This window comes from Rhizorhapis suberifaciens (assembly GCF_014200045.1).
Taxonomy (GTDB): Bacteria; Pseudomonadota; Alphaproteobacteria; order Sphingomonadales; family Sphingomonadaceae; genus Rhizorhapis; species Rhizorhapis suberifaciens.
On sequence record NZ_JACHOV010000010.1, the window covers coordinates 55788 to 165894 of the forward strand.

Annotated in this window: 126 protein-coding genes, 1 tRNA gene, 1 other RNA gene and 1 pseudogene (2 of these 129 only partly in view); 62 read left to right on the top strand and 67 right to left on the bottom strand. The window is 58.0% G+C overall.

Features of this window, described 5'->3' with window-relative positions:
- On the bottom strand, positions 1–64 hold the beginning of the coding sequence (locus tag HNQ99_RS12745; protein ID WP_184476166.1) for a peptidyl-prolyl cis-trans isomerase. Its footprint begins 1889 nt before the window's first position; 64 of the gene's 1953 nt are visible here — the first part of the coding sequence; the start codon lies at positions 62–64; its stop codon lies off the left edge, out of view.
- Positions 65–269: 205 nt separating this feature from the next.
- Between HNQ99_RS12745 and tpiA the strand changes: the two genes are divergently transcribed.
- The 4 genes from tpiA to HNQ99_RS12765 all read left to right on the top strand — a co-directional run bounded on the left by tpiA (position 270) and on the right by HNQ99_RS12765 (position 4029).
- Positions 270–1019, top strand: a complete 750-nt coding sequence (gene tpiA / locus HNQ99_RS12750) for a triose-phosphate isomerase (RefSeq protein ID WP_184476169.1) — start codon at positions 270–272, stop codon at positions 1017–1019.
- Between the two features lie 61 nt (positions 1020–1080).
- Complete coding sequence (gene secG / locus HNQ99_RS12755; RefSeq protein ID WP_184476172.1) at positions 1081–1467, top strand: preprotein translocase subunit SecG; 387 nt, start codon at positions 1081–1083, stop codon at positions 1465–1467.
- Positions 1468–1650: 183 nt separating this feature from the next.
- The gene (locus HNQ99_RS12760; protein WP_184476175.1) at positions 1651–3291 is read left to right on the top strand and encodes a CTP synthase; all 1641 of its coding nucleotides are present in this window, start codon (positions 1651–1653) and stop codon (positions 3289–3291) included.
- A 60-nt stretch (positions 3292–3351) separates the two neighbouring features.
- On the top strand, positions 3352–4029 hold the full coding sequence (locus HNQ99_RS12765; protein WP_184476178.1) for a Crp/Fnr family transcriptional regulator: 678 nt from the start codon (positions 3352–3354) through the stop codon (positions 4027–4029).
- Positions 4030–4094: 65 nt separating this feature from the next.
- On the opposite strand, the gene HNQ99_RS12770 is transcribed toward HNQ99_RS12765, so the two are convergent.
- The gene (locus tag HNQ99_RS12770) at positions 4095–4556 is read right to left on the bottom strand and encodes an Hsp20 family protein (protein ID WP_184476181.1); all 462 of its coding nucleotides are present in this window, start codon (positions 4554–4556) and stop codon (positions 4095–4097) included.
- Positions 4557–5021: 465 nt separating this feature from the next.
- Here HNQ99_RS12770 and HNQ99_RS12775 point away from each other — a divergent pair, with 465 nt between their 5' ends.
- The 8 genes from HNQ99_RS12775 to mazG all read left to right on the top strand — a co-directional run bounded on the left by HNQ99_RS12775 (position 5022) and on the right by mazG (position 12297).
- Positions 5022–6272, top strand: a complete 1251-nt coding sequence (locus HNQ99_RS12775) for a lipoprotein-releasing ABC transporter permease subunit (RefSeq protein ID WP_184476184.1) — start codon at positions 5022–5024, stop codon at positions 6270–6272.
- Complete coding sequence (locus HNQ99_RS12780; protein ID WP_184476187.1) at positions 6265–6936, top strand: ABC transporter ATP-binding protein; 672 nt, start codon at positions 6265–6267, stop codon at positions 6934–6936. The genes HNQ99_RS12775 and HNQ99_RS12780 overlap by 8 nt, the downstream gene beginning before the upstream one ends.
- Before the next feature lie 24 nt (positions 6937–6960).
- Entirely contained in the window at positions 6961–7437 is a 477-nt protein-coding gene (locus HNQ99_RS12785) for a glutathione peroxidase (RefSeq protein ID WP_184476190.1), read from the top strand.
- Positions 7438–7521: 84 nt separating this feature from the next.
- Positions 7522–9087 (top strand): methionine--tRNA ligase, encoded by a 1566-nt coding sequence (metG, locus tag HNQ99_RS12790; RefSeq protein WP_184476193.1) that lies wholly within the window; start codon positions 7522–7524, stop codon positions 9085–9087.
- Positions 9088–9139: 52 nt separating this feature from the next.
- Entirely contained in the window at positions 9140–9931 is a 792-nt protein-coding gene (locus tag HNQ99_RS12795; protein WP_184476196.1) for a TatD family hydrolase, read from the top strand.
- On the top strand, positions 9928–10695 hold the full coding sequence (locus HNQ99_RS12800) for an MBL fold metallo-hydrolase (RefSeq protein ID WP_184476199.1): 768 nt from the start codon (positions 9928–9930) through the stop codon (positions 10693–10695). The genes HNQ99_RS12795 and HNQ99_RS12800 overlap by 4 nt, the downstream gene beginning before the upstream one ends.
- Positions 10692–11294, top strand: a complete 603-nt coding sequence (locus tag HNQ99_RS12805; RefSeq protein ID WP_322790368.1) for a retropepsin-like aspartic protease family protein — start codon at positions 10692–10694, stop codon at positions 11292–11294. Before HNQ99_RS12800 ends, HNQ99_RS12805 begins: the two co-directional genes overlap by 4 nt.
- Positions 11295–11514: 220 nt before the next feature.
- The gene (gene mazG / locus HNQ99_RS12810; protein WP_184476202.1) at positions 11515–12297 is read left to right on the top strand and encodes a nucleoside triphosphate pyrophosphohydrolase; all 783 of its coding nucleotides are present in this window, start codon (positions 11515–11517) and stop codon (positions 12295–12297) included.
- Here mazG and hflX read toward each other — a convergent pair.
- The 7 genes from hflX to dusB all read right to left on the bottom strand — a co-directional run bounded on the left by hflX (position 12270) and on the right by dusB (position 21578).
- Positions 12270–13565, bottom strand: coding sequence for a GTPase HflX (gene hflX / locus HNQ99_RS12815; RefSeq protein WP_184476205.1), 1296 nt, complete (start codon positions 13563–13565; stop codon positions 12270–12272). The genes mazG and hflX overlap by 28 nt on opposite strands.
- The gene (hfq, locus tag HNQ99_RS12820) at positions 13562–14059 is read right to left on the bottom strand and encodes an RNA chaperone Hfq (protein ID WP_184476208.1); all 498 of its coding nucleotides are present in this window, start codon (positions 14057–14059) and stop codon (positions 13562–13564) included. Before hfq ends, hflX begins: the two co-directional genes overlap by 4 nt.
- Before the next feature lie 253 nt (positions 14060–14312).
- Positions 14313–15692, bottom strand: coding sequence for a nitrogen assimilation response regulator NtrX (gene ntrX, locus HNQ99_RS12825; RefSeq protein WP_184476212.1), 1380 nt, complete (start codon positions 15690–15692; stop codon positions 14313–14315).
- Complete coding sequence (locus HNQ99_RS12830) at positions 15682–17901, bottom strand: sensor histidine kinase (RefSeq protein WP_184476488.1); 2220 nt, start codon at positions 17899–17901, stop codon at positions 15682–15684. The genes ntrX and HNQ99_RS12830 overlap by 11 nt, the downstream gene beginning before the upstream one ends.
- Positions 17902–18011: 110 nt before the next feature.
- Positions 18012–19475, bottom strand: a complete 1464-nt coding sequence (gene ntrC, locus HNQ99_RS12835; protein ID WP_184476215.1) for a nitrogen regulation protein NR(I) — start codon at positions 19473–19475, stop codon at positions 18012–18014.
- Positions 19476–19479: 4 nt separating this feature from the next.
- Positions 19480–20538 (bottom strand): two-component system sensor histidine kinase NtrB, encoded by a 1059-nt coding sequence (locus tag HNQ99_RS12840; protein ID WP_184476218.1) that lies wholly within the window; start codon positions 20536–20538, stop codon positions 19480–19482.
- Positions 20539–20579: 41 nt separating this feature from the next.
- The gene (gene dusB, locus HNQ99_RS12845) at positions 20580–21578 is read right to left on the bottom strand and encodes a tRNA dihydrouridine synthase DusB (RefSeq protein ID WP_184476221.1); all 999 of its coding nucleotides are present in this window, start codon (positions 21576–21578) and stop codon (positions 20580–20582) included.
- A gap of 77 nt (positions 21579–21655) precedes the next feature.
- Between dusB and HNQ99_RS12850 the strand changes: the two genes are divergently transcribed.
- Positions 21656–22825 (top strand): bifunctional 2-C-methyl-D-erythritol 4-phosphate cytidylyltransferase/2-C-methyl-D-erythritol 2,4-cyclodiphosphate synthase, encoded by a 1170-nt coding sequence (locus HNQ99_RS12850; protein ID WP_184476490.1) that lies wholly within the window; start codon positions 21656–21658, stop codon positions 22823–22825.
- A 3-nt stretch (positions 22826–22828) separates the two neighbouring features.
- Positions 22829–23347: a CinA family protein gene (locus HNQ99_RS12855; protein ID WP_184476224.1), complete on the top strand. Its 519-nt coding sequence runs from the start codon at positions 22829–22831 to the stop codon at positions 23345–23347.
- On the opposite strand, the gene HNQ99_RS12860 is transcribed toward HNQ99_RS12855, so the two are convergent.
- Together HNQ99_RS12860 and lipA are read right to left on the bottom strand one after the other, a co-directional pair.
- The gene (locus tag HNQ99_RS12860) at positions 23293–23769 is read right to left on the bottom strand and encodes a type II toxin-antitoxin system RatA family toxin (RefSeq protein ID WP_184476227.1); all 477 of its coding nucleotides are present in this window, start codon (positions 23767–23769) and stop codon (positions 23293–23295) included. The genes HNQ99_RS12855 and HNQ99_RS12860 overlap by 55 nt on opposite strands.
- Positions 23756–24718: a lipoyl synthase gene (gene lipA / locus HNQ99_RS12865; protein WP_184476230.1), complete on the bottom strand. Its 963-nt coding sequence runs from the start codon at positions 24716–24718 to the stop codon at positions 23756–23758. Before lipA ends, HNQ99_RS12860 begins: the two co-directional genes overlap by 14 nt.
- 64 nt (positions 24719–24782) lie before the next feature.
- Here lipA and HNQ99_RS12870 point away from each other — a divergent pair, with 64 nt between their 5' ends.
- Both HNQ99_RS12870 and HNQ99_RS12875 read left to right on the top strand, forming a co-directional pair.
- Entirely contained in the window at positions 24783–25421 is a 639-nt protein-coding gene (locus tag HNQ99_RS12870) for a carbonic anhydrase (protein ID WP_184476233.1), read from the top strand.
- Positions 25422–25499: 78 nt separating this feature from the next.
- Entirely contained in the window at positions 25500–25775 is a 276-nt protein-coding gene (locus tag HNQ99_RS12875; protein WP_184476236.1) for an acylphosphatase, read from the top strand.
- Between the two features lie 21 nt (positions 25776–25796).
- On the opposite strand, the gene HNQ99_RS12880 is transcribed toward HNQ99_RS12875, so the two are convergent.
- Positions 25797–26276, bottom strand: coding sequence for an Lrp/AsnC family transcriptional regulator (locus tag HNQ99_RS12880; protein ID WP_184476239.1), 480 nt, complete (start codon positions 26274–26276; stop codon positions 25797–25799).
- Between the two features lie 164 nt (positions 26277–26440).
- On the opposite strand from HNQ99_RS12880, the gene HNQ99_RS12885 reads away from it, so the two are divergent.
- Complete coding sequence (locus tag HNQ99_RS12885) at positions 26441–28132, top strand: sensor histidine kinase (RefSeq protein WP_184476242.1); 1692 nt, start codon at positions 26441–26443, stop codon at positions 28130–28132.
- Positions 28133–28265: 133 nt separating this feature from the next.
- Here HNQ99_RS12885 and HNQ99_RS12890 read toward each other — a convergent pair whose 3' ends face one another.
- From HNQ99_RS12890 to HNQ99_RS12915, 6 genes are all read right to left on the bottom strand, one after another.
- Positions 28266–29144: an S-methyl-5'-thioadenosine phosphorylase gene (locus HNQ99_RS12890; protein WP_184476245.1), complete on the bottom strand. Its 879-nt coding sequence runs from the start codon at positions 29142–29144 to the stop codon at positions 28266–28268.
- A 98-nt stretch (positions 29145–29242) separates the two neighbouring features.
- Entirely contained in the window at positions 29243–29935 is a 693-nt protein-coding gene (locus HNQ99_RS12895; RefSeq protein ID WP_184476248.1) for an aspartate/glutamate racemase family protein, read from the bottom strand.
- A 12-nt stretch (positions 29936–29947) separates the two neighbouring features.
- Positions 29948–31360, bottom strand: a complete 1413-nt coding sequence (locus tag HNQ99_RS12900) for an NAD(P)(+) transhydrogenase (Re/Si-specific) subunit beta (protein WP_184476251.1) — start codon at positions 31358–31360, stop codon at positions 29948–29950.
- A gap of 1 nt (position 31361) precedes the next feature.
- The gene (locus HNQ99_RS12905) at positions 31362–31643 is read right to left on the bottom strand and encodes an NAD(P) transhydrogenase subunit alpha (protein WP_184476254.1); all 282 of its coding nucleotides are present in this window, start codon (positions 31641–31643) and stop codon (positions 31362–31364) included.
- A 74-nt stretch (positions 31644–31717) separates the two neighbouring features.
- A complete protein-coding gene (locus HNQ99_RS12910; protein WP_184476257.1) occupies positions 31718–32842 on the bottom strand; it encodes an NAD(P) transhydrogenase subunit alpha in 1125 nt (374 codons plus the stop codon).
- Between the two features lie 10 nt (positions 32843–32852).
- Entirely contained in the window at positions 32853–32975 is a 123-nt protein-coding gene (locus tag HNQ99_RS12915; protein WP_184476259.1) for an aa3-type cytochrome c oxidase subunit IV, read from the bottom strand.
- 151 nt (positions 32976–33126) lie between these two features.
- On the opposite strand from HNQ99_RS12915, the gene HNQ99_RS12920 reads away from it, so the two are divergent.
- Positions 33127–34560: a sigma-54-dependent transcriptional regulator gene (locus tag HNQ99_RS12920; RefSeq protein WP_184476262.1), complete on the top strand. Its 1434-nt coding sequence runs from the start codon at positions 33127–33129 to the stop codon at positions 34558–34560.
- A gap of 15 nt (positions 34561–34575) precedes the next feature.
- Here HNQ99_RS12920 and HNQ99_RS12925 read toward each other — a convergent pair whose 3' ends face one another.
- The 8 genes from HNQ99_RS12925 to ccmC all read right to left on the bottom strand — a co-directional run bounded on the left by HNQ99_RS12925 (position 34576) and on the right by ccmC (position 41750).
- Complete coding sequence (locus HNQ99_RS12925; protein WP_184476265.1) at positions 34576–36516, bottom strand: potassium transporter Kup; 1941 nt, start codon at positions 36514–36516, stop codon at positions 34576–34578.
- 129 nt (positions 36517–36645) lie between these two features.
- Positions 36646–37332: a tetratricopeptide repeat protein gene (locus HNQ99_RS12930; RefSeq protein ID WP_184476268.1), complete on the bottom strand. Its 687-nt coding sequence runs from the start codon at positions 37330–37332 to the stop codon at positions 36646–36648.
- Positions 37329–37739 carry a cytochrome c-type biogenesis protein gene (locus HNQ99_RS12935; protein ID WP_184476492.1) on the bottom strand — a complete coding sequence of 137 codons (411 nt, stop codon included), beginning with the start codon at positions 37737–37739 and terminating at the stop codon, positions 37329–37331. The genes HNQ99_RS12930 and HNQ99_RS12935 overlap by 4 nt, the downstream gene beginning before the upstream one ends.
- A gap of 98 nt (positions 37740–37837) precedes the next feature.
- A complete protein-coding gene (locus tag HNQ99_RS12940) occupies positions 37838–38365 on the bottom strand; it encodes a redoxin family protein (RefSeq protein ID WP_184476271.1) in 528 nt (175 codons plus the stop codon).
- Positions 38362–40290 carry a heme lyase CcmF/NrfE family subunit gene (locus HNQ99_RS12945; RefSeq protein ID WP_184476494.1) on the bottom strand — a complete coding sequence of 643 codons (1929 nt, stop codon included), beginning with the start codon at positions 40288–40290 and terminating at the stop codon, positions 38362–38364. The genes HNQ99_RS12940 and HNQ99_RS12945 overlap by 4 nt, the downstream gene beginning before the upstream one ends.
- Positions 40291–40421: 131 nt before the next feature.
- Complete coding sequence (gene ccmE / locus HNQ99_RS12950; RefSeq protein WP_184476274.1) at positions 40422–40868, bottom strand: cytochrome c maturation protein CcmE; 447 nt, start codon at positions 40866–40868, stop codon at positions 40422–40424.
- 10 nt (positions 40869–40878) lie between these two features.
- Positions 40879–41010, bottom strand: coding sequence for a hypothetical protein (locus HNQ99_RS16790; RefSeq protein WP_281376835.1), 132 nt, complete (start codon positions 41008–41010; stop codon positions 40879–40881).
- Positions 41011–41018: 8 nt separating this feature from the next.
- Complete coding sequence (ccmC, locus tag HNQ99_RS12955) at positions 41019–41750, bottom strand: heme ABC transporter permease CcmC (RefSeq protein ID WP_184476277.1); 732 nt, start codon at positions 41748–41750, stop codon at positions 41019–41021.
- Positions 41751–41839: 89 nt separating this feature from the next.
- Here ccmC and ffs point away from each other — a divergent pair.
- Positions 41840–41937: signal recognition particle sRNA small type (gene ffs, locus HNQ99_RS12960), an RNA gene on the top strand.
- 315 nt (positions 41938–42252) lie between these two features.
- Complete coding sequence (gene lexA / locus HNQ99_RS12965) at positions 42253–42921, top strand: transcriptional repressor LexA (RefSeq protein ID WP_184476280.1); 669 nt, start codon at positions 42253–42255, stop codon at positions 42919–42921.
- A 91-nt stretch (positions 42922–43012) separates the two neighbouring features.
- Here lexA and HNQ99_RS12970 read toward each other — a convergent pair whose 3' ends face one another.
- Positions 43013–45151: a ComEC/Rec2 family competence protein gene (locus tag HNQ99_RS12970; RefSeq protein WP_246414951.1), complete on the bottom strand. Its 2139-nt coding sequence runs from the start codon at positions 45149–45151 to the stop codon at positions 43013–43015.
- Positions 45152–45217: 66 nt separating this feature from the next.
- Between HNQ99_RS12970 and gltX the strand changes: the two genes are divergently transcribed.
- Positions 45218–46642 (top strand): glutamate--tRNA ligase, encoded by a 1425-nt coding sequence (gene gltX / locus HNQ99_RS12975; protein WP_184476283.1) that lies wholly within the window; start codon positions 45218–45220, stop codon positions 46640–46642.
- Positions 46643–46672: 30 nt separating this feature from the next.
- The gene (locus tag HNQ99_RS12980) at positions 46673–47959 is read left to right on the top strand and encodes a citrate synthase (RefSeq protein ID WP_184476286.1); all 1287 of its coding nucleotides are present in this window, start codon (positions 46673–46675) and stop codon (positions 47957–47959) included.
- 268 nt (positions 47960–48227) lie between these two features.
- Here the strand turns inward: HNQ99_RS12980 and HNQ99_RS12985 are convergent, their stop codons facing one another.
- The 14 genes from HNQ99_RS12985 to HNQ99_RS13050 all read right to left on the bottom strand — a co-directional run bounded on the left by HNQ99_RS12985 (position 48228) and on the right by HNQ99_RS13050 (position 57731).
- Positions 48228–49613 carry a sensor histidine kinase gene (locus HNQ99_RS12985; protein WP_184476288.1) on the bottom strand — a complete coding sequence of 462 codons (1386 nt, stop codon included), beginning with the start codon at positions 49611–49613 and terminating at the stop codon, positions 48228–48230.
- Complete coding sequence (locus tag HNQ99_RS12990) at positions 49610–50731, bottom strand: hypothetical protein (protein WP_184476290.1); 1122 nt, start codon at positions 50729–50731, stop codon at positions 49610–49612. The genes HNQ99_RS12985 and HNQ99_RS12990 overlap by 4 nt, the downstream gene beginning before the upstream one ends.
- 45 nt (positions 50732–50776) lie before the next feature.
- The gene (locus HNQ99_RS12995) at positions 50777–51838 is read right to left on the bottom strand and encodes a tyrosine-type recombinase/integrase (RefSeq protein WP_184476293.1); all 1062 of its coding nucleotides are present in this window, start codon (positions 51836–51838) and stop codon (positions 50777–50779) included.
- Between the two features lie 5 nt (positions 51839–51843).
- Complete coding sequence (locus tag HNQ99_RS13000) at positions 51844–52047, bottom strand: hypothetical protein (protein WP_184476296.1); 204 nt, start codon at positions 52045–52047, stop codon at positions 51844–51846.
- Positions 52044–52274, bottom strand: a complete 231-nt coding sequence (locus tag HNQ99_RS13005) for a hypothetical protein (protein WP_184476299.1) — start codon at positions 52272–52274, stop codon at positions 52044–52046. Before HNQ99_RS13005 ends, HNQ99_RS13000 begins: the two co-directional genes overlap by 4 nt.
- Positions 52267–53166, bottom strand: coding sequence for a phage Gp37/Gp68 family protein (locus HNQ99_RS13010; protein ID WP_184476301.1), 900 nt, complete (start codon positions 53164–53166; stop codon positions 52267–52269). Before HNQ99_RS13010 ends, HNQ99_RS13005 begins: the two co-directional genes overlap by 8 nt.
- Positions 53159–53446, bottom strand: a complete 288-nt coding sequence (locus HNQ99_RS13015; RefSeq protein WP_184476304.1) for a hypothetical protein — start codon at positions 53444–53446, stop codon at positions 53159–53161. The genes HNQ99_RS13010 and HNQ99_RS13015 overlap by 8 nt, the downstream gene beginning before the upstream one ends.
- On the bottom strand, positions 53439–54224 hold the full coding sequence (locus tag HNQ99_RS13020) for a hypothetical protein (RefSeq protein WP_184476307.1): 786 nt from the start codon (positions 54222–54224) through the stop codon (positions 53439–53441). The genes HNQ99_RS13015 and HNQ99_RS13020 overlap by 8 nt, the downstream gene beginning before the upstream one ends.
- A complete protein-coding gene (locus HNQ99_RS13025) occupies positions 54217–54861 on the bottom strand; it encodes a hypothetical protein (protein WP_184476310.1) in 645 nt (214 codons plus the stop codon). The genes HNQ99_RS13020 and HNQ99_RS13025 overlap by 8 nt, the downstream gene beginning before the upstream one ends.
- A gap of 482 nt (positions 54862–55343) precedes the next feature.
- Entirely contained in the window at positions 55344–55841 is a 498-nt protein-coding gene (locus tag HNQ99_RS13030; RefSeq protein WP_184476313.1) for a hypothetical protein, read from the bottom strand.
- Entirely contained in the window at positions 55838–56083 is a 246-nt protein-coding gene (locus HNQ99_RS13035; RefSeq protein WP_184476316.1) for an acyl carrier protein, read from the bottom strand. Before HNQ99_RS13035 ends, HNQ99_RS13030 begins: the two co-directional genes overlap by 4 nt.
- Entirely contained in the window at positions 56083–56739 is a 657-nt protein-coding gene (locus HNQ99_RS13040) for a hypothetical protein (protein ID WP_184476319.1), read from the bottom strand. Before HNQ99_RS13040 ends, HNQ99_RS13035 begins: the two co-directional genes overlap by 1 nt.
- Before the next feature lie 12 nt (positions 56740–56751).
- Entirely contained in the window at positions 56752–57507 is a 756-nt protein-coding gene (locus tag HNQ99_RS13045) for a lambda exonuclease family protein (protein ID WP_184476322.1), read from the bottom strand.
- On the bottom strand, positions 57504–57731 hold the full coding sequence (locus HNQ99_RS13050) for a hypothetical protein (RefSeq protein WP_184476325.1): 228 nt from the start codon (positions 57729–57731) through the stop codon (positions 57504–57506). Before HNQ99_RS13050 ends, HNQ99_RS13045 begins: the two co-directional genes overlap by 4 nt.
- 55 nt (positions 57732–57786) lie before the next feature.
- On the opposite strand from HNQ99_RS13050, the gene HNQ99_RS13055 reads away from it, so the two are divergent.
- A complete protein-coding gene (locus HNQ99_RS13055; protein WP_246414952.1) occupies positions 57787–58218 on the top strand; it encodes a hypothetical protein in 432 nt (143 codons plus the stop codon).
- Between the two features lie 85 nt (positions 58219–58303).
- On the opposite strand, the gene HNQ99_RS13060 is transcribed toward HNQ99_RS13055, so the two are convergent.
- From HNQ99_RS13060 to HNQ99_RS13085, 6 genes are all read right to left on the bottom strand, one after another.
- Positions 58304–58528 (bottom strand): hypothetical protein, encoded by a 225-nt coding sequence (locus HNQ99_RS13060; RefSeq protein ID WP_184476331.1) that lies wholly within the window; start codon positions 58526–58528, stop codon positions 58304–58306.
- A gap of 3 nt (positions 58529–58531) precedes the next feature.
- Positions 58532–58879, bottom strand: coding sequence for a hypothetical protein (locus HNQ99_RS13065; RefSeq protein ID WP_184476334.1), 348 nt, complete (start codon positions 58877–58879; stop codon positions 58532–58534).
- A 2-nt stretch (positions 58880–58881) separates the two neighbouring features.
- Entirely contained in the window at positions 58882–59109 is a 228-nt protein-coding gene (locus tag HNQ99_RS13070) for a hypothetical protein (RefSeq protein WP_184476337.1), read from the bottom strand.
- Positions 59106–59336: a hypothetical protein gene (locus HNQ99_RS13075; protein ID WP_184476340.1), complete on the bottom strand. Its 231-nt coding sequence runs from the start codon at positions 59334–59336 to the stop codon at positions 59106–59108. Before HNQ99_RS13075 ends, HNQ99_RS13070 begins: the two co-directional genes overlap by 4 nt.
- Positions 59337–59996: a hypothetical protein gene (locus HNQ99_RS13080; protein WP_184476343.1), complete on the bottom strand. Its 660-nt coding sequence runs from the start codon at positions 59994–59996 to the stop codon at positions 59337–59339.
- A gap of 342 nt (positions 59997–60338) precedes the next feature.
- On the bottom strand, positions 60339–60815 hold the full coding sequence (locus HNQ99_RS13085) for a helix-turn-helix transcriptional regulator (RefSeq protein WP_184476346.1): 477 nt from the start codon (positions 60813–60815) through the stop codon (positions 60339–60341).
- A 69-nt stretch (positions 60816–60884) separates the two neighbouring features.
- Between HNQ99_RS13085 and HNQ99_RS16975 the strand changes: the two genes are divergently transcribed.
- The 26 genes and pseudogenes from HNQ99_RS16975 (at position 60885) to HNQ99_RS13210 (ending at position 83349) form a co-directional block, all read left to right on the top strand.
- Complete coding sequence (locus HNQ99_RS16975; protein WP_184476348.1) at positions 60885–61085, top strand: helix-turn-helix domain-containing protein; 201 nt, start codon at positions 60885–60887, stop codon at positions 61083–61085.
- A gap of 468 nt (positions 61086–61553) precedes the next feature.
- On the top strand, positions 61554–62021 hold the full coding sequence (locus tag HNQ99_RS13095) for a hypothetical protein (protein WP_184476350.1): 468 nt from the start codon (positions 61554–61556) through the stop codon (positions 62019–62021).
- Positions 62018–62605 carry a hypothetical protein gene (locus HNQ99_RS13100; RefSeq protein WP_184476352.1) on the top strand — a complete coding sequence of 196 codons (588 nt, stop codon included), beginning with the start codon at positions 62018–62020 and terminating at the stop codon, positions 62603–62605. Before HNQ99_RS13095 ends, HNQ99_RS13100 begins: the two co-directional genes overlap by 4 nt.
- On the top strand, positions 62602–62730 hold the full coding sequence (locus tag HNQ99_RS16795) for a hypothetical protein (RefSeq protein ID WP_281376837.1): 129 nt from the start codon (positions 62602–62604) through the stop codon (positions 62728–62730). Before HNQ99_RS13100 ends, HNQ99_RS16795 begins: the two co-directional genes overlap by 4 nt.
- 197 nt (positions 62731–62927) lie before the next feature.
- Positions 62928–63211 (top strand): annotated as a pseudogene (locus HNQ99_RS13105) (DUF2312 domain-containing protein).
- The gene (locus HNQ99_RS16980; RefSeq protein WP_184476354.1) at positions 63208–63714 is read left to right on the top strand and encodes an HNH endonuclease; all 507 of its coding nucleotides are present in this window, start codon (positions 63208–63210) and stop codon (positions 63712–63714) included. Before HNQ99_RS13105 ends, HNQ99_RS16980 begins: the two are co-directional and overlap by 4 nt.
- A gap of 3 nt (positions 63715–63717) precedes the next feature.
- A complete protein-coding gene (locus HNQ99_RS13115; protein WP_184476357.1) occupies positions 63718–64017 on the top strand; it encodes a hypothetical protein in 300 nt (99 codons plus the stop codon).
- The gene (locus HNQ99_RS13120; RefSeq protein ID WP_184476360.1) at positions 64017–64211 is read left to right on the top strand and encodes a hypothetical protein; all 195 of its coding nucleotides are present in this window, start codon (positions 64017–64019) and stop codon (positions 64209–64211) included. Before HNQ99_RS13115 ends, HNQ99_RS13120 begins: the two co-directional genes overlap by 1 nt.
- Positions 64211–64642 (top strand): hypothetical protein, encoded by a 432-nt coding sequence (locus HNQ99_RS13125; protein WP_184476362.1) that lies wholly within the window; start codon positions 64211–64213, stop codon positions 64640–64642. The genes HNQ99_RS13120 and HNQ99_RS13125 overlap by 1 nt, the downstream gene beginning before the upstream one ends.
- The gene (locus HNQ99_RS13130; protein WP_184476364.1) at positions 64639–65250 is read left to right on the top strand and encodes a hypothetical protein; all 612 of its coding nucleotides are present in this window, start codon (positions 64639–64641) and stop codon (positions 65248–65250) included. Before HNQ99_RS13125 ends, HNQ99_RS13130 begins: the two co-directional genes overlap by 4 nt.
- Positions 65240–66751, top strand: a complete 1512-nt coding sequence (locus tag HNQ99_RS13135) for an AAA family ATPase (protein WP_184476367.1) — start codon at positions 65240–65242, stop codon at positions 66749–66751. The genes HNQ99_RS13130 and HNQ99_RS13135 overlap by 11 nt, the downstream gene beginning before the upstream one ends.
- A 933-nt stretch (positions 66752–67684) precedes the next feature.
- A complete protein-coding gene (gene terL / locus HNQ99_RS13140) occupies positions 67685–69241 on the top strand; it encodes a phage terminase large subunit (protein WP_184476370.1) in 1557 nt (518 codons plus the stop codon).
- 199 nt (positions 69242–69440) lie between these two features.
- Positions 69441–71831, top strand: a complete 2391-nt coding sequence (locus HNQ99_RS13145) for a hypothetical protein (protein ID WP_184476373.1) — start codon at positions 69441–69443, stop codon at positions 71829–71831.
- On the top strand, positions 71824–72078 hold the full coding sequence (locus HNQ99_RS13150; RefSeq protein ID WP_184476376.1) for a spike base protein, RCAP_Rcc01079 family: 255 nt from the start codon (positions 71824–71826) through the stop codon (positions 72076–72078). The genes HNQ99_RS13145 and HNQ99_RS13150 overlap by 8 nt, the downstream gene beginning before the upstream one ends.
- Positions 72079–72090: 12 nt before the next feature.
- Entirely contained in the window at positions 72091–72411 is a 321-nt protein-coding gene (locus HNQ99_RS13155) for a hypothetical protein (RefSeq protein WP_184476379.1), read from the top strand.
- Between the two features lie 2 nt (positions 72412–72413).
- The gene (locus HNQ99_RS13160) at positions 72414–72803 is read left to right on the top strand and encodes a hypothetical protein (protein WP_184476382.1); all 390 of its coding nucleotides are present in this window, start codon (positions 72414–72416) and stop codon (positions 72801–72803) included.
- The gene (locus HNQ99_RS13165; protein WP_184476385.1) at positions 72800–73993 is read left to right on the top strand and encodes a hypothetical protein; all 1194 of its coding nucleotides are present in this window, start codon (positions 72800–72802) and stop codon (positions 73991–73993) included. The genes HNQ99_RS13160 and HNQ99_RS13165 overlap by 4 nt, the downstream gene beginning before the upstream one ends.
- 25 nt (positions 73994–74018) lie before the next feature.
- Positions 74019–75029 (top strand): phage major capsid protein, encoded by a 1011-nt coding sequence (locus tag HNQ99_RS13170; protein WP_184476388.1) that lies wholly within the window; start codon positions 74019–74021, stop codon positions 75027–75029.
- 12 nt (positions 75030–75041) lie between these two features.
- Complete coding sequence (locus HNQ99_RS13175) at positions 75042–75398, top strand: hypothetical protein (protein WP_184476391.1); 357 nt, start codon at positions 75042–75044, stop codon at positions 75396–75398.
- Between the two features lie 64 nt (positions 75399–75462).
- Positions 75463–76194: a hypothetical protein gene (locus HNQ99_RS13180; protein WP_184476394.1), complete on the top strand. Its 732-nt coding sequence runs from the start codon at positions 75463–75465 to the stop codon at positions 76192–76194.
- A gap of 12 nt (positions 76195–76206) precedes the next feature.
- A complete protein-coding gene (locus HNQ99_RS13185; protein WP_184476397.1) occupies positions 76207–76908 on the top strand; it encodes a phage adaptor protein in 702 nt (233 codons plus the stop codon).
- Positions 76908–78827 carry a hypothetical protein gene (locus tag HNQ99_RS13190; RefSeq protein WP_184476400.1) on the top strand — a complete coding sequence of 640 codons (1920 nt, stop codon included), beginning with the start codon at positions 76908–76910 and terminating at the stop codon, positions 78825–78827. Before HNQ99_RS13185 ends, HNQ99_RS13190 begins: the two co-directional genes overlap by 1 nt.
- Complete coding sequence (locus tag HNQ99_RS13195) at positions 78828–79232, top strand: GNAT family N-acetyltransferase (protein ID WP_221232693.1); 405 nt, start codon at positions 78828–78830, stop codon at positions 79230–79232.
- Positions 79233–79325: 93 nt separating this feature from the next.
- Positions 79326–80249 (top strand): tail fiber domain-containing protein, encoded by a 924-nt coding sequence (locus HNQ99_RS13200; RefSeq protein WP_221232694.1) that lies wholly within the window; start codon positions 79326–79328, stop codon positions 80247–80249.
- Positions 80249–81073, top strand: a complete 825-nt coding sequence (locus HNQ99_RS13205; protein WP_184476404.1) for a hypothetical protein — start codon at positions 80249–80251, stop codon at positions 81071–81073. The genes HNQ99_RS13200 and HNQ99_RS13205 overlap by 1 nt, the downstream gene beginning before the upstream one ends.
- Positions 81073–83349, top strand: coding sequence for a hypothetical protein (locus HNQ99_RS13210; protein ID WP_184476406.1), 2277 nt, complete (start codon positions 81073–81075; stop codon positions 83347–83349). Before HNQ99_RS13205 ends, HNQ99_RS13210 begins: the two co-directional genes overlap by 1 nt.
- Here the strand turns inward: HNQ99_RS13210 and HNQ99_RS13215 are convergent.
- A complete protein-coding gene (locus tag HNQ99_RS13215; protein WP_184476408.1) occupies positions 83346–83510 on the bottom strand; it encodes a hypothetical protein in 165 nt (54 codons plus the stop codon). The genes HNQ99_RS13210 and HNQ99_RS13215 overlap by 4 nt on opposite strands.
- Positions 83511–83657: 147 nt before the next feature.
- Between HNQ99_RS13215 and HNQ99_RS13220 the strand changes: the two genes are divergently transcribed.
- From HNQ99_RS13220 to HNQ99_RS13260, 9 genes are all read left to right on the top strand, one after another.
- A complete protein-coding gene (locus tag HNQ99_RS13220) occupies positions 83658–84437 on the top strand; it encodes a phage tail protein (RefSeq protein WP_184476410.1) in 780 nt (259 codons plus the stop codon).
- On the top strand, positions 84437–86620 hold the full coding sequence (locus HNQ99_RS13225) for a sialidase family protein (RefSeq protein ID WP_184476412.1): 2184 nt from the start codon (positions 84437–84439) through the stop codon (positions 86618–86620). The genes HNQ99_RS13220 and HNQ99_RS13225 overlap by 1 nt, the downstream gene beginning before the upstream one ends.
- A gap of 43 nt (positions 86621–86663) precedes the next feature.
- On the top strand, positions 86664–87332 hold the full coding sequence (locus HNQ99_RS13230) for an acyltransferase (RefSeq protein ID WP_184476414.1): 669 nt from the start codon (positions 86664–86666) through the stop codon (positions 87330–87332).
- 153 nt (positions 87333–87485) lie between these two features.
- Positions 87486–87728 carry a hypothetical protein gene (locus tag HNQ99_RS13235; protein WP_184476416.1) on the top strand — a complete coding sequence of 81 codons (243 nt, stop codon included), beginning with the start codon at positions 87486–87488 and terminating at the stop codon, positions 87726–87728.
- The gene (locus tag HNQ99_RS13240) at positions 87725–89611 is read left to right on the top strand and encodes an SGNH/GDSL hydrolase family protein (protein WP_184476419.1); all 1887 of its coding nucleotides are present in this window, start codon (positions 87725–87727) and stop codon (positions 89609–89611) included. Before HNQ99_RS13235 ends, HNQ99_RS13240 begins: the two co-directional genes overlap by 4 nt.
- A complete protein-coding gene (locus tag HNQ99_RS13245) occupies positions 89608–90156 on the top strand; it encodes a glycoside hydrolase family protein (RefSeq protein ID WP_184476421.1) in 549 nt (182 codons plus the stop codon). The genes HNQ99_RS13240 and HNQ99_RS13245 overlap by 4 nt, the downstream gene beginning before the upstream one ends.
- Positions 90153–90377, top strand: a complete 225-nt coding sequence (locus HNQ99_RS13250) for a hypothetical protein (protein WP_184476423.1) — start codon at positions 90153–90155, stop codon at positions 90375–90377. Before HNQ99_RS13245 ends, HNQ99_RS13250 begins: the two co-directional genes overlap by 4 nt.
- A complete protein-coding gene (locus tag HNQ99_RS13255) occupies positions 90374–90556 on the top strand; it encodes a hypothetical protein (RefSeq protein WP_184476425.1) in 183 nt (60 codons plus the stop codon). Before HNQ99_RS13250 ends, HNQ99_RS13255 begins: the two co-directional genes overlap by 4 nt.
- Before the next feature lie 100 nt (positions 90557–90656).
- The gene (locus tag HNQ99_RS13260) at positions 90657–91241 is read left to right on the top strand and encodes a hypothetical protein (RefSeq protein WP_184476427.1); all 585 of its coding nucleotides are present in this window, start codon (positions 90657–90659) and stop codon (positions 91239–91241) included.
- A 329-nt stretch (positions 91242–91570) separates the two neighbouring features.
- Here the strand turns inward: HNQ99_RS13260 and HNQ99_RS13265 are convergent, their stop codons facing one another.
- The 9 genes from HNQ99_RS13265 to HNQ99_RS13305 all read right to left on the bottom strand — a co-directional run bounded on the left by HNQ99_RS13265 (position 91571) and on the right by HNQ99_RS13305 (position 97257).
- The gene (locus tag HNQ99_RS13265) at positions 91571–92086 is read right to left on the bottom strand and encodes a hypothetical protein (RefSeq protein WP_184476429.1); all 516 of its coding nucleotides are present in this window, start codon (positions 92084–92086) and stop codon (positions 91571–91573) included.
- Between the two features lie 11 nt (positions 92087–92097).
- Positions 92098–92295: a hypothetical protein gene (locus HNQ99_RS13270; RefSeq protein ID WP_184476431.1), complete on the bottom strand. Its 198-nt coding sequence runs from the start codon at positions 92293–92295 to the stop codon at positions 92098–92100.
- A gap of 1 nt (position 92296) precedes the next feature.
- Positions 92297–92530, bottom strand: coding sequence for a hypothetical protein (locus HNQ99_RS13275; protein ID WP_184476433.1), 234 nt, complete (start codon positions 92528–92530; stop codon positions 92297–92299).
- 58 nt (positions 92531–92588) lie between these two features.
- Entirely contained in the window at positions 92589–93110 is a 522-nt protein-coding gene (locus HNQ99_RS13280) for a hypothetical protein (RefSeq protein ID WP_184476435.1), read from the bottom strand.
- A gap of 282 nt (positions 93111–93392) precedes the next feature.
- Entirely contained in the window at positions 93393–94091 is a 699-nt protein-coding gene (locus tag HNQ99_RS13285) for a hypothetical protein (RefSeq protein ID WP_184476437.1), read from the bottom strand.
- Complete coding sequence (locus tag HNQ99_RS13290; RefSeq protein ID WP_184476439.1) at positions 94081–94959, bottom strand: DNA cytosine methyltransferase; 879 nt, start codon at positions 94957–94959, stop codon at positions 94081–94083. The genes HNQ99_RS13285 and HNQ99_RS13290 overlap by 11 nt, the downstream gene beginning before the upstream one ends.
- The gene (locus tag HNQ99_RS13295; protein WP_184476441.1) at positions 94952–95458 is read right to left on the bottom strand and encodes a DUF1643 domain-containing protein; all 507 of its coding nucleotides are present in this window, start codon (positions 95456–95458) and stop codon (positions 94952–94954) included. The genes HNQ99_RS13290 and HNQ99_RS13295 overlap by 8 nt, the downstream gene beginning before the upstream one ends.
- Positions 95459–95637: 179 nt before the next feature.
- Positions 95638–96867 carry a hypothetical protein gene (locus HNQ99_RS13300; protein WP_184476444.1) on the bottom strand — a complete coding sequence of 410 codons (1230 nt, stop codon included), beginning with the start codon at positions 96865–96867 and terminating at the stop codon, positions 95638–95640.
- Positions 96868–96954: 87 nt separating this feature from the next.
- The gene (locus tag HNQ99_RS13305) at positions 96955–97257 is read right to left on the bottom strand and encodes an Hpt domain-containing protein (RefSeq protein WP_184476446.1); all 303 of its coding nucleotides are present in this window, start codon (positions 97255–97257) and stop codon (positions 96955–96957) included.
- A gap of 86 nt (positions 97258–97343) precedes the next feature.
- Here HNQ99_RS13305 and HNQ99_RS13310 point away from each other — a divergent pair, with 86 nt between their 5' ends.
- Positions 97344–99674 carry a coiled-coil domain-containing protein gene (locus HNQ99_RS13310; protein WP_184476448.1) on the top strand — a complete coding sequence of 777 codons (2331 nt, stop codon included), beginning with the start codon at positions 97344–97346 and terminating at the stop codon, positions 99672–99674.
- A 77-nt stretch (positions 99675–99751) separates the two neighbouring features.
- Here HNQ99_RS13310 and HNQ99_RS13315 read toward each other — a convergent pair whose 3' ends face one another.
- From HNQ99_RS13315 to HNQ99_RS13325, 3 genes are read right to left on the bottom strand one after another with little or no spacing between them, the layout of a single operon-like run.
- On the bottom strand, positions 99752–100294 hold the full coding sequence (locus tag HNQ99_RS13315) for a DUF2497 domain-containing protein (protein WP_184476450.1): 543 nt from the start codon (positions 100292–100294) through the stop codon (positions 99752–99754).
- 8 nt (positions 100295–100302) lie between these two features.
- Entirely contained in the window at positions 100303–101754 is a 1452-nt protein-coding gene (locus HNQ99_RS13320; protein ID WP_184476451.1) for a TolC family outer membrane protein, read from the bottom strand.
- A gap of 9 nt (positions 101755–101763) precedes the next feature.
- On the bottom strand, positions 101764–102417 hold the full coding sequence (locus HNQ99_RS13325; protein ID WP_322790369.1) for a protein-L-isoaspartate O-methyltransferase family protein: 654 nt from the start codon (positions 102415–102417) through the stop codon (positions 101764–101766).
- A gap of 209 nt (positions 102418–102626) precedes the next feature.
- Here HNQ99_RS13325 and HNQ99_RS13330 point away from each other — a divergent pair.
- The 3 genes from HNQ99_RS13330 (at position 102627) to HNQ99_RS13340 (ending at position 104780) form a co-directional block, all read left to right on the top strand.
- Positions 102627–102700 (top strand) — tRNA-Cys (locus HNQ99_RS13330).
- 176 nt (positions 102701–102876) lie between these two features.
- Entirely contained in the window at positions 102877–104322 is a 1446-nt protein-coding gene (locus HNQ99_RS13335; protein WP_184476453.1) for a GMC oxidoreductase, read from the top strand.
- A gap of 14 nt (positions 104323–104336) precedes the next feature.
- On the top strand, positions 104337–104780 hold the full coding sequence (locus HNQ99_RS13340; protein WP_184476454.1) for a hypothetical protein: 444 nt from the start codon (positions 104337–104339) through the stop codon (positions 104778–104780).
- Positions 104781–104800: 20 nt separating this feature from the next.
- Here the strand turns inward: HNQ99_RS13340 and modC are convergent, their stop codons facing one another.
- The 7 genes from modC to secD all read right to left on the bottom strand — a co-directional run.
- Positions 104801–105433 (bottom strand): molybdenum ABC transporter ATP-binding protein, encoded by a 633-nt coding sequence (modC, locus tag HNQ99_RS13345; protein WP_184476456.1) that lies wholly within the window; start codon positions 105431–105433, stop codon positions 104801–104803.
- Positions 105423–106121 carry a molybdate ABC transporter permease subunit gene (gene modB, locus HNQ99_RS13350; protein ID WP_184476458.1) on the bottom strand — a complete coding sequence of 233 codons (699 nt, stop codon included), beginning with the start codon at positions 106119–106121 and terminating at the stop codon, positions 105423–105425. Before modB ends, modC begins: the two co-directional genes overlap by 11 nt.
- Positions 106118–106861: a molybdate ABC transporter substrate-binding protein gene (modA, locus tag HNQ99_RS13355; protein ID WP_184476502.1), complete on the bottom strand. Its 744-nt coding sequence runs from the start codon at positions 106859–106861 to the stop codon at positions 106118–106120. The genes modB and modA overlap by 4 nt, the downstream gene beginning before the upstream one ends.
- Positions 106862–106964: 103 nt before the next feature.
- Positions 106965–107333 (bottom strand): winged helix-turn-helix domain-containing protein, encoded by a 369-nt coding sequence (locus HNQ99_RS13360; protein WP_184476460.1) that lies wholly within the window; start codon positions 107331–107333, stop codon positions 106965–106967.
- Positions 107334–107360: 27 nt separating this feature from the next.
- On the bottom strand, positions 107361–107735 hold the full coding sequence (locus tag HNQ99_RS13365) for an MTH938/NDUFAF3 family protein (protein WP_184476462.1): 375 nt from the start codon (positions 107733–107735) through the stop codon (positions 107361–107363).
- Positions 107735–108712, bottom strand: a complete 978-nt coding sequence (gene secF, locus HNQ99_RS13370) for a protein translocase subunit SecF (RefSeq protein WP_184476464.1) — start codon at positions 108710–108712, stop codon at positions 107735–107737. The genes HNQ99_RS13365 and secF overlap by 1 nt, the downstream gene beginning before the upstream one ends.
- A 15-nt stretch (positions 108713–108727) precedes the next feature.
- Positions 108728–110107, bottom strand: partial view of a protein translocase subunit SecD gene (gene secD / locus HNQ99_RS13375; protein WP_184476466.1) — the 3' portion only. 219 nt of this gene lie beyond the right edge of the window; only the last 1380 of its 1599 coding nucleotides appear in the window; its start codon lies off the right edge, out of view — the gene reads right to left on this strand; its stop codon occupies positions 108728–108730.

The following is a 110107-nucleotide window of genomic DNA, read 5'->3' on the forward strand; positions in this document are numbered from 1 at the left end:
CCAGCAGAAAGGCGACGCCAAGACCGATCTTGGAATGAATAAGGCGGCGGATGAAGCTGATCATGAAAAATCCATAGCAATAAGCGAGGCGTAACGCGCCCCCGCTTTAGGATGGTGAGTGCCAGGCATCAAGCTCGGAAACCAAGCCGCTCAGCCTGTTGGGGGCAGGAACGGGCAGGGATAATCCTCCGTTGCCCTAGACAATCGGTGTTCATTCGTTATCGGACGACCAACGCCACTTACAATAACTCATGCAGGAGTCCCTCTTAGTGACCAGACGGAAACTTATTGTCGGCAACTGGAAAATGAATGGCCTCCTAAGCCAGTTGAGGGAAATAGAGGCCATTGATCAAGTCGCCGAAGCGAACCTTGTTGTCGAGGTAGGATTGTGCATTCCGGCGACGCTGATCCATGCTGCGAGCGGTGTGGTTCGCTCGGTTTTCATCGGGGCGCAGGATTGCCACAGCGCTGAAAGCGGCGCTCATACCGGCTGCCTTTCCGCAGCCATGCTGAGCGAAGCCGGAGCGAATACCGTGATCGTGGGTCACAGCGAGCGGCGAACGGACCAGCATGAAACGAGCGGTGACGTGGCCGCCAAAGCTGCCGCCGCGCGACATAGCCGGCTGAACGTAATCCTGTGTGTTGGCGAGACGGAAGCTGAGCGGGATGCTGGCCATGCCGAAGCCCTGGTTTCCGATCAGCTGCTGGCATCGCTTCCCGAGGGCGCCGCATCGGAGTGGCTGTCCATTGCCTATGAACCAGTTTGGGCCATTGGCACGGGTCGCACGCCTACGATGGAAGAGGTGGACTGGATGCACCGCTCATTGCGAGACGCGCTTCGTTCGAAAATCGGCGCTGATGCCGATGCGTTGCGCATTCTTTATGGCGGTTCGATGAACGGCGCTAATGCGGCGGATCTGCTGTCGATCGCGGATGTGGACGGGGGACTCGTAGGCGGAGCCAGCCTGACCTCCGAAAAATTCGCGCCGATCATCGAAGCGGCGGCCGCCGCCGGTTGAAGAATGGAGCGGAAAGCGTTATGTGCCCGCTCAATCAGCATCAGACGGGTTTTGATTTTTCATGTTCACCTTCATTCTTGTTGTCCAGGCCATTGTGGCGGCTGTGCTCGTCGGCGTCATATTGATGCAACGGTCTGAAGGTGGGGGACTGGGCGTTGGAGGCAGCCCTTCAGGGCTGATGTCGGCGCGCGGGGCCGCGGATTTCCTGACCCGCTCCACAACGATTCTGGCGACGCTGTTTGTCGGACTGAGCGTCTTGCTGGCGGTCATTGCTTCGGTGAAACACGCCCCCGCCAGCATCGACACCTCTCTATCCCGTTCCGGCACCAGCTCCGCGCCGGCCAATGATGTGCCTGTTGCTGGCGGCGATCCGCTCGCTGCGGCTGCAGACAAAGCCGCGCAGAACGAAAGCGCTCCCAAGGACGAGGGCGTTCCTCTGGCGCGGTAATATTCCTTAACCTCCGGCTGACGCCGCGGCGAAAAGCTGGTTTTTGGGGCGTCGGCGAACTTCTTTCGCTCGTCTCACCGGTGCCGATCTTCGTTGGCAACCCCTATAGCTATCAAAAAATTCGTCGGCGCGAGATTCTCACGCTTGCTTGTTGTGACTATTAAAGGATAAGCCTTTTCTCCCATGGCGCGGTTCATTTTCATCACCGGCGGCGTGGTCTCCTCGCTTGGCAAAGGTCTTATGGCGGCAAGCCTTGCAGCATTGCTGCAGGCGCGGGGTTACCGTGTGCGTATTCGCAAGTTCGATCCCTATCTGAACGTGGATCCCGGCACCATGTCGCCATACCAGCATGGCGAAGTCTATGTCACCGACGACGGCGCCGAAACGGACCTGGACCTAGGGCATTATGAACGATTTACCGGCGTTTCGGCACGTCAATCGGACAATGTGACCGCCGGCCGCATTTACCAGACGATCATCACCCGCGAGCGACGCGGCGATTATCTGGGAGCGACGGTACAGGTCATCCCGCATGTGACCGACGCAATCAAGGCATTTGCCCAGGATCAGGTCGATGACCTGGATTTCGTGCTGTGCGAAATCGGCGGGACCGTGGGCGACATCGAAAGCCTTCCCTTCATTGAGGCGATACGGCAGCTTCGCAACGATATCGGTCGTGAAAATACTGTTTTCGTGCATGTTACGTTGGTCCCCTATATCAGCGCCGCAGGGGAACTGAAGACCAAGCCTACCCAACATAGCGTGCGTGAATTGACGTCATTGGGCATTCAGCCCGATATTCTTCTCTGCCGCTGCGAACATCCGTTGCCTGAGAGCGAACGCGCGAAGATTGCGCTATTCTGCAACGTCCGCAAAGAGGCGGTTATTCCTGCGCTGGACGCCTCCAGCATCTATGCCGTACCGCTGCAATATCATCAGGAAGGCCTGGACGGGGAAGTTCTGCGCGCCTTCGGAATCCTTGATGCACCGACGCCTGATATGGCGCAGTGGGCGGACATTATGGAACGGTGGCACAACCCCGAGGGGGAGGTCACCATTGGCGTCGTCGGCAAATATGTGGGCCTGCCCGATGCTTATAAATCACTACATGAGGCATTGGTGCATGGCGGCCTTGCCAACAGGGTGAAGGTCCAGGTCCGCTGGCTGGACGCCGAATTATTCGAAACCGAAGAAAATAAGGACTATGTCGTCGCTCAACTCGAGCCAATGCATGGAATCCTGGTTCCTGGAGGTTTTGGCGAGCGCGGCAGCGAAGGCAAGATCGCCAGCGTGCAGTTTGCCCGAGAGCGCAATGTTCCGTTCTTCGGCATCTGTCTTGGGATGCAGATGGCTTGCATCGAAGGAGCGCGGAATACGGCGGGCATTGCTGAGGCGTCGACGACAGAATTCGGTCCCACCGCCGAGCCTGTCGTCGGGCTCATCACCGAATGGATGAGCAAGGAAGGGCTGCAGAAGCGCGAAGCGGACGGCGATCTGGGCGGCACCATGCGATTGGGTGCTTATCCCGCAAAACTCGCAGGCAATAGTGTAGTCGCCTCGATTTACGACAGCGAAGATATAAGCGAACGGCACCGTCATCGCTATGAAGTGAATGCCCATTATCGCGAACCGCTGGAGAAGGGCGGGCTCATCTTTTCAGGCATGTCACCTGATGGAACGCTTCCAGAGATCGTCGAGCGCCCTGACCATCCCTGGTTTGTGGGCGTGCAGTTTCATCCGGAGTTGAAGTCCAAGCCCTTTGATCCGCATCCGCTCTTCGCAAGCTTCATAGCCGCCGCGCTAAAGCAAAGCCGTTTGGTTTAGTTGCGCGCGTCCGCGGCAATACTATTGGGCCGAATGGAAACTGAGCTATAGGCTTTGGCTATGGACGCTGAGCATCTTTTCGGAAAGCTGCCGGAACATAGCCTGCTTCAGGTTCTGACCGAAGCAGAGCTTTCGCAGCTTTTGGAGCGGGCGCGCTTGCATGACGCCGAAAAGGGCGACGTGCTGCTGAGGCAGGGAGATTCGGGCGATTCGCTCATCATCCTTCTGGAGGGGCAAGCGCGGGTGACTGTCTACAGTGCCAATGGCCGCGAAATTGTTCTGGAATATGTCGGCGCTGGGGCTGTGCTGGGCGAAATAGCGCTTCTGGACGGCGGGCGCCGGACGGCCAGCGTGATAGCAATGGAGCGGCTTCGCTATATCGCAATCGGACGTGCGGCCTTTGAAACTTTGCTGGCCGGCAATCACCAGATCGCGCTGCGCATCATGCGGGAACTGGCGCTTCGGCTGCGTATGGCCAACCAGACGATCGAAACAGATCGGGCCTATGCCGCGGGGCCCAGGCTTGCGCGTTTTATGCTGCGGCTGATGCGGGGGGAGGGGAAACCGGTCATTGCCTTCAGCCAAACCGAACTCAGCATGTTTGCAGGTATTTCGCGCGAAAACATCAATCGGCAGCTATCGCTTTGGTCGCAAGCTGGAGTGACGGCCGTAGAGCCGAGCGGCATCAGAATTATCGATCCTGGTACATTGGAGGAGATTGCCGCGTCGGTGGAGTAGGACCAATGCAAATCAGAAGGGGCTGCCTGCTCAGGCAGCCCCAGAATATTTGCTCTGATTTCCTATCAGGCAGCGTCGCGCTGATCCGTTATTCCGGCAGCTTCGCCAGTGGAAATCGAAATTTTCTTGGGCTTCATCGCCTCTGGAACTTCACGGACAAGATCGATGATGAGCAATCCATCGCGCAGCTTGGCGTCGTTAACCTGAACGAAATCAGCCAATTCAAAACGGCGTTCGAACCCGCGATTGGCAATGCCCATATAAAGGAAGCTAGCGCGATCCTGCTCTCCTTCCTCTTTCTTTCCGGTCACCTGCAGCATGTTCTGCTGGGCGACGATGTCGATATCATCCGATGCAAATCCGGCGACGGCTAAAGTGATACGATAGCGGTCTTCGCTCAGCCGTTCGATGTTGAACGGCGGATAATTATCCGCTTGTTGCCCCCTCGCGCTGTTTTCAAGCAGATCGAATAGCCGATCGAATCCAACCGTCGAGCGGCGATATGGGGTAAGGTCAAACTGTCTCATCTTCAAATCCTCTTCATGAGCAAAATGAAACTGCAGGCCCAAAAAAGGCGCCTGCTAACTCCGCCCGATCCCAAAATGGCTATCGGACGACGTTGAGATATTTTCAATTTGGAGGATTTCAAGTGGCCAGCAAAAGGCCAAATGGAAAAGCGCCCGGGCCATTTCGACCCGGGCGCTCCTGGACGATTGCTCGTCTCCCCCTTGGCACCGCGTCCGCGCGTTCATTAGCCCCCTCAAGCTTAGAACGGGACAGCGGCATCCCTGAACCACGGCCTTTAACCTGTGTTCTTGTTCCTTTGCTAAGCCGTGGCGCTTCCCCTGTCACCGGCAAATTGTACGTTACCGACATTTTGAAGTCAGGCTGTGTTCATTGTGCCACAGCCACTACCGCCGCACATATTCTTGCCTCTGCGGCCCGCTCTGCATAGAGCATTCATAACATAGAGAAAGACGATCCGCCGCAACATGATTCTATCCCGTTATGAATGGATGATCTCCAAACGCTATCTGCTTCCGGGCAAGGGCGAGGGGTTCATATTTTTGGTGGCCGGCATCAGCTTGGCGGCAGTAATGCTGGGCGTGGCTGCGCTTATCATCGTCATGAGCGTCATGAACGGCTTTCGCGCCGAGTTATTCGACAAGATTGTCGGGCTGAATGGCCATGCCGTGGTGCAGGGTTATGGCGGTCGCCTTCCCGACTGGCGGGACATATTGAAAGAGGCGAAAGTCACGCCCGGCGTCACGAGCGCGACCCCGCTGATCGAGCAACCCTTGCTCGCCAATTATAACGGCAGGGTGGAGGCGATCCTGGTGCGTGGGATGACCGTGCATGACATTCGCACCAATCCGACGCTTAGGCAGAAAGTGGTTGCCGGTCGATTGGTGGACGTGACAGCCGGAAGCGGCAAGGTTGCAATCGGCGCGCGCCTTGCCGAAAATCTGGGCGCTCAGGTCGGGAGCAGGATCAGCATCATCAATCCGGCGGGACGTGCGACGCCATTTGGCACTGTCCCACGTGAAATCTCCTATCAAATCGGCGCGATCTTTGAGGTTGGCGTCTATGATTATGACAAAGCCTTCGTGGTCATGCCGATGGAGGACGCGCAAACCCTGCTCTTGCTGGGCGATGTAGTAGGCATGATCGAGGTTGAAACCGTCGATGCAGATCGGGTCGGCGACATCCTCCAACCCCTGGCACAGAAGGTGGCGGGCAGGGCAGTGGTTACAGACTGGCGACAGATGAACGCGAGCCTGTTTGAAGCGCTGGCCGTTGAACGGGTCGCCATGTTCGTCGTGCTTTCCATCATCATCCTGGTCGCAGTGTTCAATATTCTCTCCTCTCTCATCATGCTGGTGCGGGCCAAAACCCGAGATATCGCGATATTGCGCACGATGGGGGCGACGCGGCACGGCTTGCTGAAGATATTTGTAACCGTAGGGGTCACGATCGGCGCGCTGGGCATGTGCGCGGGCGTCATTCTGGGTTTCACCTTTCTGTTTTTCCGGCAGAGCGTCGTAAACTTTGTGCAACTCGTGACGGGGCAGAATTTGTGGGACCCTTCGATACGATTCCTAACCGAGTTGCCAGCCAAGGCAGACCCGATCGAGATCACAATAATCTGCCTGATGGCGCTGGTTTTCAGCTTCCTTGCGACACTCTATCCGGCGTTCAAGGCCGCCAATACCGATCCGGTCCAGGTGCTCCGCTATGAGTGAGATTTTGAAGGTTCAGGATCTTCGCCGCAGCTTCACACAGGGCGAAGAGACGATCGAGGTGTTGCGGGGGGTTCATCTGTCGATCGTGCCGGGTGAGATCGTGGCCTTGCTCGGCCCTTCAGGGTCCGGCAAATCGACGCTGCTGCAGGCGGTAGGTTTGTTGGAGGGCGGATTCCAAGGCTCGATCGAAATTCAGGGGGAAGAGGCCGCGCGCTTGCCGAATGACGGCCGAACGCGCCTTCGTCGCGACGCGCTTGGGTTCGTCTATCAGTTTCACCATCTGCTGCCCGACTTCAATGCCGTAGAAAATGTCATTCTACCGCAGATGATCAGGGATGTGGAACCGGCTGCGGCGCGCGCCCGGGCCGAAAGTCTGTTGGGCTCGCTTGGCCTTGTCCATCGCCTTCACCATCGGCCCAGCCAATTGTCCGGCGGTGAGCAACAACGCGTCGCCGTCGCCAGGGCATTGGCCAATCGCCCTGCTTTGATCTTGGCGGATGAGCCTACCGGCAATCTGGACGAGCATACAGCGGACGTCGTCTTCGCCGAATTCCTGCGGTTGGTGCGAGAGGAAGGTTCAGCGGCTCTAGTGGCGACCCACAATGAGCGTTTGGCCCGAAAAATGGATCGTGTGTTGCGCTTGCATGAAGGGGTGCTTGAATAACGCCGTTTTCTTGAGGAATAGCCGATGGATGTGCATGCGTTTTCGGTAAATGCCGCAGATGGGGAAGTGGTGCCGCTTTCGCGCTATGCCGGTAAGGTTCTGCTGATCGTCAATGTCGCCAGCAAATGCGGATTTACACCGCAATATGCTGGGCTGGAGGCATTGTACCGGAAATATAAAAGTCGCGATTTTGAGGTTCTGGCCTTTCCCTGTAATCAATTCGGGGGTCAGGAGCCCGGAAACGCTAAGGAAATTGTCAGTTTCTGCAAGCTTACATATGACGTGACTTTTCCGTTGCTGGCCAAAATCGAGGTAAATGGTGAAGGGGCCGATCCGCTCTTCGCCTATATGAAGCAGGTGAAGCCGGGGGTGTTTGGCTCCAAGACGGTCAAATGGAACTTCACCAAGTTCCTGGTCGATCGTCAGGGCAAGGTGACGGCACGCTTCGCACCAACTACGAAACCCGAGTGGTTAGAGGGTAAAATCGAAAAGCTGCTGTGAAGGCCCGCATCCAAAATCTCCCCCTTCAAAAACATGACCCCGGCGTCTAGGAAGGCGAGCAAACTGCCTCGAAGAAGAGCGTGAATGTCCAAACCCTTCTATATTACCACTGCCATCGCTTATCCCAACGGCGCTCCTCATATTGGTCATGCCTATGAAGCGATCGCTACCGATGCGGTTGCACGTTTCCAGCGCTTGATGGGGCGTAAGGTGCGATTCCAAACGGGGACCGACGAGCATGGGTTGAAAATGGCTCAGACCGCTCGGGGCAAGGACATGGAGCCCCGCGCCCTTGCCGATGAAATGTCGGCCTATTTCAAAGAAATGGATGACACCCTCAACATCAGTTACGATCGCTTCATTCGGACGAGCGAACCCGCGCACCATCTTGCCAGCCAGGCGATCTGGAAAGCGATGGCGGACAATGGCGACCTTTACCTCGGCCGTTACGAGGGTTGGTACTCGGTCCGCGACGAAGCTTTTTACGATGAAAAGGAACTGGTCGACGGGGAGGGGGGCGCCCGTTTGTCGCCTCAGGGCACCCCAGTAGAATGGACCGTGGAAGAAAGCTGGTTCTTCAAACTTTCCAAATATCAGCAGCCATTGCTGGACCTGTATAACCGCCGGCCCGAATTCATTCAGCCCGACAGCCGGCGAAACGAAATCATGCGTTTTGTCGAAGGAGGACTGTCGGACCTCAGCATTTCCCGCACCAGCTTCGATTGGGGCGTGAAGGTGCCGGGCAGCGACGGCCACGTCATGTATGTGTGGGTCGACGCCCTCACCAATTATCTGACCGGGCTTGGATATCCTCAAGACACTGATGATTGGCAGACCTTCTGGAGCGAAGGGGGGGACATTTTCCATATCATCGGCAAAGATATCGTTCGATTTCATGCCGTTTATTGGCCAGCCTTTTTGATGAGTGCGAAGCTGCCGCTGCCGAAGCAGGTATTCGGTCATGGCTTCCTGCTCAACAGGGGCGAGAAAATGTCGAAGTCGGTCGGCAATGTGGCGGACCCGTTGGAACTGGCCGAGGATTTCGGCGTGGATCAGCTCCGCTATTTCCTGCTTAGCGAAGTGACGTTCGGTAATGATGGAAGCTATAGCCCGGAGGCCATTGTTCAAAAAGCCAATAGTGATTTGGCGAACAGCTTTGGCAATCTCGCTCAGCGCACACTGAGCTTCATTGCCAAAAACCTGGATGGACGTTTGCCGCAAGGTGAGCGCCAGGCGGAAGATGAAGAGTTGATGGCGCTGGTCACGCGCATGGTGAGTGTGGATTTTCCCGCCGCAATGGAGGAAATGGCCATTTCACAGGCAATTGAATCGTGGATGCGCGCTGTCTTTGCCTGCAACGCCTATATCGATGCGCAAGCTCCTTGGGCATTGCGCAAGACCGATCCTGCGCGGATGGAGGCGGTACTTGCCACGCTTTATGAAGCGATCGGCAATTTGGCGATGGCAATACAGCCCATTATCCCGGCAAGCGCGACGGCATTGCTGGACCAAATGGGCATTTCGCCAAGCCTGCGATGCTATGCGGCGGCACAGGACGCCGCCTGGTTCAAGGACCTGCTGAGCAGCGGTTTTACCCTTGCTCCGCCAAAGCCGCTTTTCCCTCGCCTTGAACTGCCGGCGCAATCCTGATTAGCAAACGGGCGGACGTGACTATGGCGGAAGAGCATCCTATATCCGTCTGATGCTGATCGATAGTCATTGCCATCTGAATTATAAGGGCTTGGTTGAAGACCAGGCTGCAGTGCTCAACCGCGCCAGAGAGGCTGGGGTGGGCACGATGCTGAATATATCTACCCGGGAAAATGAGTGGAACGCAGTGCTTGGCACGGCCGAGCGCAATGCCGATGTGTGGGCCACTATAGGCATTCATCCGCATGAGGCGGATGCTCATCCGGAGATGGACACCGCCAAGCTCGTAGAACGGGCGCAACATCCCAAAGTTGTGGGCATCGGGGAAACCGGTCTCGATTATTATTACGACCATAGCGATCGCGAACAGCAAAAGCGCAGTTTCCGCGCTCATATCGCGGCGGCCCGGGAAACCGGCCTGCCGCTGATCGTCCACACGCGGGACGCGGAAGACGACACTATCGAGATACTGACGGACGAAATGGGAAAGGGCCCGTATAAGGGCGTGATACACTGCTTTACTGCCAGCGGCGGTTTCGCCGACAAGGCGATGGCGTTGGGTCTCTATATCAGCATTTCCGGCATCGTTACTTTCAAGAACGCCAAAGATTTGCAGGAAACCGCGGCCCGCCTGCCAAAAGACAGACTGCTTATAGAGACGGACTCACCATTTTTAGCGCCCGTCCCGCATCGAGGGCGGACTTGCGAACCGGCATATGTCGCTGATACGGCGCGCTTCCTGGCTGCGCTTCGGGGCGAGGATGTGGCGGAGCTACAGAATTATACGAGCCGTAATTTTACCGTCTTGTTCGATAAGGTATCCGTTAACGAGGCGATGGCGTGAAGCTTACCATATTAGGTTGCGGCACGTCCTCTGGCGTCCCTCGCATTGGCAATGAATGGGGCGCTTGCGATCCGAAAGATCCTCGGAATCGCAGGACGAGGGTTTCGATCCTGGTAGAAACCGCTGAAACTCGCATTTTGGTAGATACTTCTCCTGATTTGCGGGAGCAGTTGCTGGCAGCTGACATTGCCGATGTGGACGCAATTTTGTGGACGCACGACCATGCCGACCACTGCCATGGGATCGATGATGTCAGGCAAATCTTTCATTATCGCGGTTCACCCGTACCCGCCTATGCGCGGCGACAAACATTGGAGCATCTCCGCCGCCGCTTCGAATATGTTTTCGAAGGAAGATCCGGCTATCCTCCGATCATTGCGGGTCATATATTGCCGAACGAATTAAGGATCGGCGACATCCTCATTCGAAGTGTGGATCAACCGCACGGTGATATTTATTCGACCGGATTTCGCTTCGAAAATGGTATATCTTCAATATCTTATTCGACGGACTTTCATGAATTCACCAGCGATATGCATGCGCTTTTTTCCGGCACCGACATTTGGGTGGTGGATGCGCTGCGGGAGCGGCCGCATCCCACCCATACGCATTTGGCGCTGACCCTGGGCGCGATAGCCACCGTTCAGCCAAAGCAAGCAGTCTTGACGCATATGGACCAGAGCATGGATTATTCGCGGTTATGCGAGACGCTGCCGAAGGGGGTGGTCCCCGGCTTTGATGGCTTGACCGTGGAGCTCATGTGACGGGAGCACAGTCTGCGGAACTGATTTGGCTGATCCTTGCCATCATATTGGTGGGCAGCGCCTTGATATCCAGGCGCTGGTCGCTGACGGGCGCGCTCAGCATGGCGCTGTGGTGGGTGGCGATATTCGTAATTGCACTCGCGCTATTCAGCTACCGAACGGAATTGGGATTCGTTGCGGATCGCGTCAAATCGGAAATATCTGGAGAGGCGCAGCAACGCATCGTCGGATCGACATTGCGGATTAACAAATCGATCGACGGTCATTTTTGGGTCCAGGCAATGGTCAACGGTCATAAAATGCGATTTTTGGTCGACAGTGGCGCCAGCATCACGGCTGTTTCTGAAAGCGCGGCGACGGCTGTCGGGTTAAATGTCGACCAACACGGCTTTCCAATGATTTTGACCACCGCAAATGGAGCGATCGAGGCTCGTCGTTCAAATATCGCAACGCTTGAGATCGGACCTTTGAAGGCCAGCGATCTCGCAATCGTTGTGTCGCCGGCGTTTGGCGATGTGAACGTGCTGGGCATGAATTTTCTATCGCAACTAAGAAGTTGGCGGGTGGAAGGTGATGAGATGATTTTGGAGCCTGCCTGAACGCCCCTCTCCGGCTAATGGCAGTCGATTTAACATAATATATATTATCGAACTAACTAGTGTAAGCGCCATTCGGAGAAGCGCCGGGCAACTTCCCAAACTTGATGACTCCGCGCTCCGGGAGTCTCATTTCAAATGTGCGAGGAAGAATCCCTTGCCAAAAGCGCTGTACCAGGCGCGATTGATATTTATGATTCCCGCTGCCAGCAGAAAGTAGTTCATGACGGAAAGCGACGCTCCAGACATCACCTTGCTCACTGATATCATGGCCCGATTGCGCCATCCACAGTTGGGCTGCGCTTGGGATTTGAAGCAGGATTTCGCGACAATCGCTCCCTATACGATCGAAGAAGCCTATGAAGTCGCGGACGCCATCGCCAGGAACGACATGGAGGCCCTTTCAGACGAACTGGGCGACCTTCTGCTTCAGGTCGTTTTCCACAGCCGCATGGCTGAAGAATGCGGTTATTTTTCCCTTCAGACCGTTATCTTGGGTATTTGCGACAAGATGACGCGCCGCCATCCCCATATTTTCGGCGAGGAGGATGGCGAGTTTCCGGGCTGGGAAAATATCAAAGCGGCAGAGCGGCAGAATCTTGCGGACAAAAGCGCCATGGCTGGAGTGGCGGTCGCCCTGCCCGCGCTCCTTCGAGCAGAGAAATTGCAAAAGCGTGCTGCAAGAGTTGGCTTCGATTGGCCCGACACTCAGGGCGTCATGGAAAAGATAAATGAGGAAATTGAAGAAGTTGTTTCAGCCTCCTCTCAGGCTGAGAAAGAAGAGGAAGTGGGTGATTTGCTCTTCGCGGTAGTGAACCTCGCCCGCCATTTGAAGGTGGATGCCGAACAGGCCCTTCGTGCGGCTAATGTGAAGTTCGAGCAGCGTTTCCGCTTGATGGAAGAAATCGCGGGACCCGAATTTCCGGAACTTTCTTTGGCGGAGCAGGAGTCCTGTTGGCAGCGTGCCAAGGCAAAGGCTCAGTCGCGGGACAGGAACCGCGCATAATCCGCATCGGATATGCGAACGCTGATATACACGGCATCGCCCTCATGTTTGGCGTCCAGCACTTCCCCATTGGCGTGAAGCCAGGCCAGCGCTGCGCCATCGCTTCCGGACAAGGTAAGTTCCCTCAGACGACTGCCCGTTGTCAGCTTGGCGCCTATCGAGCGCGTGAAGTCATCCACGCCGGTACCATCCAAAGCTGAAATCAGAACAACATCGTCTCTTCGGGCGGCGATCTCCCGTGCATATGTCGCTTCGTCAGCACCAAGGAGGTCGACCTTGTTCCAAACTTCAATAACAGGCGAAAAACCCTCCCCCGCTAGCCCGAGTTCATCAAGAACATTGAGCACATCGTCGCGTTGAGCGTCCGTATCCGGATGAGAAATGTCGCGCACGTGTACGATCAGGTCCGCCGACACGACCTCTTCCAGCGTAGCGCGGAATGCCGCGATCAGTTGCGTAGGCAAATCTGACACAAAGCCCACGGTGTCGGACAGGATCGCCTTGTCCAAGCCCGGCAGCGAAATCTGGCGCATTGTGGGATCCAGAGTCGCGAAAAGCAGATCTTCCGCCATGACGTTAGCGCCGGTCAAGCGATTGAATAAGGTAGACTTTCCGGCATTTGTGTAGCCCACCAGCGCAATGATTGGCCAAGGCGCCCGTTTCCGTCGCTCCCGATGCAGCCCCCGTGTGCGGCTGACCTGATCAAGTTCCCGACGCAATTTTGCCATGCGGTCACGGATCATGCGCCGGTCGGCCTCGATCTGCGTCTCGCCCGGGCCGCCGAGGAAGCCAAAACCGCCCCGCTGCCTTTCCAGGTGAGTCCAACTCCGGACCAGGCGACCGGCCTGATAATCTAGATGAGCTAGTTCTACCTGTAGGCGTCCCTCCGCCGTGGCGGCCCTCTCACCAAAGATTTCCAGGATCAGGCCGGTGCGATCTATTACCTTAGCCTCGGTGGCCTTTTCGAGATTGCTTTGCTGCACTGGTGTCAAACTATTGTCGACGATGACGAGTTCGGCTTCGTTTTCTTCGACAAGGTTATGGATTTGCTCCACTTGTCCGCTGCCGAAGAGCGTGGAAGGCCGGGGGTTGCGAAGGCGAAAGGCTTGGCTGGCCTGCACGTCGATGCCGATGGCCGCAGCCAGCCCCGCAGCCTCCTCTATGCGAGCGTCGACATCACGCCCGCCACGCATCTGATCACCATGGACAATGATGGCGCGGGTGCCGCGGGTTACCCCGTCATCCGCCTCACGATCGAAAACGCTCAATCGTCGTCCACATCCCCGTCTTCACCCTCGACCGTAAGATCGAGTGGATGGGCGGGCTGCACGGTGGAAATGGCATGCTTGTAGACAAGTTGAGCCATGCCGTCGCGTTCCAGCAGCATGCAGAACAGGTCATAGGCGGCGATTTCGCCCTGAAGCATGACGCCATTCACCAGGAACATGGTTACCGAGTGGCCCGACTTTCTCACCGCATTCAGAAAAATCTCCTGAAGCAGACGAGGTTTGCGATGATTATCCTCAAACGTCTTGCGAATTTCGCCCAAGTCCATGGGCTGTGCCGGCATGACCGTGGAAATCGCATGCTTGTATACAAGCTGGGACTGGCCATCGCGCCGCAGGAGGACCGAGAAATTATCGAACCAGGTAATGATGCCCTGAAGCTTAACACCTTTGACCAGGAACATCGTGACGGGGGTTTTGGACTTACGAAGGGAATTCAGGAAGATGTCCTGAAGATTATTTACTTTCTCGGCCATATATATAGCTCCGTTATTGGCGAGTCATGGCTCGCGTCGCGCCGTTGCATGGCGTCTGCCGTCCCCGCGCATCGGGAGATCTGTCCATAGGCATAACTCGATTCGCGGCGCAGGTCTATTGTGCAGGTGCGATAATTATGGATTGAAATGGTTCCACTACTCATTTCAGGTTCGAATCAGTCAAGCAAAACCCTAGGATGCTGGGCATCAGGCGACAAAATCAAAAAGTCACTCCACCTTCGCGATAGCACAATTATTCATCTTCGCCTTTGTTGTCACTGATACCCAGCAGCTTCAATTTCCGGTGGAGAGCCGATCGCTCCATGCCTATAAAAGTGGCGGTGCGGGAAATATTTCCTGAAAAGCGCTTTATCTGGATTTTCAAATATTCGCGTTCGAAACTTTCACGCGCCTCACGCAGTGGGGCACCCATGATCGCGGTTTGGCTGACGCCATCATGAGAGCCACGGCCAGTGATCTCCGGCGGCAACAGGTCTAGATCGATGCGGCCGATGCGGTCGCCGGGCGCCAGGATCATCGTTCGTTCAATAACGTTCCGAAGTTGCCGCACATTTCCTGGCCACTCATATGCCTGGAGGGCGGCCATGGCGTCAGTGGCTATGTCTGGTCCACGCACGCGGCGTTCCGCAGCATAGCGGGCGAGATAATGTTCGACCAATGCAGGAATATCGTCCCGCCGCTCGCTGAGCGGTGGAATACCGACGGGAACGACATTGAGGCGATAGAAGAGATCTTCCCGAAAGCGCTTTTGCTCTATTTCGACGGCAAGCTGCCGGGCTGTAGACGATATGACGCGCACATCGACCTTCACGAGACGCTGACCGCCCACGCGCGTAAAACTTTGATCCGTCAGCACGCGCAGGATCTTGCCCTGCGCAGTGATCGGCATATCGGCGATCTCATCGAGATAGAGAGTGCCCCCGTGGGATTGTTCGAGAAGCCCCGGCCGCACCAAGCCGTTACTGTCCTCAATGCCGAACAGTTCCTCTTCCACCCTGTCCGGCGTCATTCGCGCGGCGGCGACGATGATGAACGGGGCTTCGGCTCTGCCGCTCCAGGCGTGCAGCATCCGGGCGGCCACCTCCTTGCCCACACCGGCCGGACCGGAAATGAGTACGCGGCTGCCCGTACCAGCCACGCGCTTCAATGTGGCGCGCACTGAATTGATGGCGCTGCTGTTGCCGGTCAGCTCATCGCCCTGCCCCACCCTGGCTCGCAGCGCTTCATTCTCGCGGCGCAGCCGGTCGGTTTCCGTGGCGCGGGATACCAGGTGAAGCAGCTTGTCGGCTTCAAATGGCTTTTCAATGAAATCGACCGCGCCCTTGCGGATCGCCGCTACCGCTGTGTCTATGTTGCCGTGGCCGGATATGACCAGCACCGGGAGCGAAGGATCGCGGTTCTTGATTTGATCGAGCAGGTCAAGACCGTCGAGCCTGGATCCTTGCAGCCAGACGTCCAATAATACGAGTGAAGGGCGGCGTTCATCGATCGCGTTGAGAGCAGCGTCACTATCGGCTGCGGTTCGCGCCTGATACCCCTCATCCTCGAGCACTCCGGAAACGAGCTCGCGAATGTCTTCTTCGTCATCGACAATCAGGATATCAAGCGCCATCTGTGGTCATTACCTTATCTTCAGTCTTGCCGTCCGTGCTGCCTTCAAGCCGGTCGAGCATTTGCGGGTCGAGGATGATGCGGACGCACGTGCCGCCGTCGGGAGCGTCGTCCAACTGGATCGTTCCCAGATGTTCCTCAATGATCTTCTTGACAATGGCCAGGCCGAGTCCAGTGCCTTTCTGGCGCGTGGTCATATAGGGTTCCAAAATGCGATCGCGTTCGGGAGGGAGGCCGATGCCATTGTCCTGGACCTCTATGAGAACTTGTCCATCCTCGCACTTGGAGAGGCGCATGACAATGGCATTGAAACCCGATCTTTCCTGTTTTTGTTCAATTGCTTCTACAGCATTTTTAACGACATTTGTCAGCGCTTGCCCGATCTGGCGGCGATCGCACACAATATCGATTGGGCCCGCTTCATTATCGAATGCGAAGGCAATGTCGGGATGAGCCACTTCATGCAGGAAAAGCGAATGGCGGGCTATATCGGCAAGGGCCTCCCGTCGAAATACCGGCTTAGGCATGCGAGCAAAGGAGGAAAATTCATCGACGATGCGGCGCAGGTCACCCACTTGGCGCACGATTGTGCCCGTTAAACGCTTGAAGGTAGGCTGATCACTGGTCACCTCCTCTGCATAGCGACGCTGAAGACGCTCGGCGGCAAGCTGGATCGGTGTCAGCGGGTTCTTGATCTCATGAGCGATCCTCCGCGCCACGTCGGACCATGCGGCGCGGCGCTGGTCGGAAAGCTGCTGCGTGATGTCATCGAAGGTGAGGACGTGACCGGATGCGTCCTTCACAACCTTGACGGCAAGCGTTCGGAGTTCCCCAAGCACCTTGACCTGAACAATGGCGGCGCTTTCATCCGATTCCAGCAGTTCTGCGAGTTCCACGGAAAGCGTCGAAAGCGGCTGTCCCACAATGGCCGTATCGTCATTTTGCAATATCGCCTTGGCCGAGCTGTTGAGCAACTGAATGGCGCCGCTCTGATCGACCGAAAGCACGCCCGCCGTCACACCTGAAAGAACGGCCTCAATGAAGGCGCGGCGGTTGTCGAGCTGGCTGTTGGCATTGACGAGAGCTCGCGTCTGGGCTTCCAGCCTTTGCGTCATCCGATTGAAGGCGCTGGCGAGCGTGCCGACTTCGTCCCGGGTGTGAGGACCAGGCACACGTGCCGAAAGATCGCCAGCGGTAATCTTTCGAGCGGTGTCGACCAGTTCCGCCACCGGCCGGACCAGACGGTCGGCGACAGCAAGGGCAATCCAGACCGCAATGCCGACCAGCAGCAAGGATCCCACAAACAGGGCGGCGTTGAATTGCAGCTGAAGCGCGCGGGAGCGCTGCGTGAAGTCATCATAATCGGCGAGCACCGCCCTCGCCCGTTCCATCTGGCTGAACGCCGGAACATCAGAATCCCGCGAGGCATAGAGATAGATACGAGCTTTTGGGTCAAGCAGCGTCGCTGCCTCGATCCGGTCAGCCCGCGCCTTCACTACCACGTTCTCGCCTTTGTTCAGGCGCTCTACCACATCGGGCGTGATGCGATTTTCAGCCGCTCGATTGTCCGGATCGACCATGGCGGCGGTTCGGGCCACACCGTCAGTTCCGATCTGGATGATCGCGGATTCGTTCAATTTTCGAGTCACGACCTGAAAGATATAACCTTCGGCGAACTCGGGGCTGCTGACCGATGCCTGCGACAGATAATCGCGGAGGTCCCCAGCCATGGTTGCGGTTTCGTCCCCGACTTCCTTCTTATTCTGTTCATAATAGCCCCGTGCGAGGCCGCTGGCGTTCTGAAGCATGGTACGGGCATTGTCGGAAAACCAGAATTGGACGCCATATTGGAAGAGCAGCGATGCAAAGATGACGACCAGCAGCATGGGCACGCTGGCGATAATGGAGAAGATCGCCACCAAGCGCACATGCAGTTGCCCGTCGCCGCCGATCAACGAATGGGCCGCCCGCTTTTTCGCCACGCGCCGTCCAAGCAGAACGAGTAGAGCGATGGCTGGAACCAGATTGGCAACCAGCAACAAGGCGACCAAGGGCGGGGTCAGCAGTCTGTCCGGCTGATCCTGTCCTGAAATGATGAAATAGGTAATGATAACGATGGCGAGAAATATCAGAAGAGTGCCGATTTCCACGAAACTTGCCAGGCGTGGATTGCCGCGGATTAGCGCCCACCTCATACGCCATGACGTCATTTCTTCGTCATGCTGAATATCCGCCAAGCCGTCCATCGTTGCAGGGATACAACAATGGCGTTGCCATTAAAACACAGTTTTTAGGATAGCATCGCAGAAAATCGGATTAATCAATCGCCTCGACGAAGACCGGCGGGGTCAAGTCCATAACCGGTAAGCTTTTTCCGCAAAGTGTTGCGGTTGATACCCAATATTTGTGCTGCCTTGATCTGATTTCCATCCAGGCTGAGCAGCGCCTCTTTTAATAACACGGGTTCGACCACGGACAAGAGCGCTTCGTGGAGAATGTCGTCCTCAACGGAATTGACCGAGCCCGTTCCTCCAACCGAGAGATTTTCCCTGGTCCAGTTGCGAACCGCGCTCCGCAGCTGTTCTACAGCTTCGCCATAATGTTCCTGAGACATTGGCGAGGCGGGAAGTATCTGCCGGATAACGCCCGCGTTAATCACATCCTCGCGGCTCAGGACGGATAATCGCTGCATAAGGTTTTGCAACTCGCGCACATTCCCAGGCCAACTATATTGCGAAAGGAGCCGGGCGGCATCTTCCGCAAGGGCCTTACGCGGCAGGCCGTCATTTGCGGCCAGCTCCAGAAAATGCCGCGCGAGGAGCGGCACATCATCCCTTCGTTCCCGCAGAGCGGGCAAATGGATCGGCACGACATTCAGGCGATAATAGAGATCTTCGCGAAATTTATTGTTGGCGATCAGGGCCGACAGGTCTTTGTTGGTGGCGGCGATGATCCGCACATCGACGCGAATGGAACTGGCACCGCCCACCGTGGTAAACTTGCCAGATTGCAGGACGCGCAGCAGCCGCGTTTGAGCTTCCATCGGCATGTCGCCAATTTCATCAAGGAACAGCGTTCCGCCCTGCGCCTGTTCGAACTTCCCAGCCGTACGGGCCTGCGCGCCGGTAAAAGCGCCCTTTTCGTGGCCAAATAGTTCGGATTCGATCAGCTCCCGCGGGATCGCCGCCATGTTGATCGCCACGAACGGCTTAGCCCTTCGCCTGCCAAGATTATGAATTGCTTCTGCTACAAGTTCTTTTCCTGTGCCGGACTCGCCCAAGACAAGGATGGTGAGATCGTTGGAGATCACTCGGGCAATCGTCCGGTACACCTCCTGCATGGCCGCGGAGCGCCCCACGAGCGGTAAGCCGTCATTTTCGTCTGCCGCCGGTTCCTCCCCGTCCCTGCCTTGCCGTTTCTGCGATAGGGCATCGCTGACCGCGCGGCTAAGCTCGTTAAGGTCGAATGGTTTGGGCAGATATTCGAAAGCGCCTTTTTCGGTGGCCCGGACGGCGGTGTTGAGCGTGTTTTGGGCCGACAAGATGATAACCCTGATACCAGGGTCCCATTTGATGATATTGGCGACATCATCGAGGCCGTCGCCATCTGGCAGCTTGACGTCAGTAATCAATATATCGGGCGCAAAGCTGCGCAGCAGTTGCGCGCGTTCGCTTATCGTGGCGGCGGTCTTCACCTTGTGACCGCCGCGCCTAAGCGCCTCCCCTACGACCATGCAGATCGCCTGATCGTCGTCTACGACCAATACGCGTCCTTTGTGGTTCATGCGCCTATCCCAATGCCATTGGCAGCAATATGCGAAATATACTGCGCCGATTGTCCTGGTCACGCGAATATTGGACAAGGCCATTCATGTCGCGAACCAGCTTGTCCACCAACGCAAGGCCCAGCCCCTGCCCGTCCCTTTTCGTAGAGATGAAGGGGTTGAACAGATGTTCTCTGATATGATCGGGGACGCCAGGCCCATTATCCGAAATCTGTATTTCGATCGGCAGCGAAGCATTGCCCCTCCCCTCTACCATCACGGATACGCCGTGGCGATAGGCGGTCGCAATTCGCACCTCTCCTTTCGTCATATTATCAAGAGCTTCTGCGGCATTTTTGATAAGGTTCAATATGACCTGCACGAAAGCATCGCCATTGACGAGGGCGAAAGGCAACGAGGGGTCATATTGCCGCACAAGCTTGACATCGCGGGCGAAACCAGCCGCCGCTAATTCCACGGCACGGTCCAGCAACGGATAGATATTTTCGTTCGTGCATTCCAACGGTTGCTCCGTGGTGAAATCCTGCATCCTGTCAATCAGCGCAGCAATTCGATCCACTTCATTGCAGATGAGTTGGGTCAATGAACTGTCGCCCGCACTACCCTCCAGCAGCTGAGCCGCCCCGCGGATGCCTGATAGCGGATTTTTGATTTCGTGTGCCAGGATTGCCGCTGCACCCATGGCGGAACGTGTGCCCCCGGTGGCTCGGCGATGCGCGATCTTCTGGGCCTGACTATGCGCGTGGATGGCAACCACCCGCCATCCCTCCTGATCGGCAATGGGCGAGATCATAAGATCCACTTCCATGGCTGGCGTCCTGCCACAATGAACGCGGATGTCATAGGCGGAAAGCGGCTTGTCCGTATTGAAGAAATCCATTCGTGCCGTCCTATCGGCAATACGGATTGTCCGGCCAACATCGCTGCCGATAATGGCTGATCTCGCCATATTGAACAGACTTTCGGCGCGGACGTTAGCGTTCACGATTATGTTGTCGGGACAGACCACAAGCGCCGCCACCGGCAGAGCAATGAATATGTCGGCAAGGCCGGGCGGGTCCATATTCGTTCTTGCTGGTGGCGCGGGGGCGACCGGCACCTTGTTCAGGCCGCTGCCCGGCTGAGCCAGGGTGAGTAGAAGCGCTCCAGCATGTCGAGCACCTTTGCTGCATCGGACACCTGATTGACGGCGTTACGAAACTCGGCCGAGCCGGTGAGGCCCTTGGTGTACCAGCCGATATGCTTGCGGGCCATGTTGACGCCGATGAAAGGTCCATAATGATCGAGCATCGCCCGATAATGCTCTGTAATGACGGTATATTGTTCGTCGATAGACGGATCGGCCCGGCGCTGGCCAGTGGCGAACCAATGCATCACCTGACCCAGCAGCCAGGGTTTTCCATAAGCGCCGCGCCCGATCATCACTCCGTCTGCGCCGCTCTGTTCCAAAGCCATCTCGGCATCCTCGACAGAACAGATGTCGCCATTGACGATTACCGGCAGCTTGACGGCATCCTTCACCTTGCGGACGAAGGCCCAATCGGCATGACCCTTATACATCTGGCAACGGGTGCGGCCGTGAATGGTGATGAGCTGCGCCCCTAGATCCTGAGCGATGCGCGCCAATTCCGGGGCGTTAAGGCTTGAGTGATCCCATCCCATACGCATTTTCACGGTGACAGGGACTTTTACGGCCTTGACCGTTGCCTCGATGAGCGAGGCAGCAAGCGGCAGATCTCTCATCAGGGCGCTGCCTGCTTCGCCATTCACCACCTTCTTGACCGGGCAGCCCATATTGATGTCGATGATGGCCGCGCCGCGATCTTCGTTGAGCTTCGCGGCTTCAGCCATTTCATGAGGCGAGCAGCCCGCAAGCTGCATCGACACGGGCTCCTCCACCGGGTGCCAGGCAGCCTTTTGCAATGACTGGCGCGTTTCCCGGATCATAGCTTGGCTAGCGATCATCTCCGTCACGTTCAGACCCGAGCCATAGCGGCGGACGAGGGTACGGAAGGGCATATCCGTAACCCCGGTCATCGGCGCCAGTATGACGGGCATGCCGATCTGCATCGGCCCTATCGAGATGGGATCTAATTTGCGCATCGACCTGCCTAAAAAACAGGCACCCCATAGCCGTTATGACGCTGGCGGGCAAGGGAGGCCTGCGCTATGGCCGCGCCATGATGCATCGGAACCGGAATGTGGCGCTGATCGTAGCGGCCGGACGCGGCGAGCGCGCGGGCGGAGCTGTGCCCAAGCAGTTTCGGCGCGTTGCTGGCAAGACCCTGATTGCGCATGCGGTGGATGCCTTTGCTGCCCATGAAACGATACACGATATTATTCTGGTCATCGGCAAGACTCAGGAGCAGGAGGTCCAGGCGGCGCTTGGCTCTCGCGCGCTGCCCGATTGCGTAACGGGTGGAGCGACGCGTCAGCAGTCGGTCTATGCCGGGTTGGAACATATAGAAAAGCATGGCGGTGCAGGCCGGATTTTCATCCATGATGCGGCGCGCCCGTTCCTCCCTGCCCAGGTGATCGACCGCTTGATGAATGGGCTGGATGAAGCGCCCGGCGCCATTCCCGTGCTGCCGGTCGTGGATACATTGGCGCGAGACGTCGGCGTGCTGGGAGATATAGTAGAACGATCTGGGCTGATTCGCGTCCAGACGCCCCAGGCCTTTGATTTTCATGCAATCCTCATGGCACACCGAAGCTGGCGGGGCGATGCGGACGCCAGTGATGATGCGCAGATCGCACGTGCCGCTGGCCTGGCGGTGGCTCTGGTCGAAGGAGACAGCATGCTGGAAAAGCTCACGCATCCGGCAGATTTCGCATTGGCGGAGGAACGGTTGGCGGGACAATTTTCTATCCGAACCGGCATGGGCTATGACGTTCACCGCCTGGTGGCTGAGGAAGAGTTGTGGCTTTGCGGCGTGCGGGTTGCGCATGATAGGGGCCTAAGCGGGCACAGCGACGCCGATGTTGCTCTCCACGCGCTGACCGATGCCCTGTTCGGGGCAATGGCCGATGGCGACATCGGCAGTCATTTTCCGCCGTCGGAGGCGCAATGGCGCGGTGCGGCGTCATCCCGATTCCTTGCTTATGCTAGGGATCGGGTGGCCGTTCGGGGCGGGCGGATCGAGCATGTCGACCTCACCATCATCTGCGAAGCGCCCAAGATTGGGCCTCATCGCGACGCAATGCGGAGCCGGATAGCCGACATATTGGAAATTGATTTGGGACGCGTAAGCGTCAAGGCAACCACAACGGAGCGCCTGGGATTTGCAGGTCGCGGTGAAGGAATAGCGGCTCAGGCCATTGCCACGCTTTCCCTTCCGGGAGTATTCTAGGGCATGGCAGACACTCTTCTTCCCACTGAGCTGGTCGAATCTGCGCGCCGCGTGATCGAGGCCAATCGCGCCGCCGGCCGTCGCGTGGCGGTGGCCGAAAGTTGCACCGGCGGCCTGGTTTCGGCGGCGCTTACGGAAATTGCCGGATCATCCGACGTGTTCGAGACGGGCTTTGTGACCTATTCGAACGACTCCAAGATGGAACTTTTGAAGGTCAGCCTGGACGTGCTGGAAACCTTCGGCGCGGTATCGATCGCCGTGGCATGGGGCATGGCTCAAGGCGCACTCACCAAATCAGGGGCGGACGTGGCGGTAGCGATCACCGGGATTGCGGGACCAGAAGGCGGAAGTGAGAAAAAGCCGGTTGGAACCGTTGTGTTCGCCAAGGCCGAACGGGAAGAGGACCCTCAGCAAATCGTTGCCGATACGCGACTGTTCGAGAATGAAGGCCGCGGGGCCGTCCGGCTTCAGGCGGCGCTGTGCGCGCTGGAACTGCTGATGCCGGGCGCTTTGGTGCCGTAAAGGGCGTCAGCGCGGGTTTCAAAAGCGCCGATCATCTTGCGAAGCGCCTTGTCGAACATTTGTCCGGCCAGCATTTCGAACAAATGGCTTTTGAAAGCGAAGTCCACGGAAAATTCGACGAATGAGCCGCCTTTTCCATCCGGACGAAAGCGCCAGTGGTTGTGGAGGTGCTTCAGCGGACCTTCGAGATAATCGACGTCGACCTCCAAAGGCCGCACCTTGTGCACGCGGGAGGTGAAGGATTCGCGCAAAGCCTTGAACCCGACGATTAAGTCCGCGACCATCGCGGTGTCATCATTCGACCTGATCCGAACCGCAGTAACCCAGGGCAGAAATTCAGGATAGCGTTTCACGTCCGAGACGAGGTCGAACATCTGCTCGGGAGTGTAAGGCAGATGACGGGTTTCGCTATGATGTGGCATTGGTCTCACTGGCTTGGGCAGCCTTGGCGAGTTTAGCCTCGCGAGCCGCCCGCATTTGTTCAAAATCCTCGCCCGCATGATAGCTGGAGCGGGTAAGCGGACTGGACGCCACCTGCAGGAACCCCTTGGCGCGCGCAATTGCGGCATAGGCGCCAAAGGCCTGAGGCGTCACGAAATCGATCACCTTCGTGTGACGAGGGGTCGGTTGCAGATATTGGCCCATCGTGAGGAAATCGATATCGGCAGAACGCATGTCGTCCATCACCTGATGCACTTCAAGACGTTGTTCACCCAAACCGAGCATGATGCCAGATTTGGTGAAGATGGAGGGATCATGCCGCTTCACGCTTTCAAGCAGGCGAAGCGAGGCATAATAGCGCGCTCCCGGCCGAATCGTGGGATAAAGCCGCGGCACCGTTTCAAGATTATGATTGTAGACGTCGGGCCGCGCCGCAACGATTGATTCCACCGCGGCGCCCGCCTTGTTACGGAAATCCGGGGTAAGAATTTCGATGGTCGTCTGCGGCGTCATATCCCGCAGCGCCCGAATCACTTTCACGAACTGGCTTGCCCCACCATCGGGCAGATCATCACGATCGACCGAAGTTATAACGATGTGGCTCAGCCCCATCTGCGCCGCTGCCTCGGCGACATGCTGGGGTTCAAGCTTGTCTACGGCGCGGGGCATGCCCGTTTTCACATTGCAAAAGGCGCAGGCCCGAGTGCAGGTGTCGCCGAGAATCATGACCGTCGCATGCTTCTTGGTCCAACATTCTCCGATATTCGGGCATGCCGCCTCTTCGCAAACCGTGGCAAGATTTTTTGAACGCATCAGCCGCCGGGTTTCCGCAAAACCTGCGCTAGTCGGCGCCTTGACACGAATCCAGTCAGGCTTTCGTTGACGCTCCGGGCGCGGAGCTTCTGGCTCAATGCGGGTGATTTCGTTCATGGTGTGCAAATAGCGTGGTCAGTCCGGACTTGCCACCCCCCTTTATCTGAGACTATGCGAGGGCATGACTGACTTTGCAGATATGTTGTCCGGTTATCGCCGGTTCCGGGAATTGGGTTGGGCGCAGCAGCGCGAAAGATGGGATGAATTGCGGGACGGGCAAAGTCCCAAGGTGATGGTCATCGCCTGTTCGGACAGCCGCGTCGATCCGGCGCAGATATTCGATACCAATCCTGGCGAAATTTTCGTGGTGCGCAATGTGGGCGCATTGGTGCCCCCCTTCGAAACCACCCCCGGCCGGCACGGCGTTTCCGCAGCGCTCGAATTTGCCGTTCAGGTGCTTAAGGTCGGGGAGATATTGGTCATGGGACACGGCCGGTGCGGCGGATGCCAGGCTGCGCTCACCCAGGAGTTGAAAGACGCGCCTCCGGGCGAAGGCGGCTTTATCGCCCACTGGATCGACCTGCTGGACGAAGCGCGCGAGAAGGTTATCGCACAATTTGGCGACGATCATGGTGCTGCCTCCTTGCGTGCGATGGAGCAGGAGGCGGTTAAGGTCAGCCTGGAAAATCTCCGGACCTTTCCTTGCATTCAGGAAAAGGAGGGTGACGGATCACTGCGATTGGTGGGAGCGTATTTCGCCATCTCGGACGGCTTGCTACATGTGCTGGACGAAGACAGCGGGCAGTTTTCACCGGCCTGAGTTCGATTGTCGTGCTGGACAGAGTGCTGCCGAAACAGGATAATGGCCCCTTCCCTGCCGCTGGGGAAGCAACAGAACATGACCGCACGCCGCTTACGCATTCATGGTAGAGTTCAGGGCGTCTGCTATCGCGACTGGACGGAGCGAACAGCCCGATCGCTCGGCCTTTCGGGCTGGGTCCGTAACCGCATGGATGGCACAGTCGAGGCCGTCGTGGCGGGCGACATAGATGTAATTAAGCGCTTCATCGCACTGGCCCATGACGGACCGCCGGCGGCACGAGTGTCGCATATTGATGAGATCCACGAGTTAGAGACAGAGTTGAGCGGCTTTCAGCAACACGCCACGGAATGACGCGTCCAAGACGGCTTCTGACTATCTTTCCTTGGGTAATGGAACGCCCGGCAGATTCTTTGACGTACGGATCGTAAGGGAGGTTTTTACGCTCACCACATTGGGGGCAGGTGTCAGTTGCGAGGTTAGAAACTGCTGAAAGCTCTGAAGATCCCTGGCCACCACCTTAAGAATGAAGTCGATTTCTCCGTTCAGCATATGGCATTCCCTAACCTCGGGCAGACTGGCAACATGCTCTTCAAAAGCGCGGAGATCGGCTTCGGCCTGACTCTTTAGACTGACCATGGCGAATACAGTGATGCTGTAACCCAATGACGCCGGATCGACCATGGCGTGATAGGATTTGATCGCTCCGCTGGTTTCCAGGGAACGCACCCGGCGCAAGCAGGGGGGAGCCGTCAGCCCTACCTTTTTTGCCAATTCCACATTGGTCATACGGCCCTCATCCTGCAGTTCGGCCAGGATTTGCAGATCGATACCATCGATATTGGGGCCAGCCATGAACTCGAAACAACCTTTCCTCTTAATGCGCGATACCATAATTATATTTCAGACAAATGCAATTGTCCCACTATGCGACGTATCAAAGTGGAATATTTCCATTTGCCTTGAACAAGCATATTCCGGACGCTTAACGGTCCGTTAGGATTTTCCGGGAGTCGGAATTGCGTTTCAACGACCAGTTGCACACCATCTTGGCTGCAAAACCGCCAGGGGCCGGGGGCGCGGTCACGCGTTGGCGGCAGTGTGTCGACATTTTGGCGCAATATGACCGCCCCTCCAGGGGAGGCATGAGCGATGCGGATCGAGAGGCAATCCTGGAAGAACTTGAGGCACTTCGGGACAAGGTCAACGAAAGGCAACGGATTTCGACCGTTGTAGATATCGGAACTCGTCTACGTTCTCCAGCCCTTGTCCGCTTTTTTGGAACCGACCGCCCTTCGATTTGCGCTGCCGCGATGGTGCGGGCACAGCTGCCTGACGGAATCTGGGCGGAGATGATCAAGGAGATCTCGCCCACGGCGCGGGGCGTGCTTCGACATCGGGAGGATATGGGGCCGCTTGCAAAGCGCGCGCTGGCGAGCTTTGGGTCCCATGACCTGGTGCTGACCACGTCCGTTCCGGCTGTTGAAGAACAAAAGCAGGAAGCGCCCGCACAAGCGCCTTCCGCCGGTGTAGATGAAAGCCAGATCCGCCGGCTGGTGGACCGGATCGAGCGATTTACGAGCGGGCGGGAGCTTGCGCCTTCGCTAGCCGACGACATTGCGGAAGTCGACGAGGAAGCGTCCCAACCGGTGCCGATTTCCGATCCGGAGGTGCGCGAGTTCAGCTTTGAGACGGACGTCGACGGCGTGATCCATTGGGTGAAGGGGGCCGCGCGAGGCCAACTGATCGGCATGTCCATATCGCAGCCGCCGCCTTTCGCAAACGCAGGACCGGACGGCCATGTAGCCGGAGCGTTCAGGCATCGCACGGCATTCCGAAATGCCCGCTTCACCATTGAGGCCGGACGACTGGCGGGGGAATGGCGCATGTCGGCCATCCCCTATTTCCATCAGCAGACTGGGCGCTTCCTGGGCTATCGGGGCAATGCGAGACGTCCGCATTTGCACGAAGTGACCGGGGGAATACCGGGCGGCTTCTACGGTTCGTCCATGCGGACCGATTCACTGCGCGAGCTGATCCACGAACTGAGGACGCCGCTTAATGCCATTCTGGGTTTTGCGGAAATCATCGACCATCAGCTTTTTGGCCCCGTCAGTAGCCAATATCGGGCTTTGGCGCAGGATATAGTGAATGATGCCCAGCAACTGCTCGGCACGTTCGACGATCTGGACCTCGCAACCCGTATCGAGCGGGGTGATCTGGCTACCCAATCGGGAGCCGTGGATCCTGCTGAGCTGGTTTTGGGTCTGGCCGCACGGTTCAGCGATCATGGAGCGGCAGGAAGGCTGGATATCAGCGCCGCCGAGCACCTGCCGCCGCTGCGGCTCGACAGGATCGAGGCCGAACGCATGTTTCAGCATCTCCTGCGGATTGTTCTTTCCGTTGCGGGGCCTGGTGAACAGATCCGTGGTCAATGCTGGTATAATGCGGGCCATCCGTACCACGCCATCGTCTTCGATATTGATCGCCCGGCTGCCTTGCGCGGCTTGGAAGAAACCGAAATGTTCGATTCTGGCTATGGACCAGATGGCGAGTGGCCGGATGCACCTTTGCTCGGCATCGGTTTTTCACTGAGGCTGGTCCGCAACCTGGCCCGCAGCGGCGGCGGCAATTTCCACATTGAGGATGATCACTTCACCTTGGTTCTGCCGGCCCTGGTGGAAGCGGGAGAAAGCGGCACTGGCGGCTAGACTCTGCTGCCTCACATTCGTTCGTGTCGAGCGAAGTCGAGACACGTTGGTACAAGCCGATGTCCCTTGCACATTGCGCCGAGCTGGATCTCGCTAGCACTGAAAGAAGGAATCGCCCAAGGCGCAGAGCTTTTTATGCACCAGCTCTTTTGAGCACTCGGCCGGCGATACATTCTAGGCGAGCCGCAATTAGCGGATCGCGGGCCTCAGGCACCGTTATTATGGCGCGATCCAGGCAGGTATCGATTGGCGATGAATCTCTTCGCTCGGGCAACCGTGCGGCTAATTCGATCACCAATATTCTTGCCAGATCGGCGTTGAGGTGCAGCACCTTCAACACGTCCGCGACTTCAACTCCATCTTCCTCATCGCGCCAACCATCATAATCCGTCACCATGCCGACAAGCGCATAGGGCAGCTCGGCTTCCCGCGCGAGCTTTGCCTCCGGCATCGCGGTCATGCCGATGATATCGCAGCCCCAGTCGCGGTACATTCGGCTTTCCGCGCGAGTGGAAAATTGGGGCCCTTCCATTGCGAGATAAGTTCCCCTGTCAATTACCTCTGCACCCGCTGCTCTGGCTGCGGCTCCAGCCAGATTCGCCAGACGTGGGCAGACAGGATCTGCCATGCTGACATGAGCTACCAGGCCTTCTCCAAAAAAGCTTTTTGGTCGAGCGAAAGTGCGATCAACAAACTGGTCAGCAATTACGAAGTGCCCTGGCGACAGTTCCTCACGCAAAGAACCCACGGCAGAAATAGAGAGAATATCCGTGCATCCTGCCCGCTTCATTGCGTCGATGTTGGCGCGAACATTTATGTCGGTCGGGGACAAGCGATGGCCCCTTCCGTGGCGGGGCAAGAACACGAATTTTACACCCTGAATGTGCCCGATCAGCAGTTCGTCGGAGGGCTTCCCCCAAGGCGTGTCGATCGAAATCCATTGTGCATCTTCAAGGCCTTCGACCTGATATAGGCCCGACCCGCCGATAATACCAATAGTCCATTCGTTCACGGCGTCCGCCTCATGTTCGGCTCTCGTGCTGCTGCTTCTTAAGTGCCCTTCGCCACTGGGCAGACTTCAAATTAGGCGCATCGAACTGTCTGCAGGTCTCATTCTTCCAAAATATGAGCCACTGCCGCCTGCGCGTGCAGACTTGTGCCATCATAAATCGGCAGCACATTGGCCCGCACATCGACGATCATTTCAAGTTCCGTACATGCCAGCACCACTGCCGGCACATGCGCCTGATAAATATTGGTAAAGATTGTCTTCATCGTACGTTCCGACGCGCGGGTCGCTTTCCCGACGGCAAGCTCCTCATAGATTATCCGGTCAATCTCCTGCGCCCATTGCATATCAGGCGGCATCAGGGAAATGCCGTGCGATACCAGCCGCTGCCGATAAAAGCGTTCCATCATGACATTATGCGTGCCGATCAAAGCGGCGCTTTTGACGCCGTCGGCCTTCATCTTTTCACCCACTGCATCGGCAATATGCAGGATGGGCACCGAAACTGCCTGGGCTACTTCGTCGTAAACCCGGTGCATGCTGTTCGCGCAAATAATCAGCGCGGTCGCTCCGGCCGTTTCCAACCGATGCGCCGCGCCGATCAATATATCGGCCGTTCGGGCCCATTCCTCGTCAGTCTGGGCCTTTGCGACTTCCGCAAAATCCAGGCTCTCGATGAGCAGGGGAGCGCAATGCAGACCGCCCTTGCGCCTGCTGATCGCCTCGTTGATGATTTGGTAATAGCGGACGGTTGAGGTCCAGCTCATACCTCCAATAAGGCCGATCTTTCGCATTGCTACCCTTGCTTAGTCGAGATGTTTGACGATCTCCTCTACCATCTTCTTCGCGTCTGCAAGAAGCATCATGGTGTTATCCATGTAGAAAACGTCATTATCAACGCCGGCATATCCCACGCCGCCCATGGAGCGTTTCACGAAGAGCACGGTTTTGGCCTTCGATACGTCGAGGATGGGCATGCCATAGATGGGTGAGGACTTGTCGGTTTTTGCCGCCGGGTTGGTGACATCGTTTGCCCCGATGACGAAGGCGACGTCGGTCTGAGAGAATTCGCTATTGATATCCTCCAGTTCGAATACCTCGTCATAAGGTACGCTGGCTTCAGCCAAAAGCACATTCATGTGCCCCGGCATACGGCCCGCCACCGGGTGAATGGCATATTTCACCTTGACGCCTGCTTCCTTCAGCATGTCGCCCATTTCCCGCAGAGCGTGCTGTGCCTGCGCCACCGCCATGCCGTAACCCGGTACGATGATGACTTGTTCGGCCTGATCCATCAGGAAAGCCGCATCTTCGGCCGAACCACGCTTCCAAGGCCGGTCTGTGGCGGCAGTTGCACCGCTTACGCCGCCTTCGGCACCGAAACCGCCAGCAATGACGCTGATGAAGCTGCGATTCATTGCCTTGCACATGATGTAGGACAGGATCGCGCCCGATGAACCCACCAGAGCGCCGGTGATGATCATCGCGCTGTTGCCCAGCGTAAAGCCCATCGCTGCCGCGGCCCAGCCCGAATAGCTGTTCAGCATGGAAACGACGACGGGCATGTCCGCCCCCCCGATGGGAATGATCAGCAAAAAGCCAATGGCAAAGCTGAGCGCCGTCACCGTCCAGAATACCCAGGGGCTCTGGTCGGTCAGGAAGTAGGCGATCAAGCCTATGATGCCTGCCAGTGTCCCGAGGTTGATGACGTGGCGAGCAGGCAGCATGATCGGGGCGCCCGACATATTGCCGTTTAGCTTTAGAAAGGCGATGACCGATCCTGAAAAGGTGATGGCGCCAATCGCCGAACCCAGGCCCATTTCGACCCGGCTGACCAGATGGATCACACCGTCAGGCCCCGCAATGCCAAAGGCCTGCGGGCTCATGAACGCGCCCGCCGCCACCAGCACGGCGGCCATACCCACCAGGCTGTGAAAGGCAGCCACCAACTGTGGCATCGCCGTCATGGCGATCTTCCGCGCGATGATGAAGCCGACCACGCCACCAACCGCAATGGCGATGACGATTTCGGTAATGCTCGCAATGTCATGCGTCACGAGCGTCGTGCCGACCGCGATTGTCATGCCGATCATACCGAAACGGTTGCCCCGACGGCTCGACGCCGGGCTGGACAGCCCGCGCAAGGCGAGGATGAAACAGACGCCCGCAATCAGATAGGCGAGCGCGACCCAGGAAGGAACCCCAGCAACTTCGTGCATGTCAGCGCTCCTTCTTCTTGTACATGGCCAGCATGCGTTCGGTCACGGCGAAGCCGCCGAAAATATTGACCGAAGCCATTGCGACAGCAACAAGGCCGAGCCACTTGGCGGTCTCGCTGCTTGCCTCGGCGCTTGCGATCAGCGCGCCCACTATGATGACCGAAGAAATGGCGTTGGTGACCGCCATCAACGGCGTGTGCAGCGCCGGCGTCACCGACCAGACCACATAATAGCCGACGAAACACGCCAGCACGAAAATCGACAGGATGGAAATGAAGTCCATATTGGCCCCCTATTCGTCACCCCCGCAAAAGCGGGGTCCAGTTGGATTCCCGCTTCTGCGGGAATGACGGACAATTAAAGCAATTTTGCGTTTACGACCTTGCCGCCTTGTGTCAGGCGAATGCCCTGCACAATTTCGTCGTCATCGGGCAGCAGGGGCGCCTTCTTCTCTCCGTCCCAGAAGGCCGATAGGAAGTTGAAGAGGTTACGCGAATAGAGCGCGGATGCGTCCGCGGCGAGCCGGCTCGCCACATTCTTGTGGCCGACAATCTTGACGCCGTGCTTTACGACAACCTCGCCGAGCACCGCGCCTTCGACATTGCCGCCCTGTTCGACGGCAAGGTCAACGATTACGCTTCCTGGCTTCATCGTCGCTATCTGTGCATCACTGATTAGGCGCGGCGCAGGCCGCCCCGGGATCAGCGCGGTGGTAATGACGATGTCCTGCTTTGCGATGTGGCTGGATACCAGTTCAGCTTGCGCCTTTTGATATTCTTCCGACATTTCCGAAGCATAACCGCCAGAGCCTTCGCCCTCGATGCCAGCGACATTTTCTACAAAGATCGGCTTTGCGCCCAGCGACAGGATCTGCTCCTTGGTCGCCGAACGGACATCGGTGGCGGACACCTGAGCGCCCAGACGTCGGGCCGTCGCAATCGCCTGTAGTCCCGCGACGCCTACACCCATGATGAAAGCACGTGCAGCGGAAACCGTGCCTGCCGCCGTCATCATCATCGGAAAGGCCCGGCCATATTCGGCCGCCGCATCGAGCACCGCCTTATAACCCGACAGGTTCGACTGCGAAGACAATATGTCCATCGACTGGGCACGTGTGATGCGCGGCATCAACTCCATCGCCAGCGCCTCGAGCCCTGCCTCAGCGTAACTATCCACCCGCGCCCGCTCGCCAAAGGGATTTAAGCCCGCGACCAGCAAAGCGCTTGGCTTTACTCCGTTCAAGCTTGGCACTGTCGGACCTTGCACGCCAAGGATGATATCGGCATCCTTGAGCGCCTCTGCCCGGCTCGCGATTGTCGCGCCAGCAGCAGTATAATCCGCATCCGAAATGGATGCCGAATCGCCAGCGCCCTGCTCAACGGTCAGGGCAGCGCCCAAACCAATGAACTTCTTGACCGTCTCAGGCGTAGCGGAAACCCGCCGCTCGCCTTCGGCCTGCTCTTTCAGAACAGCGATTTTCATCGATTGAGCGTCAAGCGATCATGAGGATAACGAACGCCGCCACAGCGACGCTGACAACGGTGCCCCACTTCATCAGCGCCAGGAAACCGTGGTAGGTTTTGACCTCCTGGTTCAAATTACCGTTCGCGGCCATAATTTTTCCCTTTCCGATATTCAAATTGGGGGCCTGTGTAACCTCATGCTTCCATGTCCACAAGCCTGCGTTATCAAAGAATCGCATTAGATTAATCGGCTCTTTACTTCAGTGGGTTATTGGGGAGATCTGTTCAATTAAAGGGTTCCACATGGCGCAAAACGGCACGCCCCTGCTAATGCTGATTGATGACGAGCCGGCGCAGCGCCGGTTGATCGCCGCATTGGCTTCGCGGGCGGGCTGGAGGACTATCTTCGCCAGTGACGCGGAAACCGCAATCGCGACCCTTGGCACGCAGGACGGCATGCGGCTCGATGCAATATTGCTTGATCATTGGGTGCCTGAGTTCGACGCAGCTCAATTGATCGCCGACATCAAGGACCGCCGTCCCGCCCTGCCGATTCTGGTGCTTACGGCACAAAACAGCGTCGCTGCGGCTGTGGAAGCCATGCGGGCGGGCGCCACGGATTTCCTTTCAAAACCGATCGCGCCCGATCGGCTTTTGGCCGCCCTCCACGCCGCGATTTCTCTCGCGCCCGAGGTCGGCGAGTTGCGCCCTCTTTCGGAAAAGATGTCGGCGCCGCTGGCTTTTGAAGAGATTGTCGGATCGGCGCCCCAGTTCCGGACGGCGCTCGCCATCGCCGCCAAGGCCGCGCGCGCCAGAATTCCAATCCTTATCGAAGGCGAAAGCGGCGTCGGCAAGGAAGTCATTGCGCAAGCCATCCATGCTGCGTCGCCTCGCTTCAAGCAGAAGATGGTCACAGTGAACTGCGGAGCCATTCCCGCAAATCTGGTGGAATCGGAACTGTTCGGACATGAACGCGGCGCTTTTACCGGCGCGTTTGAGCGTCAGGTTGGCCGGTTTATCGATGCCGATGGCGGCACGTTGTTCCTGGATGAGATTGGCGAGCTTCCCATGGACGCGCAGGTGAAGCTGCTCCGCGTCCTGGAAAATGGCGAGGCACAGCCCATCGGCGCGCGCATGCCCCAGCAAGTGGACGTCCGGGTTATCGCCGCCACTAACCGCAAGTTGCAGGACGAAGTCGAGGCCGGCCGTTTCCGGGAGGACCTCTATTATCGCCTGAATGTCGTCCAGGTCACCATTCCCCCGCTTCGGGAACGCACTGGGGATATTCCAGCCCTGGCGCGCCATTTGCTCGCCCGTATCGCAACCCAACCGGGACTGCGGAGCCTGGGCATAACCGCCGAGGCAATCGGCCTGCTCATGGCGCATCAGTGGCCGGGGAACGTAAGGCAACTGCAAAACGCCCTCTTTCGTGCCGCCGTTCTATGCGAAGGCGACGCTTTGACTCCTGCGGATTTTCCTCAGATCGCAACACAGATCGAGGCGAAGCAGACCAGCGAAGCTCCGCGTGCGCGCCTGACGGATCATGGCGTAGGAATAACCTTATATGAAAGGGACGGTCATATCCGGGCCCTGGCGGCAATCGAAGCCGACGTCATCCGCCTTGCCATCGGCCATTATCGCGGCCGCATGACAGAGGTGGCCCGTCGCCTCGGGATTGGCCGCTCGACTCTTTATCGGAAACTTGCGGAACTAGGCATCGACAGCAGCGCTGCGTGACGCGCTGAAGAAGTTCTATATCTCGACCTGACTGCCCAGCTCCACCACTCGGTTCGTGGGCAGGCGGAAGAATTCCATCGCGCTTTCTGCATTGCGCAACATCCAGGCGAAAATCTTTTCGCGCCACAAGGCCATACCGGGACGGGCAGAAGGCAGCAGAGTCTGCCGCGCGAGGAAGAAGCTCGTCTCCATCATTTTAAACTCCGCACCACATTGCGTAATCTGCTTGAGTGCAGCCGGCACATCCGGCTCCTGCATGAAACCATATTTCAGCACAAGCCGGAAAAATCCGCGCCCCAGATCCTCCAGCTTGCAACGGCCATCATCTTCCACAAAGGGCTCGTCGGCGATCTTGACGGTCAGCAGGATTACCCGTTCGTGCAACACCTTATTATGTTTCAAATTGTGAAGAAGCGCGTGAGGGACGCCATCTGGCGTGGATGTCATGAACACCGCCGTCCCAGGCACACGCACGGCGCTGTTTGCCGCCGAAGCGACGAAGATCGGAATTGGCATGGCTGCCTCCCGCATGCGCTCCATCATCAGCTGCCGTCCCCTCGCCCATGTGGTGAGCAGGGTGAATATCACCAAACCGACCAGCAACGGGAACCAGCCGCCATCGGGCACCTTCGTCAGGTTCGCCGCGAAATATGCGGTATCGACAATATAGAAGACGCTTAGCAGCAAGGCTGCCCAGATAGGCGGCCATTTCCACAAACGGAATATCAGCACGGTCAGGAGGGCCGTATCGATCAGCATCGCGCCCGTAACCGCAATGCCATATGCCGATGTCAGGCCAGACGAGTTCTGGAAGCTGAGGACCAGCAGGATGACCATCGCCATCAGGCCCCAATTGACCAGCGGGATATAGATTTGACCCGCCGTCGAGGCGCTGGTGTGCGAAATGCGCAGGCGCGGCATGAAGCCAAGCTGGATGGCCTGCTGCGTTACGGAAAACGCGCCGGAAATCACGGCCTGGCTGGCAATGATGGCAGCCAGCGTGGCGATGCCCACCAAAGGCAGCCGGAACCATGTGGGCGCCAAATTGTAGAACGGGCTGTCGAGCGCCGGAATTCCTTCGCGGAACAGAAGTGCGCCCTGCCCCATATAGTTCATCATCAAGGCCGGCAGCACGAAGAACAACCATGAAACCCGGATAGGTTTGCGTCCGAAATGCCCCATGTCCGCATAAAGCGCCTCTGCGCCGGTAACCGCCAACACGACCGAGCCCAAGGCAAGGAAGGCCGCGAACCCGTCGATCATGAAAAAGTTGATCGCCCACCAGGGATTGAAAGCGATCAGAATGTGCGGCGTATGCCAGACACTGACGACGCCCAGGACGGAAATGGTAAGGAAATACACCATCATGATGGGCCCGAACATGGCCGCGACGCGGTGGGTCCCCCCCTGCTGAATGGCAAACAGTCCGACCAGCAAAATAACGGCGATCGGCAGAATCAAAGGATCCAGACCCGGGTTTACGACTGCGAGACCTTCTACCGCCGACAAAACGGAGACGGCGGGGGTAATCATGCTGTCGCCATAAAAGAGCGACGTTGCGAACACGCCCAACATGATGATGCCGCGTGACCAACGCTGGGTTTTGGTCCGACCGCTGATCAATGCCAGCAGGGCCAGGCTGCCGCCCTCCCCCTTGTTATCCGCCCGCATGATGATCGTGACATATTTCAGGGTCACCACCAGCATCATCGACCAGAACATCAGGCTGATCACGCCCAGGATATGCTCTGGATCCAGCGTTAGCTTATGATGCCCGGCAAAAGTTTCTCGAAAAGCATAAAGTGGGCTGGTGCCGATGTCGCCGAATACGATGCCGATAGCACCAACGGCAAGCTTCAGCAGGGCCTTGTCGTCGTGCCCATGATGGGCCTGCGGCAAGCCTATGGCATCGTCCAAGGATGCCGACGTGGCGCCTTCGGTGGATGCATCAGCCATTGTTAAAGGAATCCAGCGTCATAATCGCTCTTTGCGTCCCCGCACGTCCCACGAAAAGGGGACCTTACCGGCAATGACCGCGCGCCCTAGCATGGCTGCTGGTGCGGTGCAACAAGTGGTCCCAAGGCCTCATTGTTCCAGAGCCCCCGTTCCATTTTCGGACAGGGAGCTATCGCCTTGCGCGGGAGCAGCGCCGCCATTCAGCGACCGTTCCAATATTCCTAAATTAGTTTCGAGGTCTCCCCGCCATTCGGCATCGGCAGAAGTGCGTTTAAGCAAATCGCGCCAAATTTTCTCCGCTTGTTGCGGCTGACCCGATTGCGCCAGCGCTAGGCCATAAAAATAAGCGGGGGCAGGCATTTCAGGCGCAAGCTTGATCGCCCTCCGAAAAGCGAATTCAGCGGCAGGAGACATCACGCCGCCACCGTGCACCATCAACGCGTTGCCGAGACCAAGCCAGAGATTCGGATCATCGGGATATTGCCGCAAGCCCACGCGCAGCACATTCGCCGCTTCCTCATTCTTGCCGCGGCGGTTGAACGCATCGGAAAGCACCAGCCACTGTCCGGCCTGGCTGAAGCGTTCTCCCATTTCCTTGCGCTGTTTTGCGACATCTTCGTCAAAGGCGCTGTCCTGCCCAGCGACCTTGACGGGAAAACCCCGCTGCGACGGACTTCCCTGCCAAGCATAGCCTGCAAGTCCTATGAGCAATGCGGCGGCGACCAGTTCGAAAGTCGCTCGCTCTGCCCTACCGAAACGGATTATGGCGGCGCCGGCCAGCGCCGTCAGAACGACGATTATGAACCATCCGTTCACGCCCGGCCATCCTTCCCCTTGCGACGCTTCAGCCGCCCCCGCAGCAGCACGTAACCGACCGCAAGCAACAGCACCGGCGCAGCCCAGAGCGGCCAGGTCAACGGCTCAAGCGGCGGCTCATAGGTCACCCAGGCACCATAGCGCTCGATCAGCCATTTGCGGATATGCTCGGGCTTTTCCCCCACCAGGATACGCTGCCGAATTTGCGAACGCATGTCGCCCGCCATGCTGGCATTGCTGTCGGCAATGGACTGGCTTTGGCAGACGAGGCAACGAATCGTTTCCATCAAAGCGCTCGCCTGCGCCTCCAGCTTCGGGTCATCGAGCTGACGATCCGCATAGGGCGCTGGCGGCACCGCCGTTTGGGCGGCCGCGGACGTGGAAGCCAATATCACCAGCAGCGCCATCGTACCTGCCAAGACACGGACCCAGCTGTTTTTGACAAAATCGACCAAAAAGAAGCGGAGTTCCTGTTTTTCCAAGGACAACAGGGTAACAGCAGCCATTACCGCGCCTCTCGCAATTTCTGGAGCAGTATTGGCACATCCTCTTCGCGGATCTCGCCGATATGCTGGTAGGCGATAAGCCCCCTGCCATTGATCACGAATGTCTCCGGCACGCCAGAGGAGCCAAGCGCGATTTGCACACTGCTGTCCACATCCGACCCGATAGTGGCATAGGGATTGCCCCAGCGGCCGAGAAAACGGGAAAGGTCTTCCCGACTGTCGCGGATCGCCACCCCGTCAATCTTCACGCCTGCCTCTTTCAATGTCGCGAGCTGCGCCGCTTCTGCTGCGCAGGGAACACACCAACTTGCAAAAATGTTGAGCAGCCGCGGCTTGCCCCGGGCGAAATCCGCGCTCCTCAGCCCAGGCCGTTCCGCCACCCCGGCTGGAAGAGCGAATTGGGGTAAAGGCTTGCCGATCATGCGGGACTGAATCGTCCGGTCGGACGGCTTGATGATTCCCGACGCGAATATCGCGAAGAAAATTGCAAACAGCGCCAGCGGCACCCACAATATCCAACGGCTCATGCGTAGGCTCTCCTGATCGCCGCCGTCCAGGACCTGCGCACTCTTCCGACCAGCGCCAGTGCGCCGCCCAGCGCGATCATGATGCCGCCTGCCCAGATCAGCGTCACAAACGGCTTCCACCAGATGCGAAGCTGCCACCGGTCATCATCCACCTGCTCCCCGAGCACGACATAAAGCTGGCCGTCCCAGCGAGTAAGCAGCGCCGCCTCAGTTGTCGGCGTCGGCGGCGAAGGGAAAAAACGGGCCTGCGGGTGCATCTCCACCGGCTCATCGCCGCCGCGGCTTGCATGCATGACAGCTTCAAGGGCAGTCCAATTGGGCCCGGCGAGCGGCGATATGCTGTCGAAGGTCACCGTCCAACCGGCGATCTCAACCTTGTCTCCAGGGCGAGCAGCGACGAGCTTTTCATGGTTGAAAGCGCTTTCAGACGCCATTCCGGCAAGACTTACGGCCACACCCAGATGCGCGATGACCATACCCCAGGTAAAAAGCGGCGTGCGGCGCAAATTACGCTTCCACAGAGGCGCAAGGCTGGCGACGCCCACTCCACCAGCGAGGGTCAACCCCAGAAGCGGCAGAACCCCGATATGGCCCGCCGCCAACGTCAGCAGCAGGGCGAGACCGATCACCGTCGCAACAGCCGGAATCAGCAGGCGTTTGCCAACGATAGCCGCCCTGTCCTTCTGCCATCGCGTTACGGGGCCCGCCGCCATGATCACGACCATCAGCAGAGCCAAGGGCCCTGCGGCGGTGTTGAAATAAGGCGGTCCGACCGACAGCTTCTCCCCCGTCACCGCTTCGACGCCCAGAGGATAGAGAGTGCCGATAAGCACAATGCCCAAAATCGCCGACAGCAACAGGTTGTTGACGACCAGAGCTCCTTCCCGGCTGACCGCCTCGAACTGTTTGCCCTCCCTTACCGTACCCACGCGCAGCGCAAACAGCGCCAGCGCCCCACCGATATAGAGCGTCAGCAGCGCCAGTATGAAACTGCCGCGCTCCGGATCGACCGCAAAGGCATGGACGCTGGTCAATATCCCCGATCTGACAAGGAAAGTTCCTACCATAGACATGGAAAAGGCGACCACCGCCAGCATGATCGTCCACGCGCGCAGCCCATCGCGGGTCGCCAGCACCGTAACGCTATGGAGCAGCGCCGTCGCCGCCAACCACGGCATCAGCGAGGCATTCTCCACCGGGTCCCAGAACCACCAGCCGCCCCAGCCCAGTTCATAATAAGCCCAATAGCTACCGGCCGTGATTCCTAGGGTCAGGAATATCCATGAAGCCAACACCCAGGGCCGCATGGCTCGCGCAAAGGCCGCGTCAACATTGCGGGTCAGCAGCGCGCCTACGGCAAAGGAAAAGGCCACGGACAAGCCGACATAGCCGAAATAGAGCGTTGGCGGGTGAAAGGCGAGGCCTGGGTCTTGCAGGAGGGGATTGAGGCCTTGTCCATCCTGCGCCGGCGGATTGAGCCGCTCAAACGGATTGGATGAAAACAGCAGGAAGGCATAGAAGCCGAGGCTGATCACCGCCTGGGCGCCAAGCGTGGCCATATGAGTGTCCCGTCGCAGCATCCGCTCGAACAGCGCCACTGCCCCCCCCGCCAGGCCCATGATGGTCACCCACAGCAGCATCGAGCCTTCATGATTGCCCCATGTTCCTGCAATCTTGTAAAGCATCGGTTTCAGCGAATGGCTGTTCATCGCCACCAGTTTCACCGACATGTCGGATCGCACGAACAACAGGATCAGCAACCCGAAGGCGATAGCGCATAGCAATCCCTGTACAACCGCCACCGGCCGGACGGCGGTCAACAGCTGCTCCTTCGCGCCCCTTACGCCCGCAAGCACAAGGCCGAATTGAAGCGCCGCCAGCGCCGCGGCCAGCCAAAGTGCGGCGAGACCTGCCTCAGCTATCATGGGCATCCAACCATTTCATTAGCTCGTCATTCCCGCGATGGCGGGAACCCATCTCCTGATCCATCAGCGCATCCGAATGTCGAAAAATGAATCCCAGCCTTCCGAGGGTGACGGAGGAATAACGAGCCCTTTCATCTTTCCGCCTTCATCTCATGGGTCTTGGTGTCGTAGCTCATTCCCTCAAGCTCACGAGGCATGTAGCGCTCATCATGCTTGGCGAGCAGGTTGCTGGCGACGAAAGTGCCCGTGCGGTCGAACGATCCTTCCGCCACAACGCCGGAGCCTTCCTTGAACAGATCGGGTGCGATGCCGCTGAACCTGGCCGGAACAATAGCTTTGCCGTCCGTGACGTTGAAGCGAATAGTCACCCCGTCCGCTTCCCGTTTTAAACTTCCCGGGATTACCATGCCGCCCAGGCGAATCGCCTTTCCGGGCTCCACTCCTTTGGTCTTCACATCACTAGGGGCGTAAAAATAGGCGGCCTCGTCCTTCAGCGCGGACGCCGCCAGCAACCCGGCACCAACCAGTGCGACGAGCGCAATGAGCGCGAGGATCAACCGCTGATGCTTCGCCTTCATCGCCACTGGCTCAACCCTCCCGCGCGATCTGGCGAGACCGATGTTCCGCCCGGCGCATCGTGACAAAAGCCCATAGGCATACGCCGCCCGTGCCAATGAAGGTCAGCCCGTAGGCCGCGATGATGAAAAGCCAGTGATTCACGTGCAATCCTACCCCCGCGCCAGCCTTTGCAGCCGCGCCTCAACCTTGTTCTGCGCCAGCAGCGCCCGCATTCGCATCAAGACGATTGCACCGAAGAGAAGGCTGAAGCCCAGCACCGTAAACCACAGCGGCCACAGGATCGAGCTATCGATTGTCGACCCCGACAAGGTAATGCTCGGCCCTTGATGCAGGCTGTTCCACCACACAACCGAGCGGTTGATGATCGGAATATTGATCGCCCCGACAAGGCCGAATATTGCCGTGACCCTGCTGACGCTACCTCGGTTGCCTGGGCCTTCGCCGCTACTTGCATTGGCGAGCGCGATATAGCCCAGATACAGAAACAACAGCACCAGCATGCTGGTCATCCGCCCGTCCCATTCCCACCATGTGCCCCAGGTAAGCCGCCCCCATATCGACCCTGTCGCGAGGCAGATCGCCGTAAACAGTGCGCCTGGAACCGCAATCGCCCGTGCAGCCACTCCAGCGAGCGGATGCCGCCACACGATCTGCATCAGACTGGCAATCGCCAGGCTTGTCCATCCCCCCATGCCAAGCCATGCAGCAGGCACGTGGACATACATGATTCGAACGCTATCCCCCTGAAGATAGTCTGCCGGAGTATAGAACAGCCCCGCCGCAGTGCCGATCAGAAGCAGCGATAAGCCGCCCCAGAACAGCCAAGGGGTCAAGGGCCGCCCAATGGATAGAAACCGCGTAGGATTAGCCAAAACATGCATATTCGGCAGGCTCTTTAGTCGAGGTGGAAGCGCATGGCCAGCGGACTTTGCGCCCCCTTGCACCCTCGCCTCAAATCCCCCATATGGCCCGCGGGAGTCGGGCGGACGTAGCACTCGCCAACTTGGTCAGGTCCTGACGGAAGCAGCCACAACGAATTCGCTGCGGGTCGTTCCGGCTCCCACCTCTTCTTACATGGCCTGCACCAGGTTTGTTGGTCGCCAGCCCCTCCACTGCCTGCAAGGCCTGCGATCGAGACGGACTTCAGCCGAAGAAGTCGAGCATCTGTCTTTGGCGTAGATCTGTATAGAGATTCCCTCCCCACCATTAAACGCCGGGCGCAAATACGGGGCGCAGCGCGGCCTCGAAGGTCAGCGCCTTCCTTGCCCAATGGGGCTTGGCGATGAGCTTGGTGCCCGGCTTCCCCCAGCCCGACCGCAAGCTTGACGAGCCTTGATTCGTTTCCTATACGTTCCCTGTCCGTTCCACAAAAAGGGGTCCGCCATGTTGACGCCCAAGCAGCATGAACTGCTTTGTTATATCCATCGCAAGCTAGAGGAAACCGGGGTTTCGCCAAGCTTCGAGGAAATGAAGGAAGCGCTTGACCTGAAATCCAAATCTGGAATTCATCGTCTCGTAAACGCTTTAGAGGAACGGCAGTTCATCCGTCGCCTACCCAACCGCGCGCGTGCGTTGGAAGTGTTGAAGCTTGCCGAAGGCATGGACCGGGCAAAGCCGGTCATCATTGAGACTGCACCCAAGCTTCCGGAAATCCCGATCGCCGCGAATGACGTCATCGATATCCCCTTACATGGCCGTATCGCCGCTGGTGTGCCCATCGAAGCTCTTGAAGGCCACAATATGCTGTCCGTGCCGGCAGCCTTACTGGGTTCGGGCGAACATTATGCGCTCGAAGTGGCGGGCGATTCGATGATTGAAGCAGGGATATTGGACGGCGATTTCGCACTTATCCAGCGGACCGAAGTGGCGCGCGACGGACAGATTGTGGTGGCCCTTATTGACGAAGACGAGGCTACGCTCAAATATTTTCATCGGGACGGTCCCCGCGTTCGGCTCGATCCAGCAAACGCTGCATATGAGCCACAGGTTTATAATGCCTCTCAGGTGCGGGTGCAGGGCAAATTGGCCGGACTGCTGCGCCGGTATAATTGATCGGGGCTTTTGGATCGCTTCTTACGGCGAGATCCCCATCCCCTACACTGCTGTCCCTGCAAGGCTTTCTATTTAATTTGGCCCAATGTGGTCACCGAACGGCTCGCCAGGGATGTCGATCCTGAGGATCGATCGCGGTTCGCACTTGGCGCTTTTCAAAGCTCACCGAGACACCGCCATGCCGCCGCAGAAACGGGCGATCGAGCTTTAACCATCGCGGAATGCAACCTCGTGGCAATTTGCGATCGCTAATCACAATATCGGCCTCACTGCATTGTGCGGCAAGTTGCCGCCATGGAAGCAAGTAACCGCTGCGCGTGGCCAATATCCGCAAATCCCGATTGTCTGCACTGGTCGTGACGGCGCACATGTCCGCACTGCAACGGGAATTTGGCAACTTAGCGACTTCGGTCAGGTCTCCGTCATACCCGGCATTCTCGCTCAGCATGTCTCGTACGTAATCACCGGCCTTCCCTCGCAACAACGCCAGGCCGCCATCGCCGGTTCTAACAACCATGTGTCGTCCATCGCCCGTCACCAGCAGGTCGGGGGCGGGTGACATCAGCATTACAGCCAGTCCGGGCATTATCGCGGCAAGGCCGTACCAGCGCGCGCCGGTTCGCCACAGGCTCACCCAAAGCGCGCCCGCCACGACAAGACCGAAGGCCCACCCCGGAAATACGGGTAGCATCGCTACCGCTCCGGGCCGACTTGCCACGAAATGCGCAACCCATAAAAGCAGGCTCAGCGCTTTCCCCACCAGCCACCAGGCCGGGGCGCCAAGTCCCGCAATGTCCAGGAAAAGTGCCAATGCCTCTAGCGGCATGATCACGAACGTCGTCAGAGGAATAGCGATCATATTGGCCGACGCGCCATAAAGACCTGTCTGATGAAAATGGTATAGCGCAATGGGAGCAAGCACCACTTCAACAGCCACACCTGTAAGGAAGAGGGCAGCCAAACCCCGGACCAACCGCACCAGCAGCCAGTCTTCCTCTCGCCGCTGCACTATCTTTCGAAAACCGGCGTGCTCATGCAGAGCCACAATCGCAACGACAGCAGCAAAACTCAGCTGAAAGCTGGGTCCTACCACAGCCTCTGGCCAAAATATCAGTACGAAGACCGCCCCCGCCGCCACTAAGCGCAATGTGATTGCGTCCCGCCCTAGCGCTAGGCCGCCCAGCACGAGCAGTGCCGCCACACAGGACCGGACGGTAGGCACCTCGGCTCCGGTCAGCAATGTATATCCAATTCCGGCGATGGCGCCTGCACCAGCGGCGATCAGCAGTAGTGGCCAACGAAGCGCCAGCCGAGGGCTAAGAGCCATCATCCGGAAAAGGATGAACATCACGCCGCCGACCAGGGCAGTGACGTGAAGGCCGCTGATCGACAGCAAATGGGCCAGGCCGCTCCGACGCATGGCTTCTGCGTCTTCTTCGCTGATCCCGCCTTGGTCGCCGGTCGCCAGCGTAGCGGCAATAGCCCCCGCCCCGCCATCCACCCTCTGCTGAATATGAGCTGAGAGCCCGTGACGGAGCGAAGGAGGGCCGCCTCCCGGTGCGCGCCCAAGCAACACAATAGGCGGCAACGCGCGTCCTGTGGCCCCAATCCCATCAAACCAAGCCCGTTGGGAGAAATCATAGGCACCTGGAACAGCGGGGTCCGCCGGCGGCATGAGTCGCGCCTGAAGACTTATCCGGTTTCCTTCGGTCAGTCCCTGAGGGGCGTCCTTGTCGGCAATATTGATCCGTACATTTGGAGGAAGGTCAGGTCTGTCGATAGGCTGCAACATAACGCGTATCATCGAACGCCCACCCATTGGCTGCAGATCAGTGATGAGAGCGTTAAAGGTCGTGAACTGCGGCCGCTTGAGCACTGGTTCGGCAACGATTTCCGACTTACTCCAGACAAGGGCACAACCCAGTGCGCCCAGCAGTCCGGCCGCCAGCAGGATGCGACCGAACCGCATTTCCAACGGCAGCAGAAGGGCCAACGCCGCAAGGCCCAGGCACGCGCTGATCCAGGCCAGCCAAGCCATGGGGACCGGTAAGGAAAACCAGGCCGCTATGCCAATGCCAAGCCCTACCGGAAGCCAAAGGGCAACATGATCTCTCTCCCGCTCCAGCCAGTCTTCAACTTGGTGCGATATGGCGCGAAAAAACAGTCCCGCGCTCACCCATCGGGGGGTTTGTGGAACCTCAAAAGCCATGCTAGGGGCGTCACCGGTCATTCTGGCCTGTCATCCCCGATATCTGCGGCAGGATGTCTGAAGCCGGGCTTATTGAGGAATTAGTGCGTGAGCGCAACAATCGAGAATAAGGGCGTCGTCACGCGTTTTGCCCCTTCTCCGACCGGCTATCTGCATATCGGCGGGGCACGGACCGCTTTGTTCAATTGGTTGTTCGCGCGGCACCATGGCGGGAAATTTCTTCTGCGCATTGAGGATACGGACCGCGCACGTTCGACCGACGCTGCAATTGACGCCATTTTCGACGGTCTTGGATGGCTGGACCTGGCGGGCGATGAACCGGCGGTGTTCCAATATGATCGCGCTTGGCGGCACGCTGAGGTAGCGAAGCAATTGCTGGAAGAAGGCAAGGCATATCGTTGCTATGCGACGGCAGAGGAACTGGAACAGATGCGCGCGGCGCAGCGCGCGGCCAAGCAGCCGATCCGCTATGACCGACGCTGGCGGGACAGGAGCCCTGCCGAAGCACCAGAAGGTGCTCCTTATGTTATCCGGTTAAAAGCGCCAACCGACGGCGAAACGACGATTGCCGACCGCGTGCAAGGTGAAGTGACGGTACAAAATGCCGAAATAGACGATTTCATATTGCTGCGATCGGACGGTTCGCCGACCTATATGCTTTCCGTGGTTGTCGACGATTATGACATGGGCATCACCCATATCATTCGCGGCGATGATCATCTTAACAATGCCTTCCGCCAGCTCGCGCTCATTCGCGCAATGGGCTGGCCGGAACCAATTTATGCCCATGTGCCGCTGATCCATGGTGCCGATGGCGCAAAGCTGTCCAAGCGCCACGGAGCAATGGGAGTCGATGCCTATCGTGACGAAATGGGCATGCTTCCAGAGGCCCTTTCCAATTACCTCCTTCGGCTGGGCTGGGGCCATGGCGACGAGGAATTCATTTCTCGAGAGAGGGCCGTTGAGCTGTTCGATCTGGACGGCGTGGGTCGGTCGCCATCTCGTTTCGACCTGAAGAAGCTCGAGAATCTAAACGGTCATTATATTCGCGAGGCAGATGACGTGCGTCTCGCGCAACTGGTCGCGCCTCGAACGAAAACGCTATTGGGTCGAGAATTGACCTCGGAGGAAGGCAGTTTGTTGGCCAAAGCGATGGTCTCGTTGAAGCCAAGGGCCAAGGATCTCAATGAGTTAGCTGACGCGGCCACCTTCCTTTTTAAAAATCGTCCACTTGATCTCGACGAGAAGGCGAAAGCTTTGCTAGATGAGCCGGCTCGCGCACTCATCGGGAAAACCCGGGCATCGCTGTCGGACGTGCAGGAATGGTCGATAGCGAAGCTTGAAGAAAAAGTGCGGAGTGTGGCGGAGGAAGCGGAAACTGGCCTTGGAAAGGTGGCTCAGCCCCTGCGCGCAGCGCTAACGGGCAGGACCACCTCACCGGGAATTTTCGACGTCCTCTTTCTCCTTGGGAAAGAAGAGACGCTAGGGCGCTTGTCGGACGCGGAACGGTAACGACGGGCTGACGATTGGATGGAGAAAAAAATGGGTGAACGCGACGCCGCATTGAACATTGGCGGAAAGTCACAGGATTATGCGATCTTGTCGGGGTCTGTTGGGCCGGATGTGCTCGACATCCGAAAACTGTATGCCAATACCGGGATGTTCACCTACGACCCCGGCTTCACCTCAACCGCCAGCTGCGAATCGGCCCTGACCTATATTGACGGTGATGAAGGTGTGCTGCTCCACCGCGGCTATCCTATCGAGCAATTGGCCGAACAGAGCAGTTTCATGGAGGTCTGCTACCTCCTGCTGAGGGGTGAGCTTCCATCGCAGCAGGAATTGCAGGGCTTCACGCAGACCATTTCCCGGCACACGATGGTGCATGAGCAGCTATCGACATTTTACCGCGGTTTTCGTCGGGATGCACACCCGATGGCGATTATGTGCGGCGTGGTGGGCGCCCTCTCCTCATTCTATCATGACTCGACGGACATCAATGATCCGCACCAGCGCATGGTCGCCAGCCACCGCCTGATTGCAAAAATGCCAACAATTGCGGCGATGGCGTATAAATATTCCATCGGCCAGCCCTTCGTCTATCCGCGCAATGATTTGAGCTACACCGGCAATTTCCTGCGCATGACCTTTTCGGTCCCTGCGGAGGAATATGAGGTGGATCCTGTGGTCGAGTCGGCGATGGACAAGATCTTCATTCTTCACGCCGATCATGAACAAAATGCTTCGACCTCGACTGTTCGCCTGGCAGGTTCTTCAGGAGCGAACCCCTTCGCCTGCATCGCAGCCGGCATTGCCTGCCTTTGGGGTCCGGCGCATGGTGGCGCCAACGAAGCGGCGCTCAACATGCTTCGGGAGATCGGATCGGTTGATCGCATTCCTGAATATATCGCACGCGCCAAGAACAAGGACGACCCGTTCCGCCTGATGGGCTTCGGGCACCGGGTCTATAAGAATTACGACCCACGCGCGAAGGTCATGCAGAAGACGGCAAACGAGGTGCTGGACAAACTGGGTGTCAAGGACCCCATCTTCGACGTCGCCCGCGAGCTTGAGCAGATTGCGCTCAATGATGATTATTTCGTGGAAAAGAAGCTCTATCCCAATGTAGACTTCTACAGCGGCGTGATCCTGTCTGCGATCGGTTTCCCGACAGACATGTTCACCGTGCTCTTCGCGCTGGCCCGCACTGTGGGCTGGGTCGCGCAGTGGAACGAAATGATCTCCGATCCAGCCCAGCGCATCGGCCGCCCGCGCCAGCTCTACACCGGGCCGGCGGCACGCGACTATACGCCGATCACCCAACGCTGAACGGCAAGCATGAAGAAAGCGGCGCCCCCTATTGGGGCGCCGTTTTTGTTTTGGCGATGATTAGATTCGGCAATCGACCATTGCAGACGCTAGAGAATCTTTGACCTTATGGAGTTAGTGGACATAAATTTTTGAGGCTAACGGGAGGCGAACGGCGGTTTGTCGATGCATCTGCCCCGAAAGCTGACTGTCGCTTAGCCACCCCAAGGCGAAAGTTCTGTGCACGCGGCCAAGCAAGTTGGCCAAGAGCCGACAGCTGCCCCACAGCTTATCCTTCGCCGCGGGCTTTCATGCTTAGCGTAAACCGGGCCCCCTCTCCCGGCGCGCTTTGGACGGTGACGTCGCCCTGCATGGCTCGGGCGAGCCTGCGCGAGATGTAGAGGCCCAGGCCGCTTCCCCCGGCCTCATCCCGCCCTAGCCGTTCGAACTTGTCGAAGATTTTTTCTTGATCTTCGGGCGCTATGCCCCGCCCCTCGTCAGTGACGTTGACTTTGGCCCATTCACCGTCGCGTTCGCAGCGAATGGAGACAACGGAGTTTTCGGGCGCATAGCGGATAGCGTTGCCCACCAGGTTGACCAGAATCTGCAATGATCGCCGGAATTCCCCTGTTGCAGGGAGGCTTTCGTCCGGACCTGGCGCCTCGATCCTGATCTTGCGATCAGATGCTTTTACCGCCAGCAACCCCACCGTGCGTCGGGCAATATCGGCCAGGTCGACATCCTCCATTACCGGATTGAAGTCGGGACGCTCGATGGCTTGCAAATCGGCCAGGTCATCGACCAGTTCCATCAGGTGCCGGCCCGCAGCGGCAATGTCACTGGCGTAATTGGCGTAATCCCGCCGCAAAGGGCCCTGAAGCTGACCGCTAATAGTCTCAGCATTGGCGATTATTCGCCCGAGCGGCTTGCGCAGCGCTCGGTCCAGTCGCTGACCGAACATATGGGCATAAGCTCCATGTTCGGGCGTGGGAGTGCCGTTGGCCGATGGCGGGCCAGAATATGCGGCAGCTTTGCCGCGATAGCCCACCAGGCCGCCGTGCGTGTCGAAAATAGGAAATCCTGAAAGCACGTATCGCTCCAACGGGCGGTCGCGCACCGTTGCTTTTTGATCGAGAAACGGCACCCGGTCGGCCATGGCCTTCAGGATCGGGAAATGATGGTCTTCGCCTTCCTCCAGTTTGAAGAAGTAGGTAAGCAGCGTTCCCGCCTCCGGCCAATTCTCCCCATTGGTCACAGGGGCGATCCGGGGCATTGCAAGAAAGCGCAATTCACTATCGATGCGCCAGTTCCATCCTTCGGCGGCCCTTACCAGATCCGACTGCCGTTCCTGCTCGATGACCGGACTTTGCGGCTCTACGTCCCGTTCTTTCCAGTCCAGGATTGTCAATGTGACCATGCCATGGTCCGGCCGGGCCCGAACCCACATGTCGATGTCGACGTCTCGGTCGGCTGCTAGAACCGGACGGGAAATCAGCGTATTGAGCCGCAATGCCAACCTAGCGAGCGCGGCCAATTGGGGAATCGCAAGCGGTCCTCCTTCCTCTCCGCCTGCGCGTAATTGCAGGTTCATGAGCAAGGGGTCGGCCGACACCAGCTCTCCTTGAGCGCTGACAACGGCCTGGATAGATGTATGCCCTGCAGGCAGAGCGGTCATTTGGCGCTCCGGCCCGGCAAGCCGACGCCATAAAGCATCGCCGATTTGTCGCGGTAGGTTTGGGGCAAGAGAACAGCCATGGACTCTCTGTTCGCCTGTTCCTTGTCGAGCGCGCCATATTGCCGGGCGAGATCAATGAGCCTTGAGTCGGTCAAATCCCCCCGCACCATCTGCAAATCCAGCAGCAAGCGGCTTGCCTCTTCCCCCTCCATGTCCTGCCGCCGCATGATCGCGAGCAACAATTCGGGGTCTTCGCTGCATAAAAGGGCGAACAGCCGATCCATCGGCACGTCCTGCTTCAACGATACGAAGGCCATCAGCAGCAAATAGCGCTGTTGGCGCAGCGCCTGAGTCTGGCTCTCCGCCACGTCCCGCCTGTCCCTGATCAGTCGCGCCAGCTTGGCTGCCAGCGCAAACGGGCCTTTTTCTTCGTCATATTGACGCAGCATCGATATGCCGATCTCACCCAGCAAGGTGTCGATCTTGCGAGAGGACGCTATGCCTGTCCTGGTTAGCGCTCCCGCCAGGATGGCGGCAATTGTCCAGATCAGGTCCGAATAAATTTCGGCAGGCACGTCAGCGCGGACCAGCACGAACTCCTGATCGGGCTCGGCCCACCGATTCTCAGTAAGGAACAGGGCAAGCGCGGTGTCGGCAATCGCCCGGTCAGGATCGTCAAGCAACCAGGAAAGGCTGCTTTCTGCAGGGCCATCGACCGCAAGGCTGCCGCCGTTGCGCGCCAGAATCGAAATACAGGCCCGGTGACGCATGTGGGACACAAGCTCCGGGCTTGCCAGGGCCGGGTGCAGTTGAAGCGTGCGCCAGCTATAGCCGTGACCCAGAGTCTCGACTGCATCAGGCAACAGCGACGCCACCTCCCCCGCCTTGGTGCGCAGGGCCAGGAGCATGCCTGTTTCGACCGTCGTTACGCAACCTTCCAGATGGCGCCGCATCTCCGTCACCATCGCGTCCGGCATCTTTCGGTCGTTCGCGCGGAAAAGATCCGTTAGATCAAGCAGATGACGGCTAAGATGCGCGGCGTCATGTCCGCCCGGCGCAAAAACGCCGTTGGACTGGGCGGCTCCTCCTCCATTCGGCTGATGATTGCGGGCAGTCATAATTGCACCTTAGGGCTGCGTGGTTAATTTGCCCTAAACGACAACTCACGCTTTTCCGCCTTTTTCCGAAGAGTTTTCCATACCGTTTGAAAGTTCCATTTCTGTTCCGCCCCATAATTTCATGGCCGAACGGGCAAGAGATGACTGGCTGCGGCGTCGAGCATAATACTCGACCATCCTGAGCGACTGCCCGCTGATTGCCGCAGTCTGGGCGACAGAGCAGCCGACCTCCAGCAACGCATTGACCGCGTTCTTGCGAAGGCCGTGGGGGACGATCTTCACCCCCCGCCCCTTTGCCCAATTCTGGATCACGCGCCGCAACGTTCCTTCATTGAAGGCTTTGCCGTCATCATTGAGCAAGATCGTCCGCAAGTCCCTATCCCGGCTATCAAGTTCGCGGCACAGTGCCGGGTGTAGCGGGATCACCATGTCCTTGCGCGTCTTCTGCTGGCGAATGGTCAACACGCCGTCGCTGATCATCGACCAGCGCATTGCCGCTACATCGCCGATCCGCTGCGCCGTGTAGTAGAGAAGATGCACCGCCATGCGAACGGTCGGATCATCGCTTTCCAGCGCAGCGCGCAACAATTCATCGGGCCAGGGCTCATGCTCGCCAAGGTCGTTCTCGTCGATGTCATCCGCTGGCCGATTCGTGACCAGCCCCGCGCGCCGTCCCCACCGATACAGCGCTGAAACCGAAGCAATGAGCATGTTGGCCGCGCCCGGTGTCTTGGACGACATCCGATCGAACAAGGTGACAATATCCAACCGCTCTATTCGATCGGCTGGGGCCGTCGGCAGCATGTCGGCAAAGCGGCCTTGATAGATGCGATACAGCTTTTGCGTGGATGGCTGGAGCTTCAAGAACTTCTGGCTGGCATGATATTGCTCGACGAACGCCTTGACGGTCAGGGCGCCATGCTCTGTCCGCCTCTCCCGGTGGCCAAGCATCGCCGCATAGACCGAACCGAACGACTTGTCGGACGGGCTGGGCAGCGGCTTGTAGATCACCTTGCCGCGCGCGTCCTTCTCGCCAGTGTCGAAATAGACATAGACCTTGCCCTTGGCGCGGACGGTCTTGGTATAGGCGAGTCCCTTGCGGCGCATGACGGTTATCCCTGTCCTGAGTAAAGTGGCTGATTGCGCCGCCAGTCATCAGCGGCAGGAGGCGCTACCTCTTCCGATTCGCCGATGATGACCTCAATCCGCTGCTTCTCCAAATCCATGACGATTCGCGCGCGCTCGTAGCCCCCAGCCTTCACGGCCTTTACGGCACGCTCCATGTCGGCCTGGCTGATGCGCGCGGCGGCTGTCATAGCCTCTCCGCCTCCTCAACCGTCAGCTTCCGCTCAACCCCATCGGCCCGAACGATATGGATATGGTCGATGGCATCCCAATTCGGCCCGCGCTCCACCAGGTCCTGCAGGTCCTCCAGCTCCTCAATGTCATGCTGGACGTCGACGAGACCGTTTTCGGTTCGGTAGTGAACCGTGGCGATCCAGCGGACGAACTTGACGTGGGGGCGGTCTAGGACTTCAGGCATTGGTCGCGTCCTCCTGCCCCACGCCGGGAAACCCATTATGCTCGACGCCATCCAGCAGGCGGCCGGCGGCTTTCTTGCCGACTCGATAGGTATAGAGGGCGTCGTCAAAATAGGTGATTCCACGCGATGCTGCGGCAATTCTGGCGGAATCTAATACCTGATTGGCCGGAAGCCACTCCCCCCACTGCTTGAACAGGAACGGCACCTCGGCCGCCGCACATTGGTCCCGCAGGCTCCGCGCCCACTCCGGATGAATCCGCCGGGCCTTCGCGCCAGATTCCCCGCCCAAAATGACCCAATCCAGCGCTGCCAGCCATTCCGGCTTCAGAACCACCGCCCCAAGCAGCGGTTCCATGGACAATCCCACCCAAGGAATGCTCAGCCTCTGCTTCAGGTCGATGAGCCGCGGAATATCTCGGTCCGCTTCTTCCTGATTGACCACCGAAATGATGAGCCCGGCATGCCTGGGCCATGTCTTACCGATCGCAGCAAGGCGCTTCTCCACGATGGAAACCCGCTTGGTGACGATCTGGATTTCGAGCCGATCGCAGGCTTCGATATGCTGCCAAGCCTCCGCGAACCACTCCAGCGGCACCTCATTGTCAAACAGGTCCGACATGGACTGGATGAAGACGCGTCGCCTCCAATTGGGATGGAGCTTGCCGATCAGGGCATCGGCCGCCCACCAAGAATAATCATTGTCCAGCTTGTGGATTAGCTTGACCGCACCTTTGATCTTCCGGCGCGGCGCACCCACGCCCCAAAGACCACCGCCGAAGCGTTTCGACCAGGTTTCAGCATAGCACCCGTCGCAGCCCGGACCGACCTTGGTGCAGCCCCACCAGAAATTGACGGTGGCGTCGGTCCATTCGATAGAGGTCCTGTCAGCCATTTGCCGCCCTTTCCTGATTGTAATAGCTCCGCTCGCCATCCGGTGCCGCCTCATCCGGCTCGTCGAAACAGGCCCGAACATCGTCAGCGAGCATGCGGAGCAGCCGCCGAAAATAGGCGCTCCGGTTCCGCTCCGTGGATTTGCGCTCGAGCCATGCAACGATATTGGGCCGCGCCTGCATCGCCCGCACAATCTCCGCCGCATCAGCAGCGCTATGGGTGTCGGCAAAATGCTCGCCATTGCGTAGGACTTGCTGGGCGTTGGCGGTGTATTCAGGCATTTGCGATCTCCCCAAACAGATTGGCGACAGGGTCGGCAAATAGGTCCGGCGCCATGAGCCTGCCCCACTGGTCGAACTCAGCCTCGATTTGGGCATAGTTGACGGGGTGCTGCGCCTTTAGATCTGGCGTGGTTTCAGACCGGACATAACCATGCTCAGACTTGGCGAGGAAACCTTGATAGGCATCGGTCCATCGTGACGGGCTGATCTGGATAGCCTTCATGTCCGCGCGGGTGACATAACCACGGCGCTCCAGAATAATCATGAGCCGGATGGCCTTGATCTTCCACTCCGTCAGCTTCACCGGCGAGGCGTGACCTGCTTCGACATCAGGAATATAGTCCGGAAGCGGGCAGCGCTCAGCCGGAAGCCAGTTCGGCCAGTCAGGCCCATAGGACTCCGATGGAAGCCCGAAGCTACGGTAAACACCGCGCTCCATCGGTTCCACCGTCACGATGCCAATACCAACGGCCTTGCATATCCGGGTCAAATGGCGCTGCAGCCCAGCAGAAGGAACCAAGACACCACGATAATCCGGGCCCTGTGTTCGCCAGGTGCTGTGCTGCTGGTCCAGTGCTTGATCAATGACCTTGGCATTAAGGCTCAGCTTCGCCTCAAGCCCAAGCTGGAAACCGTCTTTATGGACCATAAGCAGGTCCCAATCAGCGGTTTCCGCATATACGGTCCATTTGCTGCCGTCGCCGTTCTTACGGTTCAGTTGTGCCAAGAAATCACGCACTAAATCAGCCTCGGTGGCGTAGGGGCGGGCCTTAGCCATCGATATTCCCCTTTCGAACATCGAACGACACCGCGACAACCCAAGGATTTTCGTCCCAAGCATCAATGCCGTTGATCATATCCCAGAGGTAGCGATAGGACGGGATCGCCAAATCCTTGCTGTGGAAACATCCGCAGTCATGTTCGGATGTGCCATCGATCGGGCCAGTGCCGCATATGTAGCAGGATACCCCCTCAGCGATCGCATCTTCCTCGCTGATGTCCTGCAACCGCTGCACCCGAACGTCAGTCACGGTCAGGGTCAGGCGGGAGGCCCAACGGGGCATGTGCATGCCAGCGCGACGGCGGCCGAACGGTGAGCCGATGGTGTCCGATGGCGACCATTCGTAGGTCCCCCGGTAATAGACCGGCGTGCCGACACCAAGGTCGCGCGGAGCCATCGGGTCAACGCTTGGATGTGTTGACCACTCCTCGCGCACATAGAGGCGGTCGCTTACCGCGAAGCGCGGCGCGAACCGATAGGCTGTGCCGCCAAAGCGCGGACCCTCAAAGATGAGGATCTGACCTGGCGCCATATCCTTGCCCGTGGTGGTAATGATACGCCGCGTCTGCGTCTTGCGCCCATCGAGCAAAGCCCGAACCATCGGCGCTGAAAATAATATTGGGCGATCAGCCATTACGCGGCCCCTTCCATTGCTCGTAGGTTTTGGCGTGTTCCGCGCACAGGTCTTTGTCCGGTGCTGGTGATGTGGTGCATCGGTCACACAAAGGTTTGTCGCAGGTTCCCGATTTCCGCACCGTTGCGTCCTTGGGCAATTTCCAATCGCAAAGTAGGGTGGCTATGCGTCCGCAGCGGCACCGATCATAGGCACGGCGCGGTCCGCACACTATGGCGACCCCACCCCCTGGCATAGTGACGCGCTCGCACGTCATACCGCCACCCTCATATCCCCATAGACCATCGCCATTGTGGATAGCGGCAGAACGCAGCCGCAGAAGGCGCATTCGGATGTCTGCCTGCCAACGGTCCAATTCGACCGGGTACAGGCCGGACAATGGTTCGTCTCGCCTTGGCGATAGAGAATGGCGTATCCCCGTTCCGGCATTGGCTGGCGTTTTTGCCTGACAGGCTTGCGGATGTGTCTTGGCATGGTTCCTCCTATGATGCCTTCGCAGGCTTGCCGCCGTAGAAGCGGTCCAGAATCTTGAGCGGGTCATTGTCCCGCGCGATCATTTCCTCGACCATCCGGCGCGCCTCGACCGCGCTGGCATTCCTGCTGCGCCAGAGTTCCCTGTAGAGGTCGCGATATTCGGGCGGACACCATGCCAGCACCGTATCGCTACGCGCCCTGCCTGCTTGAGCCCTGACCTCTGGCGACAGGTTCTTTGCCCGCACGTCCGGCCGGGACAGCACATCTCGATAGATGCGCCGCCCATGCTCGCGCTTGCGTTCGACCATCTCCGGGTCGGCCATGACGCGCTTCGTCAGATCCTGAACTTTCTTGCGCGCCTTGGCCCTATTGTCCGGGTCGTCGTAGTGGGCGCGGATATTCTGCACCCGCTTGGTATGGATCGCCGGGTCGCTGTTCATCCACTTGGCGGCACAGGACCAGCAACGCTTGGCCTTGCGGCTTTTCGGATGGGTGCATTCGGTCACGCCGGCACACCCATTTTCTTGGCTACCATGTCGACGAGATCACCGACGGTCTTGCATCCCTGAGCCTCAAGGTCCGAGAAATGCAGGCCGTGCGCGTCTTCGATCATCATCACGATCTCCAGCATGTCGAGGCTGTCGCCGCCCAGGTCGCACTGGATGTCGGCGTTCGGGTTGCTGGCTTGCTCATCGGTGACGCCAAGGCATTCCTTGACGGCGGTGGCTACGATTTCGGTGGGGGTCATCAGAATTCGTCCTCGTCCGCAAAAGCCTCGCCCCGCTGCTCGTCTGCTGGCCCTTCGACAGCCAGGTCGAGACGGCGCGCGTGCAAAACGTCGGCGCAATCCCGGTGCAGTTCCGGACGCTTGGCCTTGAGCTCGTCCAGCTTGGCCGCCTTATCGGCGGCGAACGCCTCCAGTTCGTCGAGGCTGTTGAAGCTGTTGACCTTGCCGATGTAGGCGCTTGCCCATTTGGCGGCGGGGTCGTCATTGGCTCGTTGTACTGGAGCATTGGCGAGCGGCTTGACGGTGTAGGGTGCGCGCTTGCCGCGCGTGGCGGTCAAAGCCATCACCATTTCGCGATCGATGTCAGAAAGGTGACTGATACGGATACCGCCCACTTCCATGCCGCCCCATTTCACCTTTGGATCGCGATAGAGCGTGACGGCGCGCCCGACATATGCTTTTGCATCCGGACCCCATGCAGCGACGAGAACGCGACACATAGACTTGCACGGCTTCCACGGGCGTCCGCCGTCGTCATCATAGTGAATCGTTACCGGCTGCTCTGTGCCGGGCCGGATATCCACTTCGGCAATCCGGATCGTGAGCGGTCCTGCGATCAGGTCGTCGGCGGATATCTGGTCGCTTTTAGGCACAATGACTGGCGTCATGTCGTTCATGGTCTTTTCCCTTCAAACAAACATTTCTTGTTCAACGCGGCGCTCGGTCGCGATCATCTTGCGCGCGGCAACCGTCGCCTCGTAGATCGCCAGCTTGTCGGCGAGTTTGGCTTCAAAGGCTGCGGCCGCCGTCTCGATGGCTTCCTGAATGACCGGATCGGCATGCACCCGCATGACCGCCATGGGCAGGCCGCCACTGTACGAAACGAGGTCGCACCAGGCGCGCTCTGTCACGAGCATTCCGGTCTGGCACTGGATCACGTAATCGGCGGGGATTGTCTCACCCTTGTCCACGCCGACATTCTCGACGATCGTCTGCACCTGATATTTCTGCCGGCGGCTCTTGCATTCAATCAGGCCATCGTCACCGACCAACGCATCCGGGCTGTAACCGATCGTAAAGCCCCATTTATCGTTGGTGATGAACCCAATTTCTTTCACCGGCGCGAAATTCTTGTGGTAGAGCATCCGGGCCTCGGTCTCGTCATCACGCCCGCGCAGCATGTCATCTGAGATGTAGTGCGGCTCGACATAGCCGGTGATGCGCTGGCCAAGGAGTTCGTAAAGGTGCGCGCGCGTCTTGTCGTTGTCAGCAACCTTGAGCGTCGGCGTGATAATCAATTTCATCTCGCTCGCCGTGAGTAAGCCGCAGCGCTCAGCCAGCCATTCATCCGAACCCTGGATCAAGTCTTTGTGATAGGTGATGTGGGAGCCAGCAAGGGGAAGGTTATTGGCCTTCCCCCCTCCCTGCTGAGAAACTTGGGTCACAGTGCGGCCTCTGCCTCTGCAAGCTTGCGCATGTCCTCAAGCGCGGCTTCGTTGCCGTCATAGAAGCGGCACGGATTGATCGGCGCTCCGCTTTCACGGTAGATCAGCATTGCTGCCAGTTCAGTGTTGAAGCGCGTTTCGAGCGCCTTACCCTTCTCACCAGCCAGAGTAACCACCCAACCGGCCCGGCAATGCGTCGTCTCGCAGGTGTGCCACGTATCCATATCCAAGGCGTTTGGCTGCGATACGGCGGCGTAGACCTTGCTATGAATGTTATCGATGGTCGGTATTTCAACCGACTCGCTGGCGGTGCCTTTTTTGTCCGAGCAGTCCGAGCAGCGCGAGCAGTACGAGCAGTCCGAGCAGTCCGAGCAGTACGAGCAGCGCGAGCAGTCCGAGCAGTCCGAGCAGTACGAGCAGCGCGAGCAGTCCGAGCAGCGCGAGCAGTACGAGCAGTACGAGCAGCGCGAGCAGTGCGAGCAGCCCGAGCAGTCCGAGCAGTCCGAGCAGTACGAGCAGTCCGAGCAGTCCGAGCAGCGCGAGCAGTCCGAGCAGTCCGAGCAGCGCGAGCAGTCCGAGCAGTCCGAGCAGTCCGAGCAGTACGAGCAGTCCGAGCAGTCCGAGCAGTCCGAGCAGTACGAGCAGTTGATACAATTATCGCAATCGATCAGCGAACGAATTGCTTCTTCTGCGGCCTCACGCGAACCATAGCGCGCGATCTCATTGCGGTTGCCGCGCTCATCCCAAAGCCAGCCTTCCTTTTCGGTGATGTTCATATTTCCTCCTGAAAATCAGTTCAAAGCGTGGCCTGGGCCACCTCCCACAGAATTTGAGCAGCTATGGCGAACCCCATAACGAACACGAAAAGACCGGCGACAACCCAACCGATCACGCCTGAGGGTTCGTCGGCGCTCTCACAGTCCTCCTGTTCAGCCTTCATCCGAAGTGCATCACGAAGTTTGTCTGCGGCTGCGTCAACGTGTGGCGCGGTCCAGCGGTCAACGGGGGTTTGCATGGTCATGCCTCAACCCTTCACCGGCAAGGCATCGACAGCATCCCGGAAGCTAGCCGGGGCCGCATCATGCTCGCGGATCAAATTGAGAACCGCTTCCTTGCATTCCGCGGCCGTCTTGAGAACCTTCTGCTGTTCCTTCGCCTTCTCGACCTTAGCCCACATATCGGCTATCGCGGCTTCCAGTGTGTAGCCTCTGCCATGACAGCCAGTGTCGCGAATAACATCGCCCTTTGGCCAGTAGCAGGAAGCACCCCAATTACCGGTCGCATTCGGAGCGAATACACAAAATCCTGGTGCATCAATCGCGCCAATGAATTCATGCGCGATTTGGGCATAAGTCTTCGTCATCGTGGTCATGTTCATCTCCATTCACTAGGTTCAGGGCGCACCGAAACAGGCTCACGGCCATGCGCCAGCGCTGAAAGACGCTTGATCTCGCCCACAGCCGACTGCGGAACATCGCGGCGATCCAGAAGCTCGCCCAATATCCAGAGGGCGTGACAGCCGTCATTGGTCAGGCTCGCTTCGAATAGTTCGTTGGCAATGTGACGGACGGCTCCAATCAGGAGAAAGCGCTCATGGCTCATGACGCACCTCCAACAACCTTGCCCCACTCTTCCCGGCCAAAGATCGCGATGCCAGCGGCCCTAATGCGATCATTGATGACCATGGGTGGAGACGGGCGCGCCTGGATAAGCTGGTCGACCGTCATCCCGTTCTCGCGGGCAGTGTCGAGTAGATCGACGTCGCCGCGTTCTGTGTGAACCAGCCTGATCGTCTCTAGGGCGTCTGCCTTGCGGAGTGCGGGTTGCATTTAAGCCTCCACACGGTCCAGAGCGGAGACCATGCCGTCCGCAAGACGCTTCCAGGCGTAGGCGTAGGCGTAGGCGTAGGCGTCGGCGTAGGCGTAGGCGTTGGCGTTGGCGTTGGCGTCGGCGTCGGCGTAGGCGTAGGCGTAGGCGTAGGCGTCGGCGTAGGCGTAGGCGTTGGCGTTGGCGTCGGCGTCGGCGCTTTTCAGAACTGGTCGCCACTCATCTGCGCCGGTCTTCTCGCCAGCCAAGGCCCGCTGGTGAAGCGCCTGCAATGCCTTGTGCGGGGCTGTATCGCGTTTGCGGATTTCAGAAGCTTCAATGCCCAACTGGCAGACCGTGTTTGCATGCCAATCGTGAATGACGCTGAAGGGAACATTGCCGCCGATCCGGTCGAGCGCCTTGTAGAAGCGTAGGCCCCAGTCCTTGGCATCGTCGAACTTCTGCCGGTCGAAAAATCCGGGAACCATCTGTGCCAGCCAGCGCGGCATGATCGCCGCAGGGCATTGCGCAGGGCCGTCCACCACATCGCCCAGAACACCAAGCGCGCAAGCGAGCTGCCGTCCGTCCAGTTCGGTGTGCCACTGCTGTTGGATAAGGCGCTCTTCGTTGAAAGCCGCTTCGTAGCGGGCAAGAGCTTCAGCGGTCGTCGTCGCAATGTCCATCTTCATTCCCCATCACCGGTTGGTGTCTATGGGGAAAGCATATATGCGCATACGCATAAGCGCAATGCAAATTTATGCGTTCATGCATTTTTTATTTTGGTCGGCTAAATGTCGTCGGTATGACATAGTAGCAGCGTGCACGTTACGCAGCCGTCATCAATCCTCCACTGGACATGTTGGAGATTGGTTGAAAGAACGTTTGATGAACATTGCGGACGGGGATAGGTATGCGGATAGAACAATATTTACATCAGCAGTTGCCGGGCTGCGATAAAGGCTGCCCAAATTGCACTGTTAGATGTTCCGTTGCCGCAATGATGTTTAATGTACTGGAAACTGAAGTTAATCGTCTTCGGAAACGGGTGGAAGTGTTTCACGATGATGGCGCGGAAGACGAGCTACGGTTTGCGCTAAAGCACCTGGAAGCATCTGAGCAAGCCTTCGAGCGATTACGTCAGGATCGGCCTCACCAAGCGATTCGAGTATTTGCGAAAACATCTCAGTCAGCACGTCTGAATTAGGCAAGTGGACAGGCAGCATTAGCGTGCTGCCCTCGTAGGCGAATGTGGGAGTCAGGGCCTTCCCGTTATCCTCTGCTATAAGTCTCGTGGTGAGTTCATGGACCGAACGACCGGCGTGGGCAGCCAGCTTTACGAGTTGCTCACCCTTAGGCTCAGCGCCCCCTTCCCATCTTGACACGGTTCCTTGGCTGACGCCGATCAACTCAGCGAACAGTTCCTGCTTCAGCCCGCTAGTCAGCCTGAGGTGTTTTACGTTTGCCGCCAAAATTTCGTTCATGGCCGCAGATAAGCCACCCATTGCGAATCCTCCTATTCGCTTATGCATAACATGCTTGACCTTCATATTCGCATGCGCATAATAGCGCATATGGATTACATCCGAGCAATACGCCGAAAGATTGGCCTCTCCCAAGCTGAGCTGGGGGCGGCCCTTGGTCTCCACCAAACCAGCATTTCCCGAATGGAAACAGGGGATTTGCCGGTCGATGCGCGCACGAAACTTGCACTGGACGCGCTACTTCAGAGGTTCAACGCAGGAGAGTTAGGCAAGAAGGATAGGGCGGCATGATCGATCCACTGATCATCTTCTGCTTCGCCCTCGTCGCGCAAGCATTCGCCGCTTTCCCGTTCCTCGTCTTCATGCCGAGGCTGTGAATGGGTGCCGCGGTCATCTCTTTCAGTTGGGCCATTCCCGGCCCAGGCGCGGCGGCTGTCATCGCAACGGCTCCCCGCCGCGCCAACCCTATACCCGTCCCCTCCTTTCACAGCCGACCGCCAGCGCGGCTGAAACGTCCGGCATGCGCATTGCGTCAACGCGGTGGGGTCAACGGGTTTGGATACACGGCCGCGAATGTCGGAAAGCTGGCAACTTTTCAGAAAACCGGCACGGGCCGGGTCGCACTTGTCCCGTGCCGGTTCCCCATGATCGCGGCCGAAACCGCGAAGCCTTCCCTCGGGTCGCTCCAGAGGGTGGCGGGAGCGGAGATCATTCGCCCCGCCGCTTTGGTTTTTAACTCCTTTCATCATGGAGCGTAAATTGACGCAGCGCAGCAACATTGTCGTTCCGAAACGACAGAAGCCGGACGAACAGCAGTTCCATGCGCTCATGGTCGCCGGACTGGCGCGCACGGCGGCCAAAGTCGGTCGTGGAACGCTGGCCGACAGCATGGGCCGTACGGTGCGCGCGCTCGATAAGGTCTTTGCTGGGTCATGCCCTGAACCCAAGGCGCTGTTCGATCTGCTGGTGGACGAGCCACAAGCGCTGGACGAACTTTACGCCCGCTACGGCTTCAAGCTGGCCCCTCTCACCGCTGATGCCGCAAACGACTTCCATACCGCCGCTGATCTGGCGCGTGCGGCCGGCGCATTCATGGACGCATTGAGTGACGGGCAGCGGGATCATCTGGAGACTCTGGCTCTCGGCGCGCTGTTTCGGGATTTACTGCCGCGCATCCAGGCCGTGGTGAGTGACGCGGATCGGATCAGGTCGGGGGTGGCGGCGTGATGCGCAGCGGCGGCACCGTCTATGCGTTGGCGCAAACCGACGATCCCGCGCAGAGGGAGGCGCACGACTTCTATCCGACGCATCCCGGCGCAACGCGGGCGCTGTTGACTGTTGAGCAGTTCGATGGACCGATTTGGGAGCCGGCATGTGGCGCGGGTGATATGTCCCGCGTCCTTGAAGGCGCTGGCTACGATGTCATTTCCACTGACCTTATCGATCGTGGCTATGGTGAGGGCGGCCGCGACTTCCTGATGGAATGGTCCGCGCGCGCGCCAAACATCGTCACGAATCCTCCCTTCCGCTGGGCGATCGAATTCACCGACCGCGCCTTGATGCTGACGACCGGCAAGGTCGCGCTGTTCCTGCGCCTCGCCTTTCTGGAAGGCGTAGAGCGCGGGAAATGGTTCAAGCAAGTTCCACTTGCCCGCGTGTGGGTGATGTCCCGTCGTGTGCCGATGCAGCGCGGCAAGCTGCAGGAGGAAGGCGACGGACATGGCGTGATCGCTTTTGCCTGGTTCGTCTTTGAGCACGGGCACGAAGGCCAGCCAACACTCGGCTTCCTTGATTGGAAGGCCGCAGCATGACCCAGCCCGAACTCCTCCTCACCCCCGACATGGACGCCCGTAACATCCTTGCCCGCATGTGCCAGGAAACCCTCAACCGCAAGACCCGCAATCGCAGGGAAGCGCAGCGGAGGCGGCGGGCATGAACGGGGGCGGCTCCAGGCAACTCCGCGAATTCCGTATCGCCGTGCGGGATGGGGCGACCATGGAGGCCGCCGCCGGGCTGGCTGGAATCAGCCTCACAGAAGCGAAACTCATTTTGGAAGCGGACCGCGCCGATCTCCCGCCTCCTGAATGTTACCTGCCGATCGGCGTCGGGCACAATTCACAGGAGAAAGAACCTATGAGCGAGAACGTAGCAGCCGACCAGTTGCGCCTGTTCGTCGAACGCATTGAGCGCCTTGAGGATGAAAAAAGGGCATCGCCGACGACATCAAGGACGTCTATGCTGAAGCTAAAAGCCAAGGTTATGACACCAAGACCATGCGCGAGATCATCCGTCTGCGCAAGATGGAGGCCAACGCCAGGCAGGAGCGAGAAGCGCTGCTCGAAACCTACATGATAGCACTCGGCATGCTTTCTGATTTGCCTCTTGGCCAAGCGGCTATGCGGAGCATCGCGGCATGACGGATATTGCAGATCAGTTCTGGGATAATGTTGACCAGTCTAGCGGCCCTGATGGCTGCTGGCCTTGGCAACGGGCCATTGTCCGCAGTGGATATGGGAGTTTGTGGGTTCGGGGAAGGTCTGTAGGCGCGCACCGACATGCATACACGCTGGCCAATGGACATATCCCGGATGGACCAGGCTATCATGGTTATGTCGTAATGCACATGTGCGACAACCGAAAATGCTGCAACCCAGCCCACTTAAGGCTTGGAACTCAAGCTGAAAACAATGCGGATAGGGACGCTAAAGGCAGGGCTGATGCGCGCCCCAAGGGGGAAGAGAACCCGAACGCACGCTTGTCGCAGGATGATGTCCGGGCAATCCGCAAGATGCGCTCTGACGGCCTGAGTTATGGCAAAATTATGTCGGCTACAGGAGTGTCAAAGTCACAGGTTTGGCGAATTTGTAAATGCCAATCGTGGGGCTGGCTGGGTGACTATGCGGCGAGCAGGGCGGCCTGAGATATGCACGCTGACACCCGCGCCAAGATCGCGACATTATGCCGCCTCAACTATCTCAGCGACGAACGCATAGCCCGCTATGTTGCCGCGCCGCATGAGGGTGTGACGGCAGCAAATGTTGCCGCGGTCCGAAAGACTGCTTCAGGCAATGCCAACACAGGCAAAGGCCGGGCGCGGGGTCAGTTCGTCCGCGACTGCGAGGATTACGCCACGCTCGAATATGAGCGCCGATGCTTTGATGCGGCGCTGTCTTCCCGGCGCATGCTGGAGAAGCTGCGGCAATACCAAGTGGGGGCATGCTGATGCGCATGCGCCATGCCGACACGAAAACGATAACAGCGGCCGCGGCGAAGGCCCAGCTCAAGATGATGCTGACCTGCGCCCGGTCGATCGATCATCTGACGGTGGATGGCCTGGCGCGCATGTACCGCGTGCGCCCGAAGGAAATCGAGATTGAGCTGACTGCCGAACGCGAACGCCGGGAGCGGCTGATCTGATGGACGCGCTCGCATCCCTCCTGATTGAAGACGCCGCCGATCTAGATTGGTGGATCGATCCCAAGGACGCGGACCCGCGCGACGAGGTGACGCGGCAATCGGCGTTCATCCGGGATGCGCGCATTATCTGCCCGGCTGTGGACATCGTAGCCATCCCCAATGCCGCAAAACGCAGCCAGTGGGCGGCGCGCAAAGCCAAGCGCGAAGGTATGGTGGCCGGCGCGCTGGATTTGTTCTGCACCTGGCACTGCGGCGGTGTCGCCTTTCTGGAGTGGAAGGACGGCACCAAAATGCCGGACGCCAACCAGCGGGACCGGCTTAACCTATACACCCGCCAAGGTCATCTCTGTGGCGTCTTCCGGCAGGAGACGAGCGCGCTGGAGTTTCTGCGGCGGCATGGAGCGCCCTTCATTGACCGGAGGGGTTTATGACGGCGGACCTGTTCGATCGACAGGACGCGCTTGCTTGGGCGCGCGAGGTCAAGAACCCGCTCAACATCGAAATGCAGGCCGCGAGTCAGCGTCTGCAATTGCGCCAGATGAACCTCTTGCGCGGGCTCGGCCTAAACGCGCCGGCACTCCTGACAGATAACATGATCGGCACCGTCTCCACGGAAGTCCTCAACAAAGATTTCTGGCAGCAGGAGGAGAGTGGAAAGCCGATGCTCGTAGTGCCGCTCATTGAAGATGGGCAGACCATCGACCTTATCGCCTTCGACCCGCTCGACCCCAATGGCTGGTATCTGAAGACCGGCCACGGTTTTGCGCTTGGGGCGGAAGCGATCACCGACGCGGTACAGGGATGGGATGCCTCGGACCAGCGCCTGCGAATGCATGCCACACCATTGGACTGGCTGCGCAGCGGCTGCGATGGCTGTTGCGTGGTGCAATGGACTGATGAGGCCCGCGCCGAAGTGCGCCACGTCCGGACTCTGGAAGTTTCCAGTCCGACGCTTGCCCGCGCGCTCCGCCTCGAACTGACGCGCCCGCCGCGCATCCCTGAAATTGAAGTGAAGGGGATGCGTTCCCGTGCCGCGTAATATTGAAGACGATCTTGAACTGGACGGTCCGCCCGCATGGATGGCGGAAGCAGAGGCCTCTCGCTTCATTGAGGAGCCGCGCGAACCTGCCCCGCCGCTGGCGCTAATCGACCCTGCTGCATGGCTCAACACAGAGCCCCCGGAGCGATCTTGGAAGGTCAAGGACTATATTCCTGACCGCCAGGCCACCCTCCTGACCGGCAAGGGCGCAGCGGGCAAGTCTCTTGTCTCGCAGCAACAATGCACCTGCGTTGCGCTTGGCCTGCCGTTCCTGGGCATAGAGACGACGCAGACGGTTGCAATCTACATCACCTGCGAAGACGACGCGGACGAACTCCACCGCCGCCAGAAGGCGATATGTGATAGTCTGGGCGTCAGCCTTGAAGATCTCAGCGGCAAGCTTTTCCTGCTGTCCCTGCAGGGCGAAATGAACAACGAGCTTGCCACCTTCGACCGTGAAGGCCGCATGTTCATCGGGCCGCGCTACGAACAGATTGTTGCGGCATGCGAGGCATCGGGCGCTGGATTCGTCGTCCTCGATAATACCGCCCACACCTATTCCGGGAACGAGAACGACCGGCACCAGGTCGCCGGTTTCATCAACCTGTGCAACCGTCTCGCGCTTCATATCAATGGCGCGGTTGTCATTGTCGGCCACCCCAACAAGGCCGGAGACAGTTATTCCGGATCGACGGCCTGGGAAAATCAGGTCCGCTCACGCCTGTTCATGGAGATCCCGGTCAACGACGAAGGCGTCGCCACAGACCCCGATGCACGTGTCATGCGCCGCGAAAAATCCAACTATGCCCAGCGTGGCGGCGACCTCAATTTCATATGGTTCAAGGGGGCTTTTGTTCTGCCTGAATCCATCCCGGAAGAGAGCCGCTTCAACGTCGATGGCATCGCCCAGGCATCACTTGAAAACGACCTGTTCCTCAGGTGCCTGGCAAAGGCCGCAGTGACGAAGCGCGCGGTCAGTCACGTCAATGGCATCAACTATGCCCCCCGCATATTCGCCCATATGCCAGAGGCAAAAGGGGCGGGTGAGAGCGCCTTCCGGGGGGCCATGGAACGCCTCATCAGTTTGGGCAAAATTGAACTCGACGCCCCACTCTGGAGAGGGCCAAATCGGGTGATGAAGCATGGAATTATCGCCACCAACACTCAAAATAATCTGCACGAACCCCCCTTAGAAAATGGCGGAAAACCGTGCACCAACCCTGCACGAACCCCCTGCACCGACCCGCACAAACCCCACTCCCAAGTCATTGAAAACATTGCACCGACCCTGCACTGCACGAACCCCTATATAGATAAATCTATATACCCTGCCGGTGCCGCTGGGGCTCTACCGGCAGGAGGTGACTGGGAATCGAACCCGCTGTTGCGCCCCTTGTCCGAGGTGAAGCGCGACACTCCAGAGTGGATCGATGAGGCACCCCCGATTGGTGAGGATGACACCTATTTCGATTTTGACCGGGGAGATGACCATGCCCCCTAACCCCGGCTTCAACCCCTTCGCCACCCAGGACAATGCTCCCATGTGTGACCTGAAATACCGCAACGAATGGATCGTTCGAAGGGTGAACCCGAACAAGTTTCGGTGGAAGCCGTGGAAACCAGGGTATCAGTCACCTGGGGATATCATCAGCTATCAGATTGCTAAGGGGGAATAGATGATCGCTTCCCATAAGGATAGATTGGGGCGGACCGTCAGGATAGACCCCTGGTGGCTCAGGTTTACATGGTGCCGCTACGGGTGGAGCCTCTACATATTGCGGCGGCGCATCGCCTGTAAGCCAATCGACTACACAAAGACACCACACTGACAAACAACAGGGGTCGCACAATGGCAAAGAGCCGCAGGGGTCGCAAACCCGGATTGATGACACATAGGCGCAGGCAGGTATTCCAAGAGATCGTAGCCAGTATGGCCAACGGCGAAACAGTTTCGCTTGCTAGCCTCGCGCGTCGTTGCGGCTTGTATGATTACCGACAAGCGCGCAGGATCATGAAGGATTTGGAGAAGATGGGCATCGTGAATTAATGTACCGTGCCCGTGCCTTGAAATATGCGCTAATTGGTTGCCCACCATGCCAACGGCGCAAAAAGCAAAAGTAGCAAAAGCGACACGCGGATCAAAGCCGGGCGAGCGCCGTGGGGGCCGAGTTAAGGGTGTTCCGAACAAGGCCACTCGCGAAATTAAGGCGATCGCACAGCAGTATTCGGTTAAGGCTGTCAAGGCTCTCGTTGAGGTTATGGAGAGCGGGGAGAGTGAGGCGGCTCGCGTGTCTGCTGCCAACGCTATCCTTGACCGCGCATATGGAAAGCCCAGCCAGAGTGTCGAGCATAGCGGCGTTGATGGTGCCCCGATCCAACATGCCTTAGATGTCAGTGATGAGGTTCTCGCCTCCATAGCGTTGGGCAAAAAGTAATGCTGTATCAGGCCATTACACCACAGATCGCCGCAGCAGAGCTTCTTCGCCGCCGCAACGCCCGCTCTAATCTCGTTGACTATGCTCGCTACATCGAAGTGCCAGGGGCTCCTCTGACGGAAGATGATGATACAGAGGAATTTGCGCCGGTAGAGACGGTTTTAGCCCAGCACCACGAGATTATCCTGAACGCTACCCAGCGCTGCATTGAGCGGCATCGTGGGCGGACGATGCTGTTTCTTCCCCCAGGCAGCGCCAAATCAACTTACGCCACTGTGGTCAGCCCTACATGGGCGATGGGCAAACGTCCCGGCTTCAAGGTTATTGGCGTAAGCTACGGATCTGACCTTGCCCGCAAGTTTGGCCGGCGCATGCGCTCAGTCGTCAAGCAGCGGGCTTTCGAAAAGTTGTTCAGCACGTCCCTGAGTGCCGACAGCACGGCGGCGGATGAATGGGCCCTCGCCAACGGTTCCGAATATATGGGCGGCGGTATCCTGTCCGGGATCACCGGCAACCGCGCGGACTTCATCCCGATTGATGACCCGATCAAGGGCAGGCAGGAGGCTGATTCCGAAGTCACCCGCAAGCGCACAGTTGAGGCTTATCAAGACGATATCCTGACACGCCTTAAGCCGGGCGGTTCGGTTATGATCACGCAGACTCGTTGGAATGAGGGCGATCTAGCCGGGTCCATCCTGCCTGAAAATTGGGCAGGCCAAAGCGGTATGATCGAATGCCGCGATGGCGAGACGTGGGAGGTTATCTGCATCCCGGCGAAGTGCGAGCGTCATGATGATCCTCTTGGCCGCGCCATTGGCGAGTACATCTGGCCAGAATGGTTCACGGAGGATCACTGGAAAGTTTTCGAGCGGATTCCGCGTACATGGTCTGCGCTCTACCAGCAGCGACCGGCGCCAGACACTGGCGACTATTTCAAGCGCGAATGGATCATCCCCGTCGATGTGATCCCGCCGCGCGAGACGATGACGATCTATGGCGGATCTGACTATGCCGTGACGGCCGATGGTGGTGACTACACCGTCCATGCTGTTGTTGGCGTAGATCATACAGGGCGCATGTATCTCCTCGACTTGTGGCGCGCCCAAGCCTCCTCTGATGTATGGGTAGATGCCTTCTGCCAGCTCGTCCGCAAGTGGAAGCCGATCGGTTGGGCTGAAGAAACCGGCCAGATCAAGTCCGGCGTAGGTCCGTTCCTCGTCAAGCGCATGCTGGAGACCGGCTCCTACACCGTTCGCGAGCAGTTCCCGACGCGTGGTGACAAGGCGGTTCGGGCACAGTCTATTCGTGGCCGTATGGCGATGCAGGGCCTTCATGTGCCTCGTGAGGCTCCGTGGCTGTCCGATCTTATCTCAGAAATGATGAGCTTTCCCGTGGGCGTCCATGATGACCAGGCGGATGCCTTAGGTCTCTGCGGCCAGCTGATGGACCGTATGGGCATGGGTGATGCACCGAAGGACGAGACGCGGCCGCGTGTAACGACTGTGGTTAGTGATGGCGTGATTGCTGCGCCGCTCAAGATGCGGGGGCGGCGATGAGCCCTTTCCATAACGTAGTCCTTGCGTCATCCCGCCGTCTTAACGTCACGCTCCCAGATAACTGGCAAAATGAAATTGCCCCTCCCGCAACAGTTATTTGCGGCGAGAACGCGTTTTCCGCTGAACAGAAATTGGCGGACGAAATTTACGCAAGGATAGCGATCGATAGAATCGAAGAATATTTCAAAGGCCTAATGACATGAGGGCCGAAGACGAAGACGAGCCATTCGTGGGCCCTGAGCCCAAATCATCCGCCGCCATCCTTTCCGCGCTCAAGAAGTCGGAGCGTGAGTTTGAGGAGTGGCAGGCGACATGCCATGATATTGACGATATCTACAGCCTGCATGGCACCGGTTATGGCGGCATCCGAGGTGAACTCGATAGCTATGGCTGGCAGGACACCAAGCTAGACCTGTTTTGGGCATCCTATGAAATCCTGAAGCCAGCGGTTTACGCGCGCCCTCCAGTGCCCGCAGTCAAGCCGCTGTTTTCCGATAACAAGCCGCTTCAGAACACAACCGCAGAACTGCTTGAGCGCGCGGCCATATCGACCTTCACCCGCACTGGCATTGATGATGTCATGATTGAGGTCAGGGACGACCTGATATTCGCCGGACGCGGCGTGCCATGGGTGCGCTATGATACCGACGATGGGCAAAATGTCTGTGTTGAGCATCTTGACCGCACTGATTTTCGCCATGAGCCCGCCCGCAAATGGGCTGAGGCTGGTTGGGTTGCACGCCAAGCCTGGATGACGAAGCGCGAGATGCGCAAGCGTTTCCGCAAGTTCAGCGGGGATGCGTACAAAGACGCCAAGTTCATGACCAAGCGGGACGATGAGCATGGCGAAGACCAGCAATCCCAGACCCGCAAGGCTGGTGTTTGGGAAGTCTGGCACAAGGCTGACAACAAGGTTTATTGGGTCACTGAGGGCGTTGATGTCCTGCTGGACAGCGACGAGCCGGAACTGAAGTTATCGGGCTTCTTCCCCTGTCCCCGCCCAGCCTATGGCACATTGCGGCGCCGGTCTCTCGTGCCAGTTCCTGATTGGGAACGGTATGCCATCCACTTCAACAAGATCAGCGTGCTTACGGGCCGTATCTATCTGTTGTTGGAGAAGGTGAAGCTGAAAGGGTTGATCCCTGCTGGTGGCGATATTGGAGATGCTGTTGAAACCCTGATGAAGGCGGACGACGACGAAATCCTGATCCCTGTCCCTGGGGCTGCGCTGATCGCAGGCGGCACGACCAACTTCGTTCAGTGGATGCCTCTTGCCGAGGTGGCTACGGCCATTCAGGGGTTGATCCAGGCACGTGCGCAGCTGATCGACGACTTCTACCAGCTATCCGGTATTTCGGACATTATGCGCGGCGCAACTGAGGCTGAGGAAACCTTGGGTGCCCAGCAACTCAAGAGTCAGTACGGTTCGGTTCGCGTCCGCTGTAAGATTGATGAGCTTCAACGTGTTGCCGCTGATGCTGTGAAGATCGCGGCCGAGATTATTGCCGAGAAGTTCAGCAAAGAAACGCTGCTTGAAATGGCGCAGATGGAGATTCCGACCAAAGCGGATATCGAGAAGCGCATCAAGGAAATCGAGAAGGCGGCCAAGGGCGAACTGGAAGCTTTGGCGAACAAGGCCAAGGAAGCTGCCACACAGGCTATGCAGCAGGGTCAAGAGGGCGATCCGGCCCAGATGCAGGCACAGGCACAGCAGGCGTTCCAACAGGCTCAACAGCAAATCCTTGCGAAATATGCTCCGATGTTGGCCGATGCAGAGGCGCAAGTCCCTATTGAGGACGTAATGACGCTGCTCCGCGATGACCGTGCCCGCAGTTTTGCTTTCGAGATTGAAACCGACAGCACGATCCTGACCGATGAGATGCAGGAGAAGCAATCCCGCAACGAATTCATGGGGGCTTTCACCCAGGCTAGCCAAGCGCTGATGCAGATGGCGGCTATGGGCGAAGAAGGCGCAAAGCTAGCTGGCGAAATGATGAAGTTCGTCCTCGCGCCGTACCGTGTCGGCAGGCAGATGAACGGCGTGATCGACGAGTTCATTGATGCAGCGCCACAAATGGCTGAGGCCGCTCGCGCTGCTGCTGGTGGCGGAGAATCCGCTGAACTGGTCGAGGCTAACAACAAGCTAGCCGAGGCTGAACAGATGAAGGCTCAAGCCGCCATGGCTGGGGTCCAAGCGAAAGCCGCGCTGGATCAGGCTGAGAACCAGCGCAAGTTCGCGGAATTGCAGGCCAAGTCCCAGAACGATCAGGCGAAATTGCAGCAGGAAAACCAGAAGCTGCAACTGCAACTGGCGGACATGGCGACGAAAGCCGAGGAAACCGACGCCAAGATCAACAAGATGCAGGCCGAAACCGCGAAAATCCTCTCCAGTATCGGGTTGGATGAGCGGCGCCAGAACCTTGAGGAATACCGCACCTCGTCCGACCAGCAGGCGCGACAGGTAGACCAGCAGATGGCTGTGGAAGGTGCGCAGACCGAACGCGGCTTCCGCGAGCGCGGCGAGGAACGCGCTGACCGGCAGCAGGAATTCTCGGAACGATCAGCAGAGATGGAGGCCGATAATGGCTGATACATTCACAACGCAAATGAATAAGACAAATCCGGCGACAACTCATTTTGCAGTTGTTCCGGATGATGAAGATGATTTCGCGATTATTCCAAGGGCTATTTATTGCCAGGAAGCGGGGACAGCCCAAATTGTTGACGCAGCGGGGACTGTGCTTCCGTACACAATGACTGCTGGTCAGGTCATTACATTCAGGGGTGTTCGTATCAATGCCACGAGCACGACTGGAACTTATTACGGTTGGTATTGAAGGAGAATTGAAATGGCTGCTAATGCACAAAGACTGATTGCCCTGGCAATGGTGCCGGAACTGGCGAAGGAAGTCGCTGCACAGATTGATGACAATCTACCGGTTGAGCCTGGCTCGATTGAGGACGCTGATATTGCTGCTGATGCTGCCATTGCAACGTCGAAGCTCGCAGATGGAACCGAAATCGCAGCGCTTGTTGCAGTGGAAACCGAACTGTCTGCGTTGGCCGCGTCCGATCTGGTGACGGCCGTTGCCGCCCCCGCCGTCTATTCCGAGGTGGCCGCCGACATCGCCGCCGCATTGGTCGCTGCTGGCTTGATGCAGGCTGAGTAACCATGGCTAACCTCGTCCGCATAGAGCCATCATTGTTCCGGGCGGACGAGGTGTGGTTTGTTTTTGATGATGGGCGCAAATGCCTTCGCAAGACAACTCCACCTGAGGTTCCGGCACGTTCGGACTTCCCATGTCCCATGATCCGACGTGACAGCATTGATCCGTGTTTTGGCATGGATGGCCGGATGCATGACAGCATGGCCTCCTATCGTCGCACCCTGCGACCGGACGGCAATCCTCAAGGCGAGCGGTATATCGAGCTTGGCAATGAAAGCCTGCCACATGTTGAGCAGAAGATCGACCGCCAGCAGCGGCGTGACGACATCAAGGCCGCCATCCAGGACGTGAAATACGGGCGCGTCCCTCCCACACCAACGAGTATCGAACCATGAGCGATTTTGCTTCGGAAACAATGACGCCGGAAACCTCTTCGACCATGCTGGATACCCAGCTGGGCACTGAGGCCAGTGGCGGCGGCGCACCCCGCACGCTTGAGACAGAGGCGAAGGAACCGAGCCTACGTGATACCATCTCTGCGGTGGTTAAGGAGGACGCCAAGGCTGTCGAAGAGCCCAAGAAGGACGAAGGCGCGACGGAGGAAAAGACCGACACAGAGGCGGCCAAGAAACCGGAGGTTAAACCCGATGAGAAGCCGGCTGATAAGGATGATCCGAAGGCGCGTGATGAAACCGGGAAATTCACGCCAAAGCAGGGTGAGGAAGCCCAGAAGGCTACCGCCGATGAAGCCAAGCCTGGCGAGCCCGTAAAGCATCCAGAGCCACCCAAGAACTTCCTTCCGGACAGCAAGGATGTGTGGCGCAATGTGCCACGTCCGGTCAGGCGTGACATCGAGAACATGACGCGGGAATTCGAGGAAAAAGAGCAGCGCTATCAGGTGGCCAACCAGCGCTATGAGACGATCAGGGACTTCGACGAACTAGCCAAGAGCAATGGCCGCGAGCTGCGCGAAAGCCTCATGAAGGTGCATGAGATCGAAACCGAGCTTCAGAAAAACCCCATCGCCGGCCTGAACAAGATCCTCATGGAGGTAGGACCGCGTAAAGCTGATGGACAGCCGGTATCTCTGTTTGAAGTGGCCCAATACATCGTCCAGCAGGGGCCGCAAGGTTATCAGCAGATGGTGGCTCAAGGGCAGCAGCAGCCACAACAACCCCAGACTGACCCGCGTGTTCAGCAGCTTGAGCAGCAACTGGCGCAGATGCAGGAGCAGCAGGTCGCCGCGCAGATCATCGAACCGTTCAAGGTCGACCACCCGCGTTACGACGAGTTGCAGGACGATATTGCGTTTTTCCTGCAATCGGGTAAGATATCGCCTAGCTTGAGCCCATTAGATCGGCTTGAGGCTGCTTATGATATGGCTGTGCGGATCAATCCGCCTTCGCATGTTGACCAGCCCGCCGACGAAGGCCCTGCCAATCCCCGCCGCGCTGACGATAGCCTCAGCGGCAGCAAATCCATCAAGTCCGCGCCGGGAGCTGTATCACCAGACATGGAACCCGAACGCGGAGGTTCAATCCGCGACTTGCTGCAAGACGAGCTGAAACGAGTGAAGCGGTCTTAGAGCTGTCCCACGGGGAGTTTCATGAATGCCTATCAATCCAGATCGCAATTACGGGCAGATTCTCACTGCCTCGGTGGCGCGCCGCTCGCGCATGGTTCAGGATATTGTCTATAACGCGACACCTCTGACCGCCATCCTTCGGGATCGTGGCCGGATTAAGGTCAAGCGTGCGGGCGGCCCGGAGCTTCGCATCCCGGTAGAGTTCGATAAGCTGTCGGCTCAGTGGTTCACCGGCTATGACAAGCTGGAGATCACGCCCAAGGAACTGCTGAATTCCGCTGTGTTCAACTGGTCCCGCGTCGTCGGCATGTTCTCGCTGAACGGCACGGAACTGATGTACAATCAGGGTGAAGAAGAAGTTATCGACCTGATGGAATTCTACATCGATTCCGCTGAAAAGTCGGTCAAGGAAAGCTGGGAAACAGCTCTTGTTGGCGATGGCACGGCGGATGGCGGACGTCAGATGATCGGCCTTGGGGGCGCCGTTCCCATTCTCCCGAACACCGGCATTTACGGCGGTATTGACCGTGGCACCGTCACTAATTGGCGGACAAGCACGTTCGACATTCCCGCAGGCGATGTCTCCGGTTTCACCACCTGGGACAGCACAACCGTTCGCCAGATCATCAATCGCATTGCGCTGGCCCGCTCGCGGAACGGTCGGTATGCGGATCTGCTGATTGCCGATGCGCTGTCTTATGAGGCTATCGACGCCTCATTTGTGGCCCATCAACGCATTGTTTCCGAACGTCTGGGCAAGCTCGGGTTCTCCGGACTGTCCTATATCACGCCAGCAGGGCCGGTGGATATCCTCGCAGCGGGCGGTATCGGCAACGTCATGCCTGCAAGCACGGTGTTTGGCATCGATACGGACGGCCTGTCTATCTGGGAGTTTCCGGGACAGCAGTTCGTACCGTTCCACCCCGGCAACGGCATGCGCCCGATCAATCAGGACGCTGTGGCCCAAGGTATCGTCTGGAGCGGCCAGCTTGTGTTGGAAAACCCGTTATTTTCGTACCGCATCATTACGGCTTAAGGAGTAAGGAACATGGTATTTCGCACCAATCCCAGCCTTGGACCGAACATCGAACAGGTCGTGACCGCTGACGATGTTTGGTATGAAGGCCCTGGCCGTGGCGCGGCTGGCGCTGGTCAGGTCGGTAGCCCTCAACTTGGCGATACCTGCTTTGGCGATGACGGACGTCTGCGTATGTGGGTCGAAGCATCCGGCACGATTGCCGATGCCGCGGCTCCTGGCACGCAGGTATCCATCACTGTTACCGGCGAGGACAATGTGACCGCTGCTACTGGCGCGGGTGGCTGGTATGCGCCTCCCACCACGGTCTACGGCACGGACATTCTGGCCGGGGATCGCTTCTGGGCGGCCAAGGGCACCGCGCCCTGATGACTGATGGGCGGGGCTTAACGGTCCCGCCCTTTCCTTTCCCTTATCCCTCCGGAGCAAGCACATGACCCGCGTTGTAGAAATCGACCCCCGTGAAATCACCATCACCCCTGTTTTCAAGTATATCGAGCTGGAGAATGTGCCGAAGTCAGAGGCAGCAGGCCATCTCGTTTTGGAAACCAAGGAGGTTGTTGAGGTCCGGTTTGCTGGCTCCAAGAACTATTCTCCGACCTTCCCCGTCGATGCCATGTACCGCCGCGAAGGCAATCAGGTTATCACCTATGCGCAGCGCTGGGCGGACCAATTCCGCGCCTTCAAGGAGGGTAGTCCTCAGGAAGCTATGGGCACGCCGCTGGAAATGCTCCGCCCCCATGGAGTTACCCCTGAGCAGGTTTCTCTTTGCAAGGCTCTCCGCATTTACAGCATTGAGGCGCTTCATCACCTTGAAGGACAGCAACTCAAGTCCCTTGGCATGAACGCCAACAAGCTCAAGGATGCGGCCCGCGCCTTCATGGCAAGCCGCATGACGGCCACCAACGCATTGAGCGAGATCGAAGCACTGAAGGCGGAGATTGAGAAGCTGAAGGCGGCGCAGGCGGTTTCTACGCTTCCTCCCGTCCAAGACATGAAGCCGGAAGAGATCGAAGCGGTTGTGAAGGCCGCTGATGATGCCTTTGCCGACATGAGCGAAGACGAGCTGAAGGGCGAAATCGCCAAGATTACAGGGACTCGTCCTCGCGGAAACCCAAGCCGAGCAACGCTGGTATCCTCACTTGAGGAACTCTTGGCAGCTTAAAGGAGCCCAGTTGTGGCCATTCTCGCCGCCATGCAATCCGCTTCAATCAAGCTGATAGGGCGCAAGCCCGGCACGTTTTTTGGCGCGTCTGGTCAGTACGAGGCGGAAATATGCGACCTCATCAATGAGGTGGCGGAGGATGTGGCGAAATACCGCGACTGGCAAGACTTGGGCCGCACGCACACATTGAACGGCAATGGCACGGTAGACAGTTTTCCGCTCCCAACCGATTATGATCGAATGCTCCAGGACTCTGATGTGCAGGATCTGGAAAGCTGGGCATGGGGCTATTTCCGCTATCCCAACATCAACCAGTTTCTGTTCGACCAGGCACGCGGGTTCATAGCGCAGCCTGGCGGGTGGATCATCTATGGTGGGGAGATGCAGTTTTCTCCGGCACCGGCCACAGGCGCAACCGCGACATTCCCCTATATCACCAAGAATTGGGCGCTGGATGATGCCGATCAACCCAAGGCCGCGTTTACGGCTGACACAGACAGTTTTCTATTGCCTGAACGCCTACTGATCCTCGCGCTGGTATGGCGCTGGAGGGAAAACAAGAAGTTGGATGCCTCCGGAGATCAGGAAGCCTTTATCAAAGCGCTTGATGAATATGCGGCGAAGGATGGTGGGAGCCGCATTCAGCGCAGCAATGCGCGGCGATATTTTCCCGGCACGCGCGCGGCGTGGCCTCGGGCATTGGGTCCGGCCTGATGTATGCGCGCCGCGCCACGCGCCCTAAGCCCAGAACATCGCAGTCGAAGAAATGGATTGCGCCTATCGCTGGCTGGATAGCCAACCGGGCGCTTTCCGATCCTAAATCACTCGACGGCCCTGGCGCTGAAATCCTCGATAATTTCTATCCCAAGGCAACAAGCGTTGTTCTTCGCCGGGGCAAGCAGCGTTACGCGACATTGGAAGACGAAACTCTTCCGGTCACAGCTCTGTTTTCCTACCGCAACGGCCTAAATGAGCGACTTTTCGCCGCCAATGAATCCAAGATTTACGACCTGACCACAGTGCCATTCCCATTTGGCGCAGAGATTGTGACTGAGGATGGGGATACGATAGAAACCGAGACAGGCGATTTCTTTGGCTGGTCATCCACCAGTGGCCTTGATGTCATGGGTGGATTCAATGGCGGTGACTGGATCGTTACGCAATTCGCCACGACTGGCGGTGTCTATTTGATCGGTGTCAATGGCGTTGACACCGGCTTTATATTCGATGGCGAGGATTTCTACCCTTATGTCCAGGGTGGCGTGTCGCGTCTTAATTATGATGCGGAGACGGTTTCGTTCACTGAAGGCGACACGGTAACAGGCGGAACGTCTGGAGCCACGGCCACGGTCTGGCGCGTCGTCGATCAAGGCTCTGGAACGGGCTATCTGTTGATTTATGACATTGTAGGTGGCCCATTCCAGGACAACGAGACCCTGACTGATGGTGATGGGGGCAGCGCGGACGCCGTTGGGGTTGAGGCGCTCACGATACCCGGCGCGACGTTCGGCGCGGGTTTGACCAGTGCTGACATGTCCTTTGTCTGGGTCTACAAAAATCGCCTCTGGTTCGCCCAGAAGGACAGCATGAATGCATGGTTCATGACTGCGCTGGATGCAGTGGGCGGCGCGACTGACGTTTTCCCGCTCGGTGGCGTGTTCACCATTGGTGGCTCATTGCTCTTTGGTGCGTCATGGTCATTGGATGCCGGTGGAGCCGAGGGGTTATCCGCGCAATGCATTTTCGTTTCCTCCCTTGGAGAGGTGGCTGTCTATCAGGGCGCCGACCCTCAAGAGGCATCGACTTGGAATCAGGCTGGCATTTATCGGATTGGCAAGCCATTAGGCAACCGCGCGTTCATTCGCGGCGGCGGCGATTTGGCGATTGCGACGAGCGTTGGGCTTGTTCCGCTATCCAAGGCTATTTCGCTCGACGTGACAGCGCTGAATGTGGCGAGCGTCTCGTATAAGATTTCCGATGCGTGGAGTACGGCCCTAACTGATCGGGGGGACAGCAACTGGATTTGCGAGATATGGCCGGAAGCAAAAATGGCCGTTGTGTCCCCGCCTGACTTAATAGGATCAACATCCCCGGTGTTGTTCATATCGAACACGGATACCGGGGCCTGGGCACGCTTCACAGGATGGCATGCCTTGGCAATGGAGGTCTTCCGAGGGCGACTGTATTTTGGTTCACCAGAAGGCCGGGTTTATACGGCGAACGTCGCCGGGAATGATGATGGCGACACATACACCGGTATCGTTATGCCCCTGTTTGAGGACTTAGGCAGCGTGGGGTCAGCCAAGATCGGGAAGATGGCGCGTGCGCGCGGGCTTGCCAGCGCGTCCCTGAATGACAGCATAAATATGATGGTGGATTTTAATCGGAATGCGCCATCAGCTCCGAACGCAACTGCTCTATCGTCGCCCAATGTCTGGGATGCTGGCATATGGGGGCAAAGCACTTGGGGCTCTCCGTCGCCCACTGTTATCAGCCAAGCGTGGAGATCGATCGGCGGTGTCGGCTATAGCTTGAGCCTTTGCTATCAGGTTACGAGCGGAAGTGTCGCGCCTCTTGATGCTGAACTGATCGACATGGAAATGCTGTATACGACTGCGGAACTGGTGACTTAGATGATTGTCGCTGATGATCGTGTTGCCCGCTTTGTCTCCGAAAAACTGAACTTCGGCCTGTGCCCGCCTTACACAGCCTTAGGTATCGAGAAGGATGGGGAAATCATCGCGGGCGCGATCTTCAATGTATTCGAGGGCGTTTCAATCCACGTTAGTGTTGCAGGCAAAGGGTGGACCCGTGATTTTCTCAAGGCTGTCGGAACTTATGTGTTCGATCAGCTTGGATGCGAAAGAATGACAGCAACCACTGAACAAGAAGATGTGATAAAACTGGCTTGTAGATTGGGCGGCCAAGTCGAGGGTGTTCTTAGAAATCAATTTGGCGCTGGCCGCGATGGCACCGTAGTAGGCATATTGCGGAAAGAATACAGATTTGCTAGAGTTGCCGCGACCGAGTGCGGCTGAAGACCTTCACGCGCTTCCATGATAAAACGGAAGCATGATGTGAAAACGCCTAAGGCCCCAGATCCCGTAGCTACCGCCCAAGCACAGGGCGAAATGAACAAAGACACGGCGATTACACAGCAGTTGGTCAACATGACCGACCAGGTTAATCCTTGGGGTTCAGTCAATTACGATCAGACCGGAACAACCGGCTTCATGGACAGTAATGGAAAATGGGTGTCTATCCCCAAATTCACCCAAACGACCAGCTACACTCCTGAACAGCAGGCCATATTCGATCAGTCTCAGGCGGCCCAGACCAACCTTGCAGGGATCGCCAATGAGCAGTCCGGCATGTTGCGGGATTATCTGAACGAGCCATTCCAGTTCGATAATCAGGACGCAGGCGATTGGGCTTATGACCTTGCCTCGTCTCGCATTCTCCCCCAGCAGGAGCAAGGCCGGCAAGCGCTGGAATCCCGGCTGATCAATTCAGGTATTAGACCCGGCACGGCGGCCTATGACCGCGAAATGACGCGCATGACGCAGGGTAATACCGACCAAATGAACCAGCTCGCGTTGACCGGTAGAGGCCAGGCGTTCAGTGAAGCGCTTACGTCGCGCAACCAGCCTATCAACGAAATCACAGCGCTTATGTCAGGGTCGCAATTGCAGAACCCTGGAAGTGCATCACCTGGGGCGCCCCAAGCTGGTGTGGCGGGGGTTGACTACACTGGGCTGGTTAACCAGCAATATCAGGCGAAATTGCAGAACCAGGGCGGCATGCTTGGCGGTCTGTTTGGTCTCGCAGGCTCACTTGCGGGTAATACGGCAGTTATGTCAGATCGGCGCGTCAAAACTGATATAAGCCGCGTCGGCACGCTCGATAATGGACTTCCAGTGTTCAGCTATCGATATATCTGGGGCGGCCCGATGCATATCGGCGTGATGGCCCAGGATGTTGAGCAAATGAACCCTGATGCGGTGACAGAGATCAACGGAATAAAGGCGGTCGATTACGCAAGGGTGGTGCACTGATGCCTATGGCCGGACTCCTTCCCTACGGCGTGTCTGACATGCTGATGCAGCAGCAGCCTCAACAGCCTGAGCCGTTCACTTGGGGCGGCGGCGGGCAACGCATGACGATGGATGACATCGCCCGCGAACGTGAGCTTGCGGCCCAGATGCAGGCAGCAGGAGCCGACTATTCACCGGTCCAGCACTGGACGCAGGGGCTCGCCCGCGTTGCCCAGGGGCTTTCAGGTGGATTGAGGGAGCGCGAGGCAAACAAAGCCTCTGATCGGCTTGCGGGCGAACGTGAGGCGTCGATTGCGGCGTTGCTTTCTCCACAGGCTGGTGGCGGCGTCAATCCCGCAATCAATTCCGGTATAAGCAGTTCGGACCCTGTAGTTCAAAAGCTCGCGATGCAGATGTGGGAACGAGCGAACCCGAAGCCCAAGCAGCCAACGGAATTGCAGCAGAATTACGAATGGCTGCAAGGTATGGGCATGGGTGACGACGCAACGGGCCTTATCCGCTCCCGCACCGATCCTGAAATCATCGCGCCATTGCCGGGCGGGACATATGTGGGGCCGCGCTCTGGCCTCAGCGCAGCTATGGGAGGAGGTGATCCGACATCTGGGGTTCCGGGGGCGCAAGCCCCCACACCTCCCACGCAAGGCGGCTTCGCGGATTTCGGCGGTGCGTCTCAACTCATCCAGTCCATGGGCGCGCCGGGGTTCCTGCAATGGCAGCAGAAGCATGGGACGCCGGTAATGGTGAACTCGCCTGAGGAAGCCGCAGCGCTCCCCGCTGGCACACGGATCATGGCCCCTGATGGCCGTATCAAGGTCAAGCAATAATGGCTCAGGACTGGTTTGACAGCATTCCTTCCACACAGGCTCCTGCTTCCCGGCAAGGGCGGCTTGTCCGCGATCCTTACAAGGCGCGCGAGGAAGAGCGTAAGGATTCCTCTGAAAGTCGGGCCGAGGCAGCTGAACGCAGGGCTGAGGAAGCGGCAGCGCGGGCCGCTGCGGAAACTGAAAGGGCGAACCGCGCTGAGAGTAGGCTCGATGAAAAAGCGGTACGCGAGCGCCAAGCAGCTGAAGCGCGTGGTGGGATCGAAACCACAGAGGCAGAACGAACAGCAGGGTTCCTAGCCACCCGTGTTGCTGGCGGTTTGCGCGATCTCGCAGCCATCGGCAATGCTGGTTCACCAACTCTGCAAGATGCGGCTATCGGCGGCACCCTCCTGGGGAACTATGCCACAGATGAAGCCCGGCAGAGGACTATAAACGCGCAGCGCGATATCCTGGATGCTGCACTCACCCTTGGCACTGGCGCGGCCTATACGACTGAACAAATCGACTCCTACCGGAAATCATATTTCCCACAGCCGGGAGATGAGCCGGGAACGGTGAAGGATAAGACACGCCGCCTTCAGACGATGATGGAGGCCGCGCGGATTAAAGCGGGTGCAGCATCTGGGTTGATTGACGATGCTCTAACCCAGTCCAATTTGTTTGGAGAGCCTCCTGCCGAGGGAGGAAACCCACTCTCTGTTGACCAGCAGCGCCTCTATGATGCCTTCATGGCGGCTAACCCAAGCGCAACAGCAGATCAGTTGCGCACTTTTGCCACGACAGCGGGGCTTCCTTCTCTGGAAAATGCAGAGGAAATTGTAAGCGCGCGCCAAACAGGCGGCCAATTTTCCCCGGCGTCCACAGCCGTTCGAGGATCGCAGCCATATACGGAGTCCTATGTCAGCCAAGGGCTGTCAGGCGTTAATGAGGGTATCGCCAATACACTTGGCGCGCCGGTTGATCTTGTCACATCCGCGCTCAACCTCGTGCCTCAAGGTATTAATGCCTTAGCGAACACTGACCTGGGGCAGATTACCGAACCCGTGCTTGGTAGCGGGTGGTGGCAGAATATATTGACGGACGCAGGGACGATTGCACCCGAGACAGACGACGCGGGCAAGCAGTTCATCCGCCGCGTTGGTGAATCTGTTGGCGGCTCAGCGATCCCCATTGCGGGCACGGCTACAACCATTCCTCGGTCAATTGCAGGTCTGCTTGTCGCAGGGGGTGGCGGCGCCGGGGCGGCAACGGCCAACCAAGTATTTCCTGACAATCCTATAGCCGAAATGGGCGGTGAGATAGTCGGTTCTGGATTGGCTGGCGCTGGGCTTTTTGGTGCCGCCACCAGAAATGCGCGCCGTGCGGCTGAAGCGGCGGTGCCATCTAGGGCGGACCTACGGCAGCAGGCTACGGACCTTTATCAAGATGCGGAATCCAGGGGAATAGTCGCTGGGCCAAACGTAACAGGGAGCTTGGCTGGCCGCGTTCAGGACATTGCGCGAAACAATGCATTGGTGACGCCGACAGGGCGCGTTTCCGGTGATTACCCCCGCGCAGCCGAGGCTATGCGACTGCTGGATGATTATTCCGGTCGGGATATAACGCCGAAAGATATTCAGGTTGTACGCGACACTTTGGCCGACGCGGTGGGCGCGACAGAGGGTAAAGAGCGTCGTATTGCGAAGCTCATGCTCCAGGCGTTCGATGAGGAAACCATCCCGCTTGCCCCCGAACTTGCTAGCGCACGGAAAACTGCGAGCAAATATCTCAGCGCGGAGCAAATAGGAAAGTCGATCGACTTAGCTGACCCTAGGTCGGCGCAATATTCACAGTCAGGGGCCTCGAACGCCCTCAAAACTGAGTTCCGCAAGCTAGACCGGGATATCATCAAGGGTGAAGAGCGCTTCAATCCCGCTGTTGTACAGGCCATTCAGAATGTTTCTCGCGGCACCCCTGCCACAAAAGCTGCCGAATGGGTTGGGCGGTTCGCCCCCAGAACAACAGGCGGCATGTTCCTTTCCGGAGCCCCGGGCGCGGCATTTTTGGCTGGCGGCGATCCCGTCACTGGCGCTCTGTTAAGCGGCGGCATAGGTGGGGCCGGTTTGGCCGGACGTGCCATTGCGGATCGAGCGGTCCAACGGAATTCGCAAATAGCCGAGATGTTAGCGCGGAATGGCGGGGCCTTGAATGTCCCAACTGTGATCGATAGCGACGTTACGCGGCAGATCATCGCTCAGCTTTCAGCCAGCACCGCACCATATACGCAGGAGCGCTAATCCCGCTCGCCGACTTTCAATTTGTGCAAGTCGCGGGTCATATCGTCCATGTCATATTTCAACATGTCCAACTTTTCATTGATGAGATGGTATAGGAAGAAGCCGCCAAGGATGATGACGCAAAGGAGCGATAGGACCAAAAGATAAGGCTGATTCAGCATGGCGTAATCGTACCGATCTTATTGCCTTGGCGCAACTGTCTTCACCATACTCAATATTGCTACCCCCTTGGGCTTATGCTAATGTCCTGACATTCCAGCGCGGCTGACCGACTTCACGCGCTTTCCCCAAAGTGAGGAAAGCGACAGTTGCCCCGCGATTCCAACGGATCATATTCCCTCCCGCCCGGAACCTTAGTCAGTTCCGGCGACACTATCCTTGTATCTCAGCACAATCCGGCGATGCAGGACATTGCTTCGGCTGTCACCGGCTCACTGAACCGGGATGGGCTTGGCGGCATGCGCACAAGCCTTGCTATGGGCGGCTTTCGCATCACCGGAATGGCGGACGGAACACAGCCTACGGATGCAGCGACGGTGGCGCAGGCGGGTGTGCCAATCGGAGTTGTGCTGGCCTTTGCAGGTTCTGTGGCTCCTGACACTTTCCTACTTTGCTACGGCCAAGCCATTAACCGCGCCGATTACGCAGATTTGTTCGCGGCGATTGGTACGGAATATGGCTCTGGCGACGGTGTAACGACATTTAATGTGCCCGATGTTCGGGGCCGCGCAAAGGCGGGCAAGGACAATATGGGCGGCACCTCCGCCAATCGACTGACCGGCCAAACAGGCGGCGTGAACGGCGATAATCTAGGAGCCACAGGCGGCGCTGAGACGCACACGCTAACGGTTGCTCAAATACCATCTCATGACCATGGGGGTGTAACAGGCACTTCAAACCCTACCGTCACAGGTATCCGAGAGCTGGGCCAAGCCCAAACAGGCGGCGCGGGCTCGCGGATTGGCACGGGTGGCTCCATCGGCAGTGTATCCCACAATCACACGATCCCTGATCAAGGCGGCGGCGGCGCACACAACAACGTCCAGCCCACGATAATATTCAACCAAATAATCAAGGCTACGCTCTGATGGTCGCCATTCGCCCGGATGAACTCCCCGCCGCGTTGTCCGTAAATCCTGCTGCGGCCATTATTGTGGATGATGGCACATTAGTTCAGAAAGCTACGCCGATCCAAGTAATGGACTCCGCCCGCGCGCTTGCCAGTCAGGAGGAAGCAGAGGTGGGCGCTGAGAATACAAAGATCATGTCGCCGCTTAGGGTGAGTCAAGCCATTAACCAGCTAGTTCCGGACGTTGATTTAGGCTCATTCACCACTCCCAGCATTACTGATAATAGCACCGTCAAGGAGGCATTTGAGCAACTTGGGGAGGCCAATGACCTCCTGCTATCGGACGAAGGTGCAGGGGCTATAGGCACTGCGGACGGGCGGCCGGCTCAGACGCTTCTTGATGGTTGGCGCATGGAGGCGTCTCACAAATCCTTCACCACAGACTTCAGCAGCGATTCAACCTATATTGTCGTCCAGGATGGTAGTTCGGACACGTTCCACCGGCACTTTGGCCAGATCGTCGAGGGCATGGATGGCCGTCTACACCTCATCTATCGCAAGGCCCCCGAACATGCGAACACCGATGGCGCAACCGTCTGGTACACTTATTCGGATGATGGCGGGCAGAACTGGAGCGCAGAAATTGAATTGGTCGCGCCGACCTCTGGCTACGATCAGGGCGGTATGTCGATGTGCGCCACGCCAACGGGGCGGCTGGTCGTTATTTATGATCAGGTTCCGTCGCCACTGGCCGCTGGTATCAATATGCAGCGCATCTACAGCGATGACAACGGTGCCACATGGTCTGCCCCGCTGTTGCTCAAGACGGTCAATTTCACCTTTGCGCGAGCCTATGGGCGGATCAAGGTTATCCCGGCTGCTGACGGTAGCAGCCACCGCCTTGCGTGGACACCATATTGGCAGATTTCGTCAACCCCCACTTACGAGGTTCCGCTCTGGATTTCGGAAGATGACGGCCTGACATGGGCTGCCAGTACGCCGATTACGTCTGCGGTTGGCGGATACAATGAAGCGGAAATGGTGGCGATAACGGCTGACGTTTGGTTTGCTGTGGCTCGCGGTTCTGGCCTTAACCTGTTCAAGACGGTAGATGCTGGCGCGACTTGGTCGCTTGTTGGCCAACCTACCACCAGCGACGGCGTTGCCCCTTCACTAGATAAGTTCAGCCACAACGGGCGCTGGTATCTCCTGCTCGGTTATTGCGACCGAAGCCTTGATACGCAGGCATTCAAGATCGCGCCCGTCACCGACGCACTAACCACAGCGGGGGCCTTCGGTGCGCCACTCGTTGTCGCGACCGACGCTGTGAACGCATCCGGCTATCAAACCACTGTGACAAAGCCTGACGGAACGGTTTATATGGATGGCGGGACCGGCTTCGTCTGGTTCAAGGAGTATATTGGTTTCGACTATACTCAAGTCCGTTTTGGCCGCGCTGATCTTTTCACATTGGCGATGGAATCCATCCGAGGGGTGGCGGTCGCAAGCGGCGTGTTCACTGTTTATGATACTGATTTTGAGCCTAAGCTTAGCGTCACCACTGAGGGCGGCGCTGGAACCGATCAGCTAGACACTATATCGGGAGGCTTTGAAGGCCAGATCATCAGGTGTGAAAGTACCACATCGTCTCTCGATGTCACATTCAAGCACGGCACTGATAATCTTGTTCTTGCCAATGGACGGGACTTTACGCTGTTCACGGCAGGCGCGGCGGCAAGCCACATCGTTTTAATGAAGATGGGCTCGAACTGGTATGAACTGGCCCGGAGCGTTGACAGCACGAATGGATTTTATTCGGAGGGTTCGTTTACTCCAATCCCTCACGGGTCCACTGTGGCAGGCTCTCCAACCGGTACATTTGTCGGGCAGTACACTAAAATTGGTCGCCGTTTCGATTACTCAATCCAGCTCGTATTTACCGCCATTGGCGGCATGACTGGTAATTTCCAGTGTTCGGGGATTCCTGTAGCTATATCCAATGGCGCGGCATACAGGGGGGGGATTCAGGTCGGACTTCGCGCCAACTTCACGAACGACTTCGTTGTTGGCGGCTATCATTTGGAGAACTCGTCCATCATCCGGTTTCAGCGCATGGATCAGGACAACGTGGCCGTTGGTGTGGCTGATCTTTCCGCCACTACAAACCTATATTTCTCTGGTTCATTTGTTGCATCCACCTGATCCGCCCATTGACGTGCTAGGATTTGGCTATCATGAATCCTGCATGTTACGTTTACTCAGGCGCAAAGTTAATCTGGCTTCGGACATCCAGTTAGGTGATGGCAACAAGCTTATAAGAGGTGAGTTCTCCACAATTCCCGCGTCGGTCAGCATTCAAATTGCACGCGGCTCTGGAAATATTATCGATATTGGAGAGGGGGCCAAATTCAACGGCAACATTCTCATTCGAGGCGATAATAATAAGATTACTATTGGCAAACAATGCCAGTGGAAGGGTCAAATTGTCGTTAAAGGAAATGGTCAAACGGTTCATATAGGCGACCATTCAACCTCTAGGGATTGTTATATTCTTTGCCAAGAGAACTGCAATGTTACCATCGGTAAATGGTGCATGTTTTCCCGCCAAGTCGAAGTGCGAACAACCGATGCGCACAGCGTCATTGATCGCCAAACGGGTGAGCGGTTGAACGGTGCGCAGTCGGTGTCTATCGGTGATCATGTCTGGATTGGCGTTGGGGCCCTTATTAACAAGGGCGCATTCGTTCCATCAGATAGCATTGTGGGTGCCATGAGTTTTGTTTCACGCCGGTTCGATGAAGAGGGGGTGCTGATTGCTGGCGTGCCTGCGGATATTATTCGTAGAGGGATCACTTGGGATCGATCGCGCAAGAAGAAATACAAACTTGATCAATTAGATCACTGGCGGAACTAGGTAGTCATCCCAACCCTGCTTCGGCGGGGTTTTTCTTTGCCTGACGCGGATGCGCCCCGAATTAATGTACCGTGCCCAAAAGCTCTGAAAACCCATAAAGCTAAGGAGGCTTTGCGCGCCCGGAGACAGAAACCATGAGGGCAACGGCGAATAATGACTGATCACGATCTACAGATCGCACGTGATGTAGGGGCGCTCCAAGCCGATGTGCGCACGGTAAAGCATGACGTTGCGAATATATCCAGCAAGCTAGATAGTCTCAGTCTGCAAATCAATAACATGGGCGTCAGGCAGGCTAAAGGGCTGGGCTTTTTTGCTGGGGCTGCATTCATTCTAACAGGGGCCGGGGGGCTCCTTCTCGCGGCGGCGAAAATGTTGTTCGGGGGGCATGGATGATCGGCTTATCCCTCTCCATGGGCCTTGGCATAGGCGGCAGCGAAAGCGGCGGCGGTCCTGCGCCTCAGACCTTCCTTCGCCCCGTTGCGAACCGCACCAAACAAACGTTCATCAATACGCATTCCAGCGACGGCATAAACACCCACGGCAAATATCTCTCTCGTCACCGGACCTTTGGTTTTGCCTGTGCAGGCGGCATGAAGCTGGTCTATGCCAACCGCTGTTCCGAAGCTGCGGGGTTCAACGATATTACCGTATCTGCGCGGGTCCGCTATCCAGCGGGGACAGGGGATTGGATTGCTGTCACCTTTGCCAGCCAGTCGAGTATCACGATCACGTCAACCGGCGCAGATGTCACCACGGACGAAATCGACCTCACCATTCCAGCGCTTACCTACTTCGAAATAGAAACCTATGTGCAGGTCGCATCGGTAGGGCAGAAATGGTCGACCATGGATCAAGTGAGTCTGGAAGCTGATAATGGCGAAGGGCAGTTGCTTGGCACGTCCAGCCTCGCGGGGCAGACACCCACACCTGGTGATGTAACGGAATTTTACGGCCCTGTTGCGATCCTTGGCCAGTCCACCGCCACTCGGGCATTCGCCTGTATCACGGACAGCATCGGTAACGGCGCCGGCGATACGTTGACCGGCAATGAAATCGGCTTTCTGCAACGGACTATCGCATCTGATTACCCGGTCATTTATCTAGGAACCAGTGGCGAGCAGGCCAGCGATTGGGTGAGCGCCCATAGTAAGCGGCTTGCCCTCTTAGATGCCTGCGGGGCTACCGATGTCATCCTTGCCATGGGCACCAATGATATAGCCAATACCCGATCCTATTCACAGGTGCGCGATGACCTCATGCTGATCTTGAGCATGGCAGCGGCACGCGAATTGGGCACGGCGGTCTGCACCATTTTGACCCGGAGCAGCGGGGGAACCCCTGCGACCGGCTTCACGGTTGGCGGTGTTGCCGATCAGGTCAATGACTTCCTCGAAACCAATCTCCCCCTGGGCACGAAGTTCGTCGATACACGACCTGGCTGGCAAAATGCGAGCAACGTCATTCTCTCCGGCCTAACCGACGACAACACTCACCCGAATGCGACGGGGCACGCGGCTATCGCAGCCGAATTGATGACAGCGATGTTCCAGCAAAGCGCCGTGCCCTATGTGCCCACGGCTCCTGCATTCTGGGATAGCCATGTGGATTGGGACGCGGAGACGCTGGTGGCCAGCATCGCAGATGGAGCGGCGGTGCCATCGTGGACAGATTCCAGCGCGGGTATCGCGGCGACGGAGGCGACCGCAAGGCCGACGCTCAAGCACAACGCCACGCCAAACGGCAAGGCATCGGTCGTCTTCTCCAGTGCTGGAAACACGAAGCTGACCGCCGCCCCAACCGCCAAGATCAATGACGTGTTTAACCCCGAAGGTTATTCGATCACGGTGTATAAAAGCTATACTGGCGGCGCGAGCAACTTTGGAACCCCATGGCGAAAAGGGCTCGACCGGATGGGTCATGCGTCCACCGGCGCGAATATGGCTGTCAATATCGACTACACCACGACCGATGCGAGCATTTCCAAGGTCTCCGCGCATGACACATGGCACATCTTCGGGACCCGGTTCAATCCAAGCAACACCCCCATCCTAGGCCAGTTGGACAGCTTCGGGGCCAGCGGTGGAACGACCGTAGCGCCTTCTGGAACGCAGGTCAGCAACGCTGCATTGGCGCTCTGCATCGGCAATCATACCGACAACAGCCGCGCCTTTGACGGGGAGATCGCAAGGCTGTGCTTCTTCAAGGGGCTGTCCTCGGATGAACGCTCTCTGGCCCTTGGATATGCAATGGCGATGACGGGGGCGCGGTATTTATGAACGTCAGACAGCTACAGGAGCGCCTTGGGGTAACGGCAGATGGGATCATTGGTCCCGCCACGCTTTCGGCTGTCAATGCTGCACTGGATGCGAAAGCACAGGCGAATGATCCGATCATCACCTTGGCGACAAAGCACCTCAATCGCGAGGAAGGCCGAATCCCGCACGCCTACCAGGATCATATCGGGTTTTGGACAATCGGAGTTGGCCGGCTGATCGACAAGCGCAAGGGCGGCCGGCTGACGGACGAGGAAATAGACTATCTGCTCGCCAACGATATCCGCCGCTTCATGAACGCTATGAAGGACTGGCCCGCATGGCAAGCGGTCAAGGATGATCCTGTCCGTGCTGTAGCGCTGCTGTCGATGTGCTTCCAGCTCGGCGTACAGGGGCTGGCTGGATTCAAGAACTCGCTGGATCTCGTGGCGCAGAAGCGATGGGATGAAGCTGCCGCAAACATGATGCAGTCTAAATGGGCCAAGCAGACGCCAGCGCGGGCAAAGCGGGTGACTGCTATGCTGGAGACGGGTGTGTATCAGGCATGACCGAAGAGACCCCTCCGCCCCTCGTGCCGCACATCGGGACCATCATCATCATGTCCGTTGTCATTCTGGCGGGCTTCGCAGCGGTCACAGCATGGGTGCTGATCTATTCCAATGACGCCACCACAAAAGGCGCGCTCGTACAGACCTGGAACAATCTCGCGATCGCAGTCGGGGCATTCTGGCTGGGATCGTCACTTGGCGGGAAGATGACCAAGAAATGAAACGCTATTTCACCAAACCCCGAGCATGGGTAGCAGATGATCTGGACGACTTCTATCAGCCCACACCCTCGCCGGTCACTGTCACGGACCACAACGCGGTTGATACCGGCCTAGTCGATCATCGCGGCGATACGATCATGCGGGCGCCCAACCCTGTCGGTTTCGTGTGGCCAGAATGAAGCGCCTCATCCTCATCGCCTGCATAGCCCTTCTGGGGACGGTGGTGTTTGAGGTGGGGATGGACTTCGGGCGGGGGAGGATTTGGTGATGGGCATAGCGTTGATCGGCAAATTCCTACTTGGCGGGCTTGGCTGGCTCCGTGAGGCGATTTCAGCCCTTCTCAGCGTCATTAGGCAATATCCGTGGCAATGTGCTGTCGCTGCCCTTCTCGCCCTCCTGTTGTGGCAGAACGGCACATTAAACGGCGTCCGAAAGGATCTACTCGCAATGACAAAGGCGAGGGATGCTGAACAGGTGGCGCATAAGCAAACGGTCCAGAACTACCACGATGCCTCGAAGCGTGCCCAGGAAGCGGCTGTGGCCGAAAAACAGCGTGTCGAAACAGAACACAGAAGGATGGCTCAACATGCAGACCAGAACTACGATAGCCTGCGCGCTCAGTATCGCGCTTTGCTCCTGCAACGAACGGCCTCAACCAATTCCAGCGGTGCCCGAGAAACTGGTTTGCCCGTCAATCCCGGAACGCCCGGAGTTCCTGAAAGCGGCACCAGTGTTGCCTGGCTTTATATCAGCCAACCCGACGCCATGAAATGTGCTGATCTAGGGGCGTACAGTATGGCGGCTTTCAAATGGGGGGAAGAGGTGGCTAAAAGTTCCACGCTCCCGTCACCACCCCGCGAATGAGGTTCACGATCAACATACTTCCTATCGTAGCGGCAGCGGTAGCGACAAGGAAGGTTTTGGTGCGCTCATTCACCTCACAATATCCACATTACAATAAGCGCCGCGCCGAGACACACAACCTGCGCCGCGATGAAACCTATAACCATTGCGGCTGATTTGTCGGTCATTCACCCCTCCCCAAATTTGCGGATAGCCTCAAGGCGCAATTGCATGACGCCAGCCCATCATCCGCCTGGGCGCGGCGGTCATTCATTTGCAGGACGCAAGCGCACCAAGTATAGTCGGTTCCGGTCGGGCCATGCGCTCCACATATCGGGCATTTAGGATAGTTAGCCATTGTCGGCGTTCTCCTTGGTGGCGAGGGCCTGTTTAATCTTTCGGATAGCAACATCATCGCTACAGCCGCGCGCCTTCATGTCGTTCCACCAAGCCATACGTAGGGCGTTGGTTTCCTTCTCCGCCTCCCGCAGCGCATCCCCCGGTAACTCGGTAGGGGTGGGGTGGGTGGAGAGGGCCGTAAGAACCGCATCAGCCACCTTTTCCGCAAAGTCCGTTTCCTCGGGGTCTTGAAATCGCTCCCAGACATCGCCGTAGATTGCGCGATAGACGGCTTCGGTGACCGCCTCCCGCTTCTCCACATCCCCGCCCTGTGCTTGGGCGGTGAGACGGTGACGGGTGTTCCATGCGGCGATTGCAGCCTGTTTACTCGAATAGGCCGTCTCATCGAATGGGTTGCGGTTCCTGATCGGGCACCGCTGTTCATGATCGCCGGTGGACCAGATCAGCCACCATCCGCGATTAAGTCGGACCTCGAACGACGACCCACACCATGGGCACGGCCTCAATTCTTTCTCCATCACGAATCCCCCCAATAGCTCATGTCGGCATCAGCGCATTCCTCCGGTCCCATTTCCCGCTGCCAGTCGGTTTCCCAATAGGTTTGCGCGGTTTCTTCGGCGTAATCGAGGACCATCGTGCCGTCGTCAAAGTGGTCAAAGCTCGCTTTGTCGATCATGTGGGTGACGAACCTTTTGCAGAATTCCTCTTTCTCCATATTACTTCTCCCCACCAATCCCGATTGGGCACGGACTCACCGGACATTCGTAGCAGAAACGGAACGGCCCTTGAGCATGAGGGCAGGTTTCCGGCTCCCTGTTCACCATCATGCGGATAAGGTCGGCGCACTCGCGCAATGTCTCACGGCGTCCTGTCGGCGCATCCGCCTCACTGGCGGCCATCTGGTCCCAATTGTCGGCTATTTCCAGCGCTGATGCTTGGCTGATGTCCATATCACTGCTCCTTGACGGTTGGGGTGGTCATGACAGCCGATCCTGACGCACCCGGACGCTACTCCCATATGGGAAACCGAAGCATCTCTTCTGGTCGGCTTGGTTGAGCCTTCGCGCCATGATGCGCTTTAACCTTTGCTCGCACATTGCGCGCCGGAGATATTTCACCGCGTTTCCCCTCTAATCTGTCGGCATAGGCCCGGCGTCCCCGCCATCGGTCCCCGAAGGCTTCGTCCATCGGGGAATCGTACCGCCACCCGTTCTGTGCCAGACTTGTGCTGTCCGCGCTGTGGAACGGATAATCTTGGACAACAGCCGTTCCGCGCATCATGTGGATGACCGGCCAGCGGTTGCCGAGGAAGGCTGCAACCTCGTCCATGCGCTTGCGGAAAGCATCGCAGCCCACGGCTTGATCGGCCTTCGTCTCGCCCACCCATCCGAGGCAGACGCGCCCGTAGCGCTCGCACAACCGCCCCAAGCGATCTATCGACCCATCCATGTGCCAGAGCGGCGCGCCCTTCTGCCCAAACGGCCAATCGTTGAGCAGTGCATCGTTGAGCTGGGACGGCGCGCCCGGCATGTCCGGGATGACTGCCCAGCGTCCCGGATGGAATAAGCGTGTTTCCAGCCAGCGATAGAAAGGGCGTCCAGTCCCTATCCTCCGCCCATTCCTTGCCCTCGCGCAAAGCCTGCTGCCAGAAGCTGAAAGCTCCATTGTCGTACATGATGGCTGGGCTGATCTCTTCGACCGCATCCACATCATCAGGACGATAGAACGAGACGCACATTGCCCTGCCGGTGCAGACATCGAGCAGAGCGGCGCGAGGGGTCAAAGGGGTGCCGTGGTAGACGGTTGGGGTGGTCATGCTGCCTGTCTTTTCTGCGATGCGAACTGCCTCTCGACCCGCTCCAATATCCAGCGGACGTTCGGGATGGCCTGGCTGTTGCCAATCATCTTGTAGCGAGGGCCGTCCGCCATGCAGTCGGTGAACCACTGTTCGCTTTCCTGCCAGACGCTGGCACCGCCGAGCGCAGACTGTTCGGCCTCATCGGCGGCGATCTTGCGGCGCTTGTAGGGAATGGCAGTGTGGCCGGCGGGAAAGCCCTGCAGAATCTCGCATTCGCTGGGCATGAGCCTGCGGACGGCCCATTGCTCTGCCACGTAGCTCCGGCTTGATCCGCCAGACGCAGCCCGAATGTTCGCCGTGTCGTGCGGCACCTCGAACTGCGAACCGCCTTCCCGGCCGCGCATGTCGAAGGCGACGGCCTGCGCCTCTGCCCGCGCTTCCGGCGTATAGGCAATATCCTTCTGAACGCCGACACCATCGGGTCCGCTGTTTGGGTTCGTGCGCAGCGCGCCTGCCTGGATTGCAATGGCCGTTGGATTGAGCGCGCCAAGCGATGGCGACAAATCCTCTGTCGAAGCATATTGCGTGCCGGACATGCGCTCAGGAAAGGCGATCGGCACAATCGGCGTTCCGCGCCCCATGCCATCCTCACTGGCATCGAAACCCTCTCCGCGCAGCGCGTGGGTGATGAAGGTTTCAACCTCAAAGTCCACCCTCTGCCCCTTCGCTGTCAGGCAGGCGGCTTGATTGATCGGGCCGGACCTGTTGCCCCCCTCCGAAGGCGTGGACGGGCTGCAATCCACCGGCAAGGTCGAAGTCGGTTCCAGGTCCGCCACCGCCCTCAGTGCGCGCACTAAGAGTTCCGGAAGTTCCTTCCCCCTTTTCTCGGCGCGGCGCAGAATTCCCGTACAAGCCAACGCGCTCAAGAAGTACCGCAGCGGGATCAAGCCATTCCACAAAACTCGCGACAACGAACATACGCTCGCGGCGTTGGGCCAAGCCGAAAAATTGAGCGTCCGTAACACGCCACGCCGCTTTTCCGTGGGGTCCATCAACCATACCCGCACCTGGCCACCGTCCGCGTTTGAGTGGCGAACTGAGGGGGGCATCTGCTCCGACAATTCCAGCCAGGAAACATCCGAAAGCGTTGTCGTCGGTTGTCTGGATGCCCGGGACGTTTTCCCAGAGGAAGCCGACGAGGGCTCCAGCGCGTCGAAGAGCGTGTGCAAGGCGAAGAAACTCCAATGTGAGGTTGCCACGGTCGTCGTCGAGCGACTTGCGGACACCGGCGATCGAGAATGCCTGGCACGGCGTCCCGGCGATCATGAACTGCGGAAGCGCGATGCCGAGCCTGCGAAGATGGCGGACGCGGATCGTGGTGAAGTCGCCCCATAGTGCCGCGCCTGTGCCGGTTCGGGTCTGGCGCGCATCCTCCATGCCGAAGCGGTGTGCCAGGACAGCGCGCGGTGCTTTCTCGATTTCTGAGCCGAGCGTCCAGTCCCAATACGGCATGGCCGTCTCAGGCGCGCCCATGCCGGAACATAGGGTGGCGGCAGAGATACGCATCGCCGCCTCAGTCATGAGTGGCCTCGGTGGGGTGCCACGGCTGCAATTCCCGACTATACGGGAGCATGAGCGGGTGGCAGGGGTGGCCGTCCTTTGCGGGTGCGCCAATAGACATGGGCTGCAAGTGCATCTTGCGGGCGAGGCTATCCACATCCCGCCAATGATCGCGCAGCCGCTTTGGTAGCTTCGCCGTTGGCCCCCACGCAAAAATGACTTGTTGTGCGTCAAGGAAAATCTCTGCTAGGCGATAGCCGTTATCCGGGCCGATGGGATCACTTGCGCTCGCGAGTTCACGCACATCAGTTGAGCGGTAGGCGAAGAGATTTCCGACGATCAAATTGCCCCATCCATAGCGGTTCCGGAATCCGATCAGCTTTCGAATGGTGGCATCGTCTTCCACTGCGTCGGCGGTCGATGGGTTGACCATGATAACCGCCGTGGCGAAGTCGCCAAACACGTCCGGGCGCTCCAACCGATAGCGGTATGTGCCGCACGGCGAGATTATAGCACTCATCCCCCCGGCCCCTTGATGGAGGGGGTGAGGCGGAAATCGGTTTTCCATTCCACGCGGGACACCGCAGGATTCCGTGGGTCAGTTTTCCATGTGCCAGCTAGCGGAAATGGCTCAAATGCGTCACCGACTCGGATGACGCTGCTAATTTGCCCTAAACCGCGTCGCAAAATTTCAAGTCGCTATTTGGCGCTAGCGGGACTTTCCGGCGTCGTATCACGGCGAAGGATTATGGTTGCCATGCTCCCAAGCGCGTAAAGAATGACGAAGGCGAAGCCGAGCTCCAGCGCTCCCGCCAGCCTGAACAACAGCAGCAAAAATGTCGCGGTCGCCAGACTGCAGAGAGCCCAGGGATTCAAGCCTTGCGCCCTTCCGGTACGAATCGTCAATTCGACTATCAGTATAGTCGAGACCAGATATAGACCGGTAAAGTCCGCCCGGACATCGCCCACGCGCCAATTGCCTCCCAGTACGGCAAGGCCAAGCAACGCTATCGCCGAACATATATAAGCCGGCCATGCACCTTTGGACGGGCGGCGTACCACGCCGGCAAGACCTACAGCGACGTCCTGCGCTGCCAATGCGACGAGAAATAGCAGCAAGGCCGGCCATGTTATGCCATTTGTAGCGATAATCAGACCGATGAGGGCGATGGCCGCAGCGGACACCCTGACAGGAGCTGGCTCGATCTGCTGCTTTGACAGCAAGGGAACCAATTTGTCGGCCAGCGACCGGAAAACATATCGATCCACCCACCCCGTACCGGCTTGCTCCATCGGTCGAGCGGGAAGGAAATGATGTTCAGCCGCGTCGGCCGCGTCCTGCGATTCGAGTTGAAACAGACCACCGTTGAACAAAGCCTCATCATCTACAAGGATGCGGTCCCCGTTCGACTGGACGGCATGTCGAAGCAATGTGGATTGCAGATCCCAGTCTGTAAGCACATCCAGCCGGTCGAGCGTATCGACCAATTGCCGATAGTTGAGACGCGCCAGACCTGCCCAGCGATGCTGCGCATCAATGCGTTCGAATTCCGGACGGGTCACATGATCATTGAGGACCAGCACGACCGGCGCGGGCCGCTGCGCAATTTCCTGGAACCAGGGCGGGGCAGCAAGGATGCCATCGCCGACGAGCAATATGTCTGTGTCCAGCGGCACCGTCTGCCGCAGTTCAGCAGTACTGCGCACCAGCGACACATTGATCCCGTCAGCAGTCAGCCGATCCACGGAACGAGACAAGGCCGGTGTGACAGCGCCAACGTGGATGGAAATGTGGCCAGCCCCTGCCTCAGCGGCCTGACGCGCCTGATATTCGACCAGCGTCTGGCCGGAAAAGACCAGCATCGCCCTCAGCGGCCCTGCGTCATGGCCGATATTGGCGGTTGCAGAAATGACAGCCGCAAAGGGCAAGAGCGCGTCCCCGGTTCCTGATCCCTGGAACTCTCCTCTTCGCAATCCATATTCTAGATTGCAAGCCTTCAAGGCTTGTAACTGGCGTTACGCAGATTCGAAACTCGCGAGTGCGGCCTTGAGCTTTCGCATAATGACCGGATCCCCAGGGACGCTCCTCGCAGCTTCTTCCCCCAGCGACATAAGACCTATAACACCGAAACTCGCCGCGAGACCTTTCAACCGCCAAGCCGTCATCTGCCAATTGGCGTCGCAGCGCGATCTTTCCAGCAGGTCCAACTGACGCTGTGCGCTTTCCACAAAAGCATAGCGCAGGTCCGCGACCAGCTCAGGGTCGTCGCCCACCGCGGCTGCTAGCGCAGCATCCAATGCTCCAGGATCATAAGACATTTTCGTGACTTAACATGATCGCGGTTAATGAACTGTTGCCAAATTGCCGCCTTCCCGATCACGCAAAAAATGCTACACATGCCGGCATGTCCAGGGATACCAAAATCGTCGGCCTCTGGCGCGACAAGCAGCAGCCGCAAGATGCCTCCGCACGGGAGGATGACAGCCAGCACTCCGGGCAAGCGGAGCCCCCGATCGATGTCTCGGCTATCGACGAAAGCCCCTATATCGCGGCTGAAGAAGGGGTCGAAGCTCCCTCTTCTCTGCCCCTCCTGATTCGGGCTGGCGCCGCTGCGTTGGCGGCGGCCTGGTTGGGATTTTATACATGGCTGCTTTTTGGTGCCGGTCTGCCCACTCCCGGGCTGACTGACACTCCTTCCATAATAACGACAGCCGCAGTCCCCCTGGCCCTGATAGGGATCATATATTTGATCCTGATGCGCAACAGTCGAACGGAAATGCGTCGCTTTGGCGATGTCGCTAATCTGCTGCGCGCTGAAAGCCATGCCTTGGAACTGCGTCTGGCGGCAATGCGTGAACAACTTTCCGCCGCCCGCGCCGAACTGCAGCAGCAGGCTCAGCAGTTGCAGGAATTCGGCTTCGCTGCGGCTGCGCGCCTGCAGGAATCAGCCGATTCTCTCGCGGGAAACATGCAAATCGCGGAAGAAAAAGCGCGTGGCCTTCAGCAGGCAGGATTGGCCGTGACCGCCAGCCTGGAAACGTTGAACGCCGTGCTTCCCCAAGCGCGTGAAAAGATGGCCGCGGTTGCGGACCAGATGGCGGCAAGTGGCGCTGCCGCTTTGGAGCAAGCGACCTTGCTCGAGGTCGAGATTGAAGCCATTGCTCTGCTTACCGACCGGGCCAAGAGAGAAACGCTCAGCGCTACGCAGGTGCTTTCCGGCCAATTGTTGCAGCTGGAGGAAGCATCCCGTGCTGTTACCGGCGAAATCGACGATATTACCCGCCTTGCCAGCGAACGGATCGACACGGCGCTTGAACGGGCGCGCGATGCTGTGGATACAAGCCGCAAGGGCCTGGATGCGCAGGCCGGGGCACTTGGGCTGATGATCGATCAGTCGCGTGCCGCGCTTACCACGATCAGCGCGGACACGGTGGCCAACTTTGCCGATAATATTTCGGCAATCGAAGCCAAACTGCACGAGATCGACGGCCTTTTGGATAGACAAAATGGTCTCGCTGACCAACTCACGGGCGGCCTGGATAAAGGGCTCGCTTCAGTTGCGGAGCAGTTTGCAACCTTGGAGCAGGAAGGCGGAGAGCGAAATCAGCGCCTCAACTCCGCCATGGACACCCTGGCCAAGGAAGCAGAGCGGCTGCAGCAAGCGCTCTCCAGCGGACATGACACGGCGGATCGCCTCATCGGTCGTTCGGAATCGCTGCTGCTGGCTCTCGATTCCAGCACGAGAGAGCTGGACGAAACATTGCCGCTGGCGCTGGGTCGCCTGGACGAGCGCCTGGGCATGACCTTGCAGATTATCGCTAGTACTTCGCCAGAGGCAGAGAAGCTTGAGGCAGTCACCGAAGCGATATTGGGCCGCGTCAATGAGGCCGAGGAAATGATCCGCGCCCAAGCGACCTTGCTTCGGGAGTGGCTTTCCAGCGCAGAGTCGCACATCGTCACCAACCGGATTGAAGTTGAAAAATTGGGTGGCGCCATCGCGGCGGCCGACGAACAGTCGGAGCGCCTGGCCGGACAATCAGGTCCCAAGCTGATAGGGGCCCTGTTGCGCGTCAAGGAGACCGCGGAACAAGCCGCCGAACGCGCGCGACAATCGCTCGCGCGAACGATCCCAGAGGCAGCGGACGCACTCGGCAAGGCCAGCGAAAAGGCTCTGGACGATGCGGTTTCGAAAAAGGTCGTTACGCAAATGGAGCAGATCTCCGTTGTCGCCCAAAACGCGCTTTCGGCGGCTCATCAGGCGACGGAACGGCTGATGCGACAGATGATGACGATTGCCGATACGAGCGCCAGCGTGGAGCGGCGGATCGATGAAGCCCGCAACGAGTCGGAGGAGCGCGATCGCGACAGCTTTGCCCGGCGAGTCGCGGTGCTTATCGAGGCGCTGAACAGCACGGCCATTGACGTCAGCAAAATCCTGTCCAACGAAGTGGCGGATTCAAGTTGGGCGGCATATCTTAAGGGCGACCGGGGCGTTTTCACTCGGCGCGCCGTCAAATTGTTGGACGCTGGAGAAGCGCGGGAAATTTCGCACCATTATGACCAGGACGCGGAATTCCGTGAGCACGTCAATCGGTACATCCACGACTTCGAAGCAATGCTGCGTCATATTCTCGCCACGCGGGATGGCAGCGCGCTCGCCGTGACGCTACTCTCGTCGGACATGGGCAAGCTGTACGTTGCCCTAGCGCAAGCGATCGAGCGCCTGCGGAACTGAGGCTACTGCTCGGAGCCGAACTTCAATCCTTTGAATTTGAAGTCGATGGTCCTGACTAACTCAAAGAGAGAAGGCTCTTAAATACGGCCTTCGGTAAGGCGAGCGATTTCCTTGGAAACCATTTTCTCTACCAATTCCGGTAGATTGGCATCAAGCCATTCGCGGAGCATTGGCCGCAACATCTCCCGAACTAAACCTTCGAGCGTATTCGATGGAGCATCGTCGGGACGGATCAGCAAAGCCGAAAGCGCGGCCAGCGAGTGCCGCGTGGCCGAGGCTGTCTCATCGGACAAAATAGTTTTTTCGGTCATTTCCTCGCCCTCCAACTGAGGTTGGGCCAATTGAGGTTGGGCCAACTGAGGTTCGGCAGCCAAATCTATGGCCTCGTCGTGAATTTCAGGCGCGACCGCATTTGTCAGTTCCAGAATTTCGTCAGCCGCGTCAACATCTTGCGAATCGTGCTCTATTGCTTCGTTCGATTCGCCGGGCACCGCCTGCTTCACTTTCGCACGCGCCGCTCGTGACACAGATTTTCCTAGGCTTTCGCCTTCCTCAGCAATGATGCGTTTAATGGAGGAGAGTATCTCTTCCATTGAGGGTTCTCGGGATAAATCCCCCATAATCAGCCTCAATTGCTATTTAGTGGACCCACAATGGAGTTTTGCGCGGGTGTGTCAACGGTGCTTGTCGATTCCGCCCGCGGTGTGGGGTCCTCGTCCCAGTCCCAGATACGCCCCTTCACCCGCTCATAATTGGCGATGGGATCGTATAAGGCGCCACCGTCCAACCCCAAATCGCCGGCCTCCCCCCTACCCATCGCTGCCAGCAGAGTAAATCCGGCCACATAGGCATCACGCCGCGCCGAAACGAGTTGCACCTGAGCGTTCAGATATTCCTGTTCGGCGTTCAAGATGTCCAGAATGGTTCGCGTTCCCACTGTATTCTCCGCCCGCACGCCTTCGAGCGAAAGACGTGTGGCATCGACTGCCACCTGACTGGAGGTGATAACGGAATTTGCCGCCTGCCAACTCGCAAATGCTGCGCGTGCTTGCGCGACTACGCCGCGTTCCACCTCTATCCATTGTTCGATAGATTGGCTTTCGCGCGCCTGGGCCTGACGCACCAACGCACCTGGACCACCACCTTGGAAAAGCGGAATTGTCGCCGTCACGCCTGCCGCCGCAGTGGTTTCGCTCTGTGAGGCCGTTGGCCCTGAATCCAGGCTGCCCAGATAATCCACATAGCCGCCGTCTGCGGTGGCCGAAATGGTCGGCAATCGCGACGATCTCGCCACACGGACATCATAAGTCGCTGCTTCGCGCGCTTTCTTCGCGGCCGCAATATCGGGGTTATTATCAATGGCGACGGAAACTGCCTGCTCTGGAGAGGCGGGCAGGTTAGGCAGAGGCGGCGGGGGCTGAAGATCGCCCGGCGGGTTGCCGACAAGGCGGATATAATTTTCACGGCTCGAAATCAACTGCGCTTCGGCGGCACGCAGATCGCTGCGCGCCACTGCGAGACGCGACTCCGACTGCGCAATATCCGTGCGAGTGAGATCGCCTACTTCAAAACGGTCGCGCGTTGCCTCTAGATTGACGTCCAGGGCGCGCACATTGGCCTGATTCAGACCTACAATCGCTCCGTCGCGAATGACATCCATATAGGCGGCCACCACCGAACTGAAGACGCTGGCTTCCGTTCCCCTTAAATCCGCTTGCCCCGCTAGGACCCGCGCTTTGGCGGCCTTCACTCGGTTGGCAACGCCGCCGCCCCGATAGATGGGAACCGTCAGCGTAACGCCGCCCTGGACCAGGCGTCGGGGCGAATTGAAGCTGTTCTCGGACCGTTTGACGTTTTCCGTATAACTCCCAACGCCGCCAATATCCGGCAGACCTTCGCTCCGTTCTATTGGAACATTTTCGTCATTAGCTCTCTGCCCTGCCCTGGCCCCCGTCAGCGTAGGGTTGGTGCGATAGGCCTTGGCCAGCGCCTCCTGCAGCGTTTCCGCCGGTGCAGGTCCGGACAACAGAAGGGCAAGCACCGCGGCCGACGCGGTCATGGCAATACGGCGCTTGGTCATATTTTCATCTCAGAAGGTGAAACTTTTGGGCTTTTCGAAGCCTGGAAGTGGTACAGATTCGCAATCGGCAAAATGGGTCATACCAAAGGCCTGGCCACTTTTTCGGCCAATCGCCAAACGAGCGACACCGCGGTCTAGAACAGCCGCCACCAGCCGGCCGCCGTCGCCTACTTGCTTTACAAGGGCAGAAGGAATTTCTTCCACGGCGCCGTCGATCACGATTAGAGAATAGGGAGCATATTTTTTGCTTCCCTGATTCAGGGCTGCCGACACCAGCTTCACATTCCCATAACCCGCCAGAACGGCCTTTGCCCGGGGGAGCAATGCCTCGTCCTCCTCAACAGCGACCACCGAAGCTGCGAGTTGCGAAAGGAGAGCGGCCGTATAGCCTGTAGCCGCGCCGATCAGCAGGACGTTGTCGTCCGGCGCAATAGACGCGGCGGTAAGCAGGCGACCGGTAGCGAGCGGCGGATTGAGCCAGCGCCCTTCGGTCAGCTTCACGGGTCGGTCGATATAAGCCAGCGCCTGCCGATCATTAGGCAGGAATGCCTCTCTCGCCACATTCGCCATAGCGGCAATCACACGCGGATCATTGACATCGCTGGTGCGAAGCTGACTTTCCACCATAGCGGTACGCATCGACTTAAAATTATGCTCGGTCACAACGGCTCTCGCTTCGCATGACTGTGTTGCAAATGCAATACAGCAAATAATCTCCAAGCTGTCTAATCGGAATGACGCGCAAGGCCAAGCGACTTCGCGCTTTTTTTGCTCCGCTTTGCCTCAAGGGCCGGATGTCGCGACGCCACTTTCACGATTGCACTATATCATGATCTGCGGTAGCAGCCGGGCTCCCGCCCAAGCGCGGGCGAGGCCCGATGGCGGAGTGGTGACGCAGCGGACTGCAAATCCGTATACGCCGGTTCGATTCCGGCTCGGGCCTCCATTTTCATCCTGCCGCCAAGGCCTACCGATCAATCGCGAGCGAAACTATCCTTTTGCGCGCTGGACCTATGCCTAGCTTGAATTTAGTTCGGCTTGTCGGGGTTAGCCTACAGAATAAGCGCTTTCCGATTAATGCGATTGGGGCTGGTCAGTCATGCCAGCTGGGGAAATCGTGCGATGATCAACAGTGTTGCGCCTACTTCAATCCATGACGAGCATTTCGATGTCGTCATAATCGGATCGGGTTTTGGCTCGAGCTTCTTTCTCTACGAAGCGCTCCACAAGAAGAGCCTTAAGTTTCTCGTCATAGAGCGAGGACGGCACAACAGCCATGAGTGGCAGTTGGATCATCACGACAATTCCGACATTGATCATAATAAAACTTTCCATACTGAAAGCGACAAACCCTGGAATTTTACAATCGGCTTGGGTGGAGGCTCAAATTGCTGGTTTGGTCAGGCTAATCGCCTGCATCCCAGCGATTTCAAGCTCCATAGCCGGTATGGCGTCGGCAACGACTGGCCGTTCGACTATGACGAGCTAGAACCATTCTATGCCGAAGCCGAGCAAGTGATGAGCATTTCCGGCGATCCGGACATGGTCAGCATTTTTCCGCGCTCGAAGCCCTATCCGCAGCCGCCGCATCATCCAGCCTCACCGGACCGGATGATGAAAAAAGCTCAACCAGATATGCATTTCGTGATGCCTACAGCTCGAGCTCGGGTGGCAACGGAGCAGCGCCCGGCTTGTTGCTGTTCAATGCGATGCTGGCTTTGCCCCGCCAATGCCAAATTCACAGTGAACAACGGGCTGATCGGCATGTTCTCCGAGCCTAATGTAACCGTCTGCCTGCAATCCACGGCCTTGCGGTTTGAGGGGGGCTCGAACAGCGTACGATCTTTGGTTTTTGAAAATGGCGGCAGGGAATACAAGGTCCATGGCGGCCTGTTCGTGCTGGGCGCAAATTCAATCCACAGTCCGGCTATCATGATCCAGTCGGACATGGGCGGCGGGCTGACCGGCAAAGGCCTCCACGAAGGCTATGGCATCGGCGTTGAGGCCTATCTGGATGGCCTCGAGAATTTCGACGGAAGCACGATTACCACCGGGGTGAATTACAGCGAATATGACGGCTCATTTCGGTCGGAATCCGGCTCTGCCATGATTTCGTTTGAGAACCGTTGGCCCTTCGGATTCAGGTTGGAGCCCGGAAGGTGGCAACAAGTGCTGCCCCTCACCATCGTCGTGGAGGAGTTGCTCGAACCCCATAACCAGGTCGTGAAAGGACCCAAGCTCGGAATACCCGAAGTGCTCCATAAAGGACCGTCTTCCTACGCGCAAAAGGGAGTGGACAGGGTCATGGCGGCGCTCCCAAAGATTCTTGCGCCTCTGCCTGTCGAGGAAATTTATTTCCGGAACGTCCGCCGAACGGAATCCCATCATCAGGGCACCATGAGGATGGGCCGGGATGCTGCGACTTCAGTGGTAGATGAACATCAGATACACCATCGCTGGCGTAACCTCATTGCTGTTGGCACTTCGGTATTCCCAACCTGTACGGCTTCCGGCCCCAGCCTGACCGCTGCAGCGCTGTCTCTACGCGCTGCAAGGCGGATTATCTGAGGGAGGTCGAAACAATGGCATTCACTATATCGAGGCGCGCCCTTTTCGCGGGAGCGGCAGGAACAGCCGGAGCGTTCGCCGCAGTTGCCGCAGGTGTGGCAACCTTCGACCTTAACGATCTCATGCGGCGTACACTGACCAGATTGCTGGGCGAATTCGACATCAGCGACGAAGACCTCGCAACCTTTGCCAAAGATTTTTCCCGGTTGGTAGAATTGGATGGAGAAACTGGCCTGATGTTGCGGACGGCCAGTTTTACAGGGGTCAGTTCGATCCTCAGCAACACGGGGCCGCATTTCACTCGCAACCGTTTTGAAGGCTTTGACCGCACTGTACTGGCGACCTTCATCACCACCACCAACTATCTCGATATTTACAAGTCAGGTCAGGGTCGCGTCGTGTATCATGGCATTGAACCGCCCTGCGTGAGCCCATTTGCCCATTTCGAATTTCCATGACGTCGCAGATCGGACAACAGCTAGCGCTCGGAGCCGATCGTCACTATTTGGGTTGCCAGTCGCTCCACTTCAGCCCGGTCATGGCTGACATAAAGGATTGGCAGCTTCAATTCATCGCGGACTCGCTCTATGACCGACATGATCTCGGCGCGCCGTGGGGCGTCGAGAGACGATAAAGGTTCGTCCATGAGCAAAAATCTGGGGCCACTGAGTAGTGCCCGGCCCATGGCCACCCGCTGCGCTTCGCCGCCTGAAAGAGTGGCCGGCCAGCGGTCCAGCAAGTGACCTATCCCCAGGAAGGTCAGGACCTCGTCAAATTCCAGCCAGCGATGTTCGGGTAAAGCCAGTTTCATGCCGTATTGAAGATTGCCGCGCACATCCTTATGCGGAAACAGTCTGCCGTCCTGGAAAACATAACCCGCTCGCCGCTTTTCGGGCGGCAAATCAATTCCGGTTTCACTGTCGAACAGTATCTCTCCAGATATGGCGATATGGCCGACCTGCGGCCTCATCAGGCCCGCAACCATATTAAGAAGGCTGGTTTTGCCCACGCCCGAGGGACCGAAAAGCGCCGTGAGACCCGGACCTGCCTCCAGCTTCATTTGAATATCCAACTCGCCTATCCGCCTGCGGATATCGATTTCAAAGGACATGGCTCATCCCCCGGCCAGCCCGACGGGCAAGAGCTTCCGATACGATCAAGGCGATCAGCGAAAGGAGAATAGAAATCACGGCAAGTCGAGCGACAACATGATCACTGCCTGGCACCTGCAAAGCGGAATAAATAGCCAGTGGCAGAGTTCGCGTCTCTCCGGGAATATTAGACACGAAGGTGATCGTAGCTCCAAATTCCCCCAGCGAGCGCGCAAAGCCAAGCACGGCCGCAGCCCATATGCCTGGGAGCGCCAGAGGTAGGCTGATCGTAACGAACATGTGAGCGCGACTTGCACCCAGTGTTCGGGCAGCATCCTCCAGTCGGCAATCGATCGCTTCAATGGAAAGTCGAATCGCGCGAACCATCAAGGGTAACGCCATGATCGCAGCAGCAAGCGCCGCACCGGTCCAGCGGAACATGAAGACAATGCCCAGCCATTTTTCGAACCAACGGCCCAAGGGACCGGCAGGACCGAAGACCAACAGAAGAAACCAGCCCGTCACCACAGGCGGCAGGACCAACGGCAAATGCACCAGGGCGTCGATCAGCACCTTGCCTACAAATCGCCCTCGCGCCAGCAGCCAAGCCAGGGCAAAGGCCATCGGTAGAGTAACAATCACCGCAACGCCGCTGACCTTCAGCGAAAGCAGTATGACTTCCCATTCCTCGGCCGACGGCGGGCTCATTGTCCGGTGGATATAAAGCCAGAGCGGGCAAAAATGGCCCTGCCCTGTCGTGACAATAAGAAGCGCCGAAAACCTTCTGTTTCCCTGCTCGACGATGTTTTAAGTACGGCCATCGAATAAGAGATTGGTGGATGGCTCGACGCAGGGAAAACCGCGACCACCCTCACACGGTCCGAAGCCCGTGCATCTGTGGCATAGACAATGCCGAGCGGCGCGGCGCCTCGTTCCACCATCGCCAATGCAGCCCTCACATTTTCCGCCCGAGCGATTTTAGGTTCGGCCGAAATCCAGACGCCTAGATCTTCAAGAGCGGCCTTGCCGTATTTTCCGGCAGGAACCGCGTCGGGATCAGCCATCGCCAGACGCCCCTGACCTAACAGCCGCGCCAATGGAAAGCCCTTGGCAATCTGCATCTTGAGCCGAGACTTTGCTGGAGCGACAAGCACCAATTGATTTGTCAGAAAGGATTTTCGGGTGGCTGGCCGGATAAGCCCCTGCCCTGCTACTTCGTCCATCCAGGATTCATCGGCCGAAATAAAAATGTCGGCCGAAGCACCCGCACCGATTTGCTTTGCGAGCGCGGAGGAAGCGGCAAAGGAAAGCACTGGCTTCCCATTGCCCTTCTTCGCCCATGCCTCGGCAACGGAACCCAATGCCTCCTGAAGGCTAGCGGCTGCGAGGATCAAAGGCGGCTTTTCACGGGCCTGGGAAGGCGATGCAGATGCAACAGCCAACAGCATCCCGACCAGAAGAAAAATATTCCTAATCACCGAATCGCCCCTCCGGACTGCTATATCTCTTCCTATATAGCGCTTGCCGATAAGCTCAACCTGCTGATAGTCCTCAAACCTGCGGATTCGGTAAAAGGCTCTGCTGCAATTCGGCAAGCGCCTTGCCAGCAGTTGCGCCTGAACAGATCTCTTCCAACTGCCGGTAGCGGGACAGGATCAACTTGCCAAAGTCGGTGAGCCTCGTTCCGCCGCCATGACTACCCCCGGCAGATGTCTCGACCAAAGGCTCTTGCCAGCATCTGTTCATGACATCGACCAATAGCCAAGCCCGACGGTAGCTCATGCCCAAGGCTCGTCCTGCTGCGGAAATGGAGCCTTGTTGCCCGATCGCGTCAAGCAAGTCGGCCTTTCCCGGACCCATAGCGATCTCATCGCCGCACAATAGCTGAAGCTTGATCTTGAGTGGGCCCGTCCTGATCATTTTTCGCCTCGCGCTTGCTTGCACAATCTATAAGGGCAAAAACGCGCCCACGATCAACCGCCCTTCCGTTCGCAATACACCCCAGGCGCGCGCGGCGGCACGGCTGTCCATTGCCTCGACGCCGATATCCATTGCTTCCACGGCCTGCACAAAAGCACGAGGAGGATGAACAAGCGCGCTGCCCGTTCCCAGCAGCAGAAACTCTGGGGTTGGCTCGACTTCGAACAATATAAGCAGGTCCGCTATGCTGATCTCCGCCAGCGGCGGGGCTGTCCAGTCGATGGCTGCGTCCGGGGTTAGAATCAGCCCATGCTTGAATATTTTATCCTGCACGCGAAACGCAGTGCCGGAAAATCCCGTAATGACGGGTCCGGGCGCCTCAGCATCCCGGCGAATCTCCATCATGGCTCACGGATAGGTGCGGTTCGGCCTAGGCGTTCAGCTCCAGCAACCGGACCACCTTCATTGGGGACGAAGCTGTGCGGCCCGACCCGCGCCCATACCAGGATGGGCGCCGCCATATAGATGGACGAATAGGTTCCGACAAAAATGCCCAGCAACATTGCAGCCGTGAAACCGAAAATCACTTCCGGTCCCCAAATCAGCAGGGAAACCAACGCCACAATCATGGTGAGCGAAGTCATTAGCGTGCGCGCCAGCGTCTCGTTCACAGAAAGATCCAGTATCGGAATAATTTCCATCTTCCGATATTTTCTGAGATTCTCGCGAATGCGATCGTAAACCACAATGGTATCGTTGAGCGAATAGCCGATGATCGTCAATATTGCGGCCACGATGTTAAGGTCGAACTCAAGCTGGGTGAGCGCAAAAAAGCCGAACGTCAAGGCAACATCGTGGCATAGAGCAAAGAGCGCGCCAAGTCCGAACTGCCATTCGAATCTAAACCAGATGTAGATTGAGATCGCTACCATCGCCAATAACATGGCGTATGCGCCAGTCCGGAAGAGTTCACCGGAAACCTTGCCGGACACTGCATCAACGCTACCAAATTTGGCGTCTGGATAACCGGCCTGTACAGCCTCTTTAAGCGCGGTGGCCGCGTCGTTCGCCGCACCCTCTCCCCCTTTTGGAAGAGGTGTGCGAATGGTCACTTCATTCGGCCCGCCAAACTGCTGAATTGTCGTATCGCCCAGCCTGAGCGCATCGACCCGGCTGCGCAAATCGTCCAAGTTCGGCGCGCTCTTGAACGTGACCCGAACCATTTGACCGCCGACAAAATCGACGCCGAGATTAAGGCCCCTTACCGCCACCAAAGCTATGGACGCTGCGATCATCAAAAAACTGATCGCCATCGCAATATTGCGCCATTTCAGGAACTGAATATTGGTGTTTTCCGGGACGAGCTTCAACAAACGCATGATATTCTCCCGTCCTCAAATGGTCAGCTTCGTCGGCCGCTCGCGAAGCCAAAAACTGACGAGCAGGCGCGACACGGTGACCGCCGTGAAGACGCTGGTAACGATGCCGATCGTCAGAACGACCGCAAAACCGCGAATAGGACCGGAACCAAAATAGAACATCAGCGCCGCCGCGATGACGTTCGTAATATTGGCGTCGAAGATCGCCCGGCTGGCCTCCTTGTACCCGACCTCGATTGTCTGAACAATGCCGCGCCCGCGACGCTGCTCCTCGCGTATACGCTCGTTGATAAGCACGTTGGCATCCACCGCTGCCCCGATGGTCAGCACAAAACCGGCGATACCAGGAAGGGTTAGCGTAGCATTGAAGATCGCCATGATTCCAATGATGAGGAAGATGTTCACCACCAGTGCAATATTGGCGTACAGGCCAAAGCGGCCGTACGTGACAAGCATGAACACGAGCACGGCGGTGGTTGCAATCAAACAGGCGAGCATGCCCTTTTGAATTGAGTCTGCGCCAAGATCCGGCCCTACCGTACGCTCTTCGACCACAGTCAATGCCACTGGCAATTTGCCGGACCGCAGTGCGATCGAGAGCTCATTGGCGCTCGCTACGGTGAAGCTACCGGAAATTTGCGCCGAACCGCCCAGGATCGGTTCATTGATATTGGGTGCGGAAAGAACCGTGCCGTCCAAAATGATCGCAAACGGCTTGTTCACATTTTCTGTCGTGACTCGCGCGAACTTGCGACCGCCGGCTCCATCGAAGCGAATGTTTACAACGGGTTGGTTGTTTTGCTGATCATATCCCTGCTGAGCGTCGATGAGTTGATCGCCGCTGATCATGACCTGACGCTTGACCGCGATATAGGGAACGCCAGACGGATCAGTGGGATAAGGCAGTATCTGGCTTCCAACCGGAGCCCGGCCAGCGGCCAGTTCAGCCGGATCTGCCGTAATGTCGACCAGCTTGAATTCCAACTTGGCGGTCTTGCCGAGCAACGACTTCAGCGCCTCCGGGTCCTGCAGACCTGGGACCTGCACCACAATTCGGTTGGAGCCCTGGCGAATGATCGTAGGTTCCTTGGTGCCCATCTCGTCGATGCGCTTACGGATGACCTCCGTCGCGACATCCATGGCGCTTTCGATTGCAGCATCGAGGCCAGAGGAAGTCGGGGTCAGGACGATGGTGGAACTGTCCACCACCTCCACATTCCAGTCGCGCTGACCGGTCATGCCCGCCCCTTGGGTAAGGGCGCGTACACGCTCGACCGCCGCATCCACTTGCGCGCCCTCGCGCACCATGAAGCTCAGCTTGCCGCCCCTTCGCGAAATATCGCCAATCGCTATCTTGGGATCGCCCCGCCGCATCTCGGTGCGGACGGTTTCCTC

What these genes read in the sequence shown, in the direction of transcription:
- secG (WP_184476172.1), top strand. Translation starts at nt 1,081, where the DNA reads ATGTTCACCTTCATTCTTGTTGTCCAGGCCATTGTGGCGGCTGTGCTC.
- HNQ99_RS12760 (WP_184476175.1), top strand. Translation starts at nt 1,651, where the DNA reads ATGGCGCGGTTCATTTTCATCACCGGCGGCGTGGTCTCCTCGCTTGGC.
- HNQ99_RS12765 (WP_184476178.1), top strand. Translation starts at nt 3,352, where the DNA reads ATGGACGCTGAGCATCTTTTCGGAAAGCTGCCGGAACATAGCCTGCTT.
- HNQ99_RS12770 (WP_184476181.1), bottom strand. Translation starts at nt 4,556, where the DNA reads ATGAGACAGTTTGACCTTACCCCATATCGCCGCTCGACGGTTGGATTC.
- HNQ99_RS12775 (WP_184476184.1), top strand. Translation starts at nt 5,022, where the DNA reads ATGATTCTATCCCGTTATGAATGGATGATCTCCAAACGCTATCTGCTT.
- HNQ99_RS12780 (WP_184476187.1), top strand. Translation starts at nt 6,265, where the DNA reads ATGAGTGAGATTTTGAAGGTTCAGGATCTTCGCCGCAGCTTCACACAG.
- HNQ99_RS12785 (WP_184476190.1), top strand. Translation starts at nt 6,961, where the DNA reads ATGGATGTGCATGCGTTTTCGGTAAATGCCGCAGATGGGGAAGTGGTG.
- metG (WP_184476193.1), top strand. Translation starts at nt 7,522, where the DNA reads ATGTCCAAACCCTTCTATATTACCACTGCCATCGCTTATCCCAACGGC.
- HNQ99_RS12795 (WP_184476196.1), top strand. Translation starts at nt 9,140, where the DNA reads ATGCTGATCGATAGTCATTGCCATCTGAATTATAAGGGCTTGGTTGAA.
- mazG (WP_184476202.1), top strand. Translation starts at nt 11,515, where the DNA reads ATGACGGAAAGCGACGCTCCAGACATCACCTTGCTCACTGATATCATG.
- hfq (WP_184476208.1), bottom strand. Translation starts at nt 14,059, where the DNA reads ATGGCCGAGAAAGTAAATAATCTTCAGGACATCTTCCTGAATTCCCTT.
- ntrX (WP_184476212.1), bottom strand. Translation starts at nt 15,692, where the DNA reads ATGGCGCTTGATATCCTGATTGTCGATGACGAAGAAGACATTCGCGAG.
- HNQ99_RS12830 (WP_184476488.1), bottom strand. Translation starts at nt 17,901, where the DNA reads ATGACGTCATGGCGTATGAGGTGGGCGCTAATCCGCGGCAATCCACGC.
- ntrC (WP_184476215.1), bottom strand. Translation starts at nt 19,475, where the DNA reads ATGAACCACAAAGGACGCGTATTGGTCGTAGACGACGATCAGGCGATC.
- HNQ99_RS12840 (WP_184476218.1), bottom strand. Translation starts at nt 20,538, where the DNA reads ATGGACCCGCCCGGCCTTGCCGACATATTCATTGCTCTGCCGGTGGCG.
- dusB (WP_184476221.1), bottom strand. Translation starts at nt 21,578, where the DNA reads ATGCGCAAATTAGATCCCATCTCGATAGGGCCGATGCAGATCGGCATG.
- HNQ99_RS12850 (WP_184476490.1), top strand. Translation starts at nt 21,656, where the DNA reads ATGATGCATCGGAACCGGAATGTGGCGCTGATCGTAGCGGCCGGACGC.
- HNQ99_RS12855 (WP_184476224.1), top strand. Translation starts at nt 22,829, where the DNA reads ATGGCAGACACTCTTCTTCCCACTGAGCTGGTCGAATCTGCGCGCCGC.
- HNQ99_RS12860 (WP_184476227.1), bottom strand. Translation starts at nt 23,769, where the DNA reads ATGCCACATCATAGCGAAACCCGTCATCTGCCTTACACTCCCGAGCAG.
- lipA (WP_184476230.1), bottom strand. Translation starts at nt 24,718, where the DNA reads ATGAACGAAATCACCCGCATTGAGCCAGAAGCTCCGCGCCCGGAGCGT.
- HNQ99_RS12870 (WP_184476233.1), top strand. Translation starts at nt 24,783, where the DNA reads ATGACTGACTTTGCAGATATGTTGTCCGGTTATCGCCGGTTCCGGGAA.
- HNQ99_RS12875 (WP_184476236.1), top strand. Translation starts at nt 25,500, where the DNA reads ATGACCGCACGCCGCTTACGCATTCATGGTAGAGTTCAGGGCGTCTGC.
- HNQ99_RS12880 (WP_184476239.1), bottom strand. Translation starts at nt 26,276, where the DNA reads ATGGCTGGCCCCAATATCGATGGTATCGATCTGCAAATCCTGGCCGAA.
- HNQ99_RS12895 (WP_184476248.1), bottom strand. Translation starts at nt 29,935, where the DNA reads ATGCGAAAGATCGGCCTTATTGGAGGTATGAGCTGGACCTCAACCGTC.
- HNQ99_RS12900 (WP_184476251.1), bottom strand. Translation starts at nt 31,360, where the DNA reads ATGCACGAAGTTGCTGGGGTTCCTTCCTGGGTCGCGCTCGCCTATCTG.
- HNQ99_RS12905 (WP_184476254.1), bottom strand. Translation starts at nt 31,643, where the DNA reads ATGGACTTCATTTCCATCCTGTCGATTTTCGTGCTGGCGTGTTTCGTC.
- HNQ99_RS12910 (WP_184476257.1), bottom strand. Translation starts at nt 32,842, where the DNA reads ATGAAAATCGCTGTTCTGAAAGAGCAGGCCGAAGGCGAGCGGCGGGTT.
- HNQ99_RS12915 (WP_184476259.1), bottom strand. Translation starts at nt 32,975, where the DNA reads ATGGCCGCGAACGGTAATTTGAACCAGGAGGTCAAAACCTACCACGGT.
- HNQ99_RS12920 (WP_184476262.1), top strand. Translation starts at nt 33,127, where the DNA reads ATGGCGCAAAACGGCACGCCCCTGCTAATGCTGATTGATGACGAGCCG.
- HNQ99_RS12925 (WP_184476265.1), bottom strand. Translation starts at nt 36,516, where the DNA reads ATGGCTGATGCATCCACCGAAGGCGCCACGTCGGCATCCTTGGACGAT.
- HNQ99_RS12935 (WP_184476492.1), bottom strand. Translation starts at nt 37,739, where the DNA reads ATGGCGCTGCTGGTGATATTGGCTTCCACGTCCGCGGCCGCCCAAACG.
- HNQ99_RS12940 (WP_184476271.1), bottom strand. Translation starts at nt 38,365, where the DNA reads ATGAGCCGTTGGATATTGTGGGTGCCGCTGGCGCTGTTTGCAATTTTC.
- HNQ99_RS12945 (WP_184476494.1), bottom strand. Translation starts at nt 40,290, where the DNA reads ATGATAGCTGAGGCAGGTCTCGCCGCACTTTGGCTGGCCGCGGCGCTG.
- ccmE (WP_184476274.1), bottom strand. Translation starts at nt 40,868, where the DNA reads ATGAAGGCGAAGCATCAGCGGTTGATCCTCGCGCTCATTGCGCTCGTC.
- ccmC (WP_184476277.1), bottom strand. Translation starts at nt 41,750, where the DNA reads ATGCATGTTTTGGCTAATCCTACGCGGTTTCTATCCATTGGGCGGCCC.
- lexA (WP_184476280.1), top strand. Translation starts at nt 42,253, where the DNA reads ATGTTGACGCCCAAGCAGCATGAACTGCTTTGTTATATCCATCGCAAG.
- HNQ99_RS12970 (WP_246414951.1), bottom strand. Translation starts at nt 45,151, where the DNA reads ATGACCGGTGACGCCCCTAGCATGGCTTTTGAGGTTCCACAAACCCCC.
- HNQ99_RS12980 (WP_184476286.1), top strand. Translation starts at nt 46,673, where the DNA reads ATGGGTGAACGCGACGCCGCATTGAACATTGGCGGAAAGTCACAGGAT.
- HNQ99_RS12985 (WP_184476288.1), bottom strand. Translation starts at nt 49,613, where the DNA reads ATGACCGCTCTGCCTGCAGGGCATACATCTATCCAGGCCGTTGTCAGC.
- HNQ99_RS12990 (WP_184476290.1), bottom strand. Translation starts at nt 50,731, where the DNA reads ATGACTGCCCGCAATCATCAGCCGAATGGAGGAGGAGCCGCCCAGTCC.
- HNQ99_RS12995 (WP_184476293.1), bottom strand. Translation starts at nt 51,838, where the DNA reads ATGCGCCGCAAGGGACTCGCCTATACCAAGACCGTCCGCGCCAAGGGC.
- HNQ99_RS13000 (WP_184476296.1), bottom strand. Translation starts at nt 52,047, where the DNA reads ATGACAGCCGCCGCGCGCATCAGCCAGGCCGACATGGAGCGTGCCGTA.
- HNQ99_RS13005 (WP_184476299.1), bottom strand. Translation starts at nt 52,274, where the DNA reads ATGCCTGAAGTCCTAGACCGCCCCCACGTCAAGTTCGTCCGCTGGATC.
- HNQ99_RS13010 (WP_184476301.1), bottom strand. Translation starts at nt 53,166, where the DNA reads ATGGCTGACAGGACCTCTATCGAATGGACCGACGCCACCGTCAATTTC.
- HNQ99_RS13015 (WP_184476304.1), bottom strand. Translation starts at nt 53,446, where the DNA reads ATGCCTGAATACACCGCCAACGCCCAGCAAGTCCTACGCAATGGCGAG.
- HNQ99_RS13020 (WP_184476307.1), bottom strand. Translation starts at nt 54,224, where the DNA reads ATGGCTAAGGCCCGCCCCTACGCCACCGAGGCTGATTTAGTGCGTGAT.
- HNQ99_RS13025 (WP_184476310.1), bottom strand. Translation starts at nt 54,861, where the DNA reads ATGGCTGATCGCCCAATATTATTTTCAGCGCCGATGGTTCGGGCTTTG.
- HNQ99_RS13035 (WP_184476316.1), bottom strand. Translation starts at nt 56,083, where the DNA reads ATGACCCCCACCGAAATCGTAGCCACCGCCGTCAAGGAATGCCTTGGC.
- HNQ99_RS13040 (WP_184476319.1), bottom strand. Translation starts at nt 56,739, where the DNA reads ATGAACGACATGACGCCAGTCATTGTGCCTAAAAGCGACCAGATATCC.
- HNQ99_RS13050 (WP_184476325.1), bottom strand. Translation starts at nt 57,731, where the DNA reads ATGGATACGTGGCACACCTGCGAGACGACGCATTGCCGGGCCGGTTGG.
- HNQ99_RS13055 (WP_246414952.1), top strand. Translation starts at nt 57,787, where the DNA reads ATGGTCGGTATTTCAACCGACTCGCTGGCGGTGCCTTTTTTGTCCGAG.
- HNQ99_RS13060 (WP_184476331.1), bottom strand. Translation starts at nt 58,528, where the DNA reads ATGACCATGCAAACCCCCGTTGACCGCTGGACCGCGCCACACGTTGAC.
- HNQ99_RS13065 (WP_184476334.1), bottom strand. Translation starts at nt 58,879, where the DNA reads ATGACCACGATGACGAAGACTTATGCCCAAATCGCGCATGAATTCATT.
- HNQ99_RS13070 (WP_184476337.1), bottom strand. Translation starts at nt 59,109, where the DNA reads ATGAGCCATGAGCGCTTTCTCCTGATTGGAGCCGTCCGTCACATTGCC.
- HNQ99_RS13075 (WP_184476340.1), bottom strand. Translation starts at nt 59,336, where the DNA reads ATGCAACCCGCACTCCGCAAGGCAGACGCCCTAGAGACGATCAGGCTG.
- HNQ99_RS13080 (WP_184476343.1), bottom strand. Translation starts at nt 59,996, where the DNA reads ATGGACATTGCGACGACGACCGCTGAAGCTCTTGCCCGCTACGAAGCG.
- HNQ99_RS13085 (WP_184476346.1), bottom strand. Translation starts at nt 60,815, where the DNA reads ATGGGTGGCTTATCTGCGGCCATGAACGAAATTTTGGCGGCAAACGTA.
- HNQ99_RS16975 (WP_184476348.1), top strand. Translation starts at nt 60,885, where the DNA reads ATGGATTACATCCGAGCAATACGCCGAAAGATTGGCCTCTCCCAAGCT.
- HNQ99_RS16795 (WP_281376837.1), top strand. Translation starts at nt 62,602, where the DNA reads ATGACCCAGCCCGAACTCCTCCTCACCCCCGACATGGACGCCCGTAAC.
- HNQ99_RS16980 (WP_184476354.1), top strand. Translation starts at nt 63,208, where the DNA reads ATGACGGATATTGCAGATCAGTTCTGGGATAATGTTGACCAGTCTAGC.
- HNQ99_RS13115 (WP_184476357.1), top strand. Translation starts at nt 63,718, where the DNA reads ATGCACGCTGACACCCGCGCCAAGATCGCGACATTATGCCGCCTCAAC.
- HNQ99_RS13120 (WP_184476360.1), top strand. Translation starts at nt 64,017, where the DNA reads ATGCGCATGCGCCATGCCGACACGAAAACGATAACAGCGGCCGCGGCG.
- HNQ99_RS13125 (WP_184476362.1), top strand. Translation starts at nt 64,211, where the DNA reads ATGGACGCGCTCGCATCCCTCCTGATTGAAGACGCCGCCGATCTAGAT.
- HNQ99_RS13130 (WP_184476364.1), top strand. Translation starts at nt 64,639, where the DNA reads ATGACGGCGGACCTGTTCGATCGACAGGACGCGCTTGCTTGGGCGCGC.
- terL (WP_184476370.1), top strand. Translation starts at nt 67,685, where the DNA reads ATGCTGTATCAGGCCATTACACCACAGATCGCCGCAGCAGAGCTTCTT.
- HNQ99_RS13145 (WP_184476373.1), top strand. Translation starts at nt 69,441, where the DNA reads ATGAGGGCCGAAGACGAAGACGAGCCATTCGTGGGCCCTGAGCCCAAA.
- HNQ99_RS13150 (WP_184476376.1), top strand. Translation starts at nt 71,824, where the DNA reads ATGGCTGATACATTCACAACGCAAATGAATAAGACAAATCCGGCGACA.
- HNQ99_RS13155 (WP_184476379.1), top strand. Translation starts at nt 72,091, where the DNA reads ATGGCTGCTAATGCACAAAGACTGATTGCCCTGGCAATGGTGCCGGAA.
- HNQ99_RS13160 (WP_184476382.1), top strand. Translation starts at nt 72,414, where the DNA reads ATGGCTAACCTCGTCCGCATAGAGCCATCATTGTTCCGGGCGGACGAG.
- HNQ99_RS13165 (WP_184476385.1), top strand. Translation starts at nt 72,800, where the DNA reads ATGAGCGATTTTGCTTCGGAAACAATGACGCCGGAAACCTCTTCGACC.
- HNQ99_RS13170 (WP_184476388.1), top strand. Translation starts at nt 74,019, where the DNA reads ATGCCTATCAATCCAGATCGCAATTACGGGCAGATTCTCACTGCCTCG.
- HNQ99_RS13175 (WP_184476391.1), top strand. Translation starts at nt 75,042, where the DNA reads ATGGTATTTCGCACCAATCCCAGCCTTGGACCGAACATCGAACAGGTC.
- HNQ99_RS13180 (WP_184476394.1), top strand. Translation starts at nt 75,463, where the DNA reads ATGACCCGCGTTGTAGAAATCGACCCCCGTGAAATCACCATCACCCCT.
- HNQ99_RS13190 (WP_184476400.1), top strand. Translation starts at nt 76,908, where the DNA reads ATGTATGCGCGCCGCGCCACGCGCCCTAAGCCCAGAACATCGCAGTCG.
- HNQ99_RS13195 (WP_221232693.1), top strand. Translation starts at nt 78,828, where the DNA reads ATGATTGTCGCTGATGATCGTGTTGCCCGCTTTGTCTCCGAAAAACTG.
- HNQ99_RS13200 (WP_221232694.1), top strand. Translation starts at nt 79,326, where the DNA reads ATGAACAAAGACACGGCGATTACACAGCAGTTGGTCAACATGACCGAC.
- HNQ99_RS13205 (WP_184476404.1), top strand. Translation starts at nt 80,249, where the DNA reads ATGCCTATGGCCGGACTCCTTCCCTACGGCGTGTCTGACATGCTGATG.
- HNQ99_RS13210 (WP_184476406.1), top strand. Translation starts at nt 81,073, where the DNA reads ATGGCTCAGGACTGGTTTGACAGCATTCCTTCCACACAGGCTCCTGCT.
- HNQ99_RS13215 (WP_184476408.1), bottom strand. Translation starts at nt 83,510, where the DNA reads ATGCTGAATCAGCCTTATCTTTTGGTCCTATCGCTCCTTTGCGTCATC.
- HNQ99_RS13225 (WP_184476412.1), top strand. Translation starts at nt 84,437, where the DNA reads ATGGTCGCCATTCGCCCGGATGAACTCCCCGCCGCGTTGTCCGTAAAT.
- HNQ99_RS13230 (WP_184476414.1), top strand. Translation starts at nt 86,664, where the DNA reads ATGTTACGTTTACTCAGGCGCAAAGTTAATCTGGCTTCGGACATCCAG.
- HNQ99_RS13235 (WP_184476416.1), top strand. Translation starts at nt 87,486, where the DNA reads ATGACTGATCACGATCTACAGATCGCACGTGATGTAGGGGCGCTCCAA.
- HNQ99_RS13240 (WP_184476419.1), top strand. Translation starts at nt 87,725, where the DNA reads ATGATCGGCTTATCCCTCTCCATGGGCCTTGGCATAGGCGGCAGCGAA.
- HNQ99_RS13245 (WP_184476421.1), top strand. Translation starts at nt 89,608, where the DNA reads ATGAACGTCAGACAGCTACAGGAGCGCCTTGGGGTAACGGCAGATGGG.
- HNQ99_RS13250 (WP_184476423.1), top strand. Translation starts at nt 90,153, where the DNA reads ATGACCGAAGAGACCCCTCCGCCCCTCGTGCCGCACATCGGGACCATC.
- HNQ99_RS13255 (WP_184476425.1), top strand. Translation starts at nt 90,374, where the DNA reads ATGAAACGCTATTTCACCAAACCCCGAGCATGGGTAGCAGATGATCTG.
- HNQ99_RS13270 (WP_184476431.1), bottom strand. Translation starts at nt 92,295, where the DNA reads ATGGAGAAAGAGGAATTCTGCAAAAGGTTCGTCACCCACATGATCGAC.
- HNQ99_RS13275 (WP_184476433.1), bottom strand. Translation starts at nt 92,530, where the DNA reads ATGGACATCAGCCAAGCATCAGCGCTGGAAATAGCCGACAATTGGGAC.
- HNQ99_RS13280 (WP_184476435.1), bottom strand. Translation starts at nt 93,110, where the DNA reads ATGCCGGGCGCGCCGTCCCAGCTCAACGATGCACTGCTCAACGATTGG.
- HNQ99_RS13290 (WP_184476439.1), bottom strand. Translation starts at nt 94,959, where the DNA reads ATGACTGAGGCGGCGATGCGTATCTCTGCCGCCACCCTATGTTCCGGC.
- HNQ99_RS13295 (WP_184476441.1), bottom strand. Translation starts at nt 95,458, where the DNA reads ATGAGTGCTATAATCTCGCCGTGCGGCACATACCGCTATCGGTTGGAG.
- HNQ99_RS13305 (WP_184476446.1), bottom strand. Translation starts at nt 97,257, where the DNA reads ATGTCTTATGATCCTGGAGCATTGGATGCTGCGCTAGCAGCCGCGGTG.
- HNQ99_RS13310 (WP_184476448.1), top strand. Translation starts at nt 97,344, where the DNA reads ATGTCCAGGGATACCAAAATCGTCGGCCTCTGGCGCGACAAGCAGCAG.
- HNQ99_RS13315 (WP_184476450.1), bottom strand. Translation starts at nt 100,294, where the DNA reads ATGGGGGATTTATCCCGAGAACCCTCAATGGAAGAGATACTCTCCTCC.
- HNQ99_RS13320 (WP_184476451.1), bottom strand. Translation starts at nt 101,754, where the DNA reads ATGACCAAGCGCCGTATTGCCATGACCGCGTCGGCCGCGGTGCTTGCC.
- HNQ99_RS13335 (WP_184476453.1), top strand. Translation starts at nt 102,877, where the DNA reads ATGATCAACAGTGTTGCGCCTACTTCAATCCATGACGAGCATTTCGAT.
- HNQ99_RS13340 (WP_184476454.1), top strand. Translation starts at nt 104,337, where the DNA reads ATGGCATTCACTATATCGAGGCGCGCCCTTTTCGCGGGAGCGGCAGGA.
- modC (WP_184476456.1), bottom strand. Translation starts at nt 105,433, where the DNA reads ATGTCCTTTGAAATCGATATCCGCAGGCGGATAGGCGAGTTGGATATT.
- modB (WP_184476458.1), bottom strand. Translation starts at nt 106,121, where the DNA reads ATGAGCCCGCCGTCGGCCGAGGAATGGGAAGTCATACTGCTTTCGCTG.
- modA (WP_184476502.1), bottom strand. Translation starts at nt 106,861, where the DNA reads ATGCTGTTGGCTGTTGCATCTGCATCGCCTTCCCAGGCCCGTGAAAAG.
- HNQ99_RS13360 (WP_184476460.1), bottom strand. Translation starts at nt 107,333, where the DNA reads ATGATCAGGACGGGCCCACTCAAGATCAAGCTTCAGCTATTGTGCGGC.
- HNQ99_RS13365 (WP_184476462.1), bottom strand. Translation starts at nt 107,735, where the DNA reads ATGGAGATTCGCCGGGATGCTGAGGCGCCCGGACCCGTCATTACGGGA.
- secF (WP_184476464.1), bottom strand. Translation starts at nt 108,712, where the DNA reads ATGCGTTTGTTGAAGCTCGTCCCGGAAAACACCAATATTCAGTTCCTG.